The 115,343-nt window shown below is 46.2% G+C and carries 99 protein-coding genes and 3 pseudogenes (1 of these 102 cut by a window edge); 66 read left to right on the top strand and 36 right to left on the bottom strand.

From position 1 onward, the window contains the following. The 6 genes from U2F10_RS06450 to U2F10_RS06475 all read left to right on the top strand — a co-directional run. On the top strand, window positions 1-407 hold the end of the coding sequence (locus tag U2F10_RS06450; protein ID WP_499871369.1) for a DUF4062 domain-containing protein. 967 nt of this gene lie to the left of the window's left edge; the window shows 407 of its 1,374 coding nt (coding positions 968-1,374); its start codon lies beyond the left edge, outside the window; it ends in the stop codon at window positions 405-407. A 34-nt stretch (window positions 408-441) separates the two neighbouring features. After that, the gene (locus tag U2F10_RS06455) at window positions 442-1,287 is read left to right on the top strand and encodes a macro domain-containing protein (protein WP_499871370.1); all 846 of its coding nucleotides are present in this window, start codon (window positions 442-444) and stop codon (window positions 1,285-1,287) included. A gap of 100 nt (window positions 1,288-1,387) precedes the next feature. Continuing rightward, the gene (locus tag U2F10_RS06460; protein WP_499871372.1) at window positions 1,388-1,912 is read left to right on the top strand and encodes a hypothetical protein; all 525 of its coding nucleotides are present in this window, start codon (window positions 1,388-1,390) and stop codon (window positions 1,910-1,912) included. A gap of 314 nt (window positions 1,913-2,226) precedes the next feature. Further along, window positions 2,227-2,466 (top strand): hypothetical protein, encoded by a 240-nt coding sequence (locus tag U2F10_RS06465; RefSeq protein WP_499871373.1) that lies wholly within the window; start codon window positions 2,227-2,229, stop codon window positions 2,464-2,466. Window positions 2,467-2,649: 183 nt separating this feature from the next. Then, window positions 2,650-3,216 (top strand): Uma2 family endonuclease, encoded by a 567-nt coding sequence (locus U2F10_RS06470; RefSeq protein ID WP_499871375.1) that lies wholly within the window; start codon window positions 2,650-2,652, stop codon window positions 3,214-3,216. Between the two features lie 450 nt (window positions 3,217-3,666). After that, entirely contained in the window at window positions 3,667-5,274 is a 1,608-nt protein-coding gene (locus U2F10_RS06475; RefSeq protein ID WP_499871376.1) for a glycosyltransferase family protein, read from the top strand. 318 nt (window positions 5,275-5,592) lie between these two features. Here U2F10_RS06475 and U2F10_RS06480 read toward each other — a convergent pair whose 3' ends face one another. Beyond that, window positions 5,593-7,197: a DUF6399 domain-containing protein gene (locus U2F10_RS06480; RefSeq protein WP_499870936.1), complete on the bottom strand. Its 1,605-nt coding sequence runs from the start codon at window positions 7,195-7,197 to the stop codon at window positions 5,593-5,595. Window positions 7,198-7,427: 230 nt separating this feature from the next. Between U2F10_RS06480 and U2F10_RS06485 the strand changes: the two genes are divergently transcribed. Both U2F10_RS06485 and U2F10_RS06490 read left to right on the top strand, forming a co-directional pair. After that, window positions 7,428-10,718 (top strand): NACHT domain-containing protein, encoded by a 3,291-nt coding sequence (locus U2F10_RS06485; RefSeq protein WP_499871377.1) that lies wholly within the window; start codon window positions 7,428-7,430, stop codon window positions 10,716-10,718. A gap of 251 nt (window positions 10,719-10,969) precedes the next feature. After that, complete coding sequence (locus U2F10_RS06490) at window positions 10,970-11,878, top strand: TraB/GumN family protein (protein ID WP_499865476.1); 909 nt, start codon at window positions 10,970-10,972, stop codon at window positions 11,876-11,878. A gap of 10 nt (window positions 11,879-11,888) precedes the next feature. Here U2F10_RS06490 and U2F10_RS06495 read toward each other — a convergent pair whose 3' ends face one another. The 3 genes from U2F10_RS06495 to U2F10_RS06505 all read right to left on the bottom strand — a co-directional run bounded on the left by U2F10_RS06495 (window position 11,889) and on the right by U2F10_RS06505 (window position 15,429). Continuing rightward, window positions 11,889-13,604: a WD40 domain-containing protein gene (locus U2F10_RS06495; RefSeq protein ID WP_499871379.1), complete on the bottom strand. Its 1,716-nt coding sequence runs from the start codon at window positions 13,602-13,604 to the stop codon at window positions 11,889-11,891. A 462-nt stretch (window positions 13,605-14,066) separates the two neighbouring features. Next, window positions 14,067-14,369 carry a hypothetical protein gene (locus U2F10_RS06500; RefSeq protein WP_163670787.1) on the bottom strand — a complete coding sequence of 101 codons (303 nt, stop codon included), beginning with the start codon at window positions 14,367-14,369 and terminating at the stop codon, window positions 14,067-14,069. Window positions 14,370-14,529: 160 nt separating this feature from the next. Further along, a complete protein-coding gene (locus tag U2F10_RS06505; protein WP_163670788.1) occupies window positions 14,530-15,429 on the bottom strand; it encodes a response regulator transcription factor in 900 nt (299 codons plus the stop codon). A gap of 699 nt (window positions 15,430-16,128) precedes the next feature. Here U2F10_RS06505 and U2F10_RS06510 point away from each other — a divergent pair. Next, window positions 16,129-16,434 (top strand): hypothetical protein, encoded by a 306-nt coding sequence (locus U2F10_RS06510; RefSeq protein ID WP_163670791.1) that lies wholly within the window; start codon window positions 16,129-16,131, stop codon window positions 16,432-16,434. 888 nt (window positions 16,435-17,322) lie between these two features. On the opposite strand, the gene U2F10_RS06515 is transcribed toward U2F10_RS06510, so the two are convergent. The 4 genes from U2F10_RS06515 to U2F10_RS06530 form a co-directional block, all read right to left on the bottom strand. Then, window positions 17,323-19,206 (bottom strand): sensor histidine kinase, encoded by a 1,884-nt coding sequence (locus U2F10_RS06515; protein ID WP_499871380.1) that lies wholly within the window; start codon window positions 19,204-19,206, stop codon window positions 17,323-17,325. Then, window positions 19,207-19,875: a response regulator gene (locus U2F10_RS06520; RefSeq protein WP_163703102.1), complete on the bottom strand. Its 669-nt coding sequence runs from the start codon at window positions 19,873-19,875 to the stop codon at window positions 19,207-19,209. It lies immediately after the preceding gene. Window positions 19,876-20,131: 256 nt separating this feature from the next. Continuing rightward, window positions 20,132-20,272, bottom strand: coding sequence for a hypothetical protein (locus tag U2F10_RS06525; protein ID WP_499060002.1), 141 nt, complete (start codon window positions 20,270-20,272; stop codon window positions 20,132-20,134). A gap of 27 nt (window positions 20,273-20,299) precedes the next feature. Further along, complete coding sequence (locus U2F10_RS06530) at window positions 20,300-21,025, bottom strand: DUF928 domain-containing protein (protein ID WP_163670797.1); 726 nt, start codon at window positions 21,023-21,025, stop codon at window positions 20,300-20,302. 381 nt (window positions 21,026-21,406) lie between these two features. Between U2F10_RS06530 and U2F10_RS06535 the strand changes: the two genes are divergently transcribed. Continuing rightward, window positions 21,407-22,606: an amidohydrolase gene (locus tag U2F10_RS06535; RefSeq protein ID WP_163670799.1), complete on the top strand. Its 1,200-nt coding sequence runs from the start codon at window positions 21,407-21,409 to the stop codon at window positions 22,604-22,606. Between the two features lie 94 nt (window positions 22,607-22,700). On the opposite strand, the gene U2F10_RS06540 is transcribed toward U2F10_RS06535, so the two are convergent. Beyond that, window positions 22,701-23,918, bottom strand: a complete 1,218-nt coding sequence (locus tag U2F10_RS06540) for a CBS domain-containing protein (protein WP_499871382.1) — start codon at window positions 23,916-23,918, stop codon at window positions 22,701-22,703. 132 nt (window positions 23,919-24,050) lie between these two features. After that, window positions 24,051-24,422 (bottom strand): recombinase family protein, encoded by a 372-nt coding sequence (locus U2F10_RS06545; RefSeq protein WP_163670818.1) that lies wholly within the window; start codon window positions 24,420-24,422, stop codon window positions 24,051-24,053. A 171-nt stretch (window positions 24,423-24,593) separates the two neighbouring features. Here U2F10_RS06545 and U2F10_RS06550 point away from each other — a divergent pair, with 171 nt between their 5' ends. The 11 genes from U2F10_RS06550 to U2F10_RS06600 all read left to right on the top strand — a co-directional run bounded on the left by U2F10_RS06550 (window position 24,594) and on the right by U2F10_RS06600 (window position 37,896). After that, entirely contained in the window at window positions 24,594-24,890 is a 297-nt protein-coding gene (locus tag U2F10_RS06550; protein WP_006519722.1) for a 2Fe-2S iron-sulfur cluster-binding protein, read from the top strand. 117 nt (window positions 24,891-25,007) lie between these two features. After that, window positions 25,008-25,175, top strand: a complete 168-nt coding sequence (locus U2F10_RS06555; protein WP_499871384.1) for a hypothetical protein — start codon at window positions 25,008-25,010, stop codon at window positions 25,173-25,175. Between the two features lie 78 nt (window positions 25,176-25,253). Continuing rightward, a complete protein-coding gene (locus U2F10_RS06560; RefSeq protein ID WP_163670822.1) occupies window positions 25,254-25,715 on the top strand; it encodes a CBS domain-containing protein in 462 nt (153 codons plus the stop codon). A 189-nt stretch (window positions 25,716-25,904) separates the two neighbouring features. Beyond that, window positions 25,905-26,453 carry a CBS domain-containing protein gene (locus tag U2F10_RS06565; protein ID WP_163670824.1) on the top strand — a complete coding sequence of 183 codons (549 nt, stop codon included), beginning with the start codon at window positions 25,905-25,907 and terminating at the stop codon, window positions 26,451-26,453. 1,552 nt (window positions 26,454-28,005) lie between these two features. Beyond that, complete coding sequence (locus tag U2F10_RS06570; protein WP_163670827.1) at window positions 28,006-29,289, top strand: response regulator; 1,284 nt, start codon at window positions 28,006-28,008, stop codon at window positions 29,287-29,289. 116 nt (window positions 29,290-29,405) lie between these two features. Then, window positions 29,406-29,771 carry a response regulator gene (locus tag U2F10_RS06575; RefSeq protein ID WP_006519718.1) on the top strand — a complete coding sequence of 122 codons (366 nt, stop codon included), beginning with the start codon at window positions 29,406-29,408 and terminating at the stop codon, window positions 29,769-29,771. Continuing rightward, window positions 29,768-30,316 carry a chemotaxis protein CheW gene (locus tag U2F10_RS06580; protein ID WP_163670829.1) on the top strand — a complete coding sequence of 183 codons (549 nt, stop codon included), beginning with the start codon at window positions 29,768-29,770 and terminating at the stop codon, window positions 30,314-30,316. The genes U2F10_RS06575 and U2F10_RS06580 overlap by 4 nt, the downstream gene beginning before the upstream one ends. A gap of 61 nt (window positions 30,317-30,377) precedes the next feature. Then, window positions 30,378-32,708: a methyl-accepting chemotaxis protein gene (locus tag U2F10_RS06585; RefSeq protein WP_499060008.1), complete on the top strand. Its 2,331-nt coding sequence runs from the start codon at window positions 30,378-30,380 to the stop codon at window positions 32,706-32,708. Between the two features lie 120 nt (window positions 32,709-32,828). Further along, window positions 32,829-36,335 (top strand): hybrid sensor histidine kinase/response regulator, encoded by a 3,507-nt coding sequence (locus U2F10_RS06590; RefSeq protein ID WP_499865467.1) that lies wholly within the window; start codon window positions 32,829-32,831, stop codon window positions 36,333-36,335. Window positions 36,336-36,343: 8 nt separating this feature from the next. Then, on the top strand, window positions 36,344-36,913 hold the full coding sequence (locus U2F10_RS06595) for a chemotaxis protein CheW (protein ID WP_163700374.1): 570 nt from the start codon (window positions 36,344-36,346) through the stop codon (window positions 36,911-36,913). A gap of 545 nt (window positions 36,914-37,458) precedes the next feature. After that, window positions 37,459-37,896: a peptidoglycan-binding domain-containing protein gene (locus U2F10_RS06600; RefSeq protein WP_163670837.1), complete on the top strand. Its 438-nt coding sequence runs from the start codon at window positions 37,459-37,461 to the stop codon at window positions 37,894-37,896. A 19-nt stretch (window positions 37,897-37,915) separates the two neighbouring features. Here U2F10_RS06600 and chrA read toward each other — a convergent pair whose 3' ends face one another. Together chrA and U2F10_RS06610 are read right to left on the bottom strand one after the other, a co-directional pair. Next, complete coding sequence (gene chrA, locus U2F10_RS06605) at window positions 37,916-39,202, bottom strand: chromate efflux transporter (protein ID WP_499871387.1); 1,287 nt, start codon at window positions 39,200-39,202, stop codon at window positions 37,916-37,918. A 91-nt stretch (window positions 39,203-39,293) separates the two neighbouring features. Next, window positions 39,294-40,310, bottom strand: coding sequence for a sulfotransferase family protein (locus U2F10_RS06610; RefSeq protein ID WP_163700381.1), 1,017 nt, complete (start codon window positions 40,308-40,310; stop codon window positions 39,294-39,296). 2,059 nt (window positions 40,311-42,369) lie between these two features. Between U2F10_RS06610 and sat the strand changes: the two genes are divergently transcribed. The 4 genes from sat to U2F10_RS06630 all read left to right on the top strand — a co-directional run bounded on the left by sat (window position 42,370) and on the right by U2F10_RS06630 (window position 48,510). After that, window positions 42,370-43,548 carry a sulfate adenylyltransferase gene (gene sat, locus U2F10_RS06615; protein ID WP_163670843.1) on the top strand — a complete coding sequence of 393 codons (1,179 nt, stop codon included), beginning with the start codon at window positions 42,370-42,372 and terminating at the stop codon, window positions 43,546-43,548. 567 nt (window positions 43,549-44,115) lie between these two features. Further along, on the top strand, window positions 44,116-45,717 hold the full coding sequence (locus U2F10_RS06620) for an LA_3751/LA_3752 family putative glycosyltransferase (RefSeq protein WP_499060016.1): 1,602 nt from the start codon (window positions 44,116-44,118) through the stop codon (window positions 45,715-45,717). 220 nt (window positions 45,718-45,937) lie between these two features. Beyond that, window positions 45,938-47,173 carry a glycosyltransferase gene (locus tag U2F10_RS06625; protein ID WP_499060018.1) on the top strand — a complete coding sequence of 412 codons (1,236 nt, stop codon included), beginning with the start codon at window positions 45,938-45,940 and terminating at the stop codon, window positions 47,171-47,173. A gap of 242 nt (window positions 47,174-47,415) precedes the next feature. Next, complete coding sequence (locus U2F10_RS06630) at window positions 47,416-48,510, top strand: tetratricopeptide repeat protein (RefSeq protein WP_499871389.1); 1,095 nt, start codon at window positions 47,416-47,418, stop codon at window positions 48,508-48,510. Between the two features lie 11 nt (window positions 48,511-48,521). On the opposite strand, the gene U2F10_RS06635 is transcribed toward U2F10_RS06630, so the two are convergent. Beyond that, complete coding sequence (locus tag U2F10_RS06635; RefSeq protein ID WP_499060022.1) at window positions 48,522-51,635, bottom strand: efflux RND transporter permease subunit; 3,114 nt, start codon at window positions 51,633-51,635, stop codon at window positions 48,522-48,524. A gap of 24 nt (window positions 51,636-51,659) precedes the next feature. Beyond that, window positions 51,660-52,280: a permuted SH3 domain-containing protein gene (locus U2F10_RS06640; RefSeq protein WP_163670853.1), complete on the bottom strand. Its 621-nt coding sequence runs from the start codon at window positions 52,278-52,280 to the stop codon at window positions 51,660-51,662. 117 nt (window positions 52,281-52,397) lie between these two features. Between U2F10_RS06640 and rppA the strand changes: the two genes are divergently transcribed. From rppA to U2F10_RS06655, 3 genes are all read left to right on the top strand, one after another. After that, window positions 52,398-53,087, top strand: a complete 690-nt coding sequence (rppA, locus tag U2F10_RS06645) for a two-component system response regulator RppA (protein ID WP_163670855.1) — start codon at window positions 52,398-52,400, stop codon at window positions 53,085-53,087. Between the two features lie 102 nt (window positions 53,088-53,189). Then, window positions 53,190-54,581, top strand: a complete 1,392-nt coding sequence (gene rppB / locus U2F10_RS06650) for a two-component system sensor histidine kinase RppB (protein WP_499871391.1) — start codon at window positions 53,190-53,192, stop codon at window positions 54,579-54,581. Window positions 54,582-54,724: 143 nt separating this feature from the next. Further along, a complete protein-coding gene (locus U2F10_RS06655; protein WP_499871393.1) occupies window positions 54,725-55,255 on the top strand; it encodes a hypothetical protein in 531 nt (176 codons plus the stop codon). 140 nt (window positions 55,256-55,395) lie between these two features. Here U2F10_RS06655 and U2F10_RS06660 read toward each other — a convergent pair whose 3' ends face one another. The 3 genes from U2F10_RS06660 to U2F10_RS06670 form a co-directional block, all read right to left on the bottom strand. Then, window positions 55,396-56,601: a hypothetical protein gene (locus U2F10_RS06660; protein WP_499871395.1), complete on the bottom strand. Its 1,206-nt coding sequence runs from the start codon at window positions 56,599-56,601 to the stop codon at window positions 55,396-55,398. Between the two features lie 182 nt (window positions 56,602-56,783). After that, complete coding sequence (locus U2F10_RS06665; protein WP_163700401.1) at window positions 56,784-57,332, bottom strand: DUF4334 domain-containing protein; 549 nt, start codon at window positions 57,330-57,332, stop codon at window positions 56,784-56,786. A gap of 211 nt (window positions 57,333-57,543) precedes the next feature. Next, complete coding sequence (locus tag U2F10_RS06670; RefSeq protein ID WP_499871396.1) at window positions 57,544-58,725, bottom strand: tetratricopeptide repeat protein; 1,182 nt, start codon at window positions 58,723-58,725, stop codon at window positions 57,544-57,546. 102 nt (window positions 58,726-58,827) lie between these two features. Here U2F10_RS06670 and U2F10_RS06675 point away from each other — a divergent pair. After that, window positions 58,828-58,923 (top strand): annotated as a pseudogene (locus tag U2F10_RS06675) (heavy metal-binding domain-containing protein); the annotation flags it as partial. A 195-nt stretch (window positions 58,924-59,118) separates the two neighbouring features. On the opposite strand, the gene U2F10_RS06680 reads toward U2F10_RS06675, so the two are convergent. Both U2F10_RS06680 and U2F10_RS06685 read right to left on the bottom strand, forming a co-directional pair. Next, window positions 59,119-59,241 carry a hypothetical protein gene (locus tag U2F10_RS06680; RefSeq protein WP_499870316.1) on the bottom strand — a complete coding sequence of 41 codons (123 nt, stop codon included), beginning with the start codon at window positions 59,239-59,241 and terminating at the stop codon, window positions 59,119-59,121. 36 nt (window positions 59,242-59,277) lie between these two features. After that, on the bottom strand, window positions 59,278-59,604 hold the full coding sequence (locus U2F10_RS06685) for a hypothetical protein (RefSeq protein WP_499870315.1): 327 nt from the start codon (window positions 59,602-59,604) through the stop codon (window positions 59,278-59,280). Here U2F10_RS06685 and ltrA (U2F10_RS06690) point away from each other — a divergent pair. Together ltrA (U2F10_RS06690) and ltrA (U2F10_RS06695) are read left to right on the top strand one after the other, a co-directional pair. After that, window positions 59,603-61,342: a group II intron reverse transcriptase/maturase gene (ltrA, locus tag U2F10_RS06690; protein ID WP_499870313.1), complete on the top strand. Its 1,740-nt coding sequence runs from the start codon at window positions 59,603-59,605 to the stop codon at window positions 61,340-61,342. The two genes, U2F10_RS06685 and ltrA (U2F10_RS06690), sit on opposite strands and share 2 nt — an antisense overlap. Window positions 61,343-61,908: 566 nt before the next feature. Beyond that, entirely contained in the window at window positions 61,909-63,627 is a 1,719-nt protein-coding gene (gene ltrA / locus U2F10_RS06695) for a group II intron reverse transcriptase/maturase (protein WP_499870311.1), read from the top strand. Window positions 63,628-63,799: 172 nt separating this feature from the next. Here ltrA (U2F10_RS06695) and U2F10_RS06700 read toward each other — a convergent pair whose 3' ends face one another. Beyond that, window positions 63,800-64,036 (bottom strand): hypothetical protein, encoded by a 237-nt coding sequence (locus U2F10_RS06700; RefSeq protein ID WP_499871398.1) that lies wholly within the window; start codon window positions 64,034-64,036, stop codon window positions 63,800-63,802. 206 nt (window positions 64,037-64,242) lie between these two features. Here U2F10_RS06700 and U2F10_RS06705 point away from each other — a divergent pair, with 206 nt between their 5' ends. The 3 genes and pseudogenes from U2F10_RS06705 to U2F10_RS06715 form a co-directional block, all read left to right on the top strand. Then, window positions 64,243-64,728 (top strand): hypothetical protein, encoded by a 486-nt coding sequence (locus U2F10_RS06705; RefSeq protein WP_499871400.1) that lies wholly within the window; start codon window positions 64,243-64,245, stop codon window positions 64,726-64,728. A gap of 61 nt (window positions 64,729-64,789) precedes the next feature. Then, the gene (locus tag U2F10_RS06710) at window positions 64,790-64,918 is read left to right on the top strand and encodes a hypothetical protein (protein WP_499871401.1); all 129 of its coding nucleotides are present in this window, start codon (window positions 64,790-64,792) and stop codon (window positions 64,916-64,918) included. A 472-nt stretch (window positions 64,919-65,390) separates the two neighbouring features. After that, window positions 65,391-65,839: pseudogene (locus U2F10_RS06715) on the top strand (transposase); the annotation flags it as partial. Window positions 65,840-65,853: 14 nt separating this feature from the next. On the opposite strand, the gene U2F10_RS06720 reads toward U2F10_RS06715, so the two are convergent. The 4 genes from U2F10_RS06720 to U2F10_RS06735 all read right to left on the bottom strand — a co-directional run bounded on the left by U2F10_RS06720 (window position 65,854) and on the right by U2F10_RS06735 (window position 69,489). Further along, complete coding sequence (locus U2F10_RS06720) at window positions 65,854-66,738, bottom strand: mechanosensitive ion channel family protein (protein WP_163700403.1); 885 nt, start codon at window positions 66,736-66,738, stop codon at window positions 65,854-65,856. A gap of 8 nt (window positions 66,739-66,746) precedes the next feature. Beyond that, window positions 66,747-67,925: a MarR family transcriptional regulator gene (locus U2F10_RS06725; protein WP_163671499.1), complete on the bottom strand. Its 1,179-nt coding sequence runs from the start codon at window positions 67,923-67,925 to the stop codon at window positions 66,747-66,749. 273 nt (window positions 67,926-68,198) lie between these two features. Then, window positions 68,199-68,396: a hypothetical protein gene (locus U2F10_RS06730; RefSeq protein WP_163671498.1), complete on the bottom strand. Its 198-nt coding sequence runs from the start codon at window positions 68,394-68,396 to the stop codon at window positions 68,199-68,201. A gap of 28 nt (window positions 68,397-68,424) precedes the next feature. Then, window positions 68,425-69,489 (bottom strand): class I SAM-dependent methyltransferase, encoded by a 1,065-nt coding sequence (locus U2F10_RS06735; RefSeq protein ID WP_163671497.1) that lies wholly within the window; start codon window positions 69,487-69,489, stop codon window positions 68,425-68,427. A 181-nt stretch (window positions 69,490-69,670) separates the two neighbouring features. On the opposite strand from U2F10_RS06735, the gene U2F10_RS06740 reads away from it, so the two are divergent. The 6 genes from U2F10_RS06740 to U2F10_RS06765 all read left to right on the top strand — a co-directional run bounded on the left by U2F10_RS06740 (window position 69,671) and on the right by U2F10_RS06765 (window position 76,414). Beyond that, entirely contained in the window at window positions 69,671-72,769 is a 3,099-nt protein-coding gene (locus U2F10_RS06740) for an ATP-binding protein (RefSeq protein ID WP_499871403.1), read from the top strand. Window positions 72,770-72,816: 47 nt separating this feature from the next. Then, window positions 72,817-73,092, top strand: coding sequence for a nickel-binding protein (locus tag U2F10_RS06745; RefSeq protein ID WP_163671495.1), 276 nt, complete (start codon window positions 72,817-72,819; stop codon window positions 73,090-73,092). A 94-nt stretch (window positions 73,093-73,186) separates the two neighbouring features. Next, window positions 73,187-74,305 carry a class I SAM-dependent methyltransferase gene (locus tag U2F10_RS06750; RefSeq protein ID WP_499871612.1) on the top strand — a complete coding sequence of 373 codons (1,119 nt, stop codon included), beginning with the start codon at window positions 73,187-73,189 and terminating at the stop codon, window positions 74,303-74,305. Between the two features lie 101 nt (window positions 74,306-74,406). After that, window positions 74,407-74,616: a hypothetical protein gene (locus tag U2F10_RS06755; protein WP_499871405.1), complete on the top strand. Its 210-nt coding sequence runs from the start codon at window positions 74,407-74,409 to the stop codon at window positions 74,614-74,616. A 59-nt stretch (window positions 74,617-74,675) separates the two neighbouring features. After that, window positions 74,676-75,362: a CpcT/CpeT family chromophore lyase gene (locus U2F10_RS06760; RefSeq protein ID WP_499871406.1), complete on the top strand. Its 687-nt coding sequence runs from the start codon at window positions 74,676-74,678 to the stop codon at window positions 75,360-75,362. A gap of 134 nt (window positions 75,363-75,496) precedes the next feature. Beyond that, window positions 75,497-76,414, top strand: coding sequence for a bile acid:sodium symporter family protein (locus U2F10_RS06765; RefSeq protein ID WP_499865451.1), 918 nt, complete (start codon window positions 75,497-75,499; stop codon window positions 76,412-76,414). A gap of 143 nt (window positions 76,415-76,557) precedes the next feature. Here the strand turns inward: U2F10_RS06765 and U2F10_RS06770 are convergent, their stop codons facing one another. Continuing rightward, on the bottom strand, window positions 76,558-77,148 hold the full coding sequence (locus U2F10_RS06770) for a hypothetical protein (RefSeq protein ID WP_163671491.1): 591 nt from the start codon (window positions 77,146-77,148) through the stop codon (window positions 76,558-76,560). Between the two features lie 331 nt (window positions 77,149-77,479). Between U2F10_RS06770 and U2F10_RS06775 the strand changes: the two genes are divergently transcribed. After that, on the top strand, window positions 77,480-77,656 hold the full coding sequence (locus tag U2F10_RS06775; RefSeq protein ID WP_163700415.1) for a hypothetical protein: 177 nt from the start codon (window positions 77,480-77,482) through the stop codon (window positions 77,654-77,656). A gap of 136 nt (window positions 77,657-77,792) precedes the next feature. Here U2F10_RS06775 and msrA read toward each other — a convergent pair whose 3' ends face one another. Continuing rightward, the gene (gene msrA / locus U2F10_RS06780; protein WP_499871614.1) at window positions 77,793-78,263 is read right to left on the bottom strand and encodes a peptide-methionine (S)-S-oxide reductase MsrA; all 471 of its coding nucleotides are present in this window, start codon (window positions 78,261-78,263) and stop codon (window positions 77,793-77,795) included. 209 nt (window positions 78,264-78,472) lie between these two features. Between msrA and U2F10_RS06785 the strand changes: the two genes are divergently transcribed. Next, window positions 78,473-79,243: a CAP domain-containing protein gene (locus U2F10_RS06785; protein ID WP_499871408.1), complete on the top strand. Its 771-nt coding sequence runs from the start codon at window positions 78,473-78,475 to the stop codon at window positions 79,241-79,243. Window positions 79,244-79,736: 493 nt separating this feature from the next. Here the strand turns inward: U2F10_RS06785 and U2F10_RS06790 are convergent, their stop codons facing one another. Further along, on the bottom strand, window positions 79,737-80,333 hold the full coding sequence (locus U2F10_RS06790) for a DUF6151 family protein (RefSeq protein ID WP_499871409.1): 597 nt from the start codon (window positions 80,331-80,333) through the stop codon (window positions 79,737-79,739). A 347-nt stretch (window positions 80,334-80,680) separates the two neighbouring features. Between U2F10_RS06790 and U2F10_RS06795 the strand changes: the two genes are divergently transcribed. Both U2F10_RS06795 and U2F10_RS06800 read left to right on the top strand, forming a co-directional pair. Beyond that, window positions 80,681-81,577, top strand: coding sequence for an ABC transporter substrate-binding protein (locus U2F10_RS06795; RefSeq protein WP_499871411.1), 897 nt, complete (start codon window positions 80,681-80,683; stop codon window positions 81,575-81,577). Between the two features lie 28 nt (window positions 81,578-81,605). After that, window positions 81,606-81,953: a DOPA 4,5-dioxygenase family protein gene (locus U2F10_RS06800; protein ID WP_499871413.1), complete on the top strand. Its 348-nt coding sequence runs from the start codon at window positions 81,606-81,608 to the stop codon at window positions 81,951-81,953. 89 nt (window positions 81,954-82,042) lie between these two features. Here U2F10_RS06800 and U2F10_RS06805 read toward each other — a convergent pair whose 3' ends face one another. Then, window positions 82,043-82,930, bottom strand: coding sequence for an alpha/beta fold hydrolase (locus tag U2F10_RS06805; RefSeq protein ID WP_163671486.1), 888 nt, complete (start codon window positions 82,928-82,930; stop codon window positions 82,043-82,045). A 22-nt stretch (window positions 82,931-82,952) separates the two neighbouring features. Between U2F10_RS06805 and U2F10_RS06810 the strand changes: the two genes are divergently transcribed. Next, entirely contained in the window at window positions 82,953-83,129 is a 177-nt protein-coding gene (locus U2F10_RS06810) for a hypothetical protein (protein WP_499865443.1), read from the top strand. Between the two features lie 395 nt (window positions 83,130-83,524). Beyond that, on the top strand, window positions 83,525-84,535 hold the full coding sequence (locus tag U2F10_RS06815; RefSeq protein WP_499871415.1) for a hypothetical protein: 1,011 nt from the start codon (window positions 83,525-83,527) through the stop codon (window positions 84,533-84,535). A gap of 306 nt (window positions 84,536-84,841) precedes the next feature. Here the strand turns inward: U2F10_RS06815 and U2F10_RS06820 are convergent, their stop codons facing one another. Further along, window positions 84,842-85,825: a leucine-rich repeat domain-containing protein gene (locus U2F10_RS06820; RefSeq protein WP_499871417.1), complete on the bottom strand. Its 984-nt coding sequence runs from the start codon at window positions 85,823-85,825 to the stop codon at window positions 84,842-84,844. Window positions 85,826-86,281: 456 nt separating this feature from the next. Between U2F10_RS06820 and U2F10_RS06825 the strand changes: the two genes are divergently transcribed. The 7 genes from U2F10_RS06825 (at window position 86,282) to U2F10_RS06855 (ending at window position 95,195) form a co-directional block, all read left to right on the top strand. After that, window positions 86,282-86,428 carry a hypothetical protein gene (locus U2F10_RS06825; protein ID WP_499871419.1) on the top strand — a complete coding sequence of 49 codons (147 nt, stop codon included), beginning with the start codon at window positions 86,282-86,284 and terminating at the stop codon, window positions 86,426-86,428. A gap of 144 nt (window positions 86,429-86,572) precedes the next feature. Continuing rightward, window positions 86,573-87,403, top strand: a complete 831-nt coding sequence (locus U2F10_RS06830; protein ID WP_499871420.1) for a DUF2262 domain-containing protein — start codon at window positions 86,573-86,575, stop codon at window positions 87,401-87,403. A gap of 54 nt (window positions 87,404-87,457) precedes the next feature. Beyond that, window positions 87,458-88,117: a hypothetical protein gene (locus U2F10_RS06835; RefSeq protein ID WP_499871422.1), complete on the top strand. Its 660-nt coding sequence runs from the start codon at window positions 87,458-87,460 to the stop codon at window positions 88,115-88,117. A gap of 840 nt (window positions 88,118-88,957) precedes the next feature. After that, window positions 88,958-90,673 (top strand): tyrosinase family protein, encoded by a 1,716-nt coding sequence (locus U2F10_RS06840; RefSeq protein ID WP_499871424.1) that lies wholly within the window; start codon window positions 88,958-88,960, stop codon window positions 90,671-90,673. Window positions 90,674-90,858: 185 nt separating this feature from the next. Next, window positions 90,859-92,025 carry a phosphatidylserine decarboxylase gene (locus U2F10_RS06845; RefSeq protein ID WP_499871425.1) on the top strand — a complete coding sequence of 389 codons (1,167 nt, stop codon included), beginning with the start codon at window positions 90,859-90,861 and terminating at the stop codon, window positions 92,023-92,025. Window positions 92,026-92,098: 73 nt separating this feature from the next. Further along, window positions 92,099-94,573 (top strand): multicopper oxidase domain-containing protein, encoded by a 2,475-nt coding sequence (locus U2F10_RS06850; RefSeq protein ID WP_499871426.1) that lies wholly within the window; start codon window positions 92,099-92,101, stop codon window positions 94,571-94,573. Window positions 94,574-94,817: 244 nt separating this feature from the next. Then, complete coding sequence (locus U2F10_RS06855; protein WP_163700454.1) at window positions 94,818-95,195, top strand: PH domain-containing protein; 378 nt, start codon at window positions 94,818-94,820, stop codon at window positions 95,193-95,195. 157 nt (window positions 95,196-95,352) lie between these two features. On the opposite strand, the gene U2F10_RS06860 is transcribed toward U2F10_RS06855, so the two are convergent. Then, complete coding sequence (locus U2F10_RS06860) at window positions 95,353-95,592, bottom strand: hypothetical protein (protein WP_163700457.1); 240 nt, start codon at window positions 95,590-95,592, stop codon at window positions 95,353-95,355. 805 nt (window positions 95,593-96,397) lie between these two features. On the opposite strand from U2F10_RS06860, the gene U2F10_RS06865 reads away from it, so the two are divergent. Further along, the gene (locus U2F10_RS06865) at window positions 96,398-96,946 is read left to right on the top strand and encodes a DUF3267 domain-containing protein (RefSeq protein WP_163671475.1); all 549 of its coding nucleotides are present in this window, start codon (window positions 96,398-96,400) and stop codon (window positions 96,944-96,946) included. Between the two features lie 378 nt (window positions 96,947-97,324). Beyond that, on the top strand, window positions 97,325-97,867 hold the full coding sequence (locus tag U2F10_RS06870) for a hypothetical protein (RefSeq protein ID WP_250565249.1): 543 nt from the start codon (window positions 97,325-97,327) through the stop codon (window positions 97,865-97,867). Here U2F10_RS06870 and U2F10_RS06875 read toward each other — a convergent pair. After that, window positions 97,827-99,020, bottom strand: coding sequence for a DNA cytosine methyltransferase (locus U2F10_RS06875; protein WP_499871428.1), 1,194 nt, complete (start codon window positions 99,018-99,020; stop codon window positions 97,827-97,829). The two genes, U2F10_RS06870 and U2F10_RS06875, sit on opposite strands and share 41 nt — an antisense overlap. Before the next feature lie 82 nt (window positions 99,021-99,102). On the opposite strand from U2F10_RS06875, the gene U2F10_RS06880 reads away from it, so the two are divergent. The 5 genes from U2F10_RS06880 (at window position 99,103) to U2F10_RS06900 (ending at window position 103,073) form a co-directional block, all read left to right on the top strand. After that, a complete protein-coding gene (locus U2F10_RS06880) occupies window positions 99,103-99,327 on the top strand; it encodes a helix-turn-helix domain-containing protein (protein ID WP_163671472.1) in 225 nt (74 codons plus the stop codon). A gap of 306 nt (window positions 99,328-99,633) precedes the next feature. Then, entirely contained in the window at window positions 99,634-101,202 is a 1,569-nt protein-coding gene (locus tag U2F10_RS06885; protein ID WP_499871430.1) for a S10 family peptidase, read from the top strand. A 193-nt stretch (window positions 101,203-101,395) separates the two neighbouring features. Continuing rightward, window positions 101,396-102,166 (top strand): GUN4 domain-containing protein, encoded by a 771-nt coding sequence (locus U2F10_RS06890; protein WP_499871432.1) that lies wholly within the window; start codon window positions 101,396-101,398, stop codon window positions 102,164-102,166. Window positions 102,167-102,254: 88 nt separating this feature from the next. Then, complete coding sequence (locus tag U2F10_RS06895) at window positions 102,255-102,665, top strand: hypothetical protein (protein ID WP_499871433.1); 411 nt, start codon at window positions 102,255-102,257, stop codon at window positions 102,663-102,665. A gap of 180 nt (window positions 102,666-102,845) precedes the next feature. Continuing rightward, window positions 102,846-103,073: a hypothetical protein gene (locus tag U2F10_RS06900; protein ID WP_499871435.1), complete on the top strand. Its 228-nt coding sequence runs from the start codon at window positions 102,846-102,848 to the stop codon at window positions 103,071-103,073. 43 nt (window positions 103,074-103,116) lie between these two features. Here U2F10_RS06900 and U2F10_RS06905 read toward each other — a convergent pair whose 3' ends face one another. Then, entirely contained in the window at window positions 103,117-104,013 is an 897-nt protein-coding gene (locus U2F10_RS06905; protein WP_499871436.1) for a hypothetical protein, read from the bottom strand. Between the two features lie 399 nt (window positions 104,014-104,412). On the opposite strand from U2F10_RS06905, the gene rsgA reads away from it, so the two are divergent. The 3 genes from rsgA (at window position 104,413) to U2F10_RS06920 (ending at window position 108,466) form a co-directional block, all read left to right on the top strand. Beyond that, on the top strand, window positions 104,413-105,498 hold the full coding sequence (gene rsgA / locus U2F10_RS06910) for a ribosome small subunit-dependent GTPase A (protein WP_499865427.1): 1,086 nt from the start codon (window positions 104,413-104,415) through the stop codon (window positions 105,496-105,498). Window positions 105,499-106,051: 553 nt separating this feature from the next. Further along, window positions 106,052-107,560, top strand: a complete 1,509-nt coding sequence (locus U2F10_RS06915) for a catalase (protein ID WP_499871616.1) — start codon at window positions 106,052-106,054, stop codon at window positions 107,558-107,560. 225 nt (window positions 107,561-107,785) lie between these two features. Further along, window positions 107,786-108,466, top strand: a complete 681-nt coding sequence (locus U2F10_RS06920; RefSeq protein ID WP_499871438.1) for a winged helix-turn-helix transcriptional regulator — start codon at window positions 107,786-107,788, stop codon at window positions 108,464-108,466. Window positions 108,467-108,489: 23 nt separating this feature from the next. Here U2F10_RS06920 and U2F10_RS06925 read toward each other — a convergent pair. Together U2F10_RS06925 and U2F10_RS06930 are read right to left on the bottom strand one after the other, a co-directional pair. Continuing rightward, window positions 108,490-108,636, bottom strand: a pseudogene (locus U2F10_RS06925) (winged helix-turn-helix domain-containing protein); the annotation flags it as partial. Window positions 108,637-108,796: 160 nt separating this feature from the next. Next, window positions 108,797-109,333: a hypothetical protein gene (locus tag U2F10_RS06930; protein ID WP_499871440.1), complete on the bottom strand. Its 537-nt coding sequence runs from the start codon at window positions 109,331-109,333 to the stop codon at window positions 108,797-108,799. Window positions 109,334-109,541: 208 nt separating this feature from the next. Between U2F10_RS06930 and U2F10_RS06935 the strand changes: the two genes are divergently transcribed. The 3 genes from U2F10_RS06935 (at window position 109,542) to U2F10_RS06945 (ending at window position 111,973) form a co-directional block, all read left to right on the top strand. After that, window positions 109,542-110,720, top strand: coding sequence for a sensor histidine kinase (locus U2F10_RS06935; protein WP_499871442.1), 1,179 nt, complete (start codon window positions 109,542-109,544; stop codon window positions 110,718-110,720). Window positions 110,721-110,728: 8 nt separating this feature from the next. Then, window positions 110,729-111,415 carry a response regulator transcription factor gene (locus U2F10_RS06940; protein ID WP_499057468.1) on the top strand — a complete coding sequence of 229 codons (687 nt, stop codon included), beginning with the start codon at window positions 110,729-110,731 and terminating at the stop codon, window positions 111,413-111,415. A 240-nt stretch (window positions 111,416-111,655) separates the two neighbouring features. After that, window positions 111,656-111,973: a hypothetical protein gene (locus U2F10_RS06945; RefSeq protein WP_163671463.1), complete on the top strand. Its 318-nt coding sequence runs from the start codon at window positions 111,656-111,658 to the stop codon at window positions 111,971-111,973. 5 nt (window positions 111,974-111,978) lie between these two features. Here the strand turns inward: U2F10_RS06945 and U2F10_RS06950 are convergent, their stop codons facing one another. After that, complete coding sequence (locus U2F10_RS06950; protein WP_499871443.1) at window positions 111,979-113,196, bottom strand: cytochrome P450; 1,218 nt, start codon at window positions 113,194-113,196, stop codon at window positions 111,979-111,981. A 158-nt stretch (window positions 113,197-113,354) separates the two neighbouring features. After that, window positions 113,355-115,031 carry a di-heme-cytochrome C peroxidase gene (locus tag U2F10_RS06955; protein WP_499871445.1) on the bottom strand — a complete coding sequence of 559 codons (1,677 nt, stop codon included), beginning with the start codon at window positions 115,029-115,031 and terminating at the stop codon, window positions 113,355-113,357. Window positions 115,032-115,343 lie beyond the last annotated feature (312 nt).

Here is a 115,343-nt window from a genome sequence, read left to right on the forward strand (position 1 = left end):
ATTCTCTAATGGATATGGGTTTCAATGGTTATACTGCTGACCAGATTGCTGAGTTGCGTGCCCGTCTAATTCTTCTAGGGGAACCACTTCCAAAGAATATTAGCAATTATTTTCCTGTTAAATACACTGACTCTGATAATCATTCAATTACCCTTGACAAAGGAGTTTTTCCACAGCTCTGGAAACAATTAAATACACAATCAAAACTTTTCTTGCCAAAGGCTTGGTTATGGGCAGTTTACAACCTTAAGATGTGCGAGATAGTCGAAAGTGTTCTGATCTTAGAGTTGGGGCCTATCAAAAATAAAACGATGCCTATTAGGTTTCGAGGAACAAGAAAAAAAATATACGCTAACAAAAATCCTACCGTCCTTGAAGTTACAGGGAATTGTACTCTCAGTAGTTAGAGGCTAGTTAATTAATCTACTAGTGTAATAGGTGATGTTTCTTAAACTGTTAATCTCTGTCAAACTTCAACGTGTAGGAATTACGTTTGCGAGTATTTTTGGTTTGATATGGTTATTTTTAGAACCAGCAGGCCTTTTTCTACCCGAGTTATTAGATTGGGGATGGTGGGGGTATCTTGGACTTGTTACTTTATCTTTACTATTTGCAGTTATTCTTAATTTCCCTCGTCGATCAATTTATAGATTTTTATCTTCTCCAGATACAAAAGTGGAAATAAAAATTGGTGACTTATTCGATGAATCTGGACATTTAGTGATTGGTGTCAATGATGTTTTTGATACAGAGTTAGGAGAAGTAATAAAGCCATCTAGTGTTCAAGGGCAATTTCTGACACGCATATATCAAGGTGATCGGCAGCGTTTAGATACTGAGATAGATTTAGCACTAGAGACCCTACAAGCTGATAGGATACGAGAATTTAATAAGAGGAAAGGTAAACAATGGCGATATCCTATAGGTACAACTCTCACGTTGGGATCACCAGATAGACGATACTTCCTGAATGCATACGGCTACATGAGAAATGACTTGAAGGTTAAATCTACGGTCGATGACATCTGGCAATCTCTTAGTTTTTTATGGGAGCAAGTGCGAATAAAAGGGCATGGCTTACCAGTTGCTATACCAGTGATTGGCTCTGATTTAGCTCGTACAAATCTTCCTCGAGTAGCATTGATAAAGCTAATTGTTATTTCATTCGTTGCTGCTTCAAAGAAAGACTTCGTGACAACAAAATTGAGCGTGATAGTTTATCCTCAAGATCTAGATACTGTAGATTTTCAGACATTAGAAAGTTTCTTAGACTCAACCTGTTTCTAGAGCGCTTAAATTCTTTTAACCATAAGTTTTGTAACACCTTTAGAATCTTATGAGGCAGCCTTAGCAAACACTCAAGACTATTGGGAAAAGGTGAACTAAGATGGCATGGGTATTTGGTCTATCAGTAGATTGTGGTCCGAACAAAGATACAGCTGAGCTATTCTCTGCACACTTTGATGCTGTGTCGTGGACTCTATCCAACAATACCCAGTCCCAATGCCACACCACGATTTTTCAAGATATCGATGATAATTGGTGGTGTCGCGTTTGTCCTGACGGTTTGAGCGAAATAGGTATTGAATCCCCCGACTCTGCTTATCTCATGACAGAACGCGGGATTTTTCTCTATCAGCATCTGAAGTCTTCTCCCACCTATCGCTTTGCTCTAGTCGGTGTCGAAGTAGACGAATTTAGAACCCATAATGAGTTGCTAGACGATGCGACTGATCTAGATTGTCCAGGCTTAGTCCTATCAGAAACACTCTGGCGATCAATTGACCAACCCTCAACATTTCGACCATTTAGCCCAGGCTATGTTTGGCGGCCCTATGAAGGCGAAGTCTATCAACCTCTCGTAGTATCGTCTAAATTGCAAGAACAAATGAATACCTTGCTAGCAGCTTAGAAGAGAAATGAGTGTTTTCCAAGTTAAATATGGCTCTCAAAAACCTTGATAACAGGCCGTTAAAGACAGCTTGACGAAAGCCTGGTTGCCGTTCTAAGGTAACTCAATGCTGCCAGTGCAGCTGTTCTACTAGAACCTAATACTTAGCACCATCGGCAGGTGTGGCGACACCTAACCGATGGCTACCCGCGGATTCCAAAGCAATCCTTGGGATGGGGTTATTATGCCTCAACCCCTGCGATTTGCCACACATTTCGTGGGGGCTGAGGAATTAGGTTCTGGCTTTCCTATCGTTTCTCTGGAGAACCAGAACCATGTTTCAAGACCCAAACCAGGACGCATTAGCGCTCACCAATCTACCTGATCCACTGCCAGAATCCTCCTATGAAACAGGACGGCATCTGCTGCTAGGGAGTTTGCATTTTGTGCAGACCACCATCAAGCTGCTGCATAGACTCAACTACACCGACCCCAACGACTGGAGCCGTCCGCTACCCACCGGACGCCCTAATGAGGTAATGGCAATTTTGACCAAAAAGGTGAAGATTAGCTAGGGTTTGGAGGCTGAGCGATCGCACGCGAGATCGCTCGGTCAGTTTTTTAAGCAAACAGTTGTTTGCAACAGCAGCGCTATAATATTTTTGTACCAAATTGCTCAGGTCGTGGTAATAGTTCAGTTAGCAGTTGCCCAAGTCTGTCAGCACCGTTATCCATTGCTTAAAGGCAGGTGATATTCCATGGTTCAGCTCAAACCACGATTTCAAACATTTGAAGACTATCTCGCCTACGACGACAACAGCGATAAGCTATACGAGCTGTTTAATGGAGAATTAATTGAGTTGCCACCAGAATCAGGGTTGAATGTTGAAGTTGCTACCCTTTTGCTTACCCTATTTGTAGCTAAGGTTGGTTATCAAAGAGTTCGGAGTCATGGGTTGGAGTTAGAGGTCTATGGGGAACCTAAAAACCGATACCCTGATTTAACTGTGATTCGTGGAGAGCACATTGAACAGCTCAAGCAGCGGAACACCATTCGATTATCGATGGCTCCTCCCCTTCTGGTAGTTGAGGTAGTTAGCCCTGGAGCGATTCAGCGAGACCGTGATTATATCGCTAAACGAATCCAGTATGAGGCAATTGATATTCCTGAGTATTGGATCGTAAATCCTCAGGAGAAAACGATTTTAGTGTTGGAATTGATGGATGGTTCTTATGTTGAGAAAAATCTGTTGAGTGGGAACGATCATATCTCATCGTCCAATTTTGGTGATCTGTCGCTGACGGTCGCAGAAGTATTGCCTTAAATGAAACTGATTAGAGACTGAATAACTTGTTTTTTGCAAGCATCTGCATTATGGGAGTGGATACTATTGTTACGACTCTAGCAAGATATTACCAAACTCTTTATTGACAAGTCTCTAACATCGGTATTCGTCTGAAACAAAAGTATAGACGTCTTAGTTAGTTAGGTGAGCAGGTCCTTTATTAGCTACATAAAAATAATCCGAATAGCTTGTTCATAATTAACGGAAGCTATCATAACGATTCATAAGCTCAATACATAAGAACGAACAATTTTGCTAGCATTGCCTCAAGCTTTGTCAGTATATTTCCCTAACAACATTGTTGTCCTTGACACAAATCCCGCAACGATTGCCAATTTAGTGGTTCCCAATTCACATCGCGTAATCTGATCGATTCGCAAAAACAACATGGCACGGCTGTTCTAGCACAATCTCGCAGGACACCTCCTTATGAATAGTCTCCGGGGGAAAATCGCCTTCAAATGGAGCGAACTCCTATTGGGTGTATTCGCAATTGCACTATGGTTATGGATTAGCCATGATGGCCGACTGCACTGGGATGAACCAGGCTATCTCTACACAGCCGCCTACATACCCTGGCAACAGATTCTCTACGAAGGCTTTGAACCCAGCGGTATACCAGGCTTTAACGTTTCTCGCCTTGGCCACATAGCAATCATGAAAGGGATCGCCGCATTCCATGGGCCAGGTCTGGATTTTGTTAACTCGGTCATAGTAGTCTATTTGCTAATGCTTGTCGCTCTAGCTGTAACCGGATATCTCACCCTGCGGTTACTCATGCCCGGTGCCAAGGGACTAGGTCAAGCAACACTTCTCTCCCTCTTTGCACCAATGACGGTGTTTCTCGCCTTTAAGACCTGCCCTGATATACCCGCTCTTTTATTTGCTGCCCTTTCCTGTCTCTTTCTACTAATGTCACTTGAACACCAAACGTGGCTCAGGTGGCTAATACTTTCCGCTATTTTCCTTGCACTCACTGGGTTAACCAAACACGTTCACGCATGGATATATATTTCATTCGCCGCAACTATTCTGCTCTTTGGCCAATATAAATGCTCATTACGGAACGCCATCTTGCGCATCGTCGCCATTGGCATTGGCTCCTTAATCCTCTTTGGCCTAACGCTATTTGTATTAAAAATTCCCCTTAGCCAATTTTTAGAATTTATGGCAGTGGCCAATCAGCAAACTAAGCCACTGGTCGCTAAGCTTTTTCAGCTATCGCTCACCTATGGTTTATTTTTACTAGCTCTACCCCTAGCGTTACTCAACCCTAACCGACGCTGGAAATGGTTTATGGTCGTCTGGCTTTGTCTAGCAACAGTACCATTCCTTGTAATTCTTTCACGATTGGAAACCCGATATCTGACCCTCAGCGTTATCCCTTTGGCTGGCCTGGTGTGGTTAGCCCTCGATACTCTAAAGATATGGGCCAATCGTATGCCTAAACCCAGTTATCGAACCCTTTGGGCGGCTGGCATGGTGAGTATTATCGTCAGCGCAGCCCTGATCCAACCCTTAACCGAGCACGAAGTCAGGACCGATCAGTTCGCAACAGCTATCGACAAGATTCAGCTTGACGCAGGTGACCAGCCATTTTCTGTTCTAGTCCCTTGGGAATATGCAGATTTTCATTACCTGCGTGTTGCCTACCCAGAGCTAAGTGTCTTTAGTGTCTATGAAAACAATAACCTGACCCCAGATGAGTTGATTGCTTGGCAACAATTTCAGGATAAATACTACGATGACCGAGTATTGCGCACGCTGGATGGAGTTAATGCTCTACCGGGATTAAAATACTACATTGGATTTGAGTCAACATTTTCAATTGAAAATCTCAGACAGATGCTAGAGTCTTTACCTCTGGGAAATTTCAACGAAAAAATATCAGCAAAGATCCAATCGATATCCCCCTTGAGACAGCTTGAGAAAAGCTGGATGTGGAACCATTCTGCTGTCAACATTCAAGCATTTAGTAGGGTGGGCCACTATCAAATTTTTAGAGTAAGCCTATTGCCACAGTCAGACTCGGCTTAACTGCCTGCACAAAACTAAAGACCCAGGTTGGGGATGTAGATGGGGGGATGAGTGATGGGGTAATGGGGTGATTATTTAGTGCAAGCGCTTTAACTGCCTGTGCTGGAGTGGTAGATTACTCTCGCAGTCGTTTTTCACTGGCTAAGCCGCAATTGATTTCTCTCTATCTTGGTCCTGTTTCAGGCTTCCATTTTTCGTGCTGCTGGTCTAAGAGCACTACAGTTTCTATTGACCTATCAGAGGACTATTACTATCGGCTTGGGTGCGATCGCAATTGCCGGTTTCTGCCAACAGGGTCTACAGAAATGGGGTAACAACTTAAGCCGGGAAAAGTTCTGCGTGTAACGGTTGTATCTGATGTGCTTTATATGACCGTCTAGGCATTGGCAGCTCATCAATCGTACTGAGAATCCATTCAAATAGGTCCGGAAAAGGCTGTCTAAAGAGTCGTTGTGCGGCGGTGGTGCCATCGGGTCGTTTCAGGTCGAAATTGTGAATAATGGTAAGCACCTTCAACGACTGATGAGAAAAGCCTCGGTTGACATGATGGCGCTGCGACAAATAGCCATTGCGCCCTTCGACAGCAGAGGAGGTGCGTTGATACTTTGCACACATCCACTGACACCACTGCACCCAGTGTTGGTGTTGAGGGGCATCCATCTGTAGGGTCATCGTCTGGGCCATGAGCTGATCATAGGCATCGCTAGCGGCCTGTTGATAGCGAGATTTGAGGTGAGGCTGTCGAGTTTTATCAGCTTGTTGTAACCAGTAGACCCAGGGCAACAAGGCTGTCAGTACCCAATTTTGGAGGTCAACCTCCTGAGTTTCAGTGGCTAAGGCCTGGATCACCCACTGCCACCAGGCATGAATCCCCGTGGCAAAATGGGGGATCTGAGCTTGAAAGGTGGCAATCGCTTTTTGAGCCGTATCGCCCCCATAGAGACAAGTCAACTTGCTCAAGGTGCTCAAGGGAACGGTCAGTTGTGTGGTTAAGCCGTCGAAGAATTGCCATTGGGCCGTGTCGAGCGTGAAGGGATGGACCGCTTGGCTAATGTCTGCCAAGGCCTGATGGTAAATGTGTTGATCTTGTTCAAGCTGTTGGTGTTGGTGAGAGAGGGACTCTAGCTGCGAAGACAAGACCTGTTGCTTGGCCTTGTCTGTTGTTTGGCCTAATTGGTGGTGAAGGGTGTCTACTTGTTTTTCAAGCTGAGCGAGTTGACGTCCCAGAGCACTGCCGATAGGACGTCCGAGCGCCCGCATCGCATGGAATAGATCCGCCACACTGGCTGTTCCCAGACCGCAGAGCGCTAGTTTGACCAAGGCACGAGCTCCATCACTGACCATAAAGTGACACTGCCATTGGGTCTGATGCCACCAGGTCTCAGTCTGTTTGAGCCAAGTGTCATAACGGCGGTTCTCACATTCCACTTCTGTAAAAATGAACCCACTGGCTAACTCCACCAGCACCAGAATCGGCAGGCCAAAAAAGGTTTCATCCCCTCCGAGACAGATGCCAGGTTTGTTGACCGGTTGGCACTGCTCGGCTTGCGCCGTTTCGTAGGCCATTATGGCCTCATAGAGACGGTGTTTGAGTTGACGTAGCGCACTCGCAGAACTCCCCACATGGGTATCGAGGTGAACGGCTTTGAAGAACTCCGATAGGCTCTCGGCTCCTACCCCGTGCTTAATGCCAAAGTGATAGATCACCCCCACCACCAGACGTAATAGCCAGGCAGTCCCAGCCGCAGTTTCCCACAAACCTGATTCCGGATGCTGGTTGCGACGTGCAATGGCCTGATGATGACGATGCACACTACTTTTGCTGATGCCAAGGGTGGTTGCTATCGACTCTATCCCTTGCTTTGCATTCGTTTTGATACAATCGGCGACTTTTTGACTGCGCTCTCGTATAGTAAGAGACATCGTTCCCAACTTTACTTTGCATGGGTACGATACATGGCTCTGAGCATTGCTGCAGAGCTCTTTTTCTGGTCTTTGACTGAGGTGTTTATTTATACACACCTGAAAGCTGTATTTATTTCCCGCCTTAAAGAGTTACCCCAGAAATCGGCTTAGGGTCTGGCACAAATACTACGTACATAACCCAGAACTATATAGAACTATAAGTCCTGTGAGTGTGTTCGTCTATTGCCATGACTACCCCAAATAATCCATTTCCTGGGCTACAGCTATTTTTATCGAAATTTGGCACCAATATTGCGATGTCTAGTGGCATCGCCGCAGCACTGATCTGGAGTAAGAAAGTATCCAATTTAGACATCAGCGAGGTTTTCTTTTTTTCCTTCACATCAGCAATTTTTCTAGAAATTCTCAAAAACCTCTTTCAACGTTTCACAAAAAGACTAGAAACAAAGCTAGGAGAAAAAGTAGACTCTCTGGCAGATTACCTTTTTGACGGAGTCAGCTTATTGATTCAACTGTTACGCTATCAGGCTCCGCTAAGGTTTATAGATCGCTATCAAAAGTTTGTACAAACCCTTTATGGTGATTTTGAACTCCCCGGATCTAAGGCCAATCTTGCCTTTAACTGTGAGCTAGAAGAAGTCTATATCTCTTTTAACTTCTCCTATGACGATTACCACAAAACCCCCATACGCCCAACCGATGAATATGGTCTATCTGCCATTTGGCAATCGTTGACCAGCAGAGGGGGCACTCGAAAATATCAACCCATTATGATTACGGGTAATCCTGGTGCTGGTAAAACCACCCTGCTTAAGTACCTGCTATTGGCCAGTTCAGGCGTAAAACGCACTAAGGCCACCCGTAAGTTTAGGCGATTAATTCCCGTTTTTTTACCCCTTAGAGAAATCACTTCAACTATTTTGAGTGATCCATCTCAAAATTTGGCAACATTGGTCGAAACCCAGGAATCCATTCAAACATTGAACCCTGCGTTGGGATGGTTTCATCGCCAGTTAAAGCGAGGGCGTTGCCTGGTAATGCTCGATGGCATGGATGAAATTGGTAATGAACAAGACCAAGCAAAAATAGGACACTGGATTTCTCAACAGATTCGATTATATCCAGATTCAGCGTTTATCGTAACATCTCGTCCTTTTACAGATCGCAAAGAGATCATCAAAGGAATTACAACATTTCTCGAAATTCGCTCGATCAACTTCAAACAGGCAGAGAGGTTTATTCTTTCATGGTATGAGCATCACGAAGAGATGAAAAGTCAGGGCGCTAAAAACAAAAGAGATAGAGCAGCCACTGTCGTCAAAGCTCATCGTAAAGCCAATGAGTTGATTGTTAGGATCAAGCGAAATCCCTACCTTTTTCAGCTGACGAGTACGCCATTATTACTCATTATGATCATCACCATCTATGAGAATGGGTACGAACTGCCTAAATCACGAGGAGCACTTTATAAAGAGATTTGTAAAGTGATGATCGAGCGTCGCACTGTTTCTGAAGGACAGCAAAAGAGCATCCAACTAACCGCTGATCAAACGCTTTTAGTGCTTCAGGGTTTAGCCTTTGAACTAGTAATGAAAGAACGACTACTGTTCTCGCTTGAGGATCAGACTATTCAAAGCCTTGTACGCAAAAGCTTAAATGAGTGTCCAGGGGGTGAAAAAATTAGTGTTGAAACCTTCATTTCCTACGTCGTCAACGATGTTGGTCTACTGACCTTAAGTGATAAAGTCGGCTTCTATGAATTTAATCATCGCTGTATTCAAGAATATTTAGCCGCTTCGATGATTAAAAATAAACGGTGTGAGCATCTTTTGATTGCGCGTATTTTACATGCATGGTGGTCAGAAACCATTCGTTTATATGCGGCCCAAAGCAACGCAACTCGCATTATTGAAGAGGCTCACAAATTAGCCACATCAGGCACCAAGAGTGTAGTGGCTTTCAAACTTGTCTATGATTGTTTAGCCGAAGCTATGCAGGTTGACTTGCCGTTGCGGACACGGTTAGAGAATGCCCTAGATACCCATTTAAATTCTGATGATCCAATATTGCGCACTAAAGCCGCAGAGGTAAAAATAGTTCAGCGGTTTGATCGGTTGGTGCCCGTTGCCCGTAACCTGGAGATTGATCAAACACATGTCATGGCTTGTGAATATCAATTGTTTATTGATGAACAGCGCAGATCAACAGGTGCTGCTCATCAACCAGACTATTGGTTAAAGCCTGTTTTTACGGCTGATATGGCATTGCAGCCAATTATGGGTATTCGGCCTCAGGATGCGACTACATTTTGCACCTGGCTGACGCAAAAATATGGCCACGGCAATTTTGCGTTTAGACTACCAAAAATCACTGAAGAAGTAAGTTTTTTTCAGGAGAGACTAATCCAGCAACAGTCATCTGGCGGCTGGTGTACTCAAGATGACATCTGTCAACTAGCAAATATTAATCTAAACCAAAGTAAAGCCTGGAGACATGCCATTAACCAACAGCTATCCCATCAGATTTACTGGGCACAACAACTTAAAACACAAGTCTCCAGAACCATAGATGTCTGTCTAAAATATCAGCAGATGGATGGCAAGGCTTTTTTCAATCTCATAGAGTTGCTGCCCCATAACAGGTTTAGCTCTCACCACACTACCAGACTCGGGCTTGATGTAACCACTGTTGATAACCTGATAATGGCCTTAAAGCTTGTCACCAGCATCTATCAGAAAATCCAAAGAGCACGCACCGAAGCCAAAGGTTATGGGATCTCTCAACAGAGGAAAGCTATTCTGGAGTTAGCCAGTTGGACCGATCAGAGTCCTATTTTGAGGCACTATCAATTAGGGAATACCTTTCGTCAGTTTGAGAAAAGACTTGGTTTGCACGATTATCCTATTCGGGACTTAGCATTTAAAGTTGTCAAAACTGTTTTAGCAATACTTATTGAGTTTTTGACGTTGACTGAGCATCATATAGTGGCACGTATCCGTGACCTAAAAACAGCTTGGACATTATGTGAGGAGGGCATATCTATAGAGCTACAGGACATGTCTAAATGCACAGCCATTGGTCAAATACTGCTTGCTGATCTCAAAAAAGGGTGTACGGGTACAAAGCAGATGCCTAAGCTACTGAAGCAATTAAGTGGCAATGAGATAGGGCTTATACATCTCATGTATCCTAAGTGGATTACTCACGTTGAAAACGACTTTGAACAAAGCTTTTCACGACAGTTTGCCTCCCAACGAAATGTCATGAATACGTGTGCCCATTTGCTGATGGCATCATCTATGTGGTATTCCTTGACAAAAGCTCATCCCCTGGGTAAAAACACTCAAATTATTAAACAACTAACCCAGAACAAAAAACTATCTGACATGAGCTACCTAAATAAACGTAACCAGGCACTTAAAGCATATGTGTTAGCCATGCTTTTAGAACAACAAATTCAGGGAAGACTATCTCCTTGGGGCAGCATTCGCATCGTAAGAGAGCGAATTTTAGACTAAAAGGTTATCACTGGGAGAGCTCTAAAATTTTTACTAGACACCCCACTGTCTTACTCAGGGCGTACATTCGTGCGCCCTTTAAGCTCTGGATTCGTCATCACTATCCTACATAAATGCATGACGATAACGCCAGAATTAGCGATGCCGTACCATCCACTAAACCTTAATCTATAATGACACTTAGTCTCTATGTGTGTTAGACCTGGAAAATTGCACAGCTTATCTATGTTTAAACTTCAAATACAGAAGCCATGAACATTAAAAGTCCTTTCTCTAGAACTTGCCTGACAGCAATGCTGCCATTGGCTGCTTTTTTCAGCTTAGTACAACCAAGCCAGGCTGAAGATAAGACCTTCCTATGGGAAATTGAATCCCCTAACAACACGGTGTATCTGCTTGGTGCCATCCATCTTTTAAGAGAGACGGATTATCCCTTGGCTCAGCCTATTGAAGCTGCATTTGAAGATGCCGAAACCGTTGTTTTTGAAGTTAACATTGGTGCATCCGAAAGCCCAGAAACTCTACAAACCTTTTTGGCAGCAGCAGCACCCGATAGCCCAGATGAAGTCATCTATAACGCCCTCGATGACGAGACCTATCGACTAGCACAAGAAACAGCTACCGCCATAGGCCTGCCCTTCGCTGGATTTAACAACTTTGAACCTTGGGCTTTCTTCATCAACCTATCGGTTTTCAAACTCTTACAGCTAGGCTTTGAGCCAGCCTATGGCGTAGATACCTATTTCTTCAATGAAGCGAGCCTAGCCAATAAAAATGTCTTAGCCTTGGAAACCATTGAAGAACAATTTGGGTTCTTAGACGATATGCCTCCGTCTATCCAGGCAGACCTCGTTAAGCAAACCATTTTAGAATTAGATGCCTTAGAAACCGTAATGGGTTCAATGATTTCAGCCTGGAAATCAGGTGATGCCCCTACATTTGAAAGTTTGATACTAGAGGGCTTTGCCGGTTTTCCTGAGGCCTATGATGCTCTGCTGGTACAGCGTAATCAGAACTGGATGCCGGACATTGAATCTTATATTAATCAACCCGAAGACTACTTGGTGGTGGTTGGTGCTGCCCATTTAGTCGGTGACGATAGTGTAGTTCAACTGCTACAAGATAAGGGGTACACCGTCCAACAAACTGGCAACAACTAATAAATATGCCTTAAGTCTGCTGCCAAATCTTAACCGTTGTATCAGCACTGCTGCTTACAATCACTTTGCCATCTAAGCTACAGGCAACGGAGCAGACAGCGGCTTGATGCCCTGTTAGAGTATCAATATTTTGTCCAGTGCTTGCATTCCAAAGCTTAATTGTTTGATCGTAGCTACCACTTACAACAATCTGATTACCTGTACTAAAGACTAAGGAACTTACAGCAGCAGTATGACCTTTGAGTTCAAACAGTTTTTTCTGGCACTGACGATTCCACATCACAATTTTGTCGCCGCTACCGACTGCCAAAAGAGAACTCTGGCGGCTTAAAGCTACAGCTCGATTAGGTTGGCTATCAATGGAGAAAGAACGAATTAATTTGCCAGTTTTAGTGTGTCGTATATGCAGCTGATTACTGTTTCCTCCATAAACCATGGCTTTGCCATCCCACCCCATGGCTAAAGCTAAGATTTCTTCTGGATAGTCCTTAAGGGCATAAATTTCTTTGCCAGACTTTAAGGACCACAGACGCACCGTTGCATCTTGACTCGTACTGACTAAAAACTGGTTATTGGGGCTAAATGCTAGGGCCGTAACCGTAGCTGAATGTCCCGAGATTAAATTACCAAACGAGCGCAGTAATTCCCCTGTGCGCATATCCCAAAGTTTGATGGTGGTATCGGCACTACCACTAGCGATCAATTTACCATCCCAACTAACCGCAACACAGTGAACTGCTTGACTATGGCCACTGAGGGTTCTCAGTAAACTGCCGGTCTTGACGCTCCACAACCGTAGGGTTTTATCGTGGCTGCCCGTGACTAGTTTTTTTCCGTCTCTTGCGATCGCAACAGCAGAAACATCCCCCGTATGGCGCGACAACGTATGAATACACTGCCATCTAGACAAAGATCTAGACGTTGAATGAGAGGACTTTCTCGGTGAGGACTTTCTCGGTGAGGACTTTCTCGGTGAGGACGATGGCCTCGATGAGGACGATGGCCTTGATGCTGGTTCCTTAGCTTGTTGCTCCAAGTCGCGCAGGCGTCTAAAATCTGCATTAGCCTTATCGTCATAGCCTCGACGAAAGTAGGCCTGGCTGCGATACCGATAGGCTTCTATATGGTTAGGATTAAGATGAATGACCGTAGTGAAATGTTCAATCGCAGCTCCATATCTTCGCGATTTGAACTGAAGCACCCCCCGTTGAAATGTACGTTCAACATCAGGTCGGCCATTCACATCAGGGTTTGAGGATGGGGCTGACGACATTTGCTGTTTGAGCGTAGCCACCTTTTCAAAATCGGCTTTAGCTTGCAGGCCTAAACCGAGCTGTTCTAAGGTAAACGCCCTAGCCTGATACGCTTGTAAATAGTTTGGCCTTTTGCGAATAGCTTGGTTAAAACTCTCAACCGCTTGTTTACGTTTACCCGCTCGAAGCAACCCAATCCCCTCTTGATAATGCTCCTCAGCGCTGGGAGGACGTACTGAGATTTTAGTACTTACATTTTTTAATGTATCCCCATAGGGAGAATGAATAAGCTTGTGGTAGGCTTCTTTGATTAACTCAAATTTCTCCCGTGCCTCTGGCAGTTGATCTGGCTTTTTAGAAAATTTATCTGGATGCCACTGCTGGGCTAAACGGCGATAAGCTCGTTTAATATCTTCTTTTGTGCTGCCTGGCTCTAAATTGAGCACGTCATAATAATAATTAAAGCTTGTCATGAGCTTAAAAGTGCCTAATTATTTTATTCGCTAGATGATTCCGCTCAATAATAGAGAGAAGACTAGGTCATTTAACAACAGTTATTCCCGAGATGATAATTCGGGCATTGCTGATCTTCAGCATGAATCTACCTATTAACTGTAGGCTATCAACCCGTTTAACAGATAGATTTATTCTCTAAATCAACAACGACTGAATCCGAGCTACCCAGGGACATGGAATCTAAAGACAACGATAATGTAGTAAGTTTGGAGTCATGCTAGCAAATCTTAGACTTATCTGGGACAGCCATCACCTAATTTTGGCAAGCCTCACACCCTTTTGACAGAGCTTTATAGGATATCCTCACATGAAAAAAGCCCTGACGGTTGCCAGGGCAAATGCTCAATGCACATCTGCTGAGTACTTACCAGGCTTTGTAGCGAGCGCCGCGATAAGTCAAATAACCGTAATGACAGCCTCTAATCATTAACAATAACTGAACCAGCAATCTCTTCTACCGCAGGTAGTCCATTGCTAAACGCACCACGTGCCCCTGTTGCCAATGATCGAATATATTGCCCATCAGCTGGTACATAGACACACTGCATCACAGTCATCCCGTCCATCTCAGCCTCCAGCAAGTAACCATAACCACCTGCAAAATCCACAGACTCTTGCTTGACAATATTGACTAATGAGAAGCCTCTAGTACCGCGTAAGAGATGCTCCGATATATCTGTGGTATTTTGCCCATACAGAACATTTTGACCTCTTTCAATCATTACTAGTGGCCTCATCCCAGATGGGCCAGTGGCCTCAAACTATGGTGACGATGCACCAGCCAAATAGCTGCATTTAAGTCTCCTCGTAACTGTGCCACATCCTGACGGTTCTCTTACATTTCCTCTAGGCCCCTTTTATACAGAAAGTTTTGCCTAAAGTCTAGCGCTTAAAAACGGTATTTGATGAAGAGAGACTACTCAGGGGCACCATGTTATCAGCCAGTGTCTGATTGGGTTTACAGCCATATTTCTTTAACATAGCCAGAACACGTTTCTCTCTGATGGGTTTATGCAAAAATCCATACGCACCAACAAATTTGGAGCGCAACCGATCAATAATGCCATTATTATTGGTTACGATGACAATTGGCGTCTTCTTGAAACCCGTAATACGCCGAATCTGAGAACATAGCTCATAGCCATTGGCCATGGGCATAACTAAGTCCAGAAAAATAATCTGGGGCTTTAACTCCAATAATTGCGGCAAAGCTTGTAGAGGATCAGAAATATTAACGTAGCTGTAGCCCGCATTCTGTAGAATCTCAGACATCACCTGACTATCAGTCGGATTGTCATCCACATAAACAACTGGTGTAGAAGATAAGGATTTCTCCAGACTCATCTTCTTTTGTACAGAATCAACTGTTTGAGGTTGCAACGGAATAGGCTGCACCGTACTTGCCTTTCCCTGAGGAGAATCTGAAGAAGATAACAGAATTTCAATTCTTTGTAAAAGGTGCTTGAGGGAAAGAGGCTTCCGATCATAGGCATCAAAGCCGGCTTGAATGAGCAGTTGCCCATCTACTGATCGCTCTGCTATGACAATAACCGGAATCAGCCACGTGGCTCTAGATTGCTTCAGATTTTTAATTAACTGCCACCCATCTACCACGGGTGCATCTAGGTCTACCATCACCAAATCTGGAGCTTCGGTCAGCGCCAACAGGAGACCGTCATCGCCTCGATTGGTTGAAACTACGTCATATCCATATATATTAAGCCCTTGTTCAAGTGTCTGATAGTCTGACTCACCATCACTTATAAGTATTATTTTGACCATGAAAACAAATTATTTTTTTTCAGGTAAAAGCCCAACGAAAGGCTTTACATTCTATATAAAGATGGCAATAACTCTATTTGCTCTCAACAAGACATATTTTTGATCTATCAAAAGAATGATCAACCAAATAGAGTCAGGGTCTGCCTTACGAGAATCAGCCTAGCAACATCTCCAAGCAGTGTAAATCAATTTACAACAGACCGTTTAGCTGAAGAAATATATCCCAAATACTCTTGCGGTAGAGCCCAGATGAGTACTGCCAATGTCCCCAAGGGGACCACAACTATCAATTAACTCATAAGAACAATCAAATTTAAACCATATGATCAAAATATTAATAATAGGAGAATAGGAGACTTTTATTCAGTAGATGAACCTTAGCTAAGGGTTCAAGTTTGACTAAGTCCTTTCCGGAAAAATTGGCTTAAGTCTATCTTTTCTATAAGCATAAGAATATAAGTTTTGAAAATAACATTACGGCCATTGATACTAAAGATTCATGTTGTACACGTTTGAACTCGCATAAAAACTTTGATAAGCTCTGGTTTAGCCAAATAAAACCCACAAATCGAGCCAAACACTTATTCTATGCATAGATAAAAAATATAGTTTTTTAGAGTGAAAATAGTCGTCATTTAAGACTAAATAACCTATGGTTTGGCTAGTTATTAGCAACTATGTGACACTAACCAATCCACAATGCAAACTGTAAAAAGAACCAAAATAAGGAAATCAGGTATAGACGAGTTTATGGACAAGCCTTTGAGCCCTGCCGAGTACTGCGCTAAGTGGGTTCCTGAGATGCATAATATTAAGCCCACTGAATATGGATACAAGGGACTTTGTATTAAAGAGCTGCATCGCATTACTGGCTATTCTGAAAAGACGATCAAGAATTGGGGTTCTAACTTTGAACGAGCACCTCAAGTTGCGAGCCGGCTTTGCACAATGGCAAATATTTTGAATCAAACATGCTTAGATTGGTCATACTTTGCAGATAATTAATATTTTATTTAAATGGCATTTAAATAAAATATCTGGTCACCAGTAGCGACCAGATTCTTTGTATTTCTCATGAGAAATCAGTTGATTATTTGATGTTTTTCATGAGAATTTTCTCACAAAGAATAAGGCATAGGAAATTATTTTAATACATAAGAAACGTTGGTAACTTTTGATTTTCTATTAGAATAAATTATTATAACTTTTCAGGCTATACAACTAAGGTATAGTCTGAAGATCAGCTAGCATCCTTGAGCAACTTAGCCACGGTCAGACATGATGGGCACATCTATCGTGATTTATGATGTCTAGCATTGTTGCTCCTCAAAAGACTGAAATCTGAACCATCATAATTTAGGGGATCCTATAGTTCGATTTGTCTCCTTAACCAGCACTGGCGGATACCTTAATCTCAATCGAGCAAATCAGCTCGCTCCATATTGCAAGACAATAGATAGCACGTCTTGAATTTATAAAGGCTGATCTGAGTCTCCTAATAAATAAACAAATATGGAGAAATACTGCAAAATATGGAGCAAAGCTTAAGCAGATATGAAGCAACGAATAATTTTTGATTTTTGCTCGTTATCTTTGAGCGTATCAGGTTATACAGCCTGAAACTGTGTTGGCTGGGTGTTGTACCGCTATGTCCCATTATCAGACCTTGAAGGAGAGCGACGTCAAAGGTTTGAGCAACACGCAACCTATAGACTAGGGCGGTGGTGAGTTTTTGTCGCTTCCTCACCTTTATTGTTTCCGAAGAGGGCTTCAACTCCCTAACAGAGCGGTCGTAGGAAACAAACGTTCTAAGTCACTCCTCTCCACTTTGATAGGAGTGACTCGTCTTTGCATTGAAAATCATTGGGCATTGTGGTGCCTTGGCTGGCTGCCTCACCGGGACTTCCACTTTGCTTTGCGTGTGGACCAATAAAGTTCACTACAGACGCCACGGGGTTCCAAACGTTGACGTTCAAAGTAACCGCCCAGATGGTTAGCTAGCTTAGTTGCTTGCTGAGTGCCTCGACCAATCCGTCGATAATTTTGATTAGGATCTTGACTCACCCCGTTATCTACAACGCGAATTATATTTTTAGAGTCTTCTTGACGACAAATTACCACTAAGCGAGAACAACTTCTGGCATATTTACCCACGTTGCAGAGGGCTTCTTCTAAAAAGCGGCCAATCTCTCGCTTGCGATCATCACTTAAGCCTTGTTCTAACATCGGCTCGAAAGTTCTAATGTGGACTTTAATGCCTTCAAAGTGAGGGAATTCATTGCGCTGTAACGTATGTTCATAGACCTCATAGAGCATTTCATGCAGCGGCTGATTTAATCGAATAATGCGGTTACCATCTAGCTGTAAACAACAGCTCTCCTCAACCAGAAACTCTTGCTGCATGGCTTCATAGATACCCCGCAATTCTTGATTGAGGGATCGTAAGTCACGATGTAGGTCAGAAGAGAAATTTGGGTCTTCGGATACACGCGACAAGATAGTCGACAATTTTTGCAGTGGCCCGTTGTGAATTTGGTCAAATGTGCGCTCTATAAGCTGCTGACGATCTTCTAGACGTAGCGTCAGCTCATATTGTCTTCTATAGGAGGGATATAGGGCGACACCATTTAAGAAGAAGGCAACGGCAGCGGGAATGAGCGGAATCCACCAGCCGATGTATAACAATCCATAGCTGATAAATGTTAGGCCTAAGACCAGGATGACAAGGCTGACAAAGTAATAGGTGGCTTTAATTTTGAAACGGGCTAAGACAATACCCAACATACCCCAGCCGACAATCCAAGTATATTCGACCCAGTCGGGCCACCCTCTTAATAAAGGGCGATCATCTAAAACAGCATTGATAATTTGACTAATGGCATGGGCCTGTAATTCTACACCGGTTACCAAACCAGGGTTAAAGCCATCAATAGCAGCGGTATTGACGATATCTTTGACACTTTGGGCGGTGACTCCAATTAAAACAAGGCGATCTTTAAGCAGGGTTGGAGAGAACTCCCCAGTTTGAATATCTTGATAGGTAATGATGTCAAATGGGGTGGAGCCGCTGCGAAAATTGATGAGTATCTGCTCACCCCCTGCATCTGTTTGAACATATCCTCCTGTGTTGGGTTCAAAGGGTACTAGCTCCACAGACCCAAACCGCATAGCGCTAGGGTTACGAAGGCCATTTTCGAGCATTAGCCCTGCTTGAACCAGGTAAGCTTCAGCCAGGCGGATGGTGAAGGAAAAACGATAGTTATTGTGCTCATCTGTTGCCCCTAAGAGACTACGACGAACAAAACCATCATCGTCTAACAAAGTGTCAACAAAACCGATGCGAGATTCTGGAGCATCGGTAGGGGGAGGAATACTGGGCGGTAAAATTTTGTTGATAACAACTAAGTTGTCCAGGTCTTGGATCGTTTTAATAAAATCCTTGTGACCGGGTTCTATGGGGATGTCGCGCAATATGTCCAAACCCATGACGGTGGGTTGATACTGATTCACGTCTGTTAGTAAATCGGACAATACTCCACTGGGCAGTGGGTATTCGCCAATGGCTTGAATATCTTCTTCAGTGATGGCAACTACCGTAATGCGCTGATCGGTGATTTCTGCGGGTCGCGATCGCAACCCAGCATCCAACGCCTGCCACTCAAAGGGTTGAAAAATACCCAGGAGTCGAGCCGCCACCACAGCACCAACAATGGGAATCCCAGGTAAAATGCCCCGGACACCATCAAGCAGCCACCGTTTGAAGACGCGTGTGCCCATTTAATCCAACAGACCCTCCTGACGCGCCCGAATTTCTGTTTGAATGCGCATATTTTTTCCCTCATCTGGATATACCCCCAGGGCATCCTGCACTCTGGTCCAATAGTGTCGTACGGTGCGCTCAGATATGCACATCTTTTCTGCAATTGTTTTATCTTGCAACCCCTCTTGAAACGCCAACCGTAATACCTCTAACCATTCCGGTTTCACTTCTAGTTTGACCCGCATCTCGCGCGGCGTGTAGACCAAACCTTGCAGCGACCAGTCCACCTTGGTCAACATCTCTCGCATGGGGGCACTTTTATCAGAAATGGTGAACCCACCCTGGTGCATTTCAATGGCAGGCTTGAGTCTTACTAAAGAACGTACATGAGCACTTTGCACAACAAAATTAAGCTGTGGGTAGTCCGTCATCAGATCGCGCAGCAGCTGAATGCCAACCTCTGTTTGAGCAGGCGCATTTGCCTGGGGAGGAATAGAAAGATCCATAATCGCCAGATCAGGCTGATCTTGGGCAATGATATCCTTTGCAGATTGAGCATCTTGGCCAGTTAGAAATTTGGTGTCTGGATATTGCGTTTGCAACAGATTGAGGGTGCCTGCCAGGACAGCCTCATGATCATCCACAATCACAATTAACTTAGGGGGCAGCTCTGATGTAGTTGGCATAGTCTAGTAATTGCTCCGATCAAGGTTGATTAGGGACTGGGATAAAGACCCGCAAAACTCACAACTCACCTCGACATCACTCCATATCATCCGACAACGCCCCGGCATAAAGAGTTGAAATATTTGTTGATTTTTATTCAATTCCCATTGAAGCGATGTGGAGTTCATAGTGTCTGGAGTCAGGTTATCTAAACTGAGCTGCAACTTTTCCCTATCCTTTATTTCTAGCAGGCCTAGGGGTATACGCGCTGGTTGTTCAGCGGACTGAAACACTAGTAAACATGTTGCGCCCATACCCCAGCACCCTACGCTGTTGCTCGGCCTGTTGCTGAGGCCATGGCAAAGGTTGCTCCAAACCCAGTTGAACCACCCTATGGTGACTTATCCACCGTTGCATTAAATTAAGACAATCAGTGACGGCTGGTCAATGCTCAGGAGTTGCGATCGCATCTTCTAGAATGGCCAAATCATTCAGCAACGCTCTGCGCATGGCAACCACATCGGGCTGTTCACCCTGGCCCAAAATTGAGATGGCATCATACCAATAACCAGCCATAGCATAGGTTTCAGCTTTTTCCGAGGCGTTGGCCGTCGTAGAAATAGTGCTGACTGACATGGGAACAAACTCAATTTCAGCTTCGTAAACCAGCGCCGAAGACGGGCGATTGGGGTTACACTGCAATACCAACTGCCATAGATACCGTGTTCCAGATTGCAGTTCCACTGGCGGCTGGTACTGGTTGATGCCCGGTTCATAGGACAGCATTTGTAAATGCTCTAGTTCATAGGAGCCCGATGCATCGATCGTGTAGAAGCTAAACTCCACGGGAACAGGCTCATCGTCTGGTAAAAACCAAGTCAGTTGGGGTTGAGTGTTAGCTGTAATCCCAACAAAGCCCTTAGGGGCAAAAATACTCGGCGCAGATTCGCCGCTAAAGCAACCGCCACGTCGGGTGCCGGTGGGTGTGCTGGGGGACTGCGGCGCAGAGGGGTTAACCGGCTGAAAATAACGGGGGGCGGTTGATATGGTGACACCCTCAGGCGCTGAGCCGTCTGATCTGGTGGGCTGATAATCAGCATATGCGATCGCACTCAGGTTGCTAGCCACCCAGACAATGCCTAAAACTTTTATCAAGGAATGATTTTTCATTTTGATTCCACGATAGACACCACCATTCACAACTCTCGAACTCTGCCCCAGTTTTCTTAAATATATAGGACGTTTTCCAGCAGCAGCTAGTTTTCCTTTCACGGATATCTTTTATCCAACGACCCTACGCCATATAAACAGTCATCGTTACCAGTTTGAAGTATGCTTTTGTCGAAAATTTGCCAATGCAATTGCTGATTCAGAGGATTCACCGGTCTAGAGCGATTGCTATTGAACGGTGTCTTACAACTAAAGCTATCCCAAGGATCAGCAATGCCCTGTCAATTCTCAGCATCTCGCAGCTTAATTCAGACCGCTGCCTAGCAACGCCGTCGTCTTCCGCTTACCTTAGTCAACATTCAGTAGTCAGTATTTTCCGCAATGCTCAGCCAGATTCAAGCCATTACCCAAAAAATCACCCCCCGCCTGATCGAAATTCGTCGTCACATCCACGCCCATCCAGAACTGAGTGGTCAAGAATACCAAACGGCTGCCTATGTGGCGGGGGTGATGTCATCCTACGGATTTCATGTGCAAGAAATGATTGGCAAAACCGGTGTTGTTGCCAATCTAGAAGGCACTGGACAAATTTCTGACATCCTGGCCATACGTACGGACATGGATGCTTTGCCCATTCCCGAGCAGGTGGATTTGCCCTTTGTTTCTAAAAATCGGGGCATTATGCACGCCTGTGGCCATGATGTGCATACCACCGTAGGATTAGGTACCGCCATGGTGCTGGCAGAACTGACTGAACAGCAGCCCTTTGCTGGGACCACGCGATTTTTATTTCAGCCCGCTGAGGAGACGGTGCAGGGGGCGAAGTGGATGATTGCCGATGATGTCCTAGCAGATGTGGCGGCGATCTTTGGGGTACATGTGTTTCCCAGTATCAAGGCCGGTAAAGTTGGACTGCGACGCGGCGTCTTAACAGCAGCAGCGGATGATCTAGAGATTGTCATCATTGGCGAGTCGGGCCATGGCGCTCGCCCCCATGAGGCCATTGATGCCATTTGGGTGGCCTCCCAGGTGATGACCACCCTACAGCAGTCCATCAGCCGGCGACTAAACCCGCTACATCCTGCTGTCATTACCATTGGCAAAATTTCTGGGGGCAAAGCGGCCAACGTCATCGCTGACCGCGTCGTCATGCAGGGAACGGTGCGATCGCTTCAGCCTGACATCTATGCCAAACTCCCCATCTGGATCGAAGAAATTGTCGCGGGTGTCTGTGCCATGCATGGCGCTAAGTACGAACTTAACTATCAGCGGCGAGTGGCCTCGGTGATCAACACCGACCACTTAGTGGCCATCGTTGCCAATGCCGCCCAAACTGCCCTGGGCGATAGTCACATCGAATGGCTAGCTGAACCCTCCATGGGCTCTGAAGATTTTGCCCTTTACACCGAACGGGTACCTGGCAACATGTTCCGCTTAGGCGTCGGATTTGAGGGACGACACAATCATCCGCTGCATCACCCTAAGTTTGAAGTGAATGAGGAGGCGATCGCAACTGGTGTGCTGACGATGGCAACCAGCGTTTATGAGTATTGGCAACAGGTTGAGGGGAAGGGGGGGTAGGTATTGGTTATTGGTTACGGGCTCTTAGTTCAAGGCCTTTAATGGGGAGCACCCATTTAACAACAATCAACCAATACCTAATAACCAATACCCCCTATTGCCCCAACATTGCCTGTACCTGCTGTAGCGATCGCAATGCGCCTTGCACCAAACCCTGTTGCTGATCTGACCTCACATTAGCGTCATCTGATAAGCCCAGTAGCTTAGTTTCAATATCAAATAGTAGGTTGGTGATCTGGTCTGCGTTGTTCGCAGGCTGGGGCGTTGTCCTCAGATTCTGGGCTGAGGGGGAGCCCTCCCCAATTTGGTGCAAGGTACGCTGAAGGCTCTCGATGATGCCGTACATCTCAATGGGATCAAATACTCTCAGCAGACTGGTTTGGGTGACAATGCCCAAACCGCTGCCCCAATTCCAGGACACCACCAGACGGCGCACATGGCGTGTTTGCATTGCTTGGTGAGCTGTCCACAAAGAATCCGTAGGCTCTAACAAAAATAGCGGTGTGCTCATCACATCCTGAGCCGTTAATCGCTGTAGATTTAGCTCCAGGGCCTGAAATTGCACAATATCGCGCTCTGTGACAATGCCCATGGGCGTAAAGGCCTGGAGCTCACGGCGGTCGGTATCATGACTATCCACTTCGACAATCACAATGCAGCTGACTCGGTGCTCTGCCAGCTGCTGAGCCAGCTGCATCACCGGCGTATTGGGCGACGCATGGATCACATTGGTGGACATCACATCCGCAACCCGCCGCATCCTGAGCAAATTTGCCGGACGCAGTACCCGCCGAATACTATCGGGGGTGACAATACCCACGGGTTTATTGTGCTCATCAACGATGGGCAAATGCCGAATCCGATAGCGACGGAATAAAAATAGGACCGCAAAAATATCTTGAAACGCCGACTGTTGTAGGGTCTTGACCGGCGATGTCATGACATCAGCAACGGTGAGCGCACTTAAATCCACACCATCGGCAGTCAGTCTGACAATATCGCGCTCGGTAAAAATGCCAATGGTCTGATCATTATCTACGATCAAAACACAACTAGAATGGCGGTGATTAGAGCTGCCCGTCGTCAACCCACAGTTACTCCGTATAGCACCCATAGTTGCGATCGCCTCACCCAAAGGCCAATCAGGAGATACCTTTAATACCTGGCGATCAATGGCGTCTGTCATCATCGGAGTGACCGTTTGCCATGGATCAGACGGCGTGGCGCTCCCATCAGGAATCTGATAGTCACCCAGCTCAGCACAATTGATGTCGGGCATAGGCATTGAATTCAAGGCCTTATCAAGGGTCATTAGGGATGTAACACATAAACAAGATTAAAACTTTACCAAGCATGGACTTTAGCTACCCTGAGGTATATAGTTAAGGATGTAACATTACATCAACCCAAAAGCCCATATGAATAGCGTTTGGAGGGGTTTAGGTTATGCCTCAGCCTCATTATCAGATGCATTGGCAGGCTTGCCAGGCTCACCCGTTACTCTGGGCGTTTTTCCGTAGAGCCTGTCTAGGACACGCTTAACCGATATGCGCTGCCATTCTTTACCCCGCTTAGTCTTATAGCCCTGGGTATTCATCCAGTTAGCAATTTGCTGTAGCGATTTTCCAGACTTATGGTGACGACGTATCAGCTCAATGATTTGCTGTTCTTTTTCATCGGCCACTAAATTGCCATCGACCGTTTTTTCTCCAAATGGAGGCGAACCGTAGCCAGCATATCCTCCCTGGGCTGCTTTACTACGTCTTCCTAATTCTAGTCTTTCCCAAATGGGGTTCTTTTGAGCGTCGGTAGACATAGGAACTATGAACGGATGGTAATAAGTATGGAACCCAAATGGCACCCAGTACTCCTAGCATATCGGTGTTTGGGATGCGGTTCTGCTAGTAGCCTAACAAACTTAATCGTGGCTAGGCCTACTTCCGCAGGGGAAAAGCAGCTGTATTTTTTGTAGAGAGGAGAATAATTGATGGCGACGTATAAGGTGACACTAATTGGCGAAGATGGTGCACAGCAAGTTATTGACGTGCCTGACGATCAATACATTGTTGATGCAGCTGAAGAGCAAGGCATTGATTTACCGGTTTCTTGCCGTTCTGGTGCTTGTTCTACCTGCGCTGGCAAACTAGTTGCTGGCAGCATAGATCAATCAGATCAGTCATTTCTGGAAGATGAACAAATTGAAGCCGGATTTGTTCTAACTTGCGTAGCCTATCCCCAGTCTGATTGCACCATTCAAACCCACCAAGAAGACAACCTTGAATAAAACTGTTGATGATTCATATAAGAACTAGCAACGCCTAATTTATATGATGGGCCAATCGCCATGCCGGAATTTACACCCTTTTCCTCTCAACAAGTTCATTGTCCATATTGCGGAGCCATGGCTGATCGCTACTTTTTAGACCTTAGTCAGTTATCTGAACAGGTGGCACAGCGATGTGCAGCTGATGACTTTGTGACGCGAACTGTTTGTGACCATTGCGATTATTTAATGGTGCTCTGCACCAAGAGTGATACAGTCCTCGAGGCCTACATAGCAGGCTTTTAAAACATCAGACGTTTTGCCCAACGCCTATCCATAGAAGCTTTTTAAGCTTTTTATTTGTAGATCAGGAGATTTGCGACAATGATGGCAGCAAGAGAAATCATGACCCAGGATGTGGTCTCCATTAGCGGCTCAGCGACAGTGGCTGAAGCTGTTGCCTTGATGAAAGAAAAGGGACTACGAGCACTGATTGTAGATCGTCGCAACGAAGACGATCCTTATGGCATGGTGACAGAAACTGACATCGTGTACAAAGTAGCCGCCCATGGCCATGACCCTAAAGAAATGCGGGTTTATCAGATTATGACCAAGCCCTGCATTGTAGTGACACCAGAGCTGGGGGTAGAATATGTAGCGCGTTTGTTTGCCAATACTAAAATTCGTCGTGCTCCCGTAGTTCAGGGCCGTCTACTCGGCGTCATTTCAATTTCAGACATTTTACGCAAGAGCGACTTTGTCGAAAAACCAAAGAAGGATTTCTATGGGAATGATGCCTACATGGATAATCCAGAAGTTCTGCAACAGCGGGAATATGATGTTTAGGCATCAGGCTAAAGATATCAGGTACGGAATAAACGTTAGGGCCTGCCCCTAAAATTCAGCCTATGCTTATAAACTTGAAGCTAGGGCCTAGGGCTTGAATTACCAATTAATTAAAGTCAGACGCAAGAGATTCTCCCAAACTGAGAATCTCTTTTACTTATCTTCTTTTTGACGAGGAACAGAGCAATCATGATGCAGGCAAAAGATATTATGACCGCTGATGTAATTACCATTAGTGGTTCGGCCACCGTTGCTGAAGCAGTTGAACTGATGAAAAACAAAGGATTGCGCGCATTGATCGTAGACCGGAGAAATGAAGACGATCCCTACGGCATGGTGACGGAAACCGATATCGTCTATAAGGTAGCGGCCTACGGTCACAATCCTAAAGAAATGAGGGTGTTTGAGATTATGACTAAGCCTTGCATTGTCGTACCACCAGATCTGGGTGTGGAGTACGTAGCCCGCTTGTTTACCAATACTAAGATCCGTCGGGCTCCAGTTGTTCAGGGACGTCTGATGGGCATTATCTCAGTGTCAGACATCCTCTGTAAAAGTGACTTTGTAGAGAAACCTAAGCGACTATTCATTGAAGATGAAATTGATGTCGCCCGTCAAGAAGCGCGCAAAGTGTGTGAGGACCAGGGTGCCACATCCCCTGCCTGTGCTGCTGCTTGGGATGTAGTCGAAGAACTACAGGCAACGGCAGCCCATCAAAGAGCGACTAAAAAAAGCTAACGTTCGTTCGGACTAATCGATAGCAACCGTAAAGATTAAAACCCTCTGTTCTTGACCAAGACAGAACAGAGGGTAACTCCCTGCACTTTAAAGTTCAGGAACGTGTCAGCTAATAAAGTGACGGATTTGACCCAACTTAAAGCGAATCGTCCAAGGGTGATAGTTCTGGACTGAAGGAACCTCAGTTTTTAAATGGCTAGATGTAGGCTAATGGGACGCTTTAGACGTACTCCAGACACAGATGATTGGGATGCGATCGCGCATTACATCAATTCATTAAGCCACTCATCTCAGCTCCCTATCATACTTTAGTCTAGGGCTCTACACAGGTCACTAGCCACACCATGACCAAAGAATTCATCTATTAACTCATCACCCACACAATAGATACCCTATGGATAATGTCCACGTTTCCTAACTATATAAACTATATAATGTCTACGTTTCCTAACGATGTAGATATTCCAGATTAAGATATTGTCAGAGCTGTAGGGTCTCTCAAGCAGCTTAAGCTCTTCAAATGCCTGAATTTAGATCAGGACATTTTTTTCATACCCAGAAGATAACCCTGCAATACAAAAAGTATTGATAAATCTACTTTGGTCTACATGAAAACATCGAGTCTGGTAGAATATTGTATTAAGAACGGAACATCTACATCGTCTAGAAGTGCACATCGGCTAATCTGTTAGCATCTGCCAACTAGCAAAGCAGGTTTATCTACCACATCAAACACTTCTAGAGAAAACTAGCTACAACATCAGGCCATCTAGGCATGGGATCATAAAACCAGTGTCTTTTGATACCCAAACATACTCGGCATCTGAACAAGTAATGATACGTCTCAAGGCATGAAAGATCTCTTATATTTCTCATATAAAAATATAACCGAGATTTCCCTAAAACAACAACCTTTGAATAAGCTTTGGCTGAGACAGCCTAAATGTGCAATACATTGCTAGATTGTTATTGGTCAAATTTTAAGGTATGGGACCTTAGCAGGTACATGAATGGGACAGTTCTTGCCTGAAGCACAATGTATATGGTTTTCACGACAATACATTGCTATGGTTAATACCTGATCTTGGCCATTAATACAAAGCAATCGCACTTTATAACATCACTAGAAGTCCATCCAAAACCAGTACTAAAGTTTCGAATTAGATTACCGGAGAAACGACTTCAAACAGTGAATAATTCTTTGTATCGATTGTGTTTCCCTTTGCTTCAAGTCAAAAAATCACATAGAAGTAGATGTATAAAATCTATTTCTAGACTAAATATTAACCTCAAAAAGAATGGGTTTCAAGGTATGTCTTAAGATTTCAGCAAAATCAATGATTTTTGGGATTCTTAGGAACTTTTTAAACCTATTTTCAATCGATAATCGATTTACCAATAGATTCTTCGAACTTTATTCGAATGCTTAAAAATCCTCTGACGTTTGAGAGTTTTTAGCTTTAACGAATTCACATTGTCTCGATTTTTTGATTTGACATTAGGTAATAGCTAATGAATTGAGGCCTACGGGAATTGTAAGGACATGAACTTTATGAAAAGCTTGCAAAAGTCAAGACTCACAAATACCACCAAAACCATCCGTAGCTTTCAACCTCTGGTTTTGCTAGCAAGCTTCGTTCATACCTATGGAAGCGGATGCTTAGAAGTTGATGCAAAATCAATGTCGTGGTGGATTTATTTCAAAGACGGCAAACTTAACTATGCATCCTATGCATCAGATAAAAGCCTCGCATATACCTTAAAGTGGCTCAAGCTTAAATTAGCTGCTATGAGTCAAAAAGCATTTGCCTGGCTTGAGGAAAATTCTGAAGAGTTACTAAATATAGAACCTGAGAATACTCAATCAATCCAATATTTTGACTATCAAATCATTTGCTATCTAATCGACCAAAAATATCTCGAATTATGGCAGGCCCAAGAGCTGATAGAACAGCTGACAAGAGAAGCCATTGAGTCGTTCCTATCTCTGTCAGGGGGAGCCGTCAGAATTGAAAGAGAACTTTTTGAAATCCCAATATTTACCAGGCTTGATCCTAAGGCAACCATTGAAGATTGCCAGGCACGTATCAAAACTTGGAAACTACTACGCCCCTTAATTACATCTCCACATCAGAGACCTTATATTGTCAGTCAGGATACTTTCTTTAACACTAACAATTCGGATTCTATTTCCCCCAGATTAAAAAGTAAGTTAGGCAACATTTTACGGGGATATAGCATTCGTCATATCGCAGCTATTTTGCAGCAAGATGAACTGGATGTTGCTAAGTTTTTGCATCCCTACATTGAGAATCAATCAATCCTACTACGGGCACCGGAATCTCCATTTGATCGACTAACAGGGCTAGAAAAACCACTAGCAAAAAAGGCCCAAGGCATAGATCCAATCAAAGGGATAAATTCAAATAGAAGCCCTTATTTGTCATCAAACTCCCATAAAAAACAAAAATCTCGACCTGTAATTGCCTGTGTTGATGACAGCCCAAATACATTAGATCAGATCGAACGTTTTTTAGGTGAAGAAAACTTCTCTGTCTTTAAATTTATTGAGCCCATTAAAGCTACATTTCAACTAAAACGGCTGAAGCCAGATATTATTTTGTTAGACCTAACAATGCCAACAATTAGTGGATATGAATTATGTAGAATGCTGAGACGTCTTCCCGGATTTGAAGATATACCTGTTGTAATGGTAACAGGCAAGAAAGGGATTATCAATAAGACAAGAGCTAAATTAGTAGGTGCTACCGATTATTTGGAGAAACCTTTTAATAGAGCTAGTTTGCTAGATGTGATATCTAGAAACCTGTCTTAAAAGATATCTAAAATAGTCAGTTTTATTTACATATAATTTCTGACTATTTGAATATGTCTTTGATGGATTGATTTTCCCAAACAACATTCAAACAACAGCTTTTGAGGTGAACTAACGTGACTAAGATCTTAGTTGTCGATGACTCTATCAACGAATTGGAACTTATCAGCAATTATCTGAGGAAAGGTGGATACACAGTCATCGTAGCCACTGATGCAAAAGAAGCGTTGAGTAAGGCCATTGAGCATCAGCCAAATGTGATCGTGACTGACTTGGTGATGCCAGGTATGAACGGCCTAGAAATGTGTCGTAATCTCAAGAAAAATCCGGTAACTCAGAAGGTGCCAATCGTAGCGTGCACCTCAAAATCAGGTGAGATTGATCGTCTCTGGGCCATGAAACAGGGAGTCAATGTCTATGTGACAAAACCCTTTACTGAAGATCAGCTTGTTAACGCCGTTCGATACAGTCTAAGTCAATGAAGTCATCTGTTCTTGCCCATCGACAAATTCAATCTGAGGCAACGTCTGGTGCGGCCTGCTTGAGTTTTCAGCTGAATGAACAAACTCCTGCTCTGTTCTCAATGAAGCAGGTGCAGGAGGTGATTGTTCTTCCAGCAAAGCAGATTACGCCTATGCCAAATATGCCCCCCTGTGTGCTGGGGTTATCCACTAGGCGGAGTCGAGTGATGTGGCTAGTGGATTTGGCCCATATGCTGCTATCTACTCCACTACCGTCCAATACTCGTAGTTATAACGTTGTGATTATCCGGGTAGCTCAGAGAGCACAGCAACAAAATATGCTTGTCTCGACAGCTCATAACCAGGCGCTCTTGGGTTTGATTGTCCCTACTATGAAGGGAGTTATCCGCTTTTCACTAGATTTAATTCAAACACCCAAAGGGCATTTTGCGCCAAGCATCGCCCCTTGTCTGCGTGGTTGTTTATTACAGCAAGATGAGATGTTACTGGTTCTGGATGCTGAAGCCATTGCCCGTTCTCCCATCTTGCAAAGTGCTTGGGGTTAATTCTTTAGCGCTTAATTTTCACTGTACCTTCTATCCACTTTACATCTAAGCAATTACCACAATGGCCCCTAACACCGAATTTCCGTCCCAATTGGACAACCTCACCGCCGGCAACGGTACTCTGCCTGAAAGCATGGACTCCACTGGCTATTCTCCCGCCGTGACCGCCAATCGTCAGAACGATGAACAGTCTAGGGCTCAGACATCCTCCGCAGGCTTTTGGCAAAAACTGACGCTTAAAACAAAGGTGCTGGGCCTGGCCCTCTCGCTGGGAGTGGCTCCGGTACTGGGGGTAGGTGGCCTGGGATATTTGCTAGTGGAGCAACGGGTAACAACTCAGGTAAATGATACTCGACAAGCAGCAACAGATGACATTGCTAAGTTTACGACAGAGTTTATGGATGGTCGTTTCCAGGACTTGAGAACGTTTTCACAGCTGAGCACATTTGCTGATCCTAAAGTGCGTGGGGCCATGACTACGGCTGAGAGAAATGCGTATCTCAGACGGATGGTTGAGTCGTCACCGATTTATGACGATATTGCTGTTGTGGACCTCAACGGCAGTCCGATTGCAGTCAGAGATCCCTCAGTAATTCAAGGCAATGTAAGTCAACTTGACTGGTTCCAGAATGTGATTAGTACCCAGGACATTACCTGGGTACAACCAAGAGCGCCTTTGGCGGGTGATCTGGCATTCGTACTGGTGGGGGCTGCGCCAATTTTTGACACCCAAACAGGGGAAATGATCTCTATTGTTCGTGTGCGTCTTGACCTCGAGGAACTAAAGCAACGTATCAGTGATTTTACGGCTCAACAGGCTGAGGTGGGGCTAATCGACGCTAATGAAGAGATCTTTCTGACCAACACGGAAGGCACAGAACTCAACCCAATTCTGGCTAACCTCTCTGATCGGGTGTCCTGGTTGCAGGATAGAGAACCTCAGATTTCGGTTCTAAACGCAGGGAACAATCCTCAGCTAACAGCCTACGCTCCTATTCTTAACGGTGACGAAGATCCACAGCTGAACTGGAGTGTCGTTAGTTTGGTGGACACGTCCACGGCCTATGTGGCATCACGGCAGCTGTTGAACACGGTGCTTGTGGGTACGGGAATTACGGTGTTGCTGGTGGCTGCGATCGCAACCCTGGTGGCCACCCGAGCTACCCTACCGATTTTGCAAATTACCGATTCGGTAAAACGCTTGGGTCAAGGTGACTTTGGCACCCGAATCAACACCCAGGGCGCAGACGAAATCGCCCAGTTGGGAAGCAATATCAACCTGATGGCATCACAAATTCAAACCCTGCTGGTGAAGCAAGAAGAATCGGTGCAGCAACAAATTTCTGCCCAAGCCCAGGTAGAACGCGCTGAAGAAGAACGTAAACGTAACGAGGTTCTACAGCGCGAACTGGTGCAGCTTTTGAACGAGATGGAAGAAGCATCTAACGGTAACCTCACGGTACGTACAGAGCTAACAGCGGGTGAAATTGGTATTATCGGTGACGTTTTCAACGCCATTATTGAGAACCTACGTTCAATCGTTGTCCAGGTGAAACAGGCAACTGGACAGGTAAATTCGTCTATTGACCAGAGTGAAGGTGCGATTCGCGAACTGGCCGATGAAGCCCTGGCTCAGATGGACGAAATTACCAACACTCTGAATTCAGTTGAGCAGATGTCTAACTCAATTCAAGAGGTGGCCGACAACGCCCGTCAGGCGGCACAGGTAGCACAGGTGGCATCCAACGCAGCCCAAGACAGTGGAACTGCCATGGACCGTACGGTAGAAAGTATTCTAGACCTGCGCTCTACGGTGGCAGAAACCGGTAAGAAGGTAAAACAGCTGGGTGAATCATCGCAGCAGATTTCTCAGGTGGTTTCGCTGATTAACGAAATTGCCATGAAGACCAACCTGCTAGCCGTAAACGCCAGTATTGAGGCGGCCCACGCAGGGGAAGAAGGTCAAGGCTTCGCAGTGGTTGCAAGTGAGGTTGGTCAGCTGGCGGAACAGTCGGCGGCAGCCACCAAAGAGATTGAGCAGATTGTGAAAAACATTCAGATGGGTACCCGAGACGTGGTAGAAGCCATGGAACGGGGTACAACCCAGGTGGTAGAAGGTACTCAGCTAGTACAAGAAACTAAAGAAGGCCTGGGACAGATTGTGGAAGTATCGCAGAAAATTGACGAGCTACTACAGTCTATTTCTAAAGCAACCGTTTCACAGGCTGAAACATCCCAGACGGTTACTCAGCTTATGCAACAGATTACGCAAGCTTCTAAACGCACATCAGATTCTTCCCGCGCCGTAGCCGGAAGACTACAAAATACGGTAGAAGTTGCCCGCGAACTGGAATCCGCTGTGGACCAGTTCAAAGTCAAGACAGATATGTAATCAACCATCGCTGGTTTCAGAGTATGGCTTAGGCTGCTTTCCTTCCTCTCTGAGACCAGCAACACGACAGTAGACATCTCTTCTATATCAAAAATTATTCTGCTCTATTAAATTAAAGCCATGTCACATGAAGCAGATCGTGAGGTCTGGCTCAACTTCTTAGATGAAGTTGATGAATATCTCAACACCATTGAATCAGGATTAATCGGGCTTGCAGAAACCGGGGTGGATCCACAGCAAATGGACGCAGCGCTACGGGCAGCCCACACCATTAAAGGCATCGGCTCGATGATCGAATGCCCAGCAATGACCCATTTGGCCCATCGATTCGAAGATTCTTTGAAGATTATCAAAGTTCGTCGAAGCGCCATCCAAGTTGATGCTGCCTTGGAGATGCTGCTATTAAGGGGTCTGGACGGTATGCGCCAGATCAGTTCCCTGCATCGACAGGCCCTGCCCATTACCGATTCATGGCTCAAGGAGAATGTCTATCCCAGCTTTGAGAAGCTACACGATCGCTTAGGCGAAGTACAACCTAGTGATGAGCTGGCATTGCTCGCTGATGAGTCCGACGACAATACAGCCGTTGTCATGTTCGGAACTGAAGTAGAGGAGCTGTTGGAACGGCTAACATCGGTCTTGGACACACCAGGTTCTCCCTGTCTGCGGGAAGAACTAGAAATGATGGTGGAGGAATTGCACGACCTAGGAAAAATGCTAGAGCTAGATAGGTTTTGTCAGCTCTGTGAGTCGATCCATCAACACCTAGTGACGGCTGTTCCAGAACAAATAGAGCCCATTGCCCATAAATCTCTAGAACTTTGGCAGCGTTCTCAGGCACTGATCATGGTTGGCCAATTTGCGAAGCTACCCACTCAGTTAGAGATGCCTTCGGTCACCACAACTAATGAGTTTGACAACATTATCTTTGAGGCAGCTGATGCCATCCCAGATTGGGTAACAGACGTCCCTGAGATAGAAATTTCTGACCTTAAAACATTGGACACAAGCGCGGCAGCTGTTAGCTCTCCCGATATCGTGAGTGATGCTGAAGTCTTTGAGGAGAACCTCAATCAAATTGAGGTCACTATCCCAGAGGAGATCATCGTCGAGCCGGTATCGTCCGTAGACTACTCCATAACATCTTTAGAGAATGCAGAGTCTTTAGAGAATGCAACCCAGGTTTTTCCTGATAGTCCTAACCAGGACTTAGATGAGATTCAGGAAACGCAGCACGCAGCAGTAGAGGCCAATACGGACGTTTCCCCCAGCACCATTGATAGTGTCGATGGTACTCCCGATGACGCTGTAAATTCTGACAGTGCCATTGATTGGGCCAGCATTGAGGCAGCCATCGAGAATTTTGACCCAGCCGAGTTTCAATTTGATGATCCCTTAACTACCAACGAACCCACGGCAGCCCCTGAGAATCTAAAGACAGTTTTAGAACCCGAGGTTGAGTTTTCGTCCTTCTCTGCACCTGTTCAACCAGAGCCTGCTACTACCGCTGAAAAGGAAGTTTTTGAACCTCAAGTTGAGTTTTCGTCCTTCTTCCAACCTGCAGCACAAGCAGAGGAGCACGAAGAATTTGTAGAGATTTTTGTTGAGCCAGTAGAGTCTCCTGCTAAAAACACGCCAGAGGTTCAAGAAAATACCGTTCGAGTCCCGATTAAGCTGCTCACACAGCTAAACGACTTGTTTGGAGAATTGATCATCCAGCGTAACACCATGAACTCGCGCCTGGATCAAATGGAAGACTTAATGAATTTGTTCTCCCAACGAATGGTCAATTTAGAGGGAACAAATACAGAACTGCAGATGTTTTGTAATCAGCTCTCAGTGGATACATCTGTACCCCATATGAAGGCTAACAAGAATGAGGGTAAAGCTCAAGGGACAAAGCAGGGTAAACCCCAAATAGAAATTACAGGTGCGATCGCAACCACTGAACAAGCCTTTGACAGTCTAGAGCTTGATCGATACAGCGATCTACACCTTTTATCTCAGGATCAGCGCGAGACCCTGGTCCAATTACGGGAGGTGACCAGCGATGTCAAGCTTAACATGCGGGAAATCAAGCAGGCATCCAGCAACTTGAACCGCACCGCTAAATCATTACAAATCAACGTTACACGGGCCAGGATGCGCCCTCTCTCCGACATCGTTGAGCGCTTCCCCAGAACTGTACGAGAGCTATCTCTACAGTACGGAAAAGCAGTCGAGCTGAAGATCACCGGCGGAGCCACCCTGATTGATCGCTTTGTCGCAGTACACCTGCGCGATCCCCTCATGCACTTGCTACGCAATGCATTTGACCATGGCATCGAAGACGCCGAGACCCGGCAAATGCAAGGAAAACCACCCCAAGGAACCATTGAAATTCGAGCCGCTCACCGAGGTAACCAAACACTGATCTCCATCAGTGATGATGGTGCAGGCATTAACCTCACTAAAATTCGCAGTCGTGCCTATCAAATGGGCCTCACGGATGAAATACTTGATAGCATGAGCCAAGGCGACCTGCTGGGTATGATTTTTGAGCCTGGATTTAGTACAGCGGCCCAGGTCACCAACCTCTCAGGCCGAGGCATTGGCATGGATGTGGTACGCACTAACCTCGAAGAGATTCGAAGTGAGGTCAAAGTTGATACTCAACCTGGTCTTGGCACCACATTTACCATTAGCGTCCCCTTCACCCTATCAATCCTAAGGGTTCTACTGGTTGAAAGTGGCGGCATGCGACTGGCATTTCCCACCGACGGTATTGAGGAAATGATTCGCCTCAATACCGTGCAGGTCTTCGATTCTCCAGAGCAAAAGGTGATTAACTGGGAAGGGTTGACTGTGCCTCTAATTCAGCTAGACCAATGGTTAGATTTTCGCTGCCCATTACGGCCCACAACAACTGAAAGCACACCCATTATTAATGAGCCATCCATCCTAATCATTAATCGAGGAGAACGCCTCAGCGGTATTTATATTGACCGTTTCTGGGGAGAGCGAGAAGTCGTTATTCGCCAGGTTGAAAACGTTATTAGCTTGCCACCAGGCTTTAATGGTTGCACCATTTTGGAAGACGGTAATGTGGTGCCCTTGGCGGATGCAGCCAAGCTGCTGGAATGGATTGATAATGATAATGATGATACCATCTCCCCAAGAGGCTCCCAACCCTGGCAACAACTTTTACAATCCAGCGAAGAACCTGAGCCACCACGTCCCTTGGCCTTGCCCCAAGCGCAACAAACCAGCGTTCTGGTTGTTGATGACTCCATCAATATGCGTCAACTATTGAGAACAACTTTAGAGCAAGCGGGCTATAGCGTAGAGCAAGGCAAAGATGGTCAAGATGCCGTAGACCAATTGCTTGGCGGACTTGCTGTGGATGCCATTGTCTGTGACATTGAAATGCCACGACTAGATGGATATGGTGTATTGGCAGAGATTAAATCCGATTCTAAGCTGAAGGACCTACCCATCATCATGCTCACTTCGCGTGGCAGTGAAAAACACCGTCAACTAGCCATGCGTCTGGGCGCAACCGCCTATATCACCAAGCCCTATCAGGATCATGAGCTTCTGCAAATGATTGAGCAGGTACTTGAACAACAACCCCTTAGCGCAGTGTAATCAATCCCATGCCTATTCCCTCTCCCCTCAAATCTCGACGTCTGAGATCCCATAAAGGCGAAACAACTCAACAGGTCATTGTTTTCCAAATTCAATGCGAATGGTTTGCCCTACCCATTTTCACCGTCAAGAAAGTTATACCCAAAAGCGATACCCAAGGGAATTACCCTAATTCAGGCGCAGGGTTAACTGTCTACGAAGGCAAAGAACTACTCATTCTAGACATTGCTCAGCAGATTTTTGGCCATCGACCAAACTCAACCAGTTTTCCAGCAGCAGATTCAACCACAGAACCACCAGAAGCCACAGAACCATCACAACAAAAACCTGAAGAGGGTTATCTGCTGATTATCCGTAACCGCCATGGAGACATTATCGGATTACCCGTCACATCTTCTCCGACCGTACGTCGGTTTGCTGAGTCAGAAATTGTCCCCCTACCTGCCAACTACGCAGTTAAAGTCAATATGCAGTGCATTAGTGGGCTGATTATCCAAGCCGACAACCAGCCCATTCTGTTTCTTTTAAATCCAGATCAGCTGCTACATACTCAACCTTTGCTGCCACCAACCACTTAAATGGTGACCCCAAACGTCTGTACATCCAATAGTGGAACCTAATTAATTTTGGTTCTTAAGTAGCGCGGGAAATTTCAGTGACAAAAAAAGCCAGCATCCAGGAGGCAGGAAAGCGCTGGATGCTGGCTCCTAACTCCCTACCTATCCAGGGTGTCCCAGATTAAACGGATACCCCTAGAAAGTTCCAATTATAGTCAAAATCCATAGCTCTCAATCAGCAGAGCCCAAATTCTTGAGTTTTTAATTAAATCAAGTGCTTTAATGGGCCTGTGTGACCCATAGCACGAGATACTTAAGAAGTCAGATACTGATGAAAATATGTATCATAGACTACAAGTAATACTCTGGCCTGGAAAACTCTTAATCAATCATTACAATACGAGCTTTTTAACATGCAAATTGAGGCTGACTAAGTCATAAAGATGCAAATATTTTTGTGTCTTTATATCTCAAATTTCCGAATACAAGTTAAGTCTAGATGTTTTTACTGTTTCAGAAGACATCTACTTCAATCTACTCTAATTACCCTACTATCAAGGTGATTTATGATTTCCTCAACACCAAAAGCATTATTAAAGCTCGGTTCTAGTCACCAAAAAGTAATCAAATTACAACAGCTTCTCAGTCAAAAAGTAGGACCAATTTCTATCACAGGCATTTTTGACTATGAAACCGAGATTGCTGTCAAAACCTTTCAATCTCGCATGTTTCTAAAACCGGATGGAATTGTTGGATTTCTCACCTGGCAAGCTCTCTACACAAATGCCCCAGTCAATATGCCAACGTTGCGACAGGGGTGCCATGGCAGTGCAGTTGAATCGGTGCAAGAATTGCTCTCAATTGATTTATACTACACTGGCGTTATTCATGGTCAATTTGACCATGAAATGCATCAAGCGGTCAAGCGCTTTCAAGCGGATCAAGGTTTACCCACCACTGGAGTTGTTGATGCCCTAACCTGGCGGTTGCTCAGCGAGATTTAGACTCTCGCTGAGCAACAAACTACGGATAAAGCAGTATGCCGATGGCACCTGCAATGGGAATGATCAGGGCTACCTCAATTTTCCACTTGAGTAGCGCAGCCATGGATCCCCCAAAGATAACGGCTGTAACCAAGTAAGCGACCATGGGTTGACCAAGCTCTAACATAGGCTGGGCAAATGATATACCAGCTACAAAAATCAGTCCAACTACCGCAGGGCGAATTCCTTTGAGGGCTGCCTGGATAGACAATGACTGTTTAATACGCTGAAGTAAGTGCGAGCAGGTTAACATCAACATCGCTGGTGGGAAAAAGATACCCACTGTTGCCACCAGGGAACCCAAAATACCTTTGACTGAATAGCCAATGGCAGCGGCACTAATCAAAATCGGTCCCGGTGTCAGCTGCCCCAGTGCGATCGCATTTGTAAATTCTGGTTGAGTAATCCAGCCATAGGTGTTGACCACCAACTCCTGGATCATAGGAATAAACACATAGCCACTGCCAAACAACAGCAGACTCATGCCAGAAAAGGTGATAAATAAGCGAGCCAGACTATCATCACTGATAAATGGCAACGGCACGATATATAGCACCAAAAAGAAGCTCAGAAATACAAATGAGGCAATAATATCGCCTTTAGAAACCTTGGACTCAGCCACTGGTGCTGGGTTTTCATCCAGGGCTGCCTGTCGCTTCACCTCATTGAAATACCAGAAGTAACCGACAATACCAGAGATGGCCACAATCAATAATGTTGTATAGAAGCCACCCACAAACTTCAAAAACAGGGCAGATATAACCGCAATTAAAATCGCTCGCCAGTTGCGAATCGACTTTATTGTTTTCTTACCCATACGCCAGGCCGCAGCCAAGATAATGGCCACCATAGCTGGGATAAAAGCCATAAAAGCCTTCTCTACCGCTGGGATAGACTCGAATCGCTTAGCGTAGATAGAAAAGATAACCAGTATCAGGTAGGAGGGCAACAGCGAACTAACGCTGGTAACCAGGGCACCTAAATTCCCACGAATTCGATAGCCCACATAGGCAATCACATTGGCGGCCATTGGCCCAGGTAAAACGGCTGCAAGGGAAATACCATCCAGCATATCTTCATGGGTCATCAGCTTACGTCGCTGTACCACAAAGCTTTCTACCACAGAGATCAAAGACATAAATCCGCCAAAGGCGGTGCTGCCGATCTTGAGAAATGTCCAAAACAGGTAGCTAAAGCTAACAGCTTCCCGTTCATTTGCAGATGCACTCGGCCCCTCGGGCTGAGTGGCCATAGTGTTCTTAGTCATGGGTAGTGCAGATAAGATGTGCTATTTACTAACTCAACATGATGGATCGGGATGCTCCCAACCCACCATTGTTGTTACACTCGGAAAATCATTACGAGACAGTGGTCAGCGGACGACGATCCTTAATTGCTTGAAGCAATGCCGCCTGACGCTCACGGCGACCCAGATCTTCTGCATCCATAGTCTCTTTTCTCTCAGCCTTCAGACGCTGATTCTCAGCATCAAACTGAGCAATCTCCTCAGCACTGAAGGTAGCCACATCGTTTGGGGATGTTTGAGTACGCTCATAGCCCAAGGCATCTAGAACATCACCAGCCACCAATTCAAAGATTTTCACATCCTCTTCAGATGCCTGCGTTAAGAACTTTTTGGTATTCTGATTCATGATGGGCTTGGTCACATTGTTCCAGAGAGAGCTGGATGAAGCCGTATTTTTAGCTTCACTGGACTCATGAAAACTCATCATTGAAGGGCTATATTCCACCTCTAGAAACTTACACAGGGCCTTGAGACTTTCCTCAGGAGACCCGGTTAGAGACTCATAGCTGATGCTAAAGAACTGATTTTCATCAAACTTCTCACGCATCTTTAGGGCTGCACGCTGAGCTTTTGCCCAATCCTGTGCAATATGATAGAAGTGCTTTTGCCCAATAACAGCCTTCTTAAAGGAGACCGCTACATCTCTACCATCCCTATATAGGTAAAGATACTTTGCCTTAGGAAGATACTCATTAATCTCGGGCACATAGTGAACATTAGCCAAACTCTTGCAACACCAGGTTTCTGCCCCCCGGGTTTCTGCTAGAACATCGTAAACAGCAGAAAATACAGCAACTAGAGAATTTTGAGTGCAACGGTTGGTGATGTCTTGCCGATCTAAAACAACACCTTCCCAAGGGACCGGATTAAGTTCAATCAGCCGACAAACATCATCAACTAGCTGAGCAAATGTAGATGCATCCGAGAGATCCTCATAAGCAGACATTAGAGGCATTAATCTCTGCAAAATATGTGGTGGATGAGGTGCCTCAATCATAGGTATCTGGTTCAACATTAATCGCATTAAGTTTGAACCAGAACGCTGAGTACCAATCATTAATATAGACATAGCCCTGTTTTACTCCGCAAAAAACTGACTTAAAAAACTGACTTAAGAGAATATAGATCTTTGCAACAATCCAGCAGCTTAGCAGGCTGTACGCCATAGCGTACTACAGCTGAAGCCGGTTAGCAACCCATCAATGCGCTCATTGAGTGTCAACAACTGTTCGTTGTTAAAATAGCGTATGCACAACAACTTAATCGGCATGCAGAGACTCACTCTGCATGCAAAAACCATCTTGAAGAGCAGTCGATCAAAACACCAAGACACCCTTGAGAGCCTTACTTATAGCAAGGTAACGCATTTATAAATGCAGCAAAATTGACAAAAACAACCTGCCATCCCAGAAAAACCGTGATAATCGTGGGAGTATTGCCAGCACAGACAACAACTACTTAAGAAACTTGCTAAAAACAACTAGTCAACAGCAAAAGCAGCTTGTTCATACTCGAAACAGAACACCAGCCGCCTTTGCAACACAAACGCTAACAAATCGAAATAGCCTACAAGCATAGGCTAATTGTCAAAATTAAAACCACTTTCTAGACGGCTATCAGATAGTATAGAAACCCTTAGCCAAGCACTAGAAAAAGGTGTGAAAAGGTCAACAATCTCTCAAAAACACCTAAGTAAGATTTCAATGAGAAAGATTAACAACCATATGGTTTTTCAATATGCTCAACACATTTTTGTATATTTACACTCCCAACGTTTCACACCACAAAAAGCAGCATACTCCTCCAGAAGGAAGAACCTGTACTTAAGCCCATAATAGTCTCAAAACTTATTCCATCAGCCATTTGGCCTAAAGAACATGAAGCTTTTATAGGACTTTAGACTATCTTAAAAATAAACGTTGTCAGTAATAATACCAGCTTTATTTGATTTTTGTTAACTTTGATTTTTTTTCGAAGTTGGTTGCCCTATTCATCTGGGTAGAAAGAACATAGTCCAGGAATACCAAGGATTTCTCCCTGCTGACAATCTGCTCTTATCAGAGTTGCCCCATGACTCGACATTTCTAGAAAACATTGTTTGTTTATCAAGCTCCTGTAGCATCAATACGTTCAGGATTCATGTTGTATTCGATACAAACTATCAAAGCATTTTTACTGATGAGTCAACGCTACTTTTTATACTCTGGAAGAAATACAGAAAACGACATCAACAATTAATTCTGATCGAATAAAAACATTCATTCCATGGAACTGTTGGCAGTTTTTTAATGATTGAGTTAAACAAGTATTATTGTTTAGGCTACGTTAGAGTTTGTGCAGGGACCATAGTTAGAAAATATGGAAAGGGCTTTGACAGCCATGATGCTTGGCAACGATAGCACCCACATAGGAGTGAAGTGGTCACTAAATGCCGCATAGAGCTATTAAAAATTGCGCTGTATAGACTGTAGTGAATGATGTTCTAGTTGCAATCGCTTACCCAAAAAGTAAGTAGCTGCCAGGCATCTACTGTTTGATAAAAGGGCATCTCACTTGAGCTTTTTTTAAGCTCTAAAGGCCGATACTGGCTTCAAGCGAGTAAAGGTCAATGACATCTATGATTAAACGATGTGTATAACTAAAGACAGCAATTTATATGGCTAGAAGATAATCTACAGCCAGAAGGAAATAATTATGTTGAATATATAGATCTAGACAAAAGGAAGTATGAAAAAGCATAGACAAAGGCATAAAGTATTTGTAAATGTAGGCTTGTTTACTATCATTTCATGACGTTTAAAGCTAACCATTCTCAGGGGTTGGTGTCGTAGGGGTGTGCTTCTATTCAGATAATTTTGGCTAACTGATGTGAGGGTTGTCTCTTGCACATGTAGTTTGCTGAGAATGTTTTTAGCTAGTTGTTTTGTTTTGCTCAAACAAAGACTAGCCAATGTTCACAGTATGCTTTGTGGCCATCCCCCATCGATTTCTCACTGGAATAAACTGCAAAAAACTGCTTAATTGGAGAAGAGAAGAACAATCACAGGCGTATGTCCGAGGCTTGTTTTTTCGATTTTTATTGTTGAATGTATTCTGGGTTAAGAATAAAGACGCAAAGGAGATGAACTATGTCTGCAGGTTTAATTGAGCCCCATGGTAAACAGCTAATCAATCGCTCTTTGGAAGGCCATGAGCGTCAGGATACTTTTGAACAGGCGCATGCGCTACCACGTATTACGCTTTCTAAGCGCAACATTGCTGATTTGCAGTGTATTGCAACCGGTATCTACAGTCCCCTAGAAGGATTTGTAAATGAAGCTGACTATAATTCAATTGTTAAAGATATGCGTCTCAGCAATGGACTAGCATGGTCCATTCCTGTAACGCTACAAATTCCTGAATCAGACGCTGAAAAGTGCCGCCTAGATAGCCAGATAGCCCTAGCTCATCCCAATGGCGAGATTCTGGCAGTCATGACAGTTAAGAGTAAGTTCACCCCTGACCAAGACCACGAAGCCCAGAATGTTTATCTTACCACTGAGGATGCTCACCCCGGTGTGAAGGCCATGAAGGCTGAGGGGCCTGTGTATTTAGGGGGTCCCATCTCACTGGTTAATGATATTCCTTACGACAACTTCTTGGAGTATCGTCTTAGCCCTGTGCAGACTCGCCTGGAATTTGCTAACCGCGAGTGGAATACTGTTGTGGCCTTCCAAACCCGTAATCCTATCCACCGGGCCCATGAGTACATCACTAAAACAGCCCTTGAGACTGTTGATGGCCTCTTTATTAACCCACTGGTGGGTATGACTAAGTCTGACGATATCCCAGCAGATGTTCGAGTGAAGTGCTATGAGACTATCATGAGCCTTTACTATCCTAAGGATCGCACCTTGTTGGGTGTTTTCCCCGCAGCCATGCGCTATGCCGGTCCTCGTGAGGCAATTATGCATGCGATCGCACGTCAGAACTATGGTTGCACTCACTTCATTGTTGGTCGTGATCACGCTGGTGTCGGTGACTATTATGGGACCTACGACGCGCAGACGTTGTTCCGCGAGTTCAATGCAGATGAATTGAAAATTCAGCCCGTTAAGTTTGAGCATGCCTTCTACTGCAAACTGACTGGCGGTATGGCGACGGCTAAGACCAGCCCCAGCGCTAAGGAAGATCGCATTCACCTATCTGGCACCAAGGTTCGCGCCATGCTAAGAGACGGAAAGAAGCCACCTGCTGAGTTCACTCGTCCTGAGATTGCGCAGATTTTGATCGATTCTATGCAAGCTCCCGCGTTGAGTGCCGTTTAGATGCGATTTAGAAAATACGCGATCTAACCAAGATCATGATTCAAACAAGTTTGCCTGATATGGGTAAGCTTTAATCTGAGGCAGCCCCCCGTCCATGCGCAAGCTGACGGGGGGCTGCTAATAGTATGTCTGCCCATCACTCCTACGACTGCAAGTGCTTGTGCTCTTAATTGTACTCCTACTTGTTCTATCTAGATTTTCTACGCCAATGCTGGTCGTGGTTAGACTCTTGTTGGCAACGATGTCAGCCTAGATGTCAGCCTATTTCTGGCAAGCACAACAACTTTTAGCTGAGCCTTCGGTAACAAGTTAGTTGGCAGCCAAGAGCAACCCATTAGATCGATCGTTTAGGAAAGCTTTGCAAAAACCATGGCCATTTTAAAGCTTGTTGCAAGTATTAGACCGTCTGTACTGAGCAAAGCATAAAGTTCTGTGGAAGTTAGCAAGCTTATGGACCAATTGTTCTGGCAAGTCCGTAAGAATACAGATAAATACTAAGCTTAAAAATCTAACTATGTAATGCTCAAATCAAGGAAGTGGTTGTCCTGGATTTTACCTGGACTCATATTGATATTAGGAATAGGGTTAAGTCTAGGCCTGCAGGTACACAACCGCGATGGAGTATTTTTCAGCAGCGATGCGGGTTTAAAAGCCCTCCTGGCCCAACAGTTTAGCACTGGCACATGGCAGGCCTCCTTAGAGATTCCCCAACCAACCTGGGTGTTAACCCTCTGGCGACAGGGATTGTATCCCTTTGCACCGCCCTATGCCTATGAACAACAGGGCAATTACTTTATTACCTTTCCGTTTGCCTTTCCAGCGATTACCGCTCCGTTTTATGCGCTGATGGGCTACTACGGTTTTTATGTGGTGCCACTGGTTTCCCTGTGGATCATTTGGCTCCGGTTCTGGCAGCTGTGTCGGGTATGGCAAATCCGCTCACGATTCATCGCCCTCAGCTTGGGGCTAATGATTTTGGCATCGCCTCTGACCCTGTATGGAGCCATGTACTGGGAGCATACCCTGGCAGTAGCACTGGCCTTTTGGGGGCTGTCCGGGCTTTTGTTACATGCTTTACCCCAGGGGGCAAACGATCGCATCAGCATCAATGAGGCCCTAGTGAATGGTGCCTGTATCGGACTGTCGGTATGGTTACGACCAGAGTTTTTGTGTATGGTCATCATCTTGGCAGCCATGACAGTGGCCAGCCATGCATCTCGACTACCCAAACGATTATGGGTGATTGTGCCCCAGGGATTAACCCTGGGCTTAGTGATTGCCTTTACCGGGGCGATGGCGCTAACAGTATTGGGCCTACTTGGCGTTAACAGCGTTATTTATGGCCATCCCTTGGGCATCTATGTTTGGCACGCCCCCTTATCCCTTGGGCAAAGGTTCGCTCAGATTGGGCGTAATTATGGGTTCATGGTAGTTTCCCTGGTGCGTTATTTCCCGGCGGTGCTCCTGGCGTTGGGACTGCCCTGGATCATGCAGGGACGAACACGTGCTGCCAGCATGGTGCTGCTAGTGATAGGGGTGACGTTTGCGATCGCAGTTCCCCTGATTGCCCCATCTGGAGTCGACGATCCACAGTGGGGGCCTAGACTGTATCTAATCTTGGTACCGCTCACCGGTTTGATAGTGGCCGCTGGGCTCGATCAACTGTGGCCAGATAGCCCGAAACGCTGGGGTGCTATGGCCGCTGTAGCATTGATGCTAACGGTGGGAACCCATGCCAATCTGGTGAATGGCGGTCTGAATACCTACGTCGATCCTCAAACAAACTCTATTTCTCTGCCCAGTAACCATGGGCCTGTGGCCCCTGCCATTGCCGCCTTAGCCACCTATAACGAACCCTGGGTTGCCATGGCACAGCAGCAGATTGCCCAACAACTCTGGCCCAGTGCGCGATTGAAGACTTTTTTTCGCACCGAAACCGATGAGGCCATTGAGCAGTTAGCGTCAGAACTCGTCAACCAGGGCGAGTCGTCATTTCTATATATTTGCTATGCTGACGTCCCCTGTGCTGCCACTGGCAAAGGGACCCTAACCTCCGTATTATTCAGAGGGGATAATGATCATGACACCGCAATGAGTATATCCTTTAAGTCATTGGGTACCTTTGGTAAATATCCGTTCTATCGCGGACTTATACAGACTAAGCAGTAACCTAAATATTAACGAAACCGTAGTCTAAAACAATAGTTAAAGTACTATCAACTAACCCATACAGGTGAGTTGCATGCAATGGACCTGAACGGTAATTTATATCCCGGTGCTGCTGATCCGAACGATGATTCCATCTGTCAAATTTAGGCTTTTAGCAAGTTTTACGGAGCAATTCATCCTCTAAATCAGCAACAGCTATATCTCCTGTAGATATTTATCGATGACTTATATCTCTGAGCTGGTTAAGCCTCCCCAAGGGCCGCTAAGGATCGCATCTACCCCTGCGAATCTACCCTTTTCTCTGGTTATTCCCACCTATAACGAAAGCAAGAATGTCGGCAAGCTGGTGGCGCACCTGGTGGCGCTACTGGACAATCTGTTGCCAGACCAGTACGAGCTGATTGTAGTGGACGATGACAGCCCCGATAAAACGTGGGAAGTGGCCCAAAAGCTCACATCTCACTATCCCCAGCTACGGGTGATGCGGCGGCAGGAAGAACGAGGGTTATCGTCAGCGGTAATCCGAGGCTGGCAGGTGGCGCAGGGAGAAATTTTAGGCGTCATCGATGCGGATCTACAGCACCCGCCTGAGACCCTGAAGCACATGGTGAACCATGTGCAAGATGGGGCTGATCTATCCGTGGCCAGCCGTCATATTGAAGGGGGTGGCGTCAGTGACTGGAGCCCGTTGCGGCGTTTTTTGTCGCGCGGGGCGCAGATGTTGGGGCTGTTGATTTTACCCAGGGTTGTCGGTCGGGTGAGCGACCCCATGAGCGGTTATTTTATGGTGCGTCGCAGCGCCATTGCTGGCCATACCCTCAACCCCCTGGGCTACAAAATCCTGCTGGAGGTGATTGGTCGCGGCCATGTGGGCGACATTGCCGAGGTGGGCTATGTTTTCCAAGAGCGTAAGGCAGGAGAAAGCAAAGTCACCTGGAAACAGTATGTGGAGTATTTGGGCCATTTGGTACGGTTGCGATCTCAGGGTCGCATTGCCCGCATCCGTCAGAAATTTCCCATCGGTCGATTTTTGCGGTTTGGCCTGGTGGGGCTGAGCGGCGTGTTTGTGGATATGGCGGTGCTCTATTTGCTGAGTGACCCAAGCACCCTGGCCTGGGGGTTAACCCGCAGCAAAATTGTGGCGGGAGAAGTGGCGATTTTAAATAACTTTTTGTGGAATGATGCCTGGACCTTTGCAGACATTTCGCGATCGCAACAGGGTTGGGGAGCCCGGCTCAAACGATTCCTTAAATTTAATGTGGTCTGCCTGTCGGGGTTGGTGCTAAACGTGCTGCTGCTGAACCTGATCTTTAACGTCATCTTTGGGCAGCAATATCGATATTTAGCAAACTTGATTGCGATCGCAGTCGTTACCGCCTGGAATTTCTGGATGAACCTAAAGCTGAGCTGGCGTGTGACCCAAGTGAAGAAAACAAATTCTCAAGAGAAAAGTTAACCACTGCTGGCTTAGTAGAACTACCCTAGCCAGTAATTTTTAGCTTAAATTCTCTCAAGGCTTGATAATGAGCAAATGTCTTGCCACATCACCCCTGAAATTTTCAAGCACCTTTACAAGAAAAACAACAAGGGCTCTTATTAGTCATAGTTTTGTTTTGATTAGTAACAGCTACGGCCATGGGTTCGGAATATTAAACCAGTCTCATGTAATTACTGGGCAGTCCTTTTTGAGACTTACCCATGGGTTTACCTATCCTCAAAACTATCTCCGCAACGGTACTGCCAGCCATTGCATTTGATACCTTAGCCCAGGCAACCCAGGATGGGAAGGCAAAGAAAACAGTCAACTACCGTGCTGCTGTTCGGCTAAAAGTAGACGAGCTAATGCAGCAAGGCATTGAACAGTATCAGGCAAGTCTATTGGGGACGGCCCTTAAAACCTGGCAGTTGGCACTCAATATTTCCAGCGAACTTGGAGATCGACCCGGTGAAGGTAGAGTGCTGGGAAATCTGGGTCTGGTGTATAACAGTTTGGGGCAGTATGAGCGGGCGATTGATTGCTACGAAAAGAGTTTAGCCATTGTGCGTGACATTGGCGATCAAAAGCGAGCAGGAAGAGTCCTCGGCAATTTGGGCAGTGTTTACTTTGGCTTGGGGCAGCAGCAGCGGGCGATTCAACTGTATAGGCAGCGGCTGGCCATTGTTTGTGAACTTGGGGACCAGGTGGAGCATGGTAAAGCACTGGGAAATTTGGGCAATGCTTATTTTGCCCTGGGGCACTATGAACGGGCGATTGAAGTTTATTATAAACGACTTGCGATCGCCCGTGAAATTACCGATCGCCCTGGAGAAAGCGATACCCTCGGAAATTTAGGCAATGCCTATCTAAAACTGGGGGATTATGGGCGGGCCATTGACCTCTATGGACAACAGCTGGTAATTACGGTTGAGCTGGGTGACCAACAGGGGGAAGGCAATGCTCTGGGGAACTTGGGCGTAGGGTATCGCAACCTGGGACACTATGAAGAGGCCGTAGAATGTTATCAGCAACGACTTGCGATCGCTCGCGAGATTGGCGACCGGCGAGGGGAAGAAAACACATTGAGAAATTTAGGATTCTTGTTTAAGTCTCAAGAACAACCGGAACTGACCATTCTCTTCTATGGGCAAGCAGTGAAGGTACAAGAAGAGATCCGTCAAGATTTCACGGACAGAACCTTGCTCCGGGCCTATACAGAGAAGGTTGCCGATACATACCATGCCCTGGCTGACGCCCTGTTTGAGCAGGGACATATTTGCAAAGCACAACAGATTCTCAACCTTCTCGCAGTTTAAGTCTCCTCAACTTAAGTCTCTTTAATCTGTTTAAGACCAGGGACTAACCATCGACCAAACTGGGCATAGAGGGCGGGAAGCACCAGTAGTGTAAGGGCCGTAGATGTAAACAAACCACCCAACACAACAATGGCTAGCGGCTGTAGAATTTCGTTCCCGGCTCCGCTTGCCAGGGCCAGGGGCAGCATTCCCAGGGCAGAGGTGAGGGCCGTCATCAAAATGGCATTGACTCGCTCTAAAGCCCCCTGGGCAATCACATCTTTGGAATGCATTCCCTGGGCAAATTTTCTGTTGTAGTTATCCACCAGCAACAATCCGTTGCGTACGGCCACACCAAACAGGGTAATAAAACCGATCAGTGAGGCAACGGACATAACACCCCCCGTCAACAGAATGGAAACAATGCCACCCACCAGCGCTAAGGGCAGATTGACCATAATAGCCACAGTGGCCGGTAGAGATTTGACTGAGAAAAACATCAGTACGGCAATGGCGATGGCCGCCAGGAGGCTATACACCAGCAAACTGTTGGTAGCCCGCTGCTCAGATTCAAACTGACCGCCATACTGGATAAAGTAGCCATTGGGCAGAGTCACATTTTGGCGAATCTGGGTCTGAATATCGCCGACAACGCTACCTAAATCTCGCTCGGCTACATTGGCTGATACCACAATCAGTCGAGATACATCTTCTCGATTCACCACATTCGCCCCCATACCGTAGTCTACGGTGGCTACGGTCTCCAGCGGAATGCTCTCTCCAGTGGGTGTGGAGAGGGGGATTGCTCGAATCGCGTCCAGGCTATTGCGAGCAGAGTCTTGAAGACCGACGATAATGTCAATCAGTTGTTGGTTTTCAGGTATTTGGGAGACTATACGCCCGTTTAGGGCTGTTTCCACCAGCTCTGAGATGGCGGCCATATTGAGGCCGTAGGTGGCGGCGGCTTCGCGGTTGTACTGAATGTGTACCTGGCGAATGGGGAGCTGAGGTTCTAGCTGCAAGTCGACTACACCTGCAATAGGTTCGATTACATCGCGCACCTGTTCACCGATACTGCGTAATTCTGCCAGGTCAGAGCCAAAGATTTTGATTGCGATCGCACTCCTCACCCCAGACAGCACCTCATCCATCCGGTGGGAGATAAACCCGCCAATATTCGGTGCCACACCAGGCAGCTTAAGAAATGTCTCCCGTAGTTCTTGCACGCTGGCGTCTCGATCGCTCAGGGCCAGATCACTCAGTTCAATATCCACATGGGCCATGTTCACCCCGGCACCATCTGCATCCCCCGGTGCCCGTCCCGCCCGTACCTGCACCCATTCATATAAAGGGTTGTCCTGGAGAGACGTCGCTAAGGCATTGCCTGCACCATGGGTAATATCCAGTGAGATACCGGGAAACAACACCATGGAGTTCACAAGAGATTTCTCTTGAAACTCGGGTAAGAACACTCTCCCCAGGGAGGGCACCACAGTCACCGTTGCCACCAGTGCCGCCAATGCCCCTGCCAAAATCAGCTGGGGTGCTCTGATGGAGAGATTTAACAACGGGCGGTACAGCCGCTCCACCCAGCGCGATACCCAAGTCCCCTCCTGGGGCAGGGGCTGATTTGCCAGGAGAATCGCACAGAGTGCTGGAGAAAGGGTCATGGCCACCAGTGTGGAGGCCGCAATGGAGAACAGATAGGCCAAGCCCATGGGAGCAAAGATACGCCCTTCCACACCCGTCAGGCTAAAAATGGGAGCAAACACCACCACAATGATCACCGTGGAGAAAATCACCGCCAGCCGCACCTGTACCGAGGTTTCGTAAACCACCTGAAAAGGAGATTTAGGACCGCCCTCGGCCTGGTTGCGCCGTAGACCGCGATAGCAGTTCTCCATATCCACAATGGCGTCATCCACCACGGAACCAATGGCTACCACCAGTCCCCCCAGGGTCATGGTGTTGATGCCCAGGCCAAAGGTCTTCATAAACAACAAACCAATGAGCAAGGATAGGGGAATAGCACTCAGGGTGATAATCGCCGTACGCCAGTTCATTAAAAACAGCAGCATAATCACCGAGACAATGATGATGCCCTGCACCAGGGAGCCGCTGACATTGCGAATGGCAGAGTCAATAAAGTTGGACTGACGGAAGGTACGCACCACCTGCACATCCGTGGGAAAAGTGGGCTGCAAAGACGCCATGACAGCTTCCACAGCCTTAGTGACTGTGGGTGTGTCCACATCCGGCTGTTTGTTGATCATCAACACCACTGCGGGCTGGCCGTTAAAGCTAGCATCGCCGCGCTTGAGGGCTGCCCCGGTTTGCACTTGGGCCACATCCCGCAACAGAATTGGTTCACCGTCCTGAACCTTCACCACAGACTGTTGCAAATCGGCAATGGACTGCACCTGACCGATACCGCGCACCAGCAGTTCCTGGCCACCGCCAATTAGAAAACCACCCGGCGCATTGGCATTGGCAGCCTGGGCCGCCTTGGTCACATCGTTGAGGGAGAGATTGAGCGCCCGCAGCTGTTCTGGGTCAACTAAGACCTGCTGCTGACGCTCTTCACCGCCGTAAACGGTTACCTGAGAAACACCGGGTACTGAGAGAATCTGGTTGCTGAGGGTGACCTCTACCAAACGGCGTAGCTCCATCAGTGAGGTTTGCCCGGTGTCTTCTACGGTAAAGGCATACTGCAGAATAGTGCCCAAGGGAGAAACGAGGGGAGAAATCTCAGGGGGATGGGTTCCCTCGGGGAGCTGGTTGGCCACCTGTTGCAGGCGTTCTGTAACGGCCTGACGGGCTCTGTAGATGTCAGCGTTTTGCTCAAATATCACCTGCACCATAGACAGACCTACCTTGGAAGACGATCTCACGGTGGTCACCCCTGGCAGACCATTTACGGCACTTTCCATAGGCACCGTAATCTGGGTTTCTACTTCCTCGGGGGCTAACCCAATGGCTTCCGTTTGAATATCCACCTGCGGTGGGGCAAAGGGGGGAAAGACATCCAGCGGCATCTGGGTGATGCTAAACGCTCCCCAAAGGGTGACGATAATGGCCAACATTACGATGAGCCATCGTTGGGCAATGGAGTTTTTTAGGATTCGATCCAGAATCGAGTTCAACATAGTGATCTGAGGGCGTCTGCCTGATTAGAGGAGTTCTTTTTTCTTGTTGCGACTGCTGACTAGCAGTGCGATCGCACTTCCCACAAAAATGACTCCGCCTGTGGCCAACGCTTTTAGCGGCAGACCACCGGACTGGTCGGCACTAACCTGAGCAACAGGTTGCTCTGAAGTTTCAAGAGTTTCAATGGTTTGGGCGACGGCGGTTGGAGAAGCCCCATCGGTTTCTAAGCCAGTGGCGGCCTGGGTTTTACGTGATTCGGCATAGAGCGACAGACTGCCCTGGATGACCAGTTGCTCACCCACTGATAGACCTGCGGTGATTTCAATCAGTTCGCCCTGGGTAGGGCCAGTGACCACATCCACCGGTTCGTAGAAACTTTCATACTGCACAAACACCAATTGCCGACCGTTATCGTCCACAAGGGCCGTCACCGGAATTAGGACAGCGGCGCTGCCATCGGTGGCAGGTTCAATTGGGGCTACCTGAATCCCGAGCAGCGGGTCGGTTTCAGCATTGATCTCCACACGGTTCACGCCGCCCGTTGCCTGGAATTCATCCCCATGACCCACATGGGCAAGTGCCCCAGGAGGAGCGATAGAGAAGCTCAAGGCCAGTAGTGAACTAAACAACAAAACGAATTTCATATAACCTCCCAACGGTATCTGATAAAAGCTTCCACAGAGTGCCATAGGGCAGATGAAATCGAGGTGAAATGGACACAACTTCGGTAGTATTGGCTCGTAGTTGATTGCCGTCGTGTTATGCGGGTGCTGCTGGTAGAAGACGAAGAAGATCTGGGTCAGGCGATTAAGCAAGTGCTGATGGACGAAAAGTACGTCGTGGATTGGGTCACGGACGGTGGGCAGGCCTGGAACTTTCTAGAAAGCCAGTGGACCGATTACACGGTGGCAATTTTCGATTGGCTACTGCCGAAACTCTCAGGCTTAGAGCTATGCCAACGTGTCAGAGCACAGCAAAATCCGTTGCCCATCCTGATGTTGACAGCCCTGGGACAAGCAGAAAATCGGATTGCTGGCTTGGACGCTGGAGCCGATGATTATTTAGTGAAACCCTTTGTCATGGCGGAGTTGCTGGCAAGGTTGCGGGCGTTGCAACGACGTTCACCCCAGTGGCGACCCCAACAGCTGACGGTAGGGCCATTTACCCTGAATGATGCCAATACCACCCTGCAAGTTGACCTGGAGGATCAGCCCCAACAGGCAATTCCGTTAACGACAAAAGAATTCCAGGTGCTGGCCTATCTGATGCAAAACCCAAATCGCATTCTCTCCGGCAGTAAGATTCGCCAACAGCTGTGGGATTTGGACGAGGAACCCGTGAGCAATGTTGTTGCCGCCCAAATGCGCTTGCTGCGCCGCAAGTTAGCCCGCCACCATTGTGACTGTCCCATTGAAACAGTGCCAGGCCAGGGTTATCGGTTCGTTCCATGAAGACTAGCCAACAGTTATTTCGCCGCAGTCGTCTGCGGTTAGCTTTATGAAAACCAGCACGAGTCAACAGCTGTTTCGCCGCAGTCGTCTGCGGTTAGCTTTATGAAAACCAGCATAAGCCAACAGCTGTTTCGCCGCAGTCGTCTGCGGTTAGCCCTGTGGTATGCCCTGGTGATGGGTGGCATTTTAAGTCTGTCGGGGTTGGTGATGTATCGTGCCCTCTTTCAAGCGCGCTGGGGAGCACTGGAGCGAGAAATTGAATCCATTGCGGGGACATTACACGACAGTTTGGAACCCATGCTACCTGCATCGGCAACACCGGCCACCGTGCTACAACAGATTTTTCCAGATCTGTGCCTGGCCAATCAACCTTGCGATGATAGTCCCACTCTGATCGAGCGCCATACGATGGGGGTGAGCGATCGCACCACATATTACGTACGCCTGTTCGACCGCCGGGGCCAGCTGTTGGCCTTTTCCCCCAACCAACCCCAGCAACCTCAGGATCTGAATCCTGCCCCATGGCAAACGCTCCAGGTAGAGAATGGACCTCGCTACCATCAGTTCACGACGGTTTTGCATGGCGCTGCCCATGGCCATTCCGGTTCAAATGAGGTTCATACCCATGCCTCCTGGGGCTATTTGCAAATTGGCCGCACCCTGGCGGATTTTGATGCAGAAACTCAACGGATTCGCTGGACCCTAGCGTTAGGGTTACCCCTCACCCTGGGGCTGGTGGTGGTCTCTAGTTGGGGACTGTCAGGGGTAGCTATGCAGCCCATTTATCGGTCTTACCAGCAGCAGCAACAGTTCACGGCCAATGCAGCCCACGAACTGAGATCGCCCCTAGCTAGCCTATTAGCCACAGTGGAGGCCACCCTACGCCTATCCCCAGCTCAGCTTCAGGAGATTCCCCCCAGAGTACAAACCATCGAACGGCAGGGACGGCGTCTGAGTCAGCTGATTGCAGATCTACTGCTGCTGACTAGCCTGGAACAAGCGGCTTCGGCCTCCTCCTTTAAACCTTGTTGTCTCAATGATCTGATCACCGATCTGACGGAGGAATACCAGGAACTGGCAATGACTGCCAATGTGGATCTAACTTGTCAGCTGCCCAGTGATGAGCTGTATGTATCGGGTCAGGAATCTCAACTTTACCGATTGGTGGCGAATTTAATTGACAATGCGATTCGCCACACACCTGCCTATGGGGTTGTTGCTGTTGATTTAACAGCTAGCGATCGCACCGCTATTATCACAGTTAAAGATACGGGTACGGGCATTCCAAAAACGGAACAGCCCCGAATTTTTGAGCGTTTTTATCGAGTGGATGGGGGACGCGATCGCAAAACAGGAGGAACCGGCTTAGGGTTAGCCATCGCCCAGGCCATTGTCTCGCGCCACCGAGGAACCCTCACCGTTGAAAGTGTTATGGGCCAGGGTAGCCTGTTCACCATCCATTTTTCTTGCCTTGCTGCCCATGGGGCGCACTAGAAAATTGTTGCCTGATGAGTTGAGGCCGCCCATAAGGTGCACCGTTAGAAAGTCAGTTAAAAAATCGCCACAAGTTGGGATTGACAAGATTTCGATACACTCACAATGAAGTAACCGATATCATTGTCAATTTGGATCGCATCATGAAACGATTTTTAGTCTGGAGTATGGTAGTACTGCCACCAACCCTTCTTATTCTCCTATCCCTAAAACCGCTAGAAATTCATTCGATCCGTTTTCTTGGCTTTTTTGCTGCTGCGTTCGTAGCAATCCTGATCATGGCACTGAGGATAATTCCTGATCTTCAGTCTCAAAAGCGCTTTCGACAACAGGCGGCGGTATCACTCATCATGGTGGTTTCTATCATTGTATTTAACTGGCCGCTGAGGATAGCTTACGGGTTTTCCCGTCCTGCCTTTGAGCAAGTGGCAGGGCAGGTGATGACAGGAGAAACATTAGAAACTCCCCGACGCATTGGCTGGTTTCGTATTGAACGCATTGAGGCACCTGGCCCTGCCGCCAATGGCATTGATGACCAGGGTCTGCGTCTGTGGACTGGCGTTCACCCCCATGGAAATACTGGCTTTGTACAAGCGAGTCCCGATAATCTGCGGTTTAATCTGTGGAGTCATTTCAAATTAGATGAGACCTGGCAGTTTATTGCTGAAGACTAACTCAATGATGGGGAGACTGAATTACGGCGTTTCCCCAGAGCGAATGCTTTAGGCAACTAGGCTTGCAAGTCGGTGGATATGATTACAAAGAGCCCATTCTGTAGGGGACAATCCCTCGTTGTCATTGCTACGATGCGTCGCTAAAACGGCAGATTAACCATAAAGTATTGGGGATATATATCCAATACCTTCATCAGGCCAAAGCTCAGGAGCCCAGTACCCAGGAGGGCTGCGCCGAAGCCGATGGTGTTCTTCACCCACAGGGTGCAAAATTCCACGTATTTATCCATAAGGAAAATGACGAAAAAGGTGCCTGCGATCGCATTGACTACACCTAAGTCCAGAGATGTGGCCACTGCGATCAATAGGGGACCACTGAGACAGGTAACAACGTTTCGTAGCCAATACTTTTCCTTCGCCACCCACTTAGACGACAGAATTAGCATCCCCACAAAATAGACAAATGTGCCAGTGAATAAAGCACCGGTTTGAAACACATCCAGCGATCTGGGTAAATAGTGCTGGGTGAGACCCAGGCCAAACAGGATTAAACAGGCAGCGGCAAAGGTGCCCTGACCAGCTTTATCAGTGCTGTCAAACCCGATGATGATGGTCAATGGTCCCGCTAACAAAATAAACCCAAAGCAGGCCACAAATGCTAGGGATGCCAGCACCCCCAGGGTAATACTCTGGTTCCACCAGGCTGCCCCGGCATAGACCGCGCAGCAGGTACCGGACACAAATTTGATATTTTTTTCAAACCCTTGAAAGAACGTTTTCCAGTTCTCCTGGCTATGGAGTAAGAGCAGGCTTAAAAAGAAGATGACCGCGCCGAAAAAATTTAGGGTGAGTCCCTTTTGCAAAAACATTAAACCGGCCCCCACTCCACAGAAGAGAACTTTATATGCGGTAATGGGTATCTTTTTCAGGAATTCTATAATTGACAGGGCAACGGTCAAGACAAGGCCCGACAGAATTTGGAAAAGCTCTTTAATCACCCCAAAGCAGAGTAACCCCGTGCCTAATACGCTCACCATAACGGCCAGCACCCTGACGATTACTTGAATACGGAAAATTGCTTTAAACTGATTCCAGTGGCGTAGATCATTGACGGCAATGGTTTCACCCCGAATGTTTGATGCCTGGTCTGCATAGAACTGTCGCTGCGCGTTGCCCACCTCAGGAGATAACACATCCCTTGATTCCAGGTCATCTATCGTAAGAACATGGGTTCTTAATAGGGAGATGTCGTTATAGTCAGGAGCTGTATTTGCTGCGGATGCTGGTTGTACAAAACCAGTCAACAGAATGAACAGCAACAGCAGCGCACAGAAAATTCTTTTCATACCAAATCCAATTCGGTAAACCCGATTAACAATGGATAATTCTGTAGGGGCAATCTCTTGTAGTTCCCCTCTATCCACCCATTGATAATTATGATATGCAGGCTAACAGAGTAATGAGTTAACGGACATGCGCCTATCTAATTGGCACACTTGAATAAGGAGGAAAGCTCTGAGTTTATCGCTTACTCTCCAGAGTCTCTTCTAAGCATAAAAAAGAACGGCTGAGGCGACTCTTTAAAGTCCATCAGCCCCAACACAGTACTATCATTTAACTTCCTAAAGGTGTCATTAATAGGCAGATAGTCATAAATCATCGTGGCGCTGACTTTGCCACGGTATTCCATCATGCGCAGTCTAGCCTGACTTTGTTCTGTTTTCAGCAACGAGGTGGATAGACCCAGAAGTGGTTTCATAAAATCACTCTTGATGCCTGGCATGTTCAAAGCCCATTTCATCGCCATGGGCTGGGGGGCAACTTTAATAATCTCTCCCTGGCCATCTAAAAACAACAAGGGATGTACGGTCTCAGGGTCGATAAATTCTTTTCCGTACCAGTTGGATGCTTCTAGCATGCCATCCATAGGGTGGGAGGTGTGCAGTCCAGAGCCTTGCCAGCGACCAATCATAAACTCCAGATTGATGGGGTCTAGAGAATCGAATAGCTGCAAGGCTTTTTCGGTGGTGGTTTTGCCCGTTTGAAGAATTGCCTGACGGTTTTCTGGGGTTTCCATTATTTTTGTTGGGTCGGGTTAACCGAGATAGCCAACAGGATTGGTTTAGGATATCCCATGCTAAATTCAAATTCAGTAGCCCTGATCGAAAATAGCCAATTCTGTAGGGGCAATCCTTTGTGGTTGCCCTGCGACATTTACAGGCACCTGTCCAGAATCCTATTACCCATATTTCATCTTGGAAGATTTTGGCTAATGGCAATGATTACGTCTACTCAACGCCCCAGGCATTTAGCAAAGATGTTGCGCGCTCAACTTCAGCTTCATTCTCCTGTTGCTCATACAGTCGGCGAGCTTTTTGCAAAGAATCAACAGCGGCTTCTCGTCGGCCCTGTCCCCATAATGCCAAACCCAAGTTATACCGAGCACCCGCATCCTCAGGAAACTGACGAACAATTTGTCGATATGAAATGACTGCTCGAATATACTGCTCTCGCTCTAGCAGCATCGACCCAAACTCTGCCTGAGCTGGCACAAAACTAGGGTTCGCCTCAATCGTTTCCTCAAAATGAATAAATGCTGCAGCATTATCACCTCGCTCCTGCATGATCAGCGCTAGCTGATAATGACTTTCCCAATCCCGAGGGTTCGCTGAAATCGCACGTCGCAAAGATTCCTCCGCTTGACGTTCCCGACCCTGGTAAATCCAAATTTTAGCCAGGTTGCCATGGATACTACCCCGGTTACTATCAATCCGTAACGCCCGTTGCAACGGCTCTAATGCATCCTCAAAACGTTCTTGCTGCAAGTAAAGGAGACCAATTGCCTCATACACCTGGGCATTATTAGGTGCCAGGCGAGCAGCTTCTTCCAATGCATTGAGTGCCAGATCATACTCATTCTGCCTCAGCAACATATTGCCCAGCCCCAAATAAGCATTGGCCTCACTGGGAGCCATGCGCGTAATCGTACGGTAGGCATCTGCTGCCTCGGCATAGCGCTCTGCCTGATAAAGACCGTGGGCCAACCCATACCGGAATGACACATTGCGACTATCGCGATCAATGGCCTGGCGATAGCTCTCTACCGCTAGCTGATAGTCCCCCTTCAGAATCTGGAGATAGCCAATACCTGAATAAAGCCGCGCATTATTACGATCAATGGCCAGGGCCTCTTGGTAGGCTGAGATCGCAGCTGAATAGTTTTCGTTATCCACATTTTGCTGGGCCACCCGCAGCAGTTCCCCCAGCCGTTCCTCGTCCGCATCCGACAGCTCCGTCAGCTGAGTTTCCTGCTGAATTTCCTCAAGCGCTTCACTTTGAGCCAGCAAGACATCAGGGGGCTCAACCGCATTCGCCGCCACCGGCAAAAGCCAAAGCATCCCAGCAAGGGTGGCCACTAGCCTTAATTTTGGTGCGGGCGATAGTCCCATGGGTGTAGTAACCATTGACATTGATGTAGACTCCTCACTGACTCAAATAATTCTGCATTCAGCTGGCAGAACGCTACCCAGAGTTTGTGTCGTAATATGACGGTGCTGCTAATGGGATAGTCAATGATTTTAGCAACTACCGATACACTTCAAGGGAAAAATATTAAACAGTATTTGGGAATCGTCACCGCTGAGGTGATTTATGGTAGTAATATGCTCTGTGTCTAAGAAGACTGATTTGCATAACTTTCAGGGCTTGGGGTCCAGGATTGAACTAAATTTGACTTGTGTGATTCGTTTGCTCGAAACAAGTTGAAAAACTTGGGGATGAGCAGCAAGAGTGAACGCTACGAGCGTACCTTGACAACTAGATAACCGTGTAGGTGAGAGTTAGTATCCTAGAATGCTCAAGTCCTACCCCCAAAGTGCATGGGTGACAGCGTATTCCCCACCTAGCGACTGGCTATCAACGGGTGAAGCGGGAATAAAAGGCGGTAACCAGGGAGCCTCACCTGGAATCCCGTTGAGCATGAACATATGGAGAGCGAAAGCGAAGGTGTGTCTGAGTCATCGTTAATTAGAACCAGCCGCTGAGGCCAACCGGCTGGGGCCAAAAAGGCAAAGGATATGGGGCTGACCTGCAGGCCATGGATCAGTAAGCACTCCCGATAAACCCGGTGGATAGCATCCTCCTAAACGTTCAAACCAACGGTTATCTGGAACGAAGTAACCTGCTATGAGACTCTCAGGTGATGGTCGATAGCCTGAGTAGGGGCCACCTACATGTCCATCGCAGGCAGGATTGTCTAAGAAGCAAAGGCCCCGCTTAATCGCAGGGATACGCTGACGTAGACACGATGATGTAAAAGATAGAGCTGTTAGTCGTGGTGAACATGTCATGAACCCGTCGTTTCAGACGAGGTATGAATGGAAAACACTGCCTTGGCGAAAGCTAGAACGGCAGGTTTTTAAGCTGCAAACCCGAATCTATCGAGCCTCTCGCCGTGGTGATGTCAAGGCAGTCCACAGATTACAAAGACTCCTACTGAGATCCTGGGCCGCCCGATGTCTAGCGGTCCGTCGGGTCACTCAAGATAACCAAGGCAAGCGAACAGCCGGTGTTGATGGCATAGCGTCATTAAACCCACTGCAACGCATGTTCTTGGTCAAGACGATGAACCTCACGGATAAGGCGCAACCAACTCGTCGGGTATGGATACCCAAACCTGGCAAGAACGAGAAACGCCCGCTCGGCATTCCTGTTATGGCTGATAGAGCCCGACAGGCACTGCTAAAGCTCTCCCTGGAACCCGAATGGGAAGCCAGGTTCGAGCCTAACAGTTATGGTTTCCGGCCAGGACGCTCGGCCCATGATGCCATCGAAGCCATTTTTAACTGCATCCGCGTTAAACCCAAGTTTGCGTTAGATGCCGATATCTCGAAATGCTTTGACCGCATCAGTCATTCTGCACTGCTGACAACCCTCAATGCCCCGCCGACCATTTACCGTCTGGTAAACGCATGGCTCAAAGGGGGTGTGATGGAATCAGGTCAATGGTTTCCAACGGATGCGGGGACACCACAAGGGGGCGTTATCTCTCCCTTGCTGGCAAATATCGCACTCCACGGAATGGAAACCCAAATCCAGCAGGTGAACCCTCAGGCTCGTCTGATTCGTTATGCTGATGACTTGGTCATTTTGCATGAACAGCTTGAGGTCATTCAAGCCTGTCAGCAGGCCATTGCTCAATGGCTAGCCGAACGGGGATTAGCCTTACATCCTAGTAAAACCCGGTGTACCCATACCTTATATGAGCATCAGGGCAATGTGGGCTTTGACTTTCTGGGATTCACGGTTCGACAATATCGAGTTGGGAAGAACCAATCAAAGTCTCATCAAGGATTCAAAACGCTGATTACTCCCAGTCGGCAAAATCTCAAACGCCACCTGAAGCAAGTCAGGTCTATCATTCATACTCATCAAGCATCTCCACAAGAGGTGCTCATTCGGACACTCAATCCGATAATTCGAGGATGGACAAACTACTACGCTACTGGCGTCAGTAAAAAGACCTTTCAAACCGCTCAACGGCAGACGTTTTTGAAGCTATGGCGATGGGCTATTCGACGACACCCCAATAAGGGTAAACGTTGGATAATGCACAAATATTGGCACCAGTCTAAATTCTCGACCCGAAACAATCAGAGCTTTCATCTGATCAATCACCACGATATTCCGATAAAACGGCACATCAAGGTGAAAGCGGATAGAAGCCCGTTTGACGGAGACTGGGTGTACTGGAGTCAACGACTTGGTACACATCCTGCATTGCCGATACGAGTAGCTACACTACTCAAACGACAATCAGGTAAATGTTGCTTCTGTGGATTGTACTTTAAAGCTGAAGACCGGATGGAAGTAGATCATATTCTTCCTAAGTCACAAGGGGGGAATGGATGTTACGACAATCTACAACTTCTGCATCGACATTGTCATGACAGCAAAACGGCTATCGATTTGAAGAGGTCTGCCTTGTCAGGGCATTGCATTGTTGAGGAGCCGGATGAAGGGAAACTTTCACGTCCGGTTTTGGTGCGACGTGAAAGTCGTGCGTTCAGCGCCACTGGCGCATTTTGATTAGGAAGCCGTCTTCCCCAGGGGAGCCTTCCTCCCTGTCCCTACGTAAAAGAGTCACTGACTCCGCTTACGCCAGGAGTAAGTAATGAAACTAGCGGAAAGCAAAGCACGAAAGCTCACGATATTGGCAGCCCAAGTTGATATGGAGAGCAAAGGGAAGACTGAAACGGGTTAACGCAAGTGAATCATCATAAGTCTCGTGAGGCGTGAAAGGTGAAATCAGGCTGATACACCTTAACCAAACTGGTAAGTGGGTAGGCAATGAGTCTCAGAACGCTCAAAGCGAAAGGACAATAATCCCACCGGGGTATAGATGGAACCTAATTCAGTCGCAGATCAAACGCACGGAACACGGTAAGCCCTATAGGTTCTCTGGCAAAGGTCGATAACCAGAGTAGGTCAACCGCAAGGACGACACAACTACCTAGAGGGTAAGGGAAATTGGAAAAAGCGAACGCTCCTGGTAATGCGGGAGATACGGGTTCAAAAATTTGCCCGATACCGAAAAGGTAGCTGACTTCCAACAGGTCTTCAACGATAAATCAACGTGAAGAAATCTAACCAACGTGAAAGATAGAGTCAAAATAGACATCGGAACGGTGGGCCGTCTTCAAGTATGGGCTTCCATCAACTGGAAACGCGTCAAGAAGAAGGTACGAAATCTAAGGCAGCGAATTTATCGTGCGACTCAGGAACATCAATGGAATCGGGTGAGAAGCCTGATGAAGTTGATGCTCCGCAGTTACTCTAACCTGCTGCTAGCAGTGCGACGGGTGACCCAGCAAAACCGAGGAAAGAAGACGGCTGGCATTGATGGCCAAGTTGCCCTGACTCCTCAAGCCAGGGTCAATTTGGTTAATGAGATGCAGGCTTACTGCTTATGGAAAGTTCACCCTGCTCGAAGGGTTTATATTCCCAAGGATAATGGGAAAAACCGTCGTCCATTAAGCATCCCCACACTCAAAAATCGAGTCGCACAAGCAATTGTTAAAAATGCACTAGAACCGAGCTGGGAAGCTCGATTTGAGGCACATAGTTACGGTTTTCGCCCTGGCCGCAGTTGTCAAGATGCCATTAAACAATGTCATTCTCGATTGAGGAAAGGCGTGGATACTTGGGCTTTAGACGCCGATATAAAAGGTGCATTTAACAATATCAGTCACGATTATATCCTCAATGCCATCGGGCTAATTCCTGGCAGAGGACTCATTAAACAATGGCTGAAAGCAGGCTATATTGAAGCAGAGGTGTTTTACCCGACAGAAAGCGGAACCGCGCAAGGTGGAATCATTTCACCTGTACTCGCAAATATTGCACTGGATGGAATAGAAGAACTTTTATCTCAATTCAAAAAGGTAAAAGAATATCGAAGTTTCAACCAGAAAACAGGGAGATATCAAACCAAACGCGTATGGAGCAATAAGTATGGATTTATTCGCTATGCGGATGACATTATTGTGACTGCGCCTTCTAAGGAGGACATTGAAGCGGTCAAACCCATCTTAGAGGATTGGCTAAAACAAAGGGGCCTGACATTCAATCGAGAAAAGACGAAAATTGTTCATATCGAACAGGGTATCGACTTCCTCGGATTTACTGTCAGACAATTCAAAGGCAAATGCCTGATCACCCCAGCCAAACAAAAGGTGAAAGATTTCCTCCAGCGCATCAGAGACTGGCTCAGAGCCAATCCCTCGCACAAGCCGGAAGTTGTCATCGGACATCTCAACCCAATTCTCAGAGGATGGGCCAATTACTACAGACATGTTAACAGTGCAAAGGTCTTCTCTTCCCTCGACCATTACATCTGGAAAGCCCTCTTCCAATGGTGCAAGAGGCGGCATCCCAGAAAAGGGAAGCGATGGGTTGTGGATCAATATTTCAAAGTGTTTCGGGAAAAGAAATGGTACTTTACGGCCTCGGCCACAAGCCGAGACGGTCGAGCCATTCACTACTCCCTGACTCACTTGGCAACCATTCCCATCGAACGCCATGTCAAGGTTACTGGCAAGGCATCACCAGATGACCCAACGCTCAGAACATACTGGCAACAGCGTCAAACCCGGCAAGGTAAAATTTACTGGGCCAAAGGCTCGAAGTACTACCAAGTAGCTGAGAACCAAAATTGGCAATGTCCAGCCTGTGAAGAGCACCTGTTTAACGGAGAGCAACTGCATACCCACCATGTAATTAAGGTGGCAGACGGAGGGACAGACCGGGTTGAAAACCTACTCCACCTTCACAAAGTGTGTCATCAGCACCTACACATGGAGACAACCTTCTGAGTTGCAGAAGGCTTGAGCCGGATGGCATGTAAGTGCCACGTCCGGTTCTAAGGGGAGGGAGATGAGGCGACTTACTCTCCCTTACCCGACAAGACGAGCCGTTGAGGCGACTCAGCGGCTTAGTCTAACAATTGTCACAGCCCCACAAGCGCTAAAACTAGAAACTGTCACTTCAGTCGCTATCCGCAAGGGTTTCATTGGCCTCGCTATCAAGCCAACCTAAGTCCTCAGCAATTGCTTGCCTTGCTATTTCTTGCCAGTTCTTTATTCTACCGTCTTTGATTGCCTGTTTCATGCTGGGCGGCATTCGAATCGTCATCTTTTCTGTGCATGGCTCTGACCACTCATATTTTTGCTTAAACCCATATTCTGTAATGTTGGGGTTGCCTCCGGGTCTGCCTTTTGCCATTGGTCCTTATGAATGAACAACGCCCAGATCTACGCCGCCCCCAACGCATTATCCGGGGCGAGGGTTAGGGCAGATCTGCAACGGCTCGGCATGGGTGGCATCGGAAATAGTCCCGCCAATCTTATTTAAAGATTGAAGGTTCTCAGCTTTCCTTATAAAGAGTCGGATGTTTTGTTCTGAAACACGGGCATAGTACAAGCACAGTAATGCAGACTGTAATACAGTTCCGCATTAATGCCATGCTTAAGATCATCATCCCCCTATCAATTGCCCTTGCTTCTTCGGTCACAATCTCAGGGCAGGCACTTTCCTGCTACATGGAGACTGCGGAAGGACGGATCGATCTGAGTCATATGTGTGGGGATGGAAGTACTACAAATTCACCTGCAACGCTAACAGCTCCCCCACCTCAACGAGGGGAACGGGTGATTGTAGCACCGGTTCCCGCTGAGCCAATAGCTACCTTTCAGGTGCAACGGATTAATCGGGAAACCGGCGAAGCTTATGGCATTGTCCGGTTTAGCAATGAGGCTCCTATGGGCACTGTTGTACGTTACTGGGCTGATGTTGATGGCGTAACTCGCTCATTTGGCTCAGTCGTGAGAGAGCGAGGACATCGCAACATAGGTGTGGAATTTTGGCTCCCTGCGGGGACTAGCCTTAATGACATTGAAAATGAAGGGGCGGGGTAGATTCACCCACCCCCAGGTAGTATTTCATCTGCGATGAGTTTCATGGAGGACGTCTGTCCCTGTGACTGCATCGTTACGGGTGCGTGACAATACCGATATTACACTGCTGTCACACGCAACCGTAACATTACTGATGCGTTACCATGGCTATGCACCAGGGGTTACCTCTACAATGGGTTCGCTTCCCTAACTGCCAAGGGCGTCTTGAGTGTAGTTTTCTCTAGGCAATCCTTTTGTACGTGAAGGATTGCCTAGAGAGTCAGGACAGGGGCAACTGTCCTGCTCTCATCTTAATTTCCTACATCTTTCAACTTTCTCCGCACTCTACCTCTAGTCCCTCGGCAACTCATTAGCTCGTAGCGGCATAGATATTGCAGCCAAGCACAACCACCTTAGAGTGGCCTGAATCGTTCAACACTTTGAGCGCACGAGCATGACCTAAGGTATTCTCCTGAACCAAGAAGCTAGTGATCGGGCAGTTAATGCTGCTCTGATCAGGCTGGGTTTACAAGTTCAGGCAAGACCGTAAAAAGCCAAGCAACTATTAGAACGCACCAAGACACAATAAAAATAAGGCTCAATATGGAATTCAGGGAGGTCTGTGGCCTGAAGGGATAGACTAAATGGCGAAATAGCTCTGTACCTGGATTAAGAAATATCCTGAGCGTCATCGTTATCATTGTCACGACTGTGAGAGAGATTTTGATGACCTGACGAAAAGCATCTTTTCAGGGCATCATCAGCCGCTTCGAGTCTGGGTTGTCTGCTTATATCTAATGGGGCTTAACCTCTCCAATCAACAGATTGCTAAAGAGCTAAATTTGAACAAAATGATGTGCAAAAAATGACGCATAAACTCCGTCAAGCGGTTGTTGATAAGGCCCCTGTAGTCACTCTTTCGGGAGACATCGAGTTTCATGAGGTCCATGTCAATACCATTGAGGGCGTCTGGTCACTGCTACGCTCCTGGTTACGGCCTCACCGAGGGATTTCACAAGGACATCTTCCCGTGTATCTGGGTTTCTTTGAGTTTATGCATAATGCCCGACGACGAGGAAAAGCATTATTAGCCAGTCTATTATGTAGCTACCGTACTCAGCTCACTCCTTAAAACGCATATTGAGCCTACATTTCTTCTTCACCTAGCGTCCTCGGATAGGGCAACTGATGCCGGGCGCAGGCTTTTTTGATGCGCAAAATCAGATCGGTCTTATAGACATATTCATCCCGTGCATCCATGGGATAGGATCTCAGCTTGAGGTGGGTTGCCCAGGTTTCTTCTGACACCACCACCATGACCGGCAGTTTAAGCTGGGTATAGCGACTGCTATAGGCGGCCTGATACAAAATTTCGACGGCCAGTTCCGTATTGGCTTCGTGGGCAAAGTAAAACTCAGTCATCACCTGGGCTTCGAGTTGACCGCTGTTGGCATTGGAAATGGGATTGGTCCAGGTAACGTTGTGGGGAATGGTAACGGCGTTGTCGTCAGGGGTTTGTAGCCGCACACCCCGCAGGCCATAGTCAATCACTTCGCCATAATGGTCGCCAATTTGGATGCGATCGCCCATACGAAAGGGGCCTTCAAACAGGTTGACTACACCAGCAATGATGGAACTGGCATAGTCTTTAAAGGCAAAGCCTAGGGCAACGGCAATGGTGCCTGTCAAGGCAAGCAGATTCGAGCCGGTTAGATTTAGGAATAGGGGCAACAAATAGGCAATGGTGACAATCAAGACAATCCCCTTCAGAAAAGGGACTGACTGCTTGATAATTAGCCTGAAGCGACGCGGTACTTGCTCTGAAAGGATGTCAGTGCCAACCCGAATCAGGAATAGCAAACCATAGGCCGCTAACACGGCAAAACTGCCCTGCAGAATCTCTGATGTGTTGGGTCGCTTAAAAATATCGAGGACATCTGCCGATGTAGTGAGGTCCTGAGCTGTGGCAAGACTTGTCAGAGCCAGCAACGCTATGGTGGTCGCGATCGCAATCTTCACTCCCTTAACCATGGCTCCCCCTAAGCTTTTCCAATTAAAAAGTTGTTATTGCCAAGTTCTTTGTAGAGCTTGGGATAATGGGCCGGATGGACAATCAACCGACGACCGCGCTGACGGATAATGCCTTCGCGCCGTAGCACCTGCAATCGGGAGCGGATATTGCGTTCGGCTTCGCCCAGGCTAATGGCCAGGTGCGATCGCGTCATTTCTCGATGAATCAATAATGAATGCAGCAAATAGCGATCCATTGCTTCCAGGGTCATCAGCCCCGGTAACGTTGGTTTAGTGGGCAACAGTTCAATTAAGGCGGTTTCATTTGCGATCGCGCCTTCATCTGTTAACACATCAGCCTTAATTTGCAACGACTTGAGCCACAGCTGAGCCGCTGTACTAGCGATACCGTCTGCCGTGCTGGCCAGGCTATCCCAATAGCTATCATTTGCTTCCGAAAACTGCACCATGGGACCCGTTGCTTGGGTCTCTAAGTTGGTTTCAAGTAACGGAGCCAGCCAGGTTTTTAGCTCTGCCCCAGACAGTTTTGGCAATGAAATCGTCTGTTCAAAATAGGCACTGATCTGACAAACCCGTTCTAAAAAGCTCCAAGACCAGTGATTACAGCCAAATACCCAAAAGCGAGAAGTGTCCTGGGCACTCAGGGTTTGCAAATATTCAATGCCCTCCCACCCTTCAATGCAGCGCAGAAAACAGGGCTCTAAACTAGACACCACCATGATGTTGGGCACATGGCGATCGAGATCTGTCTGGGTAACCGGCGTGGCAATTTCACTGGGCACCTCATCATCAGGCTCTAACTCCCGCTTAAGGTGTTGAGGCACCGTCAGCGGATCGGGTGGCCGATGATATCCCCCTAAGAAAAAACGCACTTCACAGTCAGGTAAATCCTGATGGACACTGGCTTTAAGGATCGGTCCAATCTCTTCCACCGGACGACCTAGCACCACCAGCGTATTATTCTCAACCTCAGGATTTGCCTGCCAGTCCTGCAATGCTTTAGTTAAGGATGCCTGAATAGCGGCTTGGTAGGGTTGAGGTGTCGGTAGCTGAGCCACCTGTTCGTTCACACTGTTGAGTACCCCCGGCGGCGCATTCACCAGTTCTTCGGTCGGCTCAGAGCTAGCAGAATGAGAAAACCGAGCTGGAATCGTTTTTAGTAAAGAGGAAAATTGTTTCCTCACCACGGTTACCTTATAAATAAGAACTGGTACCAATAGTACCGTTCTTTGATCCCTCTCGAATACTGGTTCTTCGTTTTTCGTTCTCCGTTTTTCGTTTTGGAAGCCTGTTGTGGCAAAACCACTTTAATTTGAGAGATATATTGAAGTTTCAAAAGAGGGCTAATTGGCTCAAAATTGCTAAAGGGGTTAAGAGATTGGTGAAAGCCCTATTTCTAGAGCTTCACAACCAAGTTCTCGCTACGCTTTGAGAAGTCTTACACCTATAGTAAACGGCCCTCAATTAGCGGTGGGTGCGGTGGGTTTTGCACCCACTGTGGGCTTCAGCTGAGAGTCATCGATCGCCAGCCTGGGCTGAATCATATCTGACAAAGACGGATTTAACAAAACAGTTCGAGGCAGCTCTTGTGTTGTGGACAGAATATTTACAACACGTCGCTTTTGATAGTGTTGAACAATATTACAGATAGTGCACATCTCCAGTTCACTCCTTAATTACAACTGCTTAATCTTTCTGAACGATGTAATAGTTATTTTGAAAATCATGGTCTAGCTGCTTAATCGTGACTTGGGTAAAGCCAGCATCTTTTAGCATAGACAACGCTTTTTCTTCTCCCCACATCGCACCTAAGCCCATGCCGCCCTGGGCCAGAGATACCGTCATACAGTGCATACAAGAAACGGTATAAAGAAAGGGCGCTGCTGGGTGATCCATATTGCCTGCTACGTTGGTGGTAGCTCGAATATCTTGCATTAGATAAATACCGTCGGGTCGCAATGCACGATAAATATTCTTGAGAACAATATCGGGATGAGCCTGATCGTGAATCGCATCAAACGTAGTAATCAAGTCATACTGCTCAGGTGCATCAAAGAACGTGGCATCTTGTACTTCAAACTGAATATTAGATAGAGGGCGATACTGGCTCTCTTCACGGGCTGTGGTAATGGCCGATTCAGATAAATCAATGCCCCGAAATCTACTATTCGGAAATAGTTTTGCCATTGTGTTGAGGGCACGACCGCTACCACAGCCCAAATCCAATACTTGTATGCCTTGTTTTAGGTCATCCATCAGCCCTGGTACTAAAGGCAACACATATTCTGTTAAAGCTGACACCGTTGTTTGACCGCTATCTTCCGCCATCACCGGATGGAATCGCTTAAATTGAGCGTAGGGCACACCCCCCCCGTCATAAAAACAGTCAATAATCGGATCCTCCACAGTCCCTAACAGAGGGATATATTGAGCAAAGGCGGCAATGTTGTCAGGGCTAGCCGCACGGGTGAGCACAGCCGCATACTCACGGGGTAGGAAATAGGTATCCTCTTCCGTGTCATAGGTGATGAATCGGCCCGTCACCATTGCCCCCAGCCATTCACGCACATAGCGCTCATTAAGTCCGGCAGCATCAGCAATCTGCTGGCTGGTGGCAGGCGGCAGTTCAGCTAGCGTGTCAAATAGCTCAGTACGGTGGCCAATGGAGGTCATCAGTGCCAACGCGCCATTGTTTAGGATATCTAGCAAGCGCTCAGCAAACGCTTCAGTTAAGTCAGCGGATGTCGTCATGGTCAGTTCTCCACATTGCAGGTGATGGTCTAACCCTAATCAACCCAACGTTCTACCTCCGTTCCCACAACGTTCCCACCCAAATGTAGAATCCTCAACTGAGGTTATATGAGGTTCACTCAAACAAATTACAATGGACTGCAAGGACGATTGCAGCTGTTATAAGGTGCGAGTGTTGACTGTGGGCAAGCAGTTCCTAAAGGTGTCTTTGCTGGGCAGCTTTCACATTGTCCAAGCAGGAGCAGGCAGTGTAGAGTTGCGATCGCGATCGCAACACCTGCTCGCCTATCTAATTTTGCATCGCCATGCCCCCCAGTCTCGCCAACGTATTGCTGGACAGTTATGGCCAGATTCCGCCGACACTCAAGACCGCACGAATCTAAGAAAAGAACTGCACTATCTGCGGCACACCTGTCCTGCCATCGAGCAGCTAATCACTATCACCAAATCCACACTACACTGGCAGCCACAGATTCCCTGTGAACTGGATCTTGATATCTTTGAAACTGCCCTAGCCTCGGCAGCGGAGGTAGACGGAGCGGCAGCTATTGGTTTTCTTGAAACTGCTATCAAAGTCTATCAAGGGAAGCTTTGGCCAGACTGTGATGCTGACTGGATTTATGCCGAGCAAGAACGTCTCAGAAAAAGCTATGGTCACGCATTGGCTCAGCTGACTCGACAGCTACAGACCCTCGGTGAAATAACCAAAGCGATCGCAACGGGACAGCAGTGGTTAAAGGCTGAACCTCTCGAAGAAAGTGCGTATCAAACTTTAATGGCCCTTTACGGGAAAATAGGAGACCGCTCCATCGCCTTGCAGCTTTACCACCAGTGCATGACCACCCTGCGAACGGAATTAGGGGTGCCTCCCAGCCCGACTACAGCCAGCATTTATCAGCAGCTATTGTTAGCAGAGGAAAATACTGTTGAGACAACAACAGAAGCTCTTCAATCTGCACAGACTGCTCCAGCCATACCACTGGTTCTGGCTGCCCCCAATGCTACAAGCACCTTAGTTGGACGTGAGCAGCTGTTTGGCAGCTTAGAGCAATGGCTGTTATCGACCTTAGACGAGCCTGCACCTTTATTATTGTTAACCGGAGAACCGGGTATCGGCAAAACTCGACTGCTGGAATCCTTAGCTAAGAGTGCGGCTCAAGACAACTGGCAGACTTGCTGGGGAAGTGCCTTTGCAGCAGAGCAGCTACGTTCCTACGGCGTGTGGATAGATTTACTGCGTACCGCCCATCTCTCTGAGTCATTTCCTCAGCTAGAAGATACCTCCAGCAATTTACAAAATCGGGGACAGCTATTGGACGCTATGGTGCAGAGCTTGAGGGCTATAGCTAGCCCTGAACAGCCTCTCTTGCTTTTATTTGATGATATTCACTGGCTAGATGATGCTTCAACGGCACTGCTACACTATGTCTTTCGTCTAATGGGGCAAGGGCCATTGCGCATTGCCTGTGCCGCTCGACAACAAGAACTGCAAGAAAATTCAGCCGTTCTCACCTTAATCAAGTCCCTACGGCGGGCTAAACGACTACAGGAGATAGCCGTTCCTCCCCTGTCGGCTAAGGCGATAGGGGCACTCGTCACACCGCTGCTCAACTCCGAAGATGGAGCCGAACCACTAGATACTCAAAAAATCTCTCAACAAATCTACAGCGACAGCGGTGGTAATCCGTTATTTGCCTTAGAAGTCGCACGGGCCAATACTGGAGAGACCAGTGATCTACAGGGATTAATTGACGATCGTTTGCAGCGACTGGATGGAGCCGCAAGAGACTTGATTCCTTGGGCCGCAGCCCTAGGACGACGCTTTAATCCAGAGATTTTGGCCCTGGCCGCCAGCTACCCGCCCATGCAGTTTCTGTTGGCCATGGAACAGTTAGAACACCAACAGATTGTGCAGCCCGTTAACCCAGGGACTTCAGCTAGCTTTGATGAACAGGGCAACTATGATTTTGTTCATGATTTGGTGCGCCAGGCAGCCTACAATCAGCTGTCGTTGCCCCGCCGTCGCATTATCCATGGCCAACTGGCTAAAACCCTGGAGTCCCAAATGGTAGAGAATGATTTAGCGAGCCAGGTTGCCTACCATGCGGGACTGGCAGGCAACCATACCTTAGCAGCTAAAGCCAGTGTCATTGCTGCTAACCGCAGTTTACGATTGTTCGCCTATGTAGATGTGATTCAGTTGGTGAATCGAGGGTTAGACCATTGCCATTATTTGCCCAGTTACGATCGCATCTTCTACTCCACCCAACTCCTGCGCACAAGAGTTTTAGCCGGTGTATCCACATCAGATGCCACCACTGTAGAAGCTCAAATCCAGCAACAGTTAGCGGATTTGGTGGGTCTAAATCTGCCAGAAGCAGAAGCCGCTGCGCGACAGGCCCTTGCTTTCTTAAAGTACACCCAAGAGAACTTGACCGATGTGCATCAACAATGTTTAGAAGCCATAGAGGTTATGCCTCCAATTCCCCGGCTACAGGCAGAAAATCTAGCCGCGAATGGCTGCTGTTTAGCTGAAATTGAACGGGATATGGATCGGGCTGAAGCCATTTTATTGGAAGCCCAATCTCTGGCCAACCCGCTGGGTGCATCCATCAGCGACATTCATTTAGGACTAGGCTGCATTTATCGTTACCGTGGCGACTATGACCTAGCTCAGCAGCAGCTAACAACCGCCCTGCAAGTAGCTCAAAGTCACACACCCAATCAGCGCGATCAGCTAAATGAAAGCCATAGTCTCGCCAATCTGGCCATGAACAGTTGGGACCGTCAACAGCCTGACCCTGGCTATGCAAAAGCCCTACTGGAGTTAGCGCCTAACCTGCCCCAGGGGAGTAATGCCACCTTTGCAGACGCCTTAATTGCCCTATACGCCTATGGCAACAACCCAGACCAGACAGGTCAAACAGCTCTGACGGAGACATTGAGCCAACTTGATCAGCTGGATGCTCAACGGAAACGAGTTTTTATCGCCAGCCATGCTGCTGAGATTGCCCTCCGGCAAGAGGACGGGGTCATCGCTCTCACCTATGCAAGCATAGCTAGCCAAGCGGCTAACATTGTTGAGCATCCCAACGATATGGCTGTGGCAAATGCCCTGTGTGTTCTCAGTGCTAGTCTGCTAGACGATCACACAACGCGGCATCACCATTGGCAATTGTTACAGGCATTGCCTGCTACTAACTTAAGTAGTCGGGCTCAGCTGTTAATCGCCGAAGCTAAACAGACTGTGAAGCAAGGGGAAAAACGAATCGAAGACTGAGATAGTATCCCCATAACGCAATTTCTTTGTTTACGGATGACATCACCATGGCCCTTATTGTTGTCGAAACTACGTACGATCCCCCCATTGACCAGGCACTGTGGGATGAGCTAGTGGAGCGGTCAGCCCCCTGCATGACAGAGCGTAATGTCATCTGGAAACGCACCTATTTATCGCGCGATCGCAAACGCAGCATCTGTGAGCTTGACGCGGCTGATGCTGACACAGTCCGGGCTGCTTATCAACGAGGCAATGTCCCCTATGACACCATTTGGTCAGCCGATTTAGTGGATGAGCTACCGGCAAGTATCGAGAAATCATAGGGCCTACACCCAGGGAACGCCCAAAAGACGGTTAGGGAACGCAGCAGTTTCTATTCTTGAATCATGAAAATTCCAACTCTTTTTGGAGCCCATGATGACAACGATAGACTCCCTAACCTCACTGACCATTGAAGGTAATACTCCACCGTTTGACACCGACAAGTCTGCAGACTTTGCCGAAAACTTGCTCAACATCCTCAACAGTGGTGCCCTGGCCCATATGCTATCCATTGGCCATCGCACCGGGCTATTGGACACGCTAGCTGAACTGCCGCCTGCCACCAGTCAACAAATTGCCGATGCGGCCAAACTGACTGAACGCTATGTTCGCGAGTGGTTAGGGGCCATGGTCACTGGCCACATTGTCATTTACTACAGTGGCAACAAAACCTACCGGCTACCGGCTGAACATGCCGCCTGGCTCACCCGCAGCGCCAGCCCTAACAACATGGCCACCACCATGCAGTTTATTCCCCTCATTGGGGGTGTCGAAGATGCCATTGTCGATTGTTTCCACCAGGGTGGCGGCGTTCCCTATGCCGCCTATCAGCGTTTCCATACGGTGATGGCAGAAGAAAGTGCGCAAACTGTCATCACCGCCCTTGAAACCCAGATTTTACCCCTGGTCCTTGGCTTAAAGGAACAACTGGCTGAAGGCATCTCTGTCGTTGATATCGGCTGTGGACAGGGACGTATATTACACACCCTGGCCAGCTGGTTCCCCAATAGTCGCTTTGTCGGCTATGACCTATCTAGCGACGTCATTACCTGGGCCAAGGCCGAATCACAACGGCTGGGGCTACAAAATGTGACATTTCAGGTACAAGATGCAGCCTTGATTGTGGAAGAAAATCAGTATGACCTGGCACTCTCATTTGATGCCATTCACGATCAGGCACAGCCAGGTATCGTCTTACAAAATATCTACCGAGCCCTGCGACCAGAAGGGCTCTATCTCATGCAGGAGATTCAAGCATCTAGCAACCTAGAGGATAATCTAAATCATCCTGTAGGACCATTGTTGTATAGCATTTCCTGTAATCATTGCACTGCCGTTTCCCTAGCAGCAGGCGGTCCGGGTCTGGGAGCCATGTGGGGTCAAGAACTGGCCCTGGAAATGCTACAGGCTGCTGGCTTTAGCAACATCGAAGTACAACAGCTGGAAAACGACTTCCAGAACACCTATTATCTCGCCCGCAGGCTCTCTCAATAGCGCCAGGTGCATGGGCGCTAAAGCACTCACCACAGCAATGATGATCACCTAAAAACCAGCGAAATTGATTGATTAGCCCCTGTTTCTTTAAGTCTGGCCACATGCAAAATTTTCTCTCTTCCATTATGATTTCCCACCGTAAACAGCTGCTGATTGTAGGCCTTGGTCTGGGCCTAATGGTGATAGCGGCTAAGTTAACCCAGTCAAACGTGTATGCATCAGACCCTGTTATTCAGAACGAACAACAGTTAAACACACCACAATCGGATACGGATGATTTCTCAGAAATTATTCATCAGATTTTTCCCTAAAAGCCTTGCAATTAGATTAATTCAGCAGCGTAACACCTGCAGTCATCCCTATCAAACTTATGATGCGACTTTTGCAAACAGGGGTTAGTGCAGCCCTAATTTCCACCATAATCAGTGCTCCAACACTGGCTGACACCCTGACACCAACCGAACAGGTGCAGCAGGCAGTGAACTGGTTCACGGGTTTCTTTACCAACCAGGCACAGGTTAACAGTGACCCTGCCGTGCCGCTGCTGACCATGGAAAACTGTGCCGTACCGACCAGCAGCACAACGACCTCGCAATATGTCCATTTAGAACAATTTTTGGGTGACACAGGTGGGTTACTCCGCACCCGAGCCTATGAATTTAGCCCTGGAACCACAGGTGTTGACCTGAGCATATTTAGCTATCGCAATCTCGGCACTGCCCTAGGCACCTGTGACCAAGCAACGGCCATTTTAGACCTGAGCGATCTCCTCACACCCAGCTGTGACCTGACATTAACCTACAGAGAAGACGAGTTTTTGGGCACCAATGTCCCAACGGGCTGTCCCACCAGCTTCCCAGTGCCCGGCAGCACCGTAGTTTCAACAGTGACCATCGCCGCCAATACCGTTGACTCCACCGATACATTTCTCTTACCCAACGGCGGAGCCATTGGCACTCCTATCACCTTTAATCGCGTGAGCACACCTGAACCGACATTGATCGTTGGCGTTATCGCGGTAGGATTACTAGCAACCGCTGGTTACAAACGACCATAGGACTAAGCGTCAGCAAATTCTCCGTTTCTGCAATTTCAAGTTGCGAGCTCAACTTAAAATTCAAAATTCAAAACTCGCCTTAGTCTCCAAACACCTGCCCCGTACCAGCCTGCTGCAGCTTTAGAGAAGACATCATGGAATCAAGCTTTTTAACCGCAGTTTTTCTACCGCTAGCCCTGTTTATCATCATGTTAGGCATGGGGCTGAGCCTGACAACTCGCGATTTCCAAAGGATTCTGACCGAACCTAAAGCTGTCATTCTTGGACTGGTTGCTCAGCTAATTATGCTGCCAGTGGTTGGCTTTTTGTTAGCTAGCCTTTTCCCACTCTCACCGGAGTTGGCCGTTGGTGTGATGATTTTAGCCGCATGTCCAGGCGGTCCCACATCCAACATGGTGACCTACCTGGTGCAGGGAAATGTTGCACTTTCCATCACCCTGACAGCTATTAGCAGCCTGATTACAATCGTTACTATCCCCCTCGTGGTTAACTTTGCCATGCAACAGTTTATGGGGGAGGCAGCAGCTATACAACTTTCTTTTTTAACAACGGTTATTCAAATTGCCGTCATTACCCTCATTCCTGTTTCCATCGGCATGGCGCTTCATCACTACGTCCCCAGGTTTGCCGCCAAGGTGGAAAAGTGGGTTAAGTGGCTGTCGTTGTTTTTCTTGGCGCTAATTATTGTTGGTCTGCTGGCCAAAGAACGGGCCAATGTCGCCAGCTTTTTTGTCCAGGTGGGTGGAGTCACGCTGGCTTTAAATGTGCTGACCATGGGATTGGGATTTGCGATCGCAACCCTCGCCAAGCTCGACGCCCGCAGTGCAAAAGCCATCACCGTTGAAGTGGGTATTCAGAATGGCACCCTAGCCATCGCCATTGCCAGTGCACCCACCTTTTTAAATACCCCCAGCATGGCAATTCCCGCCGCCATCTATGCCCTAATCATGTTTGCCACCAGTGCAGGTTTTGCCTGGCTCATCCGCTACAAGAAAGCGGTGCCTGCCAGTTCACAACAACAGACGCCAGAGAGTAGCGAAAGTCGTTTATGAAGCCGTCCATCTACGGCCACCGGATATACATAGAGCATTGGCAAGAGCATTGGCAGCACGAAAGCTGGTTTTGCTGACTTTGCCCCTCAGCTGAACGTGTTCAGGGATCAGAATCTAGCCCATCACTAAGGGGACTGTTACTCCTACGACTGATGTAAAAAAGGCAATACAAACCAGAGGGGGGCCTTCTGATCGAGAGTTACCCTGGCCGTTGCATGCATACCGGCCAAAGGAATCATATTGAGACTGCTCGCCGACCACTTATAACCACTACTCGTATCAGGATCAGGTGTCAGTTCTATCAACACCTCAATCGTTGCAGGAGCCGTTGGATCTTCTAATTCACGTACCCCATCCAGGGTCATTACCATCGGTAGTGATACTTCACTGACTTTACCCTCAATGCCACCAGCCGCTTGCTTATTACCTTCCACATCCGGGATCAGCAGTACGTCCATACCGCGCTCAATCTGAGCCAGCTCCCCACTGGGAAAATGAGCCACACCCACCAGCTCACCAGACTCCCCCTCAGCATAGGCCAAAATGGCATGGCTGCTTGTAGTTACTGGGATCCGACCCTCACAGGCCCAAACAATAGTAGCCCCCAGCAGCCCACCAATCGTCGCTAGAGGCAGCCAACTGCGCGGAGAAACGATTTGCATAAGCTGATCAAGCTGCTCTGGCGACGATAAACGCTCCAAAGCTTCTTGACGAAAAATACTACTGTCGCCCATCCGAAATCTGGCCTCTAATAATGAAGGTTGATAATCCAGTAAAATTCACCTATTATCTATGCCCTTATAGCAAAAAGTTTAGCTTTTTTGGAGATACTCAGGAGATTTTAAGTATTCGAGATGCATTTACGTAGAATCTCTGACAATTGGCTTTTTATCTCTTAATAAATCCTCAGAAAACTCGTTGAAAGCCAACGGATCATTAAAAGTTCATGAGAAGTCACCAAAACCTCTTCCATTTTTTGACATGCTCGATATTATTGGAAAGTCCTGCATTGTGCATTTGACGATTGAACAGGACTTCCGTTGTTTCTACATTGAGGTAACTTCCATGGAAGAGCAGAACAAGAACGTTACTGACGAGCAATTGTCTGATGATCAACTAAAGGATGTTGCAGGCGGTAACAAGCTTCATGAGCAGCGTCTTGAGCACTTGGACAACCAGTCCAAGAGCGTTAAAGATATTCAAGCAGAGCGCCTTGATCAGCTTGATGAGCGTACAAAGTAAGTCCAGTAACATCTAGATACAGTGACTCAGACCATGAGTTATCTGTATTAATGCTCAAAAAGTAATAGCCCTGCTAGTTTTTGAGCTAGCAGGGCTATTTTTATGCCTAATACGTCTGCAACTCCTAACACTTCTATCACTTCTGCCACTGTTGTTTGTTGCTTTTTTTATCAAAATATTGTTGATGTTCTTCAGTGGCTAACCAATAGGCAGTCGCCGCAACAATTTCAGTCACTATTGGTTTACTATATTGACTCGCAACAGTTCGCTTAGATTGGTGGGCTAGCTGTTGTTGTTCTTCGGTGTGATAAAAAATTACTGAACGATATTGTTCTCCACGATCAGCACCTTGACGATTAAGACTCGTCGGATCGTGGATTTTCCAAAAAGTTACTAATAGTGCTTCATAGCTAATTATGGCCGAATCGTATTCTATTTGGGCCACTTCAGCATGGTCAGTAATGCGAGAGAGTACGTCCAAGTAACATGGGTTTTCAAAATGTCCCCCCATGTAACCCACGGACGTTTTGGTGACCCCTGACAGTGAGCGAAATGCCCGTTCCACTCCCCAAAAACAACCGGCTCCAAATGTTGCCACTGCAACCATTTCAGTAATCTCCGACACATTATTTTCACTGAGATAAGTCGAGTAAAGCTGACTCACCTATCTAGTAGTGTAACGGTCGATGAAACCAAGGTAATTGTTCAAACTGTGTTCACAGGATTGTCTTGGCATCTGTTCAACTTCGAGATGCTACTGTCCGTGGGGCTCTATCTCAAAAGCAAGTTAATTCAAATCTTTCTTACAGAGCACCCATGGGGCTTAATTCACAGGCCAGCACACTAGTTTTAGCAATCGGCATCATACTCACAGGCTGTGGCGGTGGCGGCGGCAACGAAGACAAGGCTAGCAGCGGCACAACAGAACCACCCTCTGCCATCGAAAATAGTTGTACAACTATTTTGGCAGAACTGTTTGCCGACCTGCTGACCGAAACCAATACTATTCGTCAACAAAATGGAGCAAGGCCACTGAGTTTTTCTTATCGGCTAGGCAGAGCGGCGCAAGCCCATGCCCAAAATATGGCGACTGAAAATTATTTTAGCCATAGAAGTTCCAATGGTTCAACCCTTGCGGATCGGATTACGAGAGTCAACTATGATTACAGTACCGCTGGTGAAAATATTGCAGCTGGCCACGATTCAGCTGCCTCGGTGGTAACAGCCTGGTTCAATAGCCCTGGCCATAAAGAGAATTTGCTCAATACAACCTATACCGACATTGGTTTTGGTTTGCATTTTGACAGTCGTTCTACCTATGGCAATTATTGGGTACAAAACTTTGGTCACGCTGATAGCCTTGCCAGTCATGATGAGCGTGCCTACATTCCTGATGAGGGTGGCTGCAGCATTGGTGACGATATCGCTAGCAACTATACAGCTGTTCTAAACAATGTAATTGTGGCTGATGTTGCTCCATTATCGAGTAGCCATCACCATCAGCCCGTGAGTACTATGGAGCCTACCCTGGGTTTAGGAGTTCTATTTGCGGCCTTAGGGTTCAGCTGTTCTAGAAAGAAAGTTTAAAGGACTTCCATCATTTAAACTTTAAAGAAGGGTATCCACAAGGGAGTGCCCCTACAGGATTGTTCATTTTTAATTATGTTTACTCTTCAACCTTGGGATCAAAGAGTTCTTGCCTTGATTGATAAAGCGTCAGACCGCTAACAGTTTCTGCTATAGCACCCTGAGATACATCACCCCAAAAATGGCGGTAAGATGCCTGCTTAACCAAATGCTGCTCCCCCGAGTCCGTACCTTAGTGCAAGAGGAGTGTAGCGGATGATAATGCTTTAAAGTAGCCCCATCTGGAGTTTTTTGATACTTCCCAGGAATAAGTCTGATGATGAATGGTTCGATTTAGGTAGCTGGCAAAATCCAAGGCTACTGCACGCCGATCCGTTCGACCGTATCTTGCTCGGTCCGATCACATCAGGTGAGGGTGACTATCAGAATAGCTTTGTCAGGTATTTGCGTCTGTTCTTTGGACTATCATCCTTGTTCCGGCGCAGCGCGGTTGCTAAACAGCACTCATAATGTCCTCGTATTCTTGGCGGCTTAGTATTTTAGGGCTAACGATAGGAATTCCGGAGTCTACCAAGAAGAAGGGCGTCTGTTTATAACTTCCATCAATCCGTGCCCTGAAAATTCTAGTTACATTACGGATGATTGTAACGATGAGGTCTACTGGGTTCGATTTTATTTCTCCTTTTGAATATGTTGTATTAACAGGTATGCATGTAGCCCCAAAGGCATTATCCAGTGTGATCTCGGACGACTCTAAACAGTTATGGACAAGGCCAATGAAAGACATTTTATAGATTGGTAAAGTATTTCCGATCGGTGTATTACAGCAAGTCGTATACCAGCGCAGTAAACCAGTTTCAGTAAGTCGCACACATGCTAATACTTCAGTTCCTTGAGTAAAGGAAATATTTTTTGGCAGCGTCTGAACAATGTCTGTCCCACTATGACGATCAAGGATTTCACTCCCTTTGCCTAGAAAGTGAGCAAATGCCTGACAATCCTGGCAATAGCAGATGACCCGATTCGCATGGGTGACATCATCAACAGTACCTTTAAGGCAACCACATTGACACTGTATTGGATGGCTCATGTCTCATTTCCCAAATCAACAGAACTTAATTGCTTTTGCTGTCTAACTGCTGTTTATCTATTATTAGATCCACGATCTACCTTTTCCATCTATCTCCCTACAAAGAGTTGCTATATTGCAAACGTTCAGTCTATCCAGCCCAATCAGGAAGATAGGCTACAAACTATCCCTAGGGAGACACGGAGACGGGGAGAGCTTGAGCACTAACCGATCTCTGCATCTCACCCTGCCCGTGTCTGTCCTACTCACAATTTAGACCTTGATAGACTACTCGGCTTTTTTTAGCAATGTTTTGCTGTAAGCAAATTTTAGATGAATAATGATCTGAAGTTGATTGTTGGTGGCTGATGTCTAAATTACGTTTGGGCTTAGAGTGGTTTTTAAATCCAGATCATGTGCCTCTATTAGTAGGTCTTGAGCAAGGATGGTTTGCGGACGTTGGTTTGGACTTAGAACTGGTTGAACCCTCAGAGCATGTGGATGCGATCGCAGAACTGCAAGCTGGCACCCTCGATATCGCGGTTACAGAGCCGGTTCATCTGGTAGAAGATCGAGGTAAGGGCCATGCCGTGGTGGGTTGGGCTCGCTTTTTGCATACCAATGGTGGCGTCATGTACTTTACAGGACGCGGTATCGAGCGACCGAAAGATATGGTGGGCAAGCGCATACAGTACCCCGGTGCACCGTCTGCGTTAGGGCGGGCCATCGCTAAAACCATGATTGAGGCCGATGGCGGTGACTTTACTGAAGATGCCATCACCTCTGTCGATAATGGCTTTTTGCATACCGATGCACTGATTGAGGACAAGGCCGATCTGGCAACGCTGGTGTTCTACAACTTTGAAGTGATCGAAGCTCGACAGAGCGGTTATGATGCTCAGTTTTTTGCGCTTAAAGATTGGGGCGTTCCTGATTTTTGCCAGCTTATTCTGATTGCAACACCCGAATTGCTGCAACAGCGGCGACAGGACCTACAGGCATTCTTGAACATACTACGACGGGGGATTGACTTTATTCACCAGCATCCTCAAGCGGCCCAAGCCATTTACGACAAGCGTACCGGAGCCTATGCAGGCGATCAGACCGGGCAAGCTATCTACGATGCAACAATCTCCTGTTTTACCCACGACTTTTCCATGAGTGCGGATTACTACGATTGTTTGCAAGCCTGGATGCACAATACCGGGCAGATTCCCCAATGCTTGTCGTCTAACGACTATTGGACTAACGCCCTGGCCCTTTAGATGTTTTTATTCAGAAACCAGCTCACTAATGATCAAACGACCCGTCAACATTTACGACCAATACCACGCCCATGTTTACTTTGATGGCAGTTCTGTGGCAGCAGCCTCCTCACTATGTCAGAAGGCTGGAGAACTGTTTGGAGTGAAAGTAGGCCAATTCCATCAGAAACCCATTGGACCGCACCCTTGCCGGAGCTGTCAACTGGCATTTGATAAAACCCAGTTTGATCAGCTGATCCCATGGCTGGAAAATAACCGAGGAGATTTCACGGTGCTTGTCCATGGGCTGACAGGAAACGATCTGCAAGATCATACTGAACATGCTTCCTGGCTCGGAAAGCCTATGCCACTAAATCTATTGATCTTCGGGGATTAGCATGGGCCTAAACAAAGCTCTTTAAGCGATGGAAACTCACTCTGGCCATTGTGCCTTAGGGAGGAAAAACTGACCCCTAACGTAACTAATCAAAGCCCATTCAGCCAGTTCAAAATTGATTCATTGACCACCTCTGGGCGTTCATCATGGGGACAATGGCCAGTCTGAGGGATGGCCTGAAAGGTCGTTGGTGGCTGGGCACTGGGGGACTCACTGAGAGTCTTATATACGGCTGCTCCTTGAATCGGAGTCCAGGGGTCATTTTCCCCCCAGAGCACCAAGAGGGGCTGCTGAATTTTAGGTAACAGATCTTCGGGCTTTGGGCCAGCAGGTGCGGTCACAACAGAGGCAAACACTTTTTGGGCCCCTGGATCACAGGCAGGGCGATGTAGCATATCGACCAGTTCGTCTGTAATGGCGTCTCGATTGCGATAAACCTGCTTTAAGGAACCCCGAATTCGAAACTTACGCCGCACTTCATTAAAAATAAAGGGACCAAATAGGTCAGAACTAACGAGCTGTGTAAATGTTCCCATAACAACTCGTAGGGGAAAATTCAGTTCATCCGGGCGATGGTTAAGGCCCCCGGCGCAGTTGAGGAGTACTCCCCCTTGGGTCATGTCTGGCGCATTAGCCAGCATCATCAGGGTAATGAGTCCACCAATGGAATTGCCAATAAAGACAGCCGGTCGCCCAATGTGCTCTTGCCAATAGTCCTGCAGCAATGATTCCCAAATTTCGAGAGAGTAGTCGAGGGCCGGTTTATCCGATGCACCAAAGCCTAAGAGATCCAGAGCATGCACCTGATAGCCAGCTTCAGCCAGGACAGGGATATTTTTGCGCCAATGCCCGACGGATGCGCCAAAGCCATGGACTAGCACAATTGGTAATCCAGCCCCCTGAACGGTGTGACAAATGCGGTGCCCCCGCCAGGTCCAATATTGCTTTTCAAGAGCGGTGGTTAATTGAGCGGTCATAGATGCTTTGTTAGGAGAAGAAATGAAAACGAGCTGCGTTGACGGCAGAGAGTCCTTCTTCATCATAAAGCGGTTCTTGTTAGAGGGGGGTCCCAGTAGTGGGGTGGTCTGGGTGATTTTGGGCAAGACCTGGTTGCTTGAGCGCAGGCTGTGGCTGTGTGGTGAAATGTGCGATCGCGATCCCTATGATCAAGATTGACTGTGCAAAAGGTATTAATTCTTATTTAGCTAATGCACATGTATCGCAATCTGGCAAGAGCCCTATACTGAAAACTTGATGAAGCTGTCTGGATAACTCCGGCATTAGATTTTTATCCAGACAGTTTCGGGATAACTCCGACTGGGAGGTATTTATCTAGACAAAGTCTGGATAACGCATAGGTAGGTCCTAGTGGGATAGGCTGCAGATATAATTACGACCTTGTGAAAAGGTAGAGCACTGTTGGGACAGTCATCGGAAGGTAGATTATCACAGCAATTGTTCGTAAAAATGGACATCTGAGCACAACTTTAAGCAGATTTGGTCTCGTACTGCCCTAGTTGCTTTCTGGGAAAAATTCTCATTTTTTGATACCTCCTGATCTTTGCTCAGGCATGGCGAGAATTACTATAGTTGATAGTATGGATCTATTTAACTCAATAGAATTGACTTCTAATCTCTATATGGCGTACCAGGAAGAAAATACAAGTCAAAAGCAGAAGGATTCCAAAATTCAAAGCTTTCTTGCTACTCTTAATACTTTCAAAGTCGGATTTATCAGTGGTTTACTGATAACGTTCTTGGCATCAATTGGCGTAGGACATTTGTTCCTTAACATCTTTAAACTAGGTTCTGTATCTATTGGTGACAAGAGCTTCGGTCAAGTAGCATCTCCCGTAAGCAGTACAGATGACTCAAACGTACAAGACGTTGAATCTAGTCAAATTGAACAAAATGATGGTGAGGTTCAAAACTCAGAAGGTATAAATCAGGCTATTGATGGGACAATCAACCAGGAAAGCTCAAATAACCGAACTTCTAATGAATTAGGGAGTAATCTCGAAAACAGTGAAATCAGTGGAGAAACTGTATCAGTAACAATTAACTATAACAGTAACGCAGACCTTCCAGGTTTTGACCCTAATAAAGGATATGTAGAGACACCACCGGACATTGGTCAATTCAACGATGCCATATTAATTACGAATGTTGGCCTAGGATCACAATATGCTACGTTCTCGACTAGAGAAGTGTTTATTAATAAAAAAAAGTATGATTCTACCTTTTCTCTAATTACTGATGGAAATTTGCCAACTAGAGTAAGCTTTAACCTAGAGCTCCCAGGCGTCAAGGCAGACGGTGTTTTCTTGCAGTTTGGATTAGCAGATCTTTCTTCAGGAACAACAACACTCACCTATTTAGTAAATGTTTTTGGTGATGGAGAAATTCTATGGTCAAACCAGATCAAGTATGAAGAGTCACAAATTTCTTCTGTAGTTCTTAATACTACAGGCATACAAGACATCTATATTGAATATCAAGTTGTTGAGAGTGCTGGCATTAGTAACTCCAGACTTAGAAATTACCCTCTTTATTTTACGGAAGCTAAAGTTCTAGAAAATTAATGACTCTAGTGTTGCACTCTCCTCACTATTTATCCAGAAAACCATGAGGAATGACTGGACTCTCTTCCTCGCACTAATCAGACGGGTAAATGCCCTCTGCAATAAACTGATGCACACTGGAATATTTCCACTCTTGTGGCCTCTTACACAATCCATGATGGGATAGATCGCTTACACAAGCTTCTATACAATCTCTATAGTTCCGAATTCTTTAGCTAAATTCTCAAGCGAAGCTGTTCCCCCTGCTAACTCTGGTTAGACATAGACAGAATAATCAAACCGCTAAATTTACCAAGTTTAGCAAAATCAAAAATCATCGTATGCCCCTAAAAGAACTACACCTTCAGGAAAGGTATAGTCAGCAGAGTTATAATCATCTAAAGGGTTATCTCTAAGATCAAGCTCTTCCAAACTTGTAAGTTGATTAATACTCTGAGGAATATTTCTTAATTGGTTCCAACCCAATATCAGGCCAGTTAAGTTGCTAAGCTGAGCAATCTCACTAGGTATTGATTGAAGATTATTACCCAACAGATCAAGATGAACCAATTTGTTAAGTTGGCAAATTGATAATGGCAATGATTTGATCTTATTAATTCCTATGTACAGAGCCTCTAGAGCTCTCATATCCGATATCTCTGCAGGTACGGCGTCTAATTGATTATCCTCAAGCCTTAAGTACTTCAAAGATTGCAGTTTCGTAACGCTAATGGGAAACTTAACAAAAAAGTTCTTGCTAAGGTTTAAGTCCTCAAGGGCATCATTCTCATCTATTTCAATAGGCAGTTTTTTGAGACGATTATCATCCAGTAGAAGAATTTTGAGGGATTTCAATTGAAGAACTTCTGAAGATACTACGCAAATTCGATTAAAAGAAAGATTAAGCCATTCCAACCCCTCTAAACTAGACTTGTCTAGATCGATTACAGTGAGCCTATTTCTAGAAACATCTAATTCCTTTAATCTAATTAAACTTGAAATCTCTTTTGGAAACAGTTTGAAATCATTATTGGTCAAAAAAGCTCTTTCAAGCTGCTTTAATTGAGAAAAGGAATGTGGTAGATGTGCTATTCTGTTGGAACTTAAATTGATTTCCTCTAAGCTACTTAAATTACCTATCTCTAATGGCAGTTCTACTAAATGATTAGACGAGAGATTGAGTTTTATGAGCTGATTAAGCTCACCTATGTTAGAGGGCAACTCGTCTATCCGTTTGCCTGATAGGTCGAGACTCTTTGTGCCATTACGGGCAGCTTGTTCTAGAACTTCAATTAACTCTGACTTCTCCAAAGCTCCTTTTTCACCATTAATAAACTACATACTGTTAGAGAAATCTGGGTCAAATAAAGAAGTAGGACATGAACCGTTCTCAATGCAGAATCGCTCTAACTCGCGAGCATACTCTTCTTCAGTATACAGTCATCGAAGTCGCATGGAAAAATTGGCGTCATCATCTGGCAACGTTAAGAGGCGATGAAAATGTTCCGGCAATAATACAATAGCCTCGATTGAAAATGGATGGTGTTTTTTAACGGTAATGAAGGCGTCTCGAAGTGCTCGACGTACCATATTACGACATAATCAAGGAACCCGTTGATAGGTGACTTGGGTGATAAAGTAGGTACCTCCAGCCATGTAGGGACGACGGTAATTTAGCATCTTGAGAGCGGCAGTGATTATGTTCACTAGGGTGCCCAAGATGGAGTGGTGTTCCCGAAGGCGGTGCGTTCCAATTCTGGGAGAAGTATGAAAAATGTCTGTAGTCAGGAACGCACCCTACGCTTGCTTCAAGGAAATCCATCTGAAATCTTTGATCTGCCAGAGCTTAAAATTTTTCGAGAAAATTATTATAGTGGTCAAGGTCCTAACGACAGCGAAGAAGGATCGCCTTAAAGTAATCAAATCAATGTAAGAAAATAGAGTTATTTTGGTAATTGGCATCGGTTAACATTGCGTTGGTGCGGCGGAGCAAAGATCATCAACTACAATTCAAGATGCTGACCGCCGCACAATTCCAACGTTATGTGACAAAGGCATATGGATGACATCTTCGCAGATGCAAACCGCCGAGAAGACCAACTCTACAATGAACTCGCAGCTAGCCCCGTTAGCGAGTTGACCGGCGTTGTCAGCTCTAATGGCGTCGGTGCTGGAAAATCCGGTGGACAAGAACTTTGGTCGTTGCTACTCACCTTCGATGCGTGGCGTGTTGGCTCAGACCCGGTCCGAACTGAGTCCCTCACGCTTCGCCGTCGAGTCACCGATGTCGAACTTCGGACGTTTCAAGATTTAATAGATGCAGAAACGATAATCAGAATTAGGGCTCGCATCGCCGAGAACAATGTACTTGGTAGCCCCCAGGGGCAGCTTGAAGAATTCATCCAAGTTGATCTGGCAGATTCCGAGTTGCACACACATTTGGCCGAACTCCAGAAACCAGTAATACATCAAGACAAGCGATTTGGCACTCTTACGTTCGATCGACAGGTAAGCTGGTATTCCGGCAATGTGAAATGGCATGGTGAAGCCGTCGACTTGAATGTGAACGTTGAAGAAGCTGACGAACTCATTCCCGCACTCCATGTCGCCTACGCGCTCTGGGATGCCGAATCAGCTTGGAGTAAACGAGTCAGCGACTATGCTGTTGAAAAACTCTTGCCACTGAAGAACGACAACTGGCTTAGCGATGAAGAAATGGAATTATCACCAGAGAAATTCAAGAAGAAAATGATTTTGCAGGCTATCTCTGTCTATCCGGATGGCGAATTTGAATTCTGGCACGACGATGGTGATTTATTCTGGGGGCACTCAATCCAGATATCGGGCAACCTGACCGATGGGCTAACCCATGCCGACATTCCCGGATAGTCACATAACGCAGACGTTAGGTGTCTTGAGTTACTGGTTAAGACGTAGCATAAAATGGCTCTTCAGAGCCTAGTGACAGGTCATCTTGGTATGCGAAGGATACGAGATATTGAGATTACTGCTCAAGGAGTGAAAAGTTACTTCATCGACTGGGAAGAGGGATTTGTTACAGGCAACTGTTGCCAGGGAATTGAGTTAATAGAGACTGAGCAAGGACTGACATTTACGCTTGATGTACCTGGAACTTTGCGAGTCGCTTGTACTTCGCTCGAAATCTTGCAGCACCCGGACAGGAAAGAGATTGTTCAACCTTGGTTTAGCTCTACTGATTTTTCTGCTTATGCTGTATTGCAGAGATTACCAACCCCGGAAGATTGGATGAATCACTTTCACGAACAAGGTTGGGATGTAGTTTGGCGTTATTACCATAGTAATGAACAAGCATTGGATCGAGTCCCAAATGATTACACAGGATGGTTCCTTCAGCTTCGTTCTCGCTTAGATGAAAATCCACAAGGTTTATTTTTTAAGCACTGTCAGTTAGAAGGAGAGAAATTTTCACTGAGCTTGTATAATGATGACCCTGCCATACAAAGGTTGTGGGTTGAGGCAGGAAAGTATGTTGCAAATTTCCCAAAAGTATCGGTTTGGTGCGGCAACACTATTATGAACCAAACAGAGTGGCTTGCCCATCTCGCGCAATTCGACACCTAATATAGGATCTGAGGTGGACGCGGACGCTTATTCACTGGGCGTCGTTCGGTATTTTAGCCGCGCCGCTAAGTTCGAACATGTTAGGCAATGTCGGAAGTTCCACAAAATAGTCGGACCTGAGAGCAGTGTTCTCCTTGAGCGCAACAAAGCCGTCTATATCGAGATACCTAAAGTCGCCTGCACGAGCCTAAAATCGAGATCGCACCGCTTGTGGGTGTCGACCCCAGAGCCATCATCGCTTCTACTGCGAAATACCCGGCAACAGCGATGCGGGTCGGCTTAACTGGCACATCCGCTGAACCCTCAACCAATGCTAATGCAAACTCACTATTCTGTTCCCGTCACCCAAGGAGCATATTCTATGGTGTTAGTGCCTTAGCAAGAGACAATCAAAGCATCTGGCATTGAACCAGCCAAAAATATAAATCGTTTGCTTGTAGCATGGATCGACCTATATATCATAGGCATAGATATACACAATCCAACAAGCGTCATCCGTAAACGCTTATAAGCGAGTAGAGTGTCTCTTTGCAAGGAATACTACAAATACAAATTTTGCCTTAATTGGCTTAAAGGGGCGGTTATCAAAGCTCAAGATAGCTTTATCGCCCCTTTTTTGTTGATGCTCGTTATGAATATTTGTTTCAAAAAGAACCCGAAATCGTCGCTCTCTGAATAAATTTACAATAACTTATTGTACTACATCTGGCAAAGCCGATAAAATTCGTCTATGCGGACAAAATCCCCCTCCATTATGGATGGATAGAATTTTCACAACGTAAAGTGCTGCTTTTCGACAATAGCCTTTGTAATGTATTTTACATGGAGTTGAATCGATCTATGCACAATGATTACCCAACTCGTTATTCTGTGCGTGAGCTAGAACGATTACATGCTCGTGGTAATAAAAAGCCGCTTGAGGATTTGATGCGTGCCTGGAAAGGTATCAAAGAACTTCCCCCGGATGACCTGGACTCATTTTTTCGGATTGGGGGATATCATGGTGAACCCTTTATTTATCGACCTTGGGTTGATAATTTATCAGAAATCGATACTTATGTTTACTGGGGTGGATATTGTAATCATGGCAATGTTTTGTTTCCCACATGGCATCGAGTCTATGTCTATCGTCTAGAACAAGCGTTACAACATATTGTTCCAGGCGTAATGATGGCGTACTGGGACGAAACTAGCGTAGAATCTCTGGCTGAGGGCATCCCCCATTCCCTTACTGATGAGAAGTTTACTTTTAGCGATGATGACTATAACGGAGAGTTAAAAGGTAAAACCATTGATAACCCTCTTCGCTCATTTGTTTTGCCTGTTGCAGTCTCTGATGAAATGAATGTCCCTAGTCAAGGAGATATCAATCATCAGTATGCAAAACCCAAAGGCTATGAAACAGTTCGCTATCCGTTATCTGGCCTAGTGGGGACGCCAGAAGCTCGGCAGGCTACTAAAGCCCACAATGATCAGTATCCTGATCCAATCGGTCGGACCCAAAAACTCAACGAAAATGTAATCCAGTGGCTAATCGGAAAACCCCCGACAGAAGTAACTCAAATGCCACCTGGGCAACTTCCAAAAAAGCTGGATGATGAGCCACAACCAGCAGAGGAATTTAGCATTTTTCTCAGGTATCTCAGATGTTTGGATGCTCCAAACTATACTGTTTTTTCCAACACGACATCCGCGGCGGCATGGAATCATGGTTCAGAACAGGCAGATATTGCGATTCCATTAGAAGATCCCCATAACGATGTTCATCTTGCTGTGGGAGGCTTTGATCTAATCATTGAGGGAAAAGAAGATCAAGATGGACTATTAGCAGGCGCAAATGGTGACATGGGCGAAAATAATACGGCTGCCCTAGATCCAATTTTCTTCTTCCATCACTGCAATGTTGATCGTATGTTTTGGGTATGGCAAAAGAAACAACAGCAAAAGCAAAAACTTGAAGTTATTGCCCAGTATTCTGGCACTAGTTCAACCGATTCACAGGGACCGACACCTGGTTTTGCCCCCAATTCCAGCCTTGATCTGAACTCGCCGCTTCATCCATTTACTAAGACTATAGATGGTATGGAAGTTCCCTATACATCTGAAGACTGCATTGATATTGAAAACCAGCTTAACTTTACCTACAGTATTGGGTCGCTTGATCCAGATGGTGAAGAGATGTTTCAAGCAGAGAAAGCAAGCCATGACGATCGGTTTAGCTCAAAAACGTTGGTGGTTACAAAAATTGACCGGGCCTTATTTCAGGGGTCGTTTGTCTTAAGAGCCTATGCAGAAGTTGGAAACAAGACCTACTACCTGGGGCACCATTCTGTTCTCAGTCGTCGGAATGTGGTGAAGTGTGCCAATTGCCTGACCCACTTAGAAGTGAATGCGTTTTTCCCCTTAAGCAATGTCCCTGCAGAAAGTGTGGATAGTGGCCCAATGAACTCTGCAGAAGCTAAAGATAGTGATCCCATTCACTATAAAGTACAAATTCATCATCGGGGTGAAAAGTTACATCCGAACTTGGACATTGCCTTCCATATAAAAGGCTAGTGACTTTTGCAAACTAGAATTCAGGGTAAATCTATTCAGGGTTTACCCTAATTAACTTGTGATACGGAAAGATCGCTTATGGTGCTCTTTCTTTTAGGCCTTTGAAATACTTCTGAAGTATTGTTCATTTCCTGCGTAAATCTCACACTTACTTATTGCAATTTCTTAATAAGGAGATATCTCCCATGAGTGCCGTTTATCCCCCACTGACTGAGAAGATGAAGCAGTTGATTGCTGAATTACGAGATATTGTTAGTAATCCTGTTGTAGAGGCAGCCTATAATGATGCGATCGCTAATGTGACTCCCCTCATTGAACCCACTGGAGAAAGGAACCCGTGGATTGGTCAAACCATTGATTACTTTGTTGAATATTTTGAGCAATGGTTTACTTTCTTACCACAGCCGAATGGTGGACTTGGCAAGATTGTTCCCTTTACCTATTTTTATCGGAATAATGAAACCGCATTTTTCTTTCTCAATCAGTTGAAAAGTCGCAGAGACAACGCACCGTATACTACTGAAATATTTAACTGGACGGTAAAGTTTATTCTTGCTCGTGGAGAGTTTATGGACTCTCCAGAATCTAAGCAGTACATCAAAGAATGGGAAGCGGCCCCCGCCACCCAAATACAGGACTTTATTATCCCAAAAGGTGGATATCAGTCTTTTAATCAGTTCTTTACAAGGGAATTAAATCCTGAGGTAAATGCTCGTCCGATTGCAGCATATGACGATGATTCTATATTAGTGGCTCCGGCTGATTCAGAAATCAATTTCATAGAGTCTGACTTGACCTTGACCACTGATCTTCGGGTTAAGACCAGAGAAATCAACGTTTTCGAACTTCTAAACAAGTCTCAATACGCTCAACACTTTGTTGGAGGAACTGCGGTTTCATGTGTATTGATGCCCAATAACTATCATCGATTTCACTCTCCTGTGACTGGCAATATTGTTGAATCGATGGACATCCCTGGTATTTACAATGGCATTACGGATGGTGAACATTGGTTTAATCACTTCAACGTGGGTGAAAGCACAACGAATTTCAGTGTTTTTGAAGATTTTCATCGTGCTTATTACATTATTGAAACCAAGAAATATGGTTATGTTGCATTAATCCCCGTGGGGTTAAATACCATTAGTAGTATTAGTGCATCACTTGTCAACAATCAATCCACAATGGTCCCTCCTGGCTCCTGTCCAGTAGCTGTTAAAAAAGGAGATGAGTTAGGGCACTTTGCCTATGGTGGCTCCCTGAATATTCTACTGTTTCAGTCCGGTGTATTTAATGCGATTTCGGTATTGATGGGACAGCGGTTAGGAAGTTTATCGTCGGTTAGCAACTGACAATTACGATGCATCTCTAAAAACAAGCACAAGCCTTTCAATTAAAGCAATGAAACATTTGCCTAGAGTTTTAATGACTCTCTTTTCGGTAGGCATATTTTGCTTATGCCTGAATAGTCCTGCATGGGCAACTACTGAGAGTAGTCCGTCATCCCAGTATTACAAACAGCCCTTAACGGCTCCTGCCCAAATCCAAACAAAACTGGGTGAAACAGGAATTGAAGCCACCATTTCAGTGGACTATAACATTCCAAATAATGCAGGTTATAAACCTGGTCATTCCTCTCTCAATCCTCGTTCTACCATTGGCCCAGATGTGGTTTCCCTACGGAACTATACAATTCTGGATGTGGCTCAAGGAGAATTCACGATTGCAAACCTGAAAAGTAAAATTCCAATCCTCAACAATAAAAAAACGTGGGTTACTGATTTGATTGGACCAACCCTTCGCGTCAAACCTGGAGATACTATCACCCTGCATCTGATCAATAACTTGCCTGATGATAGAGAGGCTGGCTATAAGCAATGGCTAGACCAAGGCTATCGGCAAATCAGCAAGAATCATCCTGAGATTACCTTTAATGAATATCGCAAATATCATACTCGCCAAGATTATTTTGATGAGGGAAATGTGTCATGTATTGGTAATGGTTTAGTGTCCAATGCCTCCTGTAACATGACGAATTTTCATACCCATGGTCTTCATGATTCACCGATGACTGTGCCAAAGATGCAAGCAGAATTAGCGGCTACAGAGCAAGCCCCTGACACCATTCCAGAGGAACTGAAATACTGGATTGGTGATGACGTGATTGATAGCCTGTTGCCGGGAGGCAATCAATGGGATATCAAGATTAAAATTCCACAGGAGCATCCGGCTGGAACATTCTGGTACCATCCCCACCAACATGGGACCACATCGGTGGATTTGGCCAGTGGCCTAGAAGGGGCCATCATCATTGATGATATCGGTCCAGAAATCCCTAATTTTAATCCGGATCAAATGGAGAAGAACGAGGGGACGAAGGTTAAATCATTAGATGCCATTCTGGCCGATGCAGGCATTCACGATCGCCTCCTTATGTTTCAGCACCTGCCCTATGAGGCCCCTGATGGGAAGAGTGCTTGTATAACAACAACTCCTTGTGAAGTCGGTTGGGCCGAAAATGGAGCACAAGATGCTAACTTTGCAGGGCAAACCTTTACGGGGTATACGTTGGTGAATGGCCAAACCTATCCGTTAATTGAGATGGCTGCTGGTGAGATTGAACGGTGGCGTCTGATTAACGGAGGAGTAGCAGAACCACTTTCCCTATCTATTGTTCAATTAAGCACAAAAGGCATTGGTAGCCTAACAGGTACGCTTGATGCTCTGGTTGCACCTAATCGCCTTCCTTTTCTGACCAATACCAATACTAATCAGGTTGTTATTGGAACCGGGGCAACTACAGCAGATACATGGTTAGCCGATACCCGTAACTTTACGCCTCGCCAGGAAGATAGAGGAATTAGCAGCTTACCGCTAAATATTATTGCCTATGATGGCATCACCACGGGGCAGATTGAGCGTCACACCACCTGTCCCGGTATTAGTGGGAGTTCCTATGCAAACTGCGTGACGATGGGGCCGGGAAATCGTGTGGATGCGCTAGTTCAATTTCCTACTCAAGGAACGTATTTGGTGCTCAAAAGCCCTAATTATAAGTATTTGAGCAATGCTGTTGCCGCCAGCACGGAAGACATTGCGGCAATTATAACGGTGCAGGGCCGAAACACCGATCAAGTGCTACCGCCAGAGAGTGAACTTCTGGCCTATGCCAATTATCAGTACTATCCACCTGCCCCCAAAATGGCTACTGTATCTCCAACCGCTAAGTATGAAGGACACTTTATTTTCTTCCCGGCTGCAAAAACAGGGCCTGCTCCAACACATCCAGATGAGACACAATACATTAACAATATTACCTTTGGCTTTGCCTTTAGTTGTACCGATGAGAGCAGGGACAAGAATAAGTGGTGCATGGCAACTGACTTTTCATCAGCGTCTGAACTCGAGTTTGATACCCCTGAAAAGGGGCTAGATTATGAGATCTTTACGGAAGATATGAGGCCGATTGTACTGACGAAAGAAGCATTGGGAGAATGGACCCTGAAGGTGGATGATAATGGTACGATTCAATCCGCCCATCCATTTCATATTCATACCAATCCATTTTATTTGAAGGAGATCAAAACCTGTGAGAAGGCTGTAACCACCATTAAAACGCTCAAAAACACTGCAGCCACCTATCAAAACACCTACGCAGATTGCACATCGACAACTCCTAATCGCTGGCAAGATACCCTACTGGTACAACCCAATCAGATTTCGACATTCCGCTATCAGCCTTTAGATTACGAGGGATCGTTTGTGTTTCACTGCCACTTTGTCGATCACGAAGATAATGGCATGATGCGTTGGGTCAAGGTCTGCGGTAAGGATAATACCCAATGTATTGAACAAGAAAAGTATGGGCTTTTGCCCGACTTTACTCCAGATGATCTGTAGGCTTGTTATTTGGATTAAATCTGTTGCTACAACTTTGTGGCTTTCACAATTTAGGAGTAGGTTTGTTTTGTTTTATACAGGTCGTGTCATGTTGGGTTGTAATAAATATAATCAAAATAGACTGTAAAATTATGCTCATTAACGTGCTGCGACGTACCATCGCTAATAACGGCAATATATCCCGCAAAAATCAATGACTGCCCATTTACACTGTCTATGCACATCAAGTAGAGAAAATTGAACTATGCTAGATGCCATTTTTGACAATGCTTCTGAAGCTGATTTAGGACTATTAGAACAAGAGCTTAGTAAAATACTTTTGAATGGCGAGAAAATCATTAAAGGTTTCAAATTGATGCGAGACTTCTTTGTTTTTACAGAGCATCGCTTGATCCTTGTCGATGTTCAAGGACTGACAGGTAAAAAGAAGGAGTATCACTCGCTACCCTATAAATCTATTACCCATTTTGCAGTGGAGACTGCTGGTGGTTTTGATCGAGATGCTGAAATGAAGATTTGGATTTCAGGTGAGTCATATCCCATTGAGCGAGAGTTCAAACGTAGTGAAGGAAAGATCTTTGAAGTTCAGAAAATTTTGGCACACTATGTATTGATGAATTAGTCAACCGATCAGGAAAGTTAGCAAGCGTAGCGTGACTAAAGCATCACCTCCTTCTATCCTTCTCTCTCTCTGCAAATAGATTCTTGAGAACGCACCATGTTCATGAATTCCTTGAAGGGTGTGGCGATCGCACCTGAGCAGATGCGATCGCATAGCCCTAGCTAATCTTCACCTTTTTGGTCAAAATCGCCATTACCTCATTGGGTCGCCCGGTGGGTAACGGACGGCTCCAGTCGTTGGGCTCGGTGTAGTTGAGCTTATGCAGTAGTTTGATGGTGGTTTGCACAAAGGTCAAACTACCCAGCAGCAGATGCCGTCCGGTTTCATAGGAGGATTCTGGCAGTGGGGCAGGCTGACGGGTGAGCGCATCTGCGCCCTGGGTTGGGTCTTGAAACATGGTTCTGGTTCTCCAGAGAAACGACAAGGAAAGCCAGAACCTAATCTCTCAGCCCCCGCGATGCATGGCAAATCGCAGGGGTTGAGGCATAATAAGCCCAGCCCAAGGATTGCAAGGTAATCCGCGGGTTAGCCATCGGTTAGGTGTCGTCAGCACCTGCCGATGGTGCCGAATTATTAGGTTCTAGTAGAACAGCTGCACCAACAGCGCAGCATTGGGTAACTGTAGAACGGGCCTAAGGCTTTCGTCAAGCAGGCTGTAATAGGCTGTATTACTCTGTTATCAAGGCGCTCAGGGCATACTTTTGATCTGGAAAATGCTCATTTCACTGGTTTAACTGTCAAAAATGGCAGATATTGAACCCATCGATCAAGGATGTTCGAGATGACGTAGCCCCGCAAGCAATACATGTATCATATGTTACGCATTTTTGTGGGCGTCTACAGTGCTTGACTGGTAGATAGAATGAAATTATCCATCTATCCACCTAATATGGGCGTACTATATGGACAGTTTTCAGTCTATCTGCCTAATTTGGGTGGATAGACTGCGAGCTTGCAATATAGTATGCCGATAAGGAGAGATAGACTGAAAAAGTAGATCTAATAAAGAGTTAGCGTACTTATATTTAGGGCTAGGATACAATTGAAAAATTACTTATTGATATTTAAGTAAGGAAGCCCAATTAAAGGTAAGACAGTGTAGGTTAAGTGGAGCACAGTGAAACCAAACGCCTACAGAGGTTACTCTATCGCTAACCCATACTACATTTGAATCAGCCTAGCTACTTAGCTACGGAAAAGGCATGAAAAAAGATATTTCGGTTTCAATGAGCCAAGGTAACAATTATGCCGTAATTGCTGCTTTGCCACCTATAATAATCCTGTCTGGAATCTATATATGGATATGGGGATGGCAGCAATTTTTCATTGGAATTAGTATTTTTTTAAGGCATCCTCTTCTTTGCCTTATAGGGATTGTTGCAGGAACTATTTTACATGAATCAATTCATGGATTAACTTGGAAGTTCTTTGGGAATAAGCCATCAAGCGCAATCAAATATGGTGTTAAGTGGAAAGCATTAGCGCCATACGCCCATTGCAAAGAGCCGATGGATGTAAGAGCTTATAAACTAGGAGTGGCTATGCCTGGTGTACTATTAGGTCTAGTACCTGCAATTTTAGGAATCTTGACAAGTAATAGTTTGTTTCTAACCTTTGGCTTATTGTTTACAATGGCAGCGGGTGGAGATATTGTAATATTGTGGCTATTAAGAGAAGTTGAAACTGGGATGTATGTTGAGGATCATCCGACGCGAATTGGCTGTTATGTTATCAGTTCAAATCGCCAGTAGTTGTTCGTATAAATTGTTACGCTCTTTGTCGCCATGCTCAGCACTACTATTACCAACAAGAGAAAATCTACCGGAAGAAATTATCGGTATTCTGGAGCCATGCTTCACAGCATTGCGTTTGATTTTGACAATCGTTCAACATTAGACCAGATCCTTCGACTATACAAAAAGGGTAGGGCTGACTTTTCGGACTACTTGATTGGAGCAGCATTGCGGTAGATGGGCTGCACAGAAACCGACAGCTTTGATAACGAGCTGAAAAGCGAGAAAGGATTTCATTGTCTGCACTAGCAACAGCTAGCTAACTTCACCTTATACAGCGCAGCTCTACGCAGAATGTCATCTTCTTACGTATACTTTTCCTCAATGTGCAGCATTATGAGGACTATTCGTGTGCCGATAATCCAAGCTCAGGAAGCTTACTCGTTTTATAGAGCATTTATCCTTGAGTACAGTCGAAACAAAGCAGAGATTTATGAGCGATATGGTTTTTCCCTGCAAGGTAGCGTAGGCTCAAAAGATTGGGAGGTATTTGCCGCGATTTTGCTGAATGACAGGGCAAGAAGGGGGGATGGCGCAGATTTAGAAAACTATGAGGTTAAGTCTGCTACCACTGGAAGTAGTTTTGAATACCAGTATCACCGGAATCACGGATTAGACAAACTAACCGATGATAAGAATGTAGACCATATTTTTGTTTCAAGAAGCAAAGATTATATGGATGTTGAGGTTTGGGTAGTTGAGCGTACAGATATGACTTCCACATTTGACAAATGGTTACCCGAACTTCTTCAAAACTATGAAACAGCTGGGCGGCAAAGATTCCGTAGATCTGTAACCTACGGTTTTGTAAGGAGTCAGGGGAACTTACTTTTAGAGATTAGGACTGGAGAGTTAACGTATTCTCTTGAAACGACTTAGCTAAAGGATTCAGGATCCTTTCTGCGATCCAAGCAATAACAGGTACACAAACAGCATCACCAAACCCTGTTAACGCCTGGTTAAGCTGTGGTGGCAGAGGGTAACTATCTGGAACTCCCTGTAATCTGGCATATTCTCGAGGTGTCATTAAGCGCATGCGGATAGAACTATGTCCTACTCTGACTAGCATTTGCCGACTACTACCACCTCTGGCAGTTCTTAGGCAGCCTGCAAGACCATCTTTTCTAACTTCTGCCCTTTGTTGACCCTGACGAACTCGCCTGTACATTGAACAATATGAATAGGATGATAAATCCTGTAATTTTTTTAGATACTTAAGATTAACGGGCGACATCATCTCTAGATGGCGTTTAACTTCGTTGTTAGACCACCAACGCTGATCTTTTTCTGGCAAGTCTTCTACCACGAAACTCAAGTCACATTCAGTTCTATCTGGTAGTGTTGGAACGTCCAAAAAATGCCAGCAAAGATCAAGATTTCCCATTACAGCTTTTTCAAGTGCCGATGTTTTTAATGAGGAGGAGCGCTGTGAAAGCATAAATATATTTTGATTAGCTTCAGAAATTTGCACACCAATCACAAAAACTCTTGGTCTACTTTGAGGCACAAAATGAGCTGCATCAATTGTAAAAACATCACAGGCATAACCCAATCGATTCAGTTCTTGGACTGTAATTCGGAAGTCTTCTCCTTGATTTGAAGTAAGCCAACCAGCTACATTTTCAAGCATTACCAGCTTAGGCTTATTTACTTGATTATCCAGAAGCTGAGTGAAGCCCCAAAAAGCACTGGAATGCTCTCCATCAATGCCCTTTAAGTTACCTGCTAAGGACAGATCGATACAAGGGAATGAGGCTGTTGCTAGCAGAGTACTCGGAACATCGGTCGAACTAATAGAGAAAATATCTTGCACTTTATAATGCGCGCTTGCATCTTTAAAGTGAGCAGAATACATCTCGAATTTGCTAGGTGACCAATCATTTGAGAACAGGACATTCCAACCTGCTTGCTCCAAGCCTAGTCTGACCAAGCCAATTCCCGCAAAATATTCTGCACAGCTAAGATTAGCGTATGAACTTGTCAGTTCACTCACGTGAGTTAGAGCCTTGTTTTTCGTTATTGAAAAGGGCATAGTGCTTACGGTGGTGACGAAATAAGTTCATAGCTATTGGTATGAAAGCTTAGCAAACTCATTCCAGTAGGTCAAGTGACATATGAAACGATTTGGGGAAAAGCTTTACCAGTTAAGGATTCGGCAGAGTTTGACACTGGCTGAATTGGGAAATTTACTGGAGGTTCACAATACATATGTATCGCAAATGGAGAAAGGGCGTAAGGTTCCTAATGCTGAAATGATTCTTAAAATAGCTGATACTTTTGGTATAACGACTGACCACTTAATGCGTGACGAATTAGAATTGCCGGAAGAACAATGCTGAAGCGCATGTATACAATCCTAATGCACCCGACTATTGAAAGGTCTTTCTAAGAAGTTAATACGCTCTGTAGCAGGTGATTGGGAACTTATACTTTGCTGTGCTTTTGGCTACTCCAAAATGAATTGGGGGAAGAAAATTCCATGAGTTATAAATACTGATTTTCTAATGATGACAGCAGAGCAATTCAGCCACTTGAAGACTACTTCGGTGATGATGATGGGTTCTTCTTTTAGGTAAGCTCTTGTCTCAATCTTCGGTACGGCGGATGATAGGTACTGCTTTGTCGCGTGCACCAGCCCCGAAAATATGATTGGGGTCGGGGAGCGCGCCGAATACTCCCCCGCGATCGCACTAAACCTCAGCATCACCATGTCGACTCAAGATCACGCTGCCCCCGACCCCAAGACAACTCCAGAAGCCGGAAAATCCCCAGAAAAAAAAGAAAAAAAACGCCAACTCCTCGGTATCGAGCCCGTAGAAAAACAGCATGAATTAACACTGCCCGATAAAACCCTGGAATACACCACCCATGCAGGCTCGATTCCCCTCAAGGATGAATTTGGCGAAACCGAAGCCGAGATTTTCTTCACGGCCTACACCCTCACCAAAGCGAGTGTCCCTCGACCGCTGATTTTTGTCTTTAATGGCGGTCCGGGCTCTTCATCGGTGTGGCTGCACCTGGGTGCCATCGGCCCCCAGCACGTGGTAATGACACACGATGGCTTTCAGCCGCCCCCACCCTATCGCCTGCAAGCCAATGCCTCCACCTGGCTCGATCGGGCCGATTTGGTCTTTATCGATCCGGTAGGCACGGGCTTTAGCCGAGCCATCGACAAAGACAAGGATAAAAAATTCTGGAGCTTTCAAGGCGATATTCACTCTGTTGGCGAATTTATTCGTTTGTATTTAACGCGCTATCAACGCTGGACGTCACCGCTCTATTTAGCTGGAGAAAGCTATGGCACCACCCGTGCCGCAGGCCTCGCCAGTCATTTGATCGATCTTGGCATTAGCTTCAATGGTATTGTCCTAATCTCTAATGCGATGGATCTGCGGCCAGTCTTTTTCGGACGCAGTGACGATTTGCCCTTCTCACTATTTGTCCCCACCTATACAGCCGCCGCCTGGTATCACAAAAAACTCGCCCCCGAACTCCAACAGCGATCGCTAACGGATATCTTAGCGGAAGTCGAAACCTGGTCAGAGCGCGAGCTCACCCTCGCCCTAATGCAGGGTGATCGCTTGTCAGAGAGCGATCGGCAAACCATTGCTACCACCCTCGCCCACTATATTGGTGTGGATGTGGACTTTGTGCTGGGCTCGAATTTACGGATCGATATTTCCCGATTTTGTAAGGAATTACTCCGCACTGAAAAACGCAGTATCGGCCGCTTTGACGTGCGCTACACGGGTATTGAAGCCCTCGCGGTTACCGAGCGCCCCGACTTCGATCCGGCTGTTTACGCCATCCAACCACCGTTTACGACCACATTTAATGACTACGTGCGTCGCAGCCTCGGCATCGAAACCGATCTCAACTATGAGGTCATCAGTTGGGCTGTCAATAAAGCCTGGCAATGGGAAAATGGAGAACTACCCACCACGGCGGCGGCCCTGCGGGAAGCGATCGCAAAAAATCCCTTTATGAAAGTCTTTGTTGCCCAAGGCTATTACGATTTAGCCACGCCCCATTTGGCAACGGACTATACCCTGGCTCATATGAACCTTGACCCAACGCTCCGGGATAATATTCAAGTCAAATGCTACGAAGCTGGTCACATGTTTTACCTCGATGAAAGTTGTTTGGCAGCTTTCAAAGCCGATGTCGATCGCTTCTTGGCCGCAAGCTGGGTGCAGTCAGAAGGGAGCCTCTAAAGATAACATCTCCCTCAATAGTCATTCACTAAACGAAGGTTAGTGGCACTATCTGGTAATGGCGTATTGAGTGCACTGTTAATCCTTGCTCGTTTTCCAACGTGGGCAGTGAAATGAGTCTCTAATTTTGGACAGTAAAATCAGATGACATCGAGATGGGCTATCAACTGTAAGTCTTATTAGCAGAACTATCATGAGTAAAGCAGACCAATTCACTCCCCTACGCAATGCTCTACGCCACAGTTGGAAAGCTGCCAATCAAGTCACTTATGACCTGCTCTTTAACATCGTAGTTCGTAGTCATTGCCAAGCCGAGCCTATAGACAATGCCTGGAGACAATTGCGTCAGGAGTTTTGGCAACGGGTGCAATCTCCCGAATATGAGCAGGAATTTCGATCCAATTCGGAACTGCGAACACTGGTTCACCGCTACCATTTACTCCCTGGTGGAACAGGGTCAGAGCAATATCGAATCATGTTAAGCCTGATTCGGATCAGTCAGCACCTTAACGCCTTATGGGATCACGTCCCTGATGCCTTTAAGTTTTGGCATCAGGGAAATAGCGCTATTAATGCTAAACAACTCCGAGAAATCGATCGTTTGTGGCTAGAGCGTAGTAATGGAAAATTCGGTTTTAGTGTGCAGCGAGAAATCTTTTTAGAGTGCGGTGGAAAAATTATTATGGGTGAAGATTCCCGCTTGTATACCAAGCCTTTAGATTTAAGGCGATTTCAAGGCAAAGTTGGCTGGGTCAGAATACCTTTCTCTGGCTTGCTTACTCCCTCTTTTAAATATCAAGAGGCCCCTAGAGGTCATCTGCCAATTCTCTCTTTGCATAATCCTGTTCTCATCCAGTCCCAGGACCCCTTTGAAATTCCGTCTGAGAATTATGGATATTGGCAAACACCGATTTGTCAGTATTATCCCTGGTGGATTTTGTCACATTCAGCATTTGCAACCTAGTGGGGTGATTTTACCAGTTCAATTATCTTTAACTTTGTCACAGAGAAGCCTCTGTCTGAAAATAGGGGATGCTGATTTAAAATCCTTTATGACTTCCTTGTTTGTACCGGGTCGCCTTTGTCTGTTTGGTGAACATAGCGACTGGGCTGGCACATATCGCACGATTAACCCTGACATTGAAAAAGGTTATGCCTTGGTTGTTGGTACCAATCAAGGCAGTTACGCCAGCATCAAACACCATCCCCAGGATTTAATTTTCCAGGCCACCCTCAACGATGGTAGTCAATGCGCACCGATTCGATTGCCCATGCAGCCCACACCAAGCCTATGTGGCCGTATGGATCAAGTTTGTGCCTTTGGCAATAAACCGATCTTGATGACCTTTGACAGGGCGCAAGTAAACCTGGAGGCACTGCCTATACAAAAGACATTATTTTTAGTGATTGTCGATTTGGGCGGGTCTAATAAATACCCAAAAAATCCTGGGCGATTTAAATAATTGTTATCCATACCCTAAAAATCAAATTGAAAGTCCAATCCCAAGCCTAGCTCTGCCAGAAGACTCCATGCAGATTGTTATCAGCAACATTTACCAAGCGGGTCCACTCACTATTCCTGAGTTGCTTCCTAGCAGATTGTTATTAGCGCCATCTATATCGAGATACCCAAAGTCGACTATATGAGCCTAAAAGTCGCGATCGCACCGCTTGTGGGTATCGACCCCAGAGCCATCATCGCTTCTACTGTGAAATACCCGGCAACAGCGATGCGGGTCGGCTTAATTGGCACATCTGTTGAACCCTCAACCAATGCTAATGTAAACTCGCTATTCTGTTCTCGTTACCCGAGGAGCATATTCTATGGTGTTAGTGCCTTAGCAAGAGACAATCAAAGCATCTGGCCTTAAACCAGCCAAGAATATAAATCGTTTTTATGTAGTATGGTTCGATTTATATATAGTAAGCATAGATATACACAATCCAACGAGCGTCATCCGTTTGGTCGACGATGAGCGAACTGTAGTCCATAAAGTCACACTCATATTCGGTGTACTGTTCAGCGATATCTGGCTGCCACCAATTTGGCAATCTCGACGACCACTGACTTTTAACACGCTCTCTAATGTCAGTTGTTCGTCGAAAACAGCCATTTTCAGACTGGAGCCAATTAGCCACATCTTCTGAAGCCGCCTCAAAACGGATCAATGAGGTTGGTGAGTCAAAAGCCTCTGCACTAAAGTCATTCACTAAACGAAGGTTCGTGGCACTATCTGGTAATGGCGTATTGAGTGCACTGTTAATCCTTGCTCGTTTTCCAACGTGGGCAGGCACCTCTGGCAACGCGACATAGAAAAAAGAAACGCCATAGTTAATTATCATGCCTATGATGAATAGAACAATTGCCCATGGCGACAGTTGCGCATGGGCTCTATTAAGCGACTGCCCCCAGACTGTTTTCTTTAACACAACAGCACGGTAGCTCATCGATACAATGACCATAGCACCCGTTACCATCGGCAAGAGCAAAAGACTCAAGATCAGCCAACCTAGTCTTCCCAATGGCAGAGGCAATGCCAAAAAGACATCTAGAATAATAAGTGTGAAAAGTGTTTGACTGATAATTGCAGCCGGATACGTTATCCTCACCAGAGGTGTAGTGGGTAACCTGGCAAAGATACTCAGTAAGAGTAAAAAACTCGTTAACGGGACAACAGGGAGTATAACAACAATAAATAGCGCGTAGCCTTCTTTGCCAGTAGCTACCCCAAACTTGAAAATTCCCAAGGCTATGCCCATCACTAAAATCGCCAGCCAGAGGCTGAAATGGGCTACCTTTCTCCTTTGCATCCAGGGGACCTCTTATAGTTATTGTTTTAATTCTAAAAATGTCAGTTGACACTATCGGTTGACACTGTCAGCAGTTCCCCTATTTATAGGCTAGACAAGCCGTCGACTTTTGGTAAATCATTTGAGTCCATGTTGTGTAACTTTACCAATATCTCGACAGTAGGCCATCATCCCCGCTATAATAAGAGCTGTTCTCTCTACTCTTTTCAGGAGCTGAACCTTTATGTCTGAGTCGGTGACCCTTGTCGCTACATCTCTAAATCCGTAGGGAATGCACCCTTGAAACTGCTGGGATAATCCCTGACAGCATTTCTTTGCACCATTCCTCTACGGTTATGGCCTATGGGCAGATGCCCTGTAGGTCTCAGACTCAGTTGACCTAGAGGATTTTTTCCTATCATGACTTTAGCTAATTTAGGCTGGAGCGATACCTTCGCTTGCAGCTTTGCACCCTACGTGGAACAAGGGTATCGCGTAGGACGTGTCGCTGTGGTTCATCGCAGTCAGTACCATCTCTATACTGAACAAGGTGATACAACAGCAACTCTAACTGGCAGATTTAGACACCAGATTCAAAGCTCATCAGACTTTCCAGCTGTGGGCGATTGGGTTGTACTTCACCCCCAGAGTCAAGCAGATCCAGCGTTAATCGAGGCTGTACTACCTCGCAAAAGCCAATTTCTTCGTCAAGCAGCCGGTAACCGTACCGATGTCCAGGTTGTTGCCGCTAACGTAGACACTCTTTTGCTGGTCAGTGGTCTAGACTTGGACTTTAACCTGCGTCGCATTGAGCGCTATTTGGTGATGGCTTGGGAGAGTGGGGCTAGTCCAGTCATTGTGCTAAATAAGGCCGATATTTGTGAGGACCTGGACCACAAGCGTCGGCTTGTGGAAGATATCGCGTTTGGTGTGCCAATTATTACCCTGAGCGCGTTACAACACAATAATCTGGAGGCATTAAAGCCTTACCTTAAAGTAGGGCAAACCCTGGCTCTCCTGGGTTCGTCTGGTGTGGGCAAATCTACCCTGACAAATCAGCTGATGGGGAGTAACCTACAGGCGACTCAAGCAATACGTGCAGACGATAGTAAGGGACGTCATACCACCACCTCTCGGACTATGCTGCGCTTGCCCACCGGAGCTCTCTTAATTGATACTCCGGGTATGCGTGAGTTACAGCTATGGCTGGCTGAGGATAGTCTGGATAATCGTGTGGATGAAACCTTTGCTGATGTCGAAGCCCTGGCTCAGCAATGTCGGTTCCGCGATTGTCAACATCAGTCAGAGCCGGGGTGTGCCATCCAAGCAGCGTTAGCCTCAGGAGATTTATCTAAGAAACGCCTGAGAAGCTATCACAAGCTGCTAAAAGAACAGGCCCATTTACACCGGCGACAACACCAACAAGCTCAGCAAAACAGCAAAGCTCGTTGGAAATCGCGCACTCAAACCATACGACAATTTAAAAAGAGTCAGGGCGATAGGTAATAGGACGTGCCCACGGCTTTCATGCCCACGGCTTGCGTGACAACTGCTTTGTGTAACTAAATATTGCCAATTTCCAGGCCATCACTACTGCCATTCCTATGCATTGACAATCCAATTGACACCCCATAGGAGTGGCAGTTAACACTTGATATAAAAAAGTTTCAGAGCTTTGCCAACAATCCCTAAGCTCCCTAACATACACATTTCATGCTTTGGATAAATAGGTAATCATCTCTATTGATGAATTCCTATTTTAGAATTATTCTGATTTAAATATGAATCTAATTCAATAGTTAGCTAAAGTTAAGATAATTCCTGGCAAAGATATTGAGCGATTGACTGTACTTTTAGACGATCTGTGCCCTTAGCCAGAATCATCAGGTACATCATTTTTTCGTCAACTTGTTCTAGAAGAGTCTTTTCAGGCTGTTATCAACAGTCTGCTTTAGCTTGTCTAATGATACAAACTAAGGACACTACCACTATGAAACCCCCAAGTTTCTGGGCTAAACTTCTCAAAAAAACTCGGCCAATTTTGATCTTTACAGTCACCATGGCATTGATGGCTAGCGTGTCCACGTTAGCCATCGCTCAGGTTCCCTTACAAACCCGTGATAATGGTGCCCCTGTTGGCGATAATCAAAACTCTCAAACCGCTGGTTCAGGGGGGCCTGTTCTCTTACAAGATGTGCATTTAATTGAGAAACTAGCTCGGTTTAATCGGGAGCGTATTCCTGAGCGTGTTGTCCATGCACGCGGCACAGGTGTGCATGGTGAGTTTGTGAGTACGGCTGACCTGTCGAGCATTACGATGGCAGCACCCTTCCAAGGCAGAGGCAAGAAAACACCAGTCTTTGTCCGTTTTTCAAGCGTGATCAATTCTAAAGGGTCACCAGAAACGCTGCGTGACCCACGGGGATTTGCGACTAAGTTTTATACGGACCAAGGCAACTGGGATTTGGTGGGCAATAATCTCCCTGTCTTTTTTATTCGGGATGCGATTAAGTTTCCCGACATGGTGCATTCTCTCAAACCGTCACCCATTACAAATCGACAAGATCCTAACCGCTTCTTTGATTTCTTCAGTCATGTGCCAGAGAGTACACACATGCTGTCTCAGGTTTACTCTGATAAGGGCACCCCGAGAAGCTATCGCGAGATGGATGGTAATGGGGTTCATGCCTATAAGCTTGTGAATCGCAATGGTGATTATCAGTACGTTAAGTTTCACTGGAAGAGCTTACAGGGTGAACATAATTTAACTGCTGAGGAAGCAAAAGCTATGCAGGCAGATGACTTCAATCATTACACAGCTGATCTGTATGCCCAGGTAGGACATGGCAATGCACCCAAGTGGGATCTTTATATTCAAACCTTAAGCCCAAATGACTTGGACAAGTTTGACTTTAACCCTTTGGATGCTACCAAAATCTGGCCAACAGACTTAGTGCCTGAACGCAAAGTGGGTACCATGACACTAAATCGAATGCCAACTAACTTTTTCCAAGAGACCGAGCAATCTGCATTTGCACCCAGCAATATCATCCCTGGTATTGAACCCTCAGAAGACCGTTTGCTACAGGGGCGTTTATTCTCCTATGCCGATACTCACCGTCATCGTTTAGGGGCTAACCACATGATGCTACCCATTAACCGTCCACAGGTGGATGTTATTAACGGTAATCAGGAAGGCCCTGGCAATATTGGTCGTTCTAGTTCTGATGTTAATTACGAGCCTAACCGTCAACAGACCTTTGGGGCTAACGAAGATTATCGTTTCTCTCAGTTACCCATTGCTGGTGTAACGCAGAATGTACCCATCGAGAAAACATTGAACTTTGCCCAGGCAGGTGATTTCTATCGGGGACTCAATGCAACTGAGCAAGCGCATTTGGTTTCTAACTTAGCCGGAGACTTGGGAGATGTTAAAGATGCTGCCCTACGCACCAAGATGACGGCGTTCTTTTATAAAGCAGATGCGGACTATGGGACTAAATTAGCTAAGGCAGTGGCTGTTGACCTTAATGCAGTTAAGCAGCGTGCTTCGATGTTGTCTGAGTAGGTGTTGCTAGCTGACTAAAGCGATGCCTGCTTGCGGTTTCCCTTGCGAAGGCAGCCGTGTATACACATCTCGGACTTGTGTGTACACCGTAGCTTGCAAAGGGGAACCGTTTTTAAATCTCTTCAATCTACGGAGGTGACCAAAAACCGTTGCGGCTAATTCTTAAATATACAGATTTTGTATGCAACGTCTTTTCAATTTGCCTTACTTTCAACTTGAGGAAACATGCAAACTCACATTCTTTTGATCGGCATACAGCCAGAACTGGAAACAGTTTTAGACGCGATTCTATGTCAGCAAAGATATCGTATCAGCTTCCTGACTCACCGGATGGCAACAATGGAGACAGTCTGGCAGTTACGCCCAGATCTTTTGATTATGGGTTGGCCGACTGCTAATAGACTTGATTTGGAACCCTGTCGCTATTTGGCATCGTCGATGAAGAAAACACCGATTATGCTGATAGGTAATGGTAACAGCCAAGACCAAATCGATAGTTTGAATACTTGTGCCAATGACTATCTGCCTGTTCCACTGGATATGGACGATTTCTTGGCCCGAGTGCGCGCCCGAATTCGACGGGTAGAGTGGGAGAGAAAGACGGCGATCTTTGCCTTCGAAAATTTAATGCTGGATACTCAATCCTATGAAGTTTACTACAACAAACAGCTGATTTCGCTAACATTGAAAGAGTTTGAGCTGTTGAAATACTTTATGGAACATCCCAAACAGGTGCTGACCCATCAGCAGATTATGAACAGCGTTTGGCCTGATTCTTTGCCAGGGGAAAGTATGAATATTTTGCATGTTTATATTCGGTATCTTCGCCAAAAACTAAAATCAGCAGGCAAGTTTATCTGCACGATACGCAATGTGGGTTACATTCTCAGCACTCGTGGGGCGTAGTGATCAGTAGGTCTTGGCAAGACTTATCTGGTGGGGTGACTTTTAAGGCGATAGCCCATGCCCCGTACTGTTTCAATGTAATCGCTGCCAAACTTTTTGCGCAGATGTCGAATGTACACTTCAATAATGTTAGAGCCTGGATCATAGTCATACCTCCAGACACGATTGAGTCCATCGCCTGAATTTAAGCTGAAAAAAAATTCAGGTTGGGTTGCCAGTCCCTATTATCAATTTTCGAATGAAAGGGGGCAGACGTTGTGATCTGCCCCCTTGTTTGCTTCACTTTTTACTGAAGCACAACCGGCACAAGCACCGTCACGTATACGCCACTTACCTGGAACTGGTAATGGGTTGCTCACGAATCATGGATTCTGCGATCGCAACCAATTCTGCGGTATCGATTGCAGAATCTAAGGCACCAACACCATAAATTTGCCCATCTTGCCGCCAAAGAATATTGTGGGTTTTGAAAAACCCTTGGCCCCAGGTCAGATGATAACCATCCAGCTCAGAGGTAAGGGCAATGGGCGACACCGTATCTGCCGGTGGGGGCCAAGACTCTGTTTCAGTTAGCACCCCGATGGACCCCAACGCACAAGCAGATGCCCGACAATTAGGGTCAGCTGATACATTGACTCGAAAGCCATTATCATCAGATTCAAAATAAGGGTAGAGATCAATTGAAGAATTAGGGAAATAGGCGGGTAAGCGTAAACTTGTCCCTGAAGGAAGTTGTTGACGAATAGTCGAAAGTACGGGGGTGAAAATGTCAGCGGGTGCGGCCACTGCCTTGTCAGCAAGCCCTAAGGCACCGCCAAGTATAATAGTAAAACCTGCCAGCAATGATACGTTTCGTGAGATTGTCATACCGTTGACTCCAAAGGTGACTTTGATGTTTTTACGGTAGGTTGATTTCTCCTAACCTGCGAAGTCACACCCGTCATGCATCACCATGACATCTGTCATCCCTTTGGGAATTTTGCCGGAATTCAACCCGTCATAAGGCACAATCAAATCAGAATCAGTCGTTCAGGGCAAGATTGGTTCTGTAAACACAGCTAAAGAGCACAGAGATATGTCGCATACAGCCGTTCCCATCTCACCAAAAGTGCGAAAAATTATGCGCTGGGTGGAGTGGGTCATTCTCATCCAATGTGTCATAGACAATGTGATGGGCGCTCAGATTGACCCACGGTTTGGGCAACCTTGGCAGCTGGCCCTGTTTGTTGGCATGGTTGCCGCCTTGAGTCTGCGGTTTCCTAACCAAGCTTCTCTACAGCAGCGTCGTCTTTATGTCGCCCTAAAGATGACTCTACTGATTATTGCGCAGTTTTCTCGGATTTCATTTTCAAGTTTGTTTGAGTTATTCATTATTAAAGCCTGTTTGTTGTTGCCGATGAGTGATGCAATCATTGCTACAGTTGCAACCACAAGCATACGGATCATGCAATTTACTTGGGGTTTACCCACCGCCATTGAAGAAGTCCAATTGCGCGGTCTGGACTTTTATTTGAACCCCCAAAGGATTTTGATTAACACTCTAACAACAGCCATCACAGTTGCTGTATTCGTCGTGACGATGGGTTTCTTGTTTGCATCAGAGCAACGGAACCGATATCGAGCGCAAATCTTAACCCAAGAGGTTGAGTCATTGGCAACTCAATTGGAACGCTCCCGTATTGCTCGGGATATCCATGACTCTTTAGGACATTCCCTCACCACATTGGATGTGCAGTTAGCCCTTGCCCAACGATACAGCCAAGCGACTAACAACAGTACTAAGTTGCAACAAACATTGGAAACTGCCCAACAGCTTACAGTTCAGTGTTTGACGGAGGTGCGTCAGTCGTTACAGACAATGCGCGAGTCTAACTTTGAGCTCAATACGGCCCTCCACACATTGGCGGAGCAGCTACGTTCGTCCTTTACCATCAACCTAGACATTAAACTACCCCCGCTACCTCAGCAGCTCAGCTACCAGCTTTATCTAATGGCTAAGGAGGGGTTAATCAACGTCCAAAAGCACGCCTATGCGACTCAGACTCATCTTTCGATGCTGACAGCGGATCATCAGCTTGTCGTCACCCTGCATGATAATGGGTGTGGTTTTGACATCGGCACTCAATCCTCAGGATATGGGTTACAGGGAATTAAGGAGCGATCGCAACTTTTAGGCGGACAACTTATCATAAATAGTGGTCACCAGCAGGGGACTACATTGCTCATTACTATTCCGCTGACGACAGCAGCCTGATTTAAACCATGATTAATCTCTTGTTGGTGGATGACCAAACAAACTATCGACAAGGTTTAGCTGAATTGTTGTCCCTAGAATCAGATCTGACAGTGGTCGGACAGGCAGAAAATGGAAAAGTGGCCATTAGTCTCACTCAGCAATACCAGCCCGATGTCATTTTGATGGATGTGCGGATGCCCCTATGTAATGGTGTCGAGGCAACACGCATCATTCACCAACGTTATCCCTGGATTCGTATTTTAGTGTTGTCCACTTTCGACGAAGACGAGTATATTTGGCAATCCTTGCAGTATGGTGCTTTAGGCTATCTACTGAAAAGTACTCCCGCTAACCAGCTGGCGGATGCTGTGCGTGTTTTGGCCCAAGGGTACAGTCAGTTGGGGCCAACCATTGCCCCTAAAGTATTTGCCCAGCTGAATCCCAGCATCACTCTACGGCCAGAGCAAAGTAATGAACATCAATTTAAACACTCATTGAGCGAGCGTGAACAAGAAATTGCTAAACTTCTAGGAGAGGGTAAAACGAATAAGGACATAGCCCAAACCCTTCATTTGAGCCATGGCACCGTACGTAATCATATTAGTCGAATGTTAAGCCAGTTAGAATTTCGCGATCGCACTCAGATCGCACTCTGGGCACAAAAACACTTGCGAATAAATGATGGAGCCAAGACCTTACCTCAAGAAAATTAAAGAAGAGACTGAGCATTTCAAAGTGACTAGAGACTTCCTAAACCGATATCCTGTCATGCTTAAACATTTGCTAGATGAGCCAAATTCTTAACTGCTTTAAACAAATGGTAAGAATTTTCTGGCTCTATTCTCTTGTGAAATTTTATGACCTTTAAAGCATCTTGAGCACGAAACGTAGGGGGGCAATTAAGATAAACACTTAACCTGCTGTACAACATAGTGATGCTATAGGGGGATACGATGGGTCGCAGATTGACAGAGAAAAATCCTAAGGTTCGAGCAACAGCTGCTATGTGGACTTTATCCATGGGCATGTTGGGTGTATGTATTCCCCTAGTCGCTATTACCAACAGTGGGATTATCTTACCGTTACTGGTAATTCTCAGCACAGGAGGAGCGACAGCTGCAGTGTGGCTTAGCCCTGGCAGACGTCGACCAGAAGACATCCAGTTAACACAAACTGTAAAAGCATTAGAAGAACGAATTATCAACTTAGAAACAATTTGCACAGGTCTTGAACCTGTTGATGAGCCTCGTAGTCTATCTGAGATAAAATAGTGCTCTTATTCCTCATGACACCATTCCAATCGATACTCTTCTGGAAACGGTCCGCCCTTATAGTCCACTTTGCTAACAGCTTTTACTCCTGGCAATAAAAGCACCTGTCGAACAAGCTCTGTAATCATCTGGCGGCCAATGTGACGCCCTAAGCATTCATGCAGGCCTTGACCAAAGTGAAATGTGTTAGTTTCGGGACGGGTGGGATCAAACACCTGGGGCTGTGGGAATGCCGTCTCATCAAACATAGCGGAATGGGTAATAGCGATGACAGTTGTACCGGGTTTAATTGTGCGAGCATAGTCGGTGCCGGTTGCCAACTGTGTTTCCTGTTCACAAACTCGGAAAAAGTATGGCAAAGATGGATTAAACCTCAATGCCTCCAGCACATAACCGTCAAACTCGCTGGGGTCATCTTTTTGGGCAGCAGCTATGGCCTGTTTAAGGATCTCAGGACGTTCAAAAAGCTCGACCAGGGCATTGATAGCGGCATGGGATGTCGTCTCCACAGTTCCAATTAACAATCCGCCCAGGTTTCGAATGACTCTGGCAGGGTCAAACTTTTCCAAAGCACCTGACATCGACAACTTCAGTAATCGTGTTGCTGGATCATTGTTATGCTTGCCAACTTTTAGCTCTGCCCCTCTACGTTGAATCAGTTTGATTAAATAGACCCCTAAGTTCTGACCAGCCGCCTCACGATTAGCCACAATCTGAGTAGGATCCTTGACCACTACAGAATCAAAAGCTTGATTATGGAACGCATCGTATTGGCTCCAGTATGACCACTCAAATAAATCGTTAGGATCACTTTCATCAAAGCCAAATTGCTCCTGTACAAACGCAATGGATACGGCTCGACACAGTCCACCCACGACATCAATCGTACCTTGAGCATTGTGCAGCAGTGATGAGGCTTTAGCCGCAACATATTGACGAGTAGAGGCAAGCTGCTCAAGATCCAGCACAGAGCGCATAATCGCTTTTTCTCGCCAATGGATCGCTGTATCATCCTGCGACATCCAGAAATCACTTTGTTTCGGCTTATAGAGTGCCACACTAAAGACATCGTATTGACGTAACACAGATGTGCAATCACTAAAGCGGGTAACAATTGTTAGTTCTGGTAGCTCCAGAACAGGACAAGACTCTCGCAGTTCTTCATATAGGGAAAGCGATTCAGTATCCATCCATGCGCGCACCTGCCGCCATCGTTGTTCCAATGGTAGTTGCTCAATCTTTTTAAGATAGCCATTTTTTGGGCAGAATTTCTGCAAGTATCTTTTCATCATTTGTTGCCATGGGTTGAATGTAATACTGCGCCAGCAGCCTATGCCAGCAGCCTATGGAGGATAGTTTTTCTGTGATGACGGTATGGGCATCAAAGGGATTTAAGATATTCAATCAATGATGTCTTGTCATGGGGAGAAAGTTCAGTCCCAAACAAGTGCCCGCCATTACTTTTGCCTTCCTCTCGGGTGTCGTAGAGGAAGGAGCCTGCTGCCCTTAACCCAACATGATCTGGATCAAACTCATTCCCTCCAGTTTGAAACGTTGTGGGGCGTTGCTCAGGTACAGACAGCACATCCCAAAGTGTAGGTACTGAACCATTGTGAAAATAAGGAGAGGAGGCAAAGATGCCTGCCAACGGAGAGGCCCAGTAAACGGCTCCGCTCTTTTCCGATGAATTATTGTCTAAGTTGCTGTACTGTTCTTTTGCGATCGCAAACTTATTAGGCCTACCCTTCGAATCATGGTTTTGATAGTTTGTCGCTATCCTGTAACCAAATTCTTTCCAGAGTTTGAATTTACGGAATCGCAACATTTTTTTAGATAAATCCAGCAGACCGTCTGCACGCTCTTTTCCATGCTCATTAAATATTTGGTAGGCAACAGGATCCGTGCCTACATCGAATGCTAAGCGCTGATTAAACCGTATGCCTAGCCGATTTGGCGGTTCACTGGTTCTGGTATGGCATTGGGCACAGTTCTGCTCGAATAGAGGTTTACCCTGCGCAATCAATGTTTGATCGAACTGCCCTAAAACTGATTCAGGCCACTTTGGAGTGCGTAGTCTCTCAAGAGAGTTTTGTATTTTCTCAATATTATCGAAGTCAATGGATTCTAGAATTACTTTCTTTTTAAACGCCTCGATCATCTTTGGTGGACGAATCGGCGATGTGGAAACAGACTGAATCCAGTTTCTGGCGCTCGGATGGTGAATTTCAGCAAACCACTGTGCCCATGTGTCTTGATGAGCAAACCATAGGGGCGGATAATTGGTACTGCCTTCCAGTTGAATCCTTAAGGGAGTTTTACCGCTAGATTTTATAATCCCTTTCCGAACCATCCAGCCGATAATGCCAACATTGTTGTAGTAACCTCGGGTAAGGGCATTCAGATTGCCAGGGCCAAACTCTGCCGCTGGAATTTGCAACTGATCCATCACCTCGGTAGCAACTCCATAGGGACCAATAAATTCACTAATTTCATCTTTTAGCTGGTCTAGTTCCACCTGGGTTGGAGTGTTTCCTAGAACATCTGTCGCAAACGCTTTGATCTGAGCATCATCATCTAACAGAGTGTAGAAAGCCCCATACAAATCTTCTAAGAACTGGGGAATATCCACTAACCCTGGCCCACCATAAACTGGCAGTATCCATGGTGAATTAGACCTAGAACCATCATTTGGACGATAGGTCAATTGTCGAGCATGGCAGGCAGCACAGGTGATACCTACGTAAGGTCGATCACCAAACTGTACGGGTCGTTGATCGATGGCAAACCCGATGGGCAATCCATATGGGTTAAGCTCTGATTCCTTCGACGGAATAAAACCATACCCTGGGCCGAGTTTGTCGATAAATTTTGTATCCGGCGCTTTTGGATCAGGAAGATTGAGAAAGAATTCAAGGGGAGCAAGATTTGTCCCCTCCGAAGCATGATTGAAAAATTGAACTTCCTGCTGTGACCAACCCTGGTTTAAGTCTGCAACCTTGGGTTTTATATTTGCTGACGCCTCTCCATAGAAAGAGAATAGGAAAAGGATCAAAGCCAAAAGACAATGTAATACTTTAGTTAACATCTCCGTCAGTATTTAGAAGAATTTCTTTAACATACTGATTTATTCATAATGATTTGGACAGCCTAAAGTTATGCCTATTGATTAGATAGGTCCATTGCACAAAGGTAAAATGGGTGGTGCGATCGGAAGTGATACGACTATATTTTTACGGAATAAACATCTCCCAACTTGCAATAACTCTCTTATAAGAGGTTTTTAAATTCATCACCTGCGTAATTTCAACGATTTTTGATGGGAAGGACTTTGTTCACTATCACCTGAGCCTTAGGATGACAGCTCACCCCC

This window comes from Leptothoe sp. EHU-05/26/07-4 (assembly GCF_043421015.1).
In the GTDB taxonomy this organism is placed as follows: Bacteria; Cyanobacteriota; Cyanobacteriia; order Phormidesmidales; family Phormidesmidaceae; genus Leptothoe; species Leptothoe turfae.

What these genes read in the sequence shown, in the direction of transcription:
- ltrA (WP_499870313.1), top strand. Translation starts at nt 59,603, where the DNA reads ATGAACCCGTCGTTTCAGACGAGGTATGAATGGAAAACACTGCCTTGG.
- U2F10_RS06460 (WP_499871372.1), top strand. Translation starts at nt 1,388, where the DNA reads ATGGCATGGGTATTTGGTCTATCAGTAGATTGTGGTCCGAACAAAGAT.
- U2F10_RS06610 (WP_163700381.1), bottom strand. Translation starts at nt 40,310, where the DNA reads ATGTCTATATTAATGATTGGTACTCAGCGTTCTGGTTCAAACTTAATG.
- U2F10_RS06810 (WP_499865443.1), top strand. Translation starts at nt 82,953, where the DNA reads ATGAAAACGAGCTGCGTTGACGGCAGAGAGTCCTTCTTCATCATAAAG.
- U2F10_RS06665 (WP_163700401.1), bottom strand. Translation starts at nt 57,332, where the DNA reads ATGGAAACCCCAGAAAACCGTCAGGCAATTCTTCAAACGGGCAAAACC.
- U2F10_RS06890 (WP_499871432.1), top strand. Translation starts at nt 101,396, where the DNA reads ATGAGTAAAGCAGACCAATTCACTCCCCTACGCAATGCTCTACGCCAC.
- U2F10_RS06585 (WP_499060008.1), top strand. Translation starts at nt 30,378, where the DNA reads ATGGCCCCTAACACCGAATTTCCGTCCCAATTGGACAACCTCACCGCC.
- U2F10_RS06540 (WP_499871382.1), bottom strand. Translation starts at nt 23,918, where the DNA reads ATGACCCTTGATAAGGCCTTGAATTCAATGCCTATGCCCGACATCAAT.
- U2F10_RS06720 (WP_163700403.1), bottom strand. Translation starts at nt 66,738, where the DNA reads ATGGTTAAGGGAGTGAAGATTGCGATCGCGACCACCATAGCGTTGCTG.
- U2F10_RS06735 (WP_163671497.1), bottom strand. Translation starts at nt 69,489, where the DNA reads ATGACGACATCCGCTGACTTAACTGAAGCGTTTGCTGAGCGCTTGCTA.
- U2F10_RS06590 (WP_499865467.1), top strand. Translation starts at nt 32,829, where the DNA reads ATGTCACATGAAGCAGATCGTGAGGTCTGGCTCAACTTCTTAGATGAA.
- U2F10_RS06785 (WP_499871408.1), top strand. Translation starts at nt 78,473, where the DNA reads ATGGGGCTTAATTCACAGGCCAGCACACTAGTTTTAGCAATCGGCATC.
- U2F10_RS06685 (WP_499870315.1), bottom strand. Translation starts at nt 59,604, where the DNA reads ATGACATGTTCACCACGACTAACAGCTCTATCTTTTACATCATCGTGT.
- U2F10_RS06510 (WP_163670791.1), top strand. Translation starts at nt 16,129, where the DNA reads ATGCAAACTGTAAAAAGAACCAAAATAAGGAAATCAGGTATAGACGAG.
- U2F10_RS06945 (WP_163671463.1), top strand. Translation starts at nt 111,656, where the DNA reads ATGGGTCGCAGATTGACAGAGAAAAATCCTAAGGTTCGAGCAACAGCT.
- U2F10_RS06915 (WP_499871616.1), top strand. Translation starts at nt 106,052, where the DNA reads ATGGCATTGATGGCTAGCGTGTCCACGTTAGCCATCGCTCAGGTTCCC.
- U2F10_RS06640 (WP_163670853.1), bottom strand. Translation starts at nt 52,280, where the DNA reads ATGAAATTCGTTTTGTTGTTTAGTTCACTACTGGCCTTGAGCTTCTCT.
- U2F10_RS06760 (WP_499871406.1), top strand. Translation starts at nt 74,676, where the DNA reads ATGATGCGACTTTTGCAAACAGGGGTTAGTGCAGCCCTAATTTCCACC.
- sat (WP_163670843.1), top strand. Translation starts at nt 42,370, where the DNA reads ATGTCTGCAGGTTTAATTGAGCCCCATGGTAAACAGCTAATCAATCGC.
- U2F10_RS06770 (WP_163671491.1), bottom strand. Translation starts at nt 77,148, where the DNA reads ATGGGCGACAGTAGTATTTTTCGTCAAGAAGCTTTGGAGCGTTTATCG.
- U2F10_RS06865 (WP_163671475.1), top strand. Translation starts at nt 96,398, where the DNA reads ATGAAAAAAGATATTTCGGTTTCAATGAGCCAAGGTAACAATTATGCC.
- U2F10_RS06465 (WP_499871373.1), top strand. Translation starts at nt 2,227, where the DNA reads ATGTTTCAAGACCCAAACCAGGACGCATTAGCGCTCACCAATCTACCT.
- U2F10_RS06845 (WP_499871425.1), top strand. Translation starts at nt 90,859, where the DNA reads ATGAGTGCCGTTTATCCCCCACTGACTGAGAAGATGAAGCAGTTGATT.
- U2F10_RS06505 (WP_163670788.1), bottom strand. Translation starts at nt 15,429, where the DNA reads ATGGTCAAAATAATACTTATAAGTGATGGTGAGTCAGACTATCAGACA.
- U2F10_RS06795 (WP_499871411.1), top strand. Translation starts at nt 80,681, where the DNA reads ATGTCTAAATTACGTTTGGGCTTAGAGTGGTTTTTAAATCCAGATCAT.
- U2F10_RS06755 (WP_499871405.1), top strand. Translation starts at nt 74,407, where the DNA reads ATGCAAAATTTTCTCTCTTCCATTATGATTTCCCACCGTAAACAGCTG.
- U2F10_RS06630 (WP_499871389.1), top strand. Translation starts at nt 47,416, where the DNA reads ATGGGTTTACCTATCCTCAAAACTATCTCCGCAACGGTACTGCCAGCC.
- U2F10_RS06790 (WP_499871409.1), bottom strand. Translation starts at nt 80,333, where the DNA reads ATGAGCCATCCAATACAGTGTCAATGTGGTTGCCTTAAAGGTACTGTT.
- U2F10_RS06700 (WP_499871398.1), bottom strand. Translation starts at nt 64,036, where the DNA reads ATGGCAAAAGGCAGACCCGGAGGCAACCCCAACATTACAGAATATGGG.
- U2F10_RS06880 (WP_163671472.1), top strand. Translation starts at nt 99,103, where the DNA reads ATGAAACGATTTGGGGAAAAGCTTTACCAGTTAAGGATTCGGCAGAGT.
- U2F10_RS06480 (WP_499870936.1), bottom strand. Translation starts at nt 7,197, where the DNA reads ATGTCTCTTACTATACGAGAGCGCAGTCAAAAAGTCGCCGATTGTATC.
- U2F10_RS06475 (WP_499871376.1), top strand. Translation starts at nt 3,667, where the DNA reads ATGAATAGTCTCCGGGGGAAAATCGCCTTCAAATGGAGCGAACTCCTA.
- U2F10_RS06545 (WP_163670818.1), bottom strand. Translation starts at nt 24,422, where the DNA reads ATGTCTACCGACGCTCAAAAGAACCCCATTTGGGAAAGACTAGAATTA.
- U2F10_RS06705 (WP_499871400.1), top strand. Translation starts at nt 64,243, where the DNA reads ATGCAGACTGTAATACAGTTCCGCATTAATGCCATGCTTAAGATCATC.
- rppB (WP_499871391.1), top strand. Translation starts at nt 53,190, where the DNA reads ATGAAAACCAGCATAAGCCAACAGCTGTTTCGCCGCAGTCGTCTGCGG.
- rppA (WP_163670855.1), top strand. Translation starts at nt 52,398, where the DNA reads ATGCGGGTGCTGCTGGTAGAAGACGAAGAAGATCTGGGTCAGGCGATT.
- U2F10_RS06840 (WP_499871424.1), top strand. Translation starts at nt 88,958, where the DNA reads ATGCACAATGATTACCCAACTCGTTATTCTGTGCGTGAGCTAGAACGA.
- U2F10_RS06680 (WP_499870316.1), bottom strand. Translation starts at nt 59,241, where the DNA reads ATGTTCATGCTCAACGGGATTCCAGGTGAGGCTCCCTGGTTACCGCCT.
- msrA (WP_499871614.1), bottom strand. Translation starts at nt 78,263, where the DNA reads ATGGTTGCAGTGGCAACATTTGGAGCCGGTTGTTTTTGGGGAGTGGAA.
- U2F10_RS06595 (WP_163700374.1), top strand. Translation starts at nt 36,344, where the DNA reads ATGCCTATTCCCTCTCCCCTCAAATCTCGACGTCTGAGATCCCATAAA.
- U2F10_RS06470 (WP_499871375.1), top strand. Translation starts at nt 2,650, where the DNA reads ATGGTTCAGCTCAAACCACGATTTCAAACATTTGAAGACTATCTCGCC.
- U2F10_RS06930 (WP_499871440.1), bottom strand. Translation starts at nt 109,333, where the DNA reads ATGACAATCTCACGAAACGTATCATTGCTGGCAGGTTTTACTATTATA.
- chrA (WP_499871387.1), bottom strand. Translation starts at nt 39,202, where the DNA reads ATGACTAAGAACACTATGGCCACTCAGCCCGAGGGGCCGAGTGCATCT.
- U2F10_RS06750 (WP_499871612.1), top strand. Translation starts at nt 73,187, where the DNA reads ATGACAACGATAGACTCCCTAACCTCACTGACCATTGAAGGTAATACT.
- U2F10_RS06670 (WP_499871396.1), bottom strand. Translation starts at nt 58,725, where the DNA reads ATGTCAATGGTTACTACACCCATGGGACTATCGCCCGCACCAAAATTA.
- U2F10_RS06500 (WP_163670787.1), bottom strand. Translation starts at nt 14,369, where the DNA reads ATGATTGAAAGAGGTCAAAATGTTCTGTATGGGCAAAATACCACAGAT.
- U2F10_RS06730 (WP_163671498.1), bottom strand. Translation starts at nt 68,396, where the DNA reads ATGTGCACTATCTGTAATATTGTTCAACACTATCAAAAGCGACGTGTT.
- U2F10_RS06560 (WP_163670822.1), top strand. Translation starts at nt 25,254, where the DNA reads ATGATGGCAGCAAGAGAAATCATGACCCAGGATGTGGTCTCCATTAGC.
- U2F10_RS06555 (WP_499871384.1), top strand. Translation starts at nt 25,008, where the DNA reads ATGGCTGATCGCTACTTTTTAGACCTTAGTCAGTTATCTGAACAGGTG.
- U2F10_RS06535 (WP_163670799.1), top strand. Translation starts at nt 21,407, where the DNA reads ATGCTCAGCCAGATTCAAGCCATTACCCAAAAAATCACCCCCCGCCTG.
- U2F10_RS06485 (WP_499871377.1), top strand. Translation starts at nt 7,428, where the DNA reads ATGACTACCCCAAATAATCCATTTCCTGGGCTACAGCTATTTTTATCG.
- U2F10_RS06885 (WP_499871430.1), top strand. Translation starts at nt 99,634, where the DNA reads ATGATTGGGGTCGGGGAGCGCGCCGAATACTCCCCCGCGATCGCACTA.
- U2F10_RS06875 (WP_499871428.1), bottom strand. Translation starts at nt 99,020, where the DNA reads ATGCCCTTTTCAATAACGAAAAACAAGGCTCTAACTCACGTGAGTGAA.
- U2F10_RS06935 (WP_499871442.1), top strand. Translation starts at nt 109,542, where the DNA reads ATGTCGCATACAGCCGTTCCCATCTCACCAAAAGTGCGAAAAATTATG.
- U2F10_RS06515 (WP_499871380.1), bottom strand. Translation starts at nt 19,206, where the DNA reads ATGGGCACACGCGTCTTCAAACGGTGGCTGCTTGATGGTGTCCGGGGC.
- U2F10_RS06580 (WP_163670829.1), top strand. Translation starts at nt 29,768, where the DNA reads ATGAAGTCATCTGTTCTTGCCCATCGACAAATTCAATCTGAGGCAACG.
- U2F10_RS06855 (WP_163700454.1), top strand. Translation starts at nt 94,818, where the DNA reads ATGCTAGATGCCATTTTTGACAATGCTTCTGAAGCTGATTTAGGACTA.
- U2F10_RS06745 (WP_163671495.1), top strand. Translation starts at nt 72,817, where the DNA reads ATGGCCCTTATTGTTGTCGAAACTACGTACGATCCCCCCATTGACCAG.
- U2F10_RS06850 (WP_499871426.1), top strand. Translation starts at nt 92,099, where the DNA reads ATGACTCTCTTTTCGGTAGGCATATTTTGCTTATGCCTGAATAGTCCT.
- U2F10_RS06660 (WP_499871395.1), bottom strand. Translation starts at nt 56,601, where the DNA reads ATGAAAAGAATTTTCTGTGCGCTGCTGTTGCTGTTCATTCTGTTGACT.
- U2F10_RS06800 (WP_499871413.1), top strand. Translation starts at nt 81,606, where the DNA reads ATGATCAAACGACCCGTCAACATTTACGACCAATACCACGCCCATGTT.
- U2F10_RS06490 (WP_499865476.1), top strand. Translation starts at nt 10,970, where the DNA reads ATGAACATTAAAAGTCCTTTCTCTAGAACTTGCCTGACAGCAATGCTG.
- rsgA (WP_499865427.1), top strand. Translation starts at nt 104,413, where the DNA reads ATGACTTTAGCTAATTTAGGCTGGAGCGATACCTTCGCTTGCAGCTTT.
- U2F10_RS06565 (WP_163670824.1), top strand. Translation starts at nt 25,905, where the DNA reads ATGATGCAGGCAAAAGATATTATGACCGCTGATGTAATTACCATTAGT.
- U2F10_RS06830 (WP_499871420.1), top strand. Translation starts at nt 86,573, where the DNA reads ATGGATGACATCTTCGCAGATGCAAACCGCCGAGAAGACCAACTCTAC.
- U2F10_RS06905 (WP_499871436.1), bottom strand. Translation starts at nt 104,013, where the DNA reads ATGCAAAGGAGAAAGGTAGCCCATTTCAGCCTCTGGCTGGCGATTTTA.
- U2F10_RS06895 (WP_499871433.1), top strand. Translation starts at nt 102,255, where the DNA reads ATGACTTCCTTGTTTGTACCGGGTCGCCTTTGTCTGTTTGGTGAACAT.
- U2F10_RS06570 (WP_163670827.1), top strand. Translation starts at nt 28,006, where the DNA reads ATGAAAAGCTTGCAAAAGTCAAGACTCACAAATACCACCAAAACCATC.
- U2F10_RS06900 (WP_499871435.1), top strand. Translation starts at nt 102,846, where the DNA reads ATGAGCCTAAAAGTCGCGATCGCACCGCTTGTGGGTATCGACCCCAGA.
- U2F10_RS06655 (WP_499871393.1), top strand. Translation starts at nt 54,725, where the DNA reads ATGAAACGATTTTTAGTCTGGAGTATGGTAGTACTGCCACCAACCCTT.
- U2F10_RS06455 (WP_499871370.1), top strand. Translation starts at nt 442, where the DNA reads ATGTTTCTTAAACTGTTAATCTCTGTCAAACTTCAACGTGTAGGAATT.
- U2F10_RS06635 (WP_499060022.1), bottom strand. Translation starts at nt 51,635, where the DNA reads ATGTTGAACTCGATTCTGGATCGAATCCTAAAAAACTCCATTGCCCAA.
- U2F10_RS06765 (WP_499865451.1), top strand. Translation starts at nt 75,497, where the DNA reads ATGGAATCAAGCTTTTTAACCGCAGTTTTTCTACCGCTAGCCCTGTTT.
- U2F10_RS06870 (WP_250565249.1), top strand. Translation starts at nt 97,325, where the DNA reads ATGAGGACTATTCGTGTGCCGATAATCCAAGCTCAGGAAGCTTACTCG.
- U2F10_RS06940 (WP_499057468.1), top strand. Translation starts at nt 110,729, where the DNA reads ATGATTAATCTCTTGTTGGTGGATGACCAAACAAACTATCGACAAGGT.
- U2F10_RS06495 (WP_499871379.1), bottom strand. Translation starts at nt 13,604, where the DNA reads ATGACAAGCTTTAATTATTATTATGACGTGCTCAATTTAGAGCCAGGC.
- U2F10_RS06600 (WP_163670837.1), top strand. Translation starts at nt 37,459, where the DNA reads ATGATTTCCTCAACACCAAAAGCATTATTAAAGCTCGGTTCTAGTCAC.
- U2F10_RS06860 (WP_163700457.1), bottom strand. Translation starts at nt 95,592, where the DNA reads ATGTTTCAAGACCCAACCCAGGGCGCAGATGCGCTCACCCGTCAGCCT.
- U2F10_RS06775 (WP_163700415.1), top strand. Translation starts at nt 77,480, where the DNA reads ATGGAAGAGCAGAACAAGAACGTTACTGACGAGCAATTGTCTGATGAT.
- U2F10_RS06525 (WP_499060002.1), bottom strand. Translation starts at nt 20,272, where the DNA reads ATGCAACGGTGGATAAGTCACCATAGGGTGGTTCAACTGGGTTTGGAG.
- U2F10_RS06815 (WP_499871415.1), top strand. Translation starts at nt 83,525, where the DNA reads ATGGCGAGAATTACTATAGTTGATAGTATGGATCTATTTAACTCAATA.
- U2F10_RS06550 (WP_006519722.1), top strand. Translation starts at nt 24,594, where the DNA reads ATGGCGACGTATAAGGTGACACTAATTGGCGAAGATGGTGCACAGCAA.
- U2F10_RS06825 (WP_499871419.1), top strand. Translation starts at nt 86,282, where the DNA reads ATGAAAAATGTCTGTAGTCAGGAACGCACCCTACGCTTGCTTCAAGGA.
- U2F10_RS06530 (WP_163670797.1), bottom strand. Translation starts at nt 21,025, where the DNA reads ATGAAAAATCATTCCTTGATAAAAGTTTTAGGCATTGTCTGGGTGGCT.
- U2F10_RS06625 (WP_499060018.1), top strand. Translation starts at nt 45,938, where the DNA reads ATGACTTATATCTCTGAGCTGGTTAAGCCTCCCCAAGGGCCGCTAAGG.
- U2F10_RS06805 (WP_163671486.1), bottom strand. Translation starts at nt 82,930, where the DNA reads ATGACCGCTCAATTAACCACCGCTCTTGAAAAGCAATATTGGACCTGG.
- U2F10_RS06920 (WP_499871438.1), top strand. Translation starts at nt 107,786, where the DNA reads ATGCAAACTCACATTCTTTTGATCGGCATACAGCCAGAACTGGAAACA.
- U2F10_RS06520 (WP_163703102.1), bottom strand. Translation starts at nt 19,875, where the DNA reads ATGCCAACTACATCAGAGCTGCCCCCTAAGTTAATTGTGATTGTGGAT.
- U2F10_RS06835 (WP_499871422.1), top strand. Translation starts at nt 87,458, where the DNA reads ATGGCTCTTCAGAGCCTAGTGACAGGTCATCTTGGTATGCGAAGGATA.